A 115,343-nucleotide genomic window follows, 5' to 3' on the forward strand; every position below is an offset into this window, starting at 1 on the left:
ACACCGATCCGCCAGGCGCGCACACAGAACGGCGCGGCGCCGAGAGCTCGTCCCCCACGTCGACGACGAGCGCGGTGGTACGGGGCGCGGGCGCATGCACCCGCCCCCGCCACTCCCGGGCCAGCCGGGCCACGGCCTCCCCCTCCGGCTTCACCCGCCCCGAGCTGGTCAACAGCCCAAGGCTGTACTCCAGTTCGGGAAAGTCGGCCAGCGACCGGTCCACGTCGTGGGAGCACCACCACGTGACCCCCCACAGATCCGCGCAGTCCAGCGCGTTCACCACCGTCGCCTCGGTGAACGCGGCCGCGTGCCCGGCCGGGATCAGCGGGGCGGGCGCGCCCACCTCCTGGAGCCACACCGGCCGCCGCGGATCGTCCGCCCAGGCCTTCGACAGCTCGACGAGGTACGCGGCGTGGTTCTCGGTCGCGACACCGCCGCGCCCGTGCGCCTGGGCCGTACCGTTGAACACCCAGGAGTGCACGGTGGTCATGGCGCCGAGCCGCGCGGCGTGCGCGGGGGTGAACGGCTGGTCGTCCTGGTACCAGGCGGCGTCGTACTCGGCGTGCACATGGGGCCTGTCCGGCGCGCCCTCCTCGCACGCGGCGAGCATCCGCTCCAGCCACTCCCCGGCCTGCGCGGGCGTGATGCGGTCGGGGTCGGGGTGCGGCCCGGCCGCGAACTGGTTGATCTCGTTGCCGAGCGTCATCCCGATGAAGTTGGGCCGGTCCGCGAGCGCCCCCGCGAGGGTGCGCAGCAGCGCCGCCTGCCCGTCGAGCACCTCGGGGTCGGTGAAGAGGCTGCGCCGGTGCCAGGTCTGCGTCCAGGCGGGCAGGAAGTCGAAGCTCGACAGATGGCCCTGGAGCCCGTCGACGTTGACATCGAGGCCGCGTTCGCCCGCCGCGTCGGCGAGCTGGACCAGCTGCTCGACCGCGCGCGGCCGGATCAGGGTGCGGTTGGGCTGGAAGTACGGCCACACCGGGAAGACCCGGATGTGGTCGAGGCCGAGCGCCGCGATCGCGTCGAGGTCGGCGCGTACGGCGTCGAGGTCGAAGTCGAGCCAGTGGTGGAACCACCCCTGGCCAGGCGTGTAGTTGGCGCCGAAGCGCACGGCGGCAGGCATGCGGGCCTGTTGTGAAGGCATGCGGGTCCGTTCTGTGGGCGTACCGCGGGGCGAAGGAGGAGGCGAGCGGGGACGAAGGGCCACGGGGCTCAGCCCTTGACCGCTCCCTCGCCGACGCCGCGGAAGAAGTAACGCTGCAGGCAGGCGAAGAGCACGATGAGCGGGGCGACGGCGATGACCGTGCCCGCCGCGACGAGCCGTTCGTCGTTGGCGAAGGTGCCGTGCAGATAGTTCAGGCCGATGGTGAGGGTGAAGCGGTCCGGGTCGCTGAGGACGATCAGTGGCCACAGGAAGTCGTCCCAGGCGCCCATGAAGGCGAAGATGGCGACCACGGCGAGGGTGCCCTTCACGGCGGGCAGGGCGATGCGCAGATAGCGCTGCCAGGCGTTGGCGCCGTCGACGTACGCCGCCTCCTCCACCTCGTACGGGAGGTTGAGGAAGGCGTTGCGCATCAGCAGGACGTTCATCGCGCCGATGGAGCCGGGCAGCAGGACGGCGATCAGGGTGTTGTTGAGGCCGAGGTCCCGCATGGTGGTGAACTGGGCGATGATGATGCCCTCGACGGGGACCAGCATGGCGAGGATGAACGCGAGGGTGGCCGCCCGGCGGCCACGGAAGCGCATCCGGGCCAGGGCGTATCCGGCGAGGGACGCGCCCACGCAGTTGGTGACGACGTTGGCGGCGGCGACCTTCAGCGAGTTCAGGGCGTAGTCCCAGACGGGGATGGTGTCGGCCACGCGCGCGTAGTTGTCGAGGGTGGGCTGCCCGGGCAGGAACTTCGGCGGGGAGCTGAAGATGTCCTCGTGCGGCCCCTTCAGCGAGGTGGAGAGCTGCCAGAGGAACGGCCCCACGGTGAGGGCCAGGACCACCAGGAGCAGCACGTACCGCAGCACGAGCTGCCAGAGGGGAACGCGTCGCCCTTCCTTGTCGGTGACGCCCCTCCCGCGGCGGCGCACGGCGGTCGCCGGGCCCGTACGAGTCGCGGTACCCGTGTCGGTGTCGATGCTCACGCGTCCTCCCTCCGGTCCGCCCGCAGCACGAGCAGCATCAGCGCGACGGTGACGGCGAAGACGACCACGGAGATGGCCGAGGCGTAGCCGACCCGGCCGGTCAGACCGGTGCCGACGCGCTGGACGAGCATCACCAAGGTGGTGTCCTCGCCCGCCGGGCCGCCGCTGGGGCCCGCCATCAGATAGACCTCGGAGAAGACCTTGAAGGCCGAGACCGAGGAGAGCGCGGCGACCAGGACCATGGTGGAGCGCAGCGCGGGCACGGTGACGGTGAAGAAGCGACGGATCGCCCCGGCCCCGTCGACCGCGGCCGCCTCGTGCAGCTCACGCGGTACGTTGGCCAGGGCCGCCAAGTAAATGATCATGTAGTAGCCGAGGCCCTTCCAGACCGTGACCGCCATCGCGCTGCACAGCAGCAGCCACTGGTCGCTGAGGAAGCCGACCTTGCCGACGCCCACCGCCTCCAGGACCGAGTTGATCAGCCCCCGGTCGTCGAGCATCCACACCCAGATGAGGCCGACCACGACGATGGAGGCCACGACCGGGGTGTAGAACGCCGCCCGGAAGAAGGCGATGCCGGGGATGTGCCGCTGGACGAGCATCGCGAGCAGCAGCGGCAGGACGACGAGGGCCGGGACGACGCCGAGGACGTACAGCGTGCTGTTGCGCAGCCCGGTCCAGAACATGTCGTCGTGCCACAGCTCGCGGAAGTTGGCGAGGCCCACGTAGTGGCCGGGCACCAGGGTGCGGCGGTCGGTGAAGGAGTTCACCACGGTGCTGACGAACGGGTACAGGCTGAACACGCCGACGACGAGCAGTCCGGGCGCCGCGAACAGCCAGGGGCTGGTGGGCAGTTGGCGCCGGATGCGACGGCCGGCCCGGTGCGGCCCGGAGCGGGGGCTCCGGGCCGCCGGGGCGGCGGCGAGGGGGCCGGACGGGTCCGCCTGGGCGGCGGTGGGGCTGTTCACGGACGGCTCAGCTCTGCTTCAGCAGCTGGTCACAGGCCTTGACAGCGTTGTCAAGCGCTTCCTTGGGGCTCTGCTTGCCCTGGAGCGCCTTGGCCACCTCGTTGCGCAGCGCGGTCTTCATCTGCTCGCTGAACAGCACCGGCGTGTAGTTGACCGCCGTCTTCAGGGACTTGGCGGCGGCGATCCGCACCCGGGTCTCGTCGGTGCCGTCCTCCTTGGTGAAGTACGGGTCGTCGAGCGAACCCGCGGTGCTCGGGAAGATGGCGACCTTCTTGGCGAACTCCATCTGGTGTGCCGCGTCGGTCACGAAGTGCGCGAAGGCGACGGCGGCGGGCTTCCGCTTGCTCTTGGAGTTCACCATGACGCCCATGACGTACATGTTGGCCTTGCCGGTGCTGGTGATCTGGTCGGTGATCCCGATGTTCTTGTAGAGCGTCGGGGCCTGCTTCTTGAAGTTGGCGAGGTCGAGTGCGCTGCCGGGGTTCATGGACACCGACTCGGTGAGGAACTTGTGCCCGGCCGACTCGGGGGTGGCGGTCAGCGCCTGCGGGTCGAGCGCCTTGGCGTCGTACAACTCCTTGTACTTGGTGAGGAGTTCGACCCCCTTGGCATCGTTGAACGCGAAGCCGTCGCCGCTCTTGTTCATCAGCTCGACGCCGTAGCGCCCGAAGTCCTCGATCGTGGGCACGTTGGCGAAGGTCGCGATCTTCCCGTTGCTCTTGCGGGCCATCGCCAGCCCGTCGGCGAAGACCTCGTCGTACGTCTTCGGCGGTTTGGCCGCGTCCAGCCCGGCGTCGCTGAACAGCCGCTTGTTGTAGAACAGCGGGCCGGTGTTGAGGTACCAGGGGAAGGCGTACGTGCCCGGCGTGCCCGGTATCCGGTGACTCTGCCAGGCGCCCGGCAGATACTCCTTGCGGTAGTCGGCGGCCGCCTTGTCCAGGTCGAGCGCGAGACCGGCCTTCGCGAGCGGGGCCACCAGGTCCGGCGAGACGTTGACGACGTCGGGCAGGGTGCCGCCCGCGGCGTCGGCGCTGATCTTGTCGGCGTAACCCTCGGCGGGCCGGTCCACCCACTTCACCTCGGTGCCGGGGTACTTCTTCTGGAAGTCCGCGATCACGCCGTTGAAGTAGTCCTTGAAGTTCGCCTGGAGGTTCCAGGTCTGGAAGGTGATCTTCCCTTCGACCTTGCCGGACGCGTCGGACGAACCGGAGTCGGAGTCGCCGGAGCAGGCGCTCAGCGGCAGGACGGTGGCGAGGACGGCGGCAGCGGCGAGTGCCCTGCGGGAGATGCGCACGGTGTACGGCTCCTTTGCTCGGACCAGACGTGCGGACGGCGGCGGTCGGCCTCGCCGGGGGCCGGGGGGTGTCCCCCGGAAAGGCGCGGTACCGGACGCTCACATCGGCAGACTTTGCGGTGCGAATCTTCAAAAAGTCAATAGGCGGCCCTAGTTGGATGATGTATGCGCAGGTCACCGCCGCGAATCGGGGTAGTTGCAGCGATCTACTAATGCGCTTTAGAGTCATGGTGCTCAAGCGCATTAGTACGCTGGGGCATTCACCGGCCACGGACCGGTCGGATCCAGCGGGAAAGGGGCACGGGTGACGGACAGCCCGCCGTCCGGCAAGGACACGCAGGCGGCCCGGCGCACGGTGGCGCGCCGCCCGACGATGAAGGACATCGCCCAGCGGGCCGGGGTGTCGGAGAGCGCGGTGTCATTCGCGCTCAACGACCGCCCCGGCGTCTCCGAGGTCACCCGGGACCGGGTCCGCCGGGTCGCCGAGCAACTGGGCTGGCGGCCGAGCACGGCGGCCCGGGCGCTCTCCGGCGAGGGCGCGGCCACGGTCGGCCTGGTGGTGGCGCGCCCGGCCGCGACCCTCGGGGTCGACTCGTTCTTCCTCCAGCTGATCTCCGGCATCCAGGAGGTCCTGGCGGAGCGTCAACTCGGCCTGCTCTTCCAGGTGGTGGAGGACGTACGGGCCGAGTGCGCGGTGTACCGGCGGTGGTGGGCCGAGCACCGGGTGGACGGCGTCCTGGTGGTGGACCCGCGCACCGACGACCCGCGCCCGGAGCTGCTCGACGAGCTCGGGCTGCCGGGGGTCGTCATCGGCGGGCTGCCGGACACGCACCCGAACCTGTCGCAGGTGCGCGCCGACGACACCGGGGCGATGGCGGCGGTCGTCGGCAGGCTGTACGAGCTGGGGCACCGCAGGGTCGTGCACATCGCGGGCCTCGACTCGCTGGCGCACACCGACCGCCGCATCCGCTCCCTGCGCGCCGAGGCCGACCGGCGCGGACTGACCGGGGTGCGCTCGGTGACCACGGACTACTCGGACACCGAGGGCGCGGCGGTGACCCGCAGGGTGCTGGGCGGGGAAACGGCGCCGACCGCGCTGGTCTACGACAACGACGTGATGGCGGCGGCCGGAGCCGCCGTGGTGGCGGGGCTCGGGCTCTCGGTGCCGGGCGACGTCTCGATCGTGTCGTGGGAGGACTCGGTGCTGTGCCGGATGGTCCACCCCTGGCTCACCGCGCTGTCCCGGGACACCATCGCGTTCGGGCGGCTGGCCGCGCGGGAGCTGACCGCGCTGCTCGACGGCGGCGCCGCCCGGTCGGTCCCGATGCCGCTGCCCCGGCTGATCGAACGCGAGAGCACCGCCCCGCCGCCGCTCACTCGGGTCTGAGCAGCAGCAGCGCCACGTCGTCGCTGCGCCCCTGGGTCTCCTGGACATGGCGTACGAGGCTGTCGGCGACCTCCTCCAGCGGGCGCCCGCCCTCGGCGGCGAGCCGGTCGGCGACGGCGGCCACCGACTCGTCGAGGTCGACGCCCGCGATCTCGATGAGGCCGTCGGTGTACAGCGCGAGGACCGAGCCGGGCGGCAGCGGCACCTCCGTGGTCGGGTAGACGGCGTCCGCGTCGATGCCGAGCAGCGGGCCGCCGGCCAGATCCAGCGTGCGCACTCGGCCGTCCGGGTCCCTGAGCAGCGGCTGCGGATGTCCGGCGCGGGCCAGCAGGGCGCGTCCGCGCGCGGTGTCCAGGTGCAGATAGATGCAGCTGGCGAAGCGCTCGGTGGCGAGGTCGACGAGCAGCCGGTTGGTGGACTCCATGACCCGGCCGGGGGTCTGGCCGACGGCGGTGTAGGCGCGGACGGCGGTACGGACCTGGCCCATCAGGCCCGCCGCGGTGACGTTGTGGCCCTGGACGTCCCCGATCACGGCGGCGGCCGCGGTGCCGACGGGCAGCAGGTCGTAGAAGTCGCCGCCGATGTCCATGCCCTGGGTGCCCGGCAGATAGCGCGCGGCCACTTCGAGCCCGGGCAGGTCCGGCAGGGTGTCCGGCAGCAGGGCCTCCTGGAGGCCGTGGGCGAGCCGGTGCTTGGCGTCGTACAGCCGCGCCCGTTCCAGGGCCTGCGCGATGAGTCCGCCCACGCTGGTCAGCACCGCGCGCTCCTCGGCCGTGAAGGTGCGCTCCTCGGCGTAGCCCAGCACACAGGTGCCCACGGCGCGGCCGGAGGCGATCAGCGGCAGATAGGCCCAGGCAGCCATGCCGTCGGGGGTGGCGTACCGGATCGGGTAGAGGCGCTCCAGCTGCCCGCGCGACTCGTAGAACCCCGGCACGCCGGTGAGCAGGGCGCGCACGCCGGGCGTCTGGGCGGTCAGCGGCATCCCGTCGAACCGGTCCACCACCGAGGGGTCCTCGTAGCCGCGCTGCCCCAGGACGTGCAGGCGCCCGCTGGAGGAGCCGAGCATGACCAGGGTCCGGCTGCCCACGGCCGGCATGATCTCGTCGGCGACCAGGTCGATCACATCCCGTACGCCCACGGCCTCGGTCAGGGCGCTGGCCAGGCTCAGCACGTGCGAGATGGTCACCAGGCGCCCGGGCCCCTCCCCCGCGTCGCGCGGCGGACGGCCTCCCCGGGGCGTGGCGCGGGCCCGGGTGATGCGCACGCTGAGGCCGGTGGTGCTGGGGTAGAGCCGGAAGGAGAGCCAGTCGCCGGGCGGGCGCAGCGCCACGAACGAGGTGATCCGCTGGCTGAGCAGCGCCGCCCGGTAGCGGTCCTCGTACATCGGGTCGTTCAGCCACGGCAGGGTCACCCACGGCGGGGTGCCGAGCAGCCGCTCGACCGGGACGCCGAGCAGGTCGGCCGAGGCCTGGTTGGCGTACTCGACCCGGCCGTCGAGGTCGAGCGCGCACAGTCCGTACGGCAGGCGCGCGGCCATCCGGGCGGCCTCGGCGGCGCGGACCTCCCCCGGCGGCTCCACCGGGCGCACCCCGGGCTCCGGCAGCACCGGCCGGCCCTGGCCCGCGGCCCACTCCATGTACTCGGCGAGCCGGTCGCAGGCGGCGGTGAGCCGTTCGCGCTCGTGGCGGGAGAGGTCGGCGGGGTGCGAGCCGGGCCAGGTCGCGTAGACGGCCCCGTAGACAGTGTCGGCGGTGGCCACGGGGAGGGCGGCCAGCGCGAAGGGGTAGGGCAGCACGACCGCGATCCGGGGGTAGCGGCCCGCCATCTCCTCCTCGCCGCCGACCCAGACGAGACGCCGCTCGCGGGCCGCGTCGGCGACCGGGATGGGGGCGGCGAGCCCGACCCGCTCCCAAGGCGCGGCGAAGACCCTGGGCAGGCCCGCGATCGCGGTCATGACCAGGACGTTCTCGGCGGGATCGAGCACATAGACGGCACCGGAGTGTGCCTGGACGTCGTCGAGGAGCCCGGTCAGCACCCGGGAGAGCACCGCCTGGTGCGGGGGCGCGCGGTCGGGCGGGGGCCCGGGCGCATCCCGGTCGGGCACGGCGGACCACCTCCTCCACGGCCGCGCGCGGACACCTCTGGAAGATCCAGGCTGCCCGTTCGCGGCCGTCCCCGCACGGCGAGCGGGCCCGGCGGCGGGGCGGCGGGGCGCGGTGGGAGCCGACCGAGGCCGACCGGGGCCGACCGGGGGACAGCGCCGCCGGGGCTACGGCGATTCGCGCGGAAGATCCGTCCGCCTCCGTTATAAATCGGACGAAATAACTGACGGATCATCTGATCGGAAGGAGGAGTTCCGAATGTGGCAAATGCCCCGGTGGGGGGCACAGCAGCCCTTATGTGAAAGGCAGTTGGACTTCGGCCGGGCCAACTACTTCTGGCCTGCTGCCTCGTTCACTCATCAGTGAGAGTCACTTCACGTGGGCAGCGTGTGACGTATCAGCGCAAGTCATGTCCACACCATCTAATTTTCGACGCACCTTCCCACCCATGAAGGAAGCCTCATGCGCCGAACCACCCTCGCCGCCGCGCTGTCAGCCGCCGTCGCCCTGACCGCCGCGGTCGCCATGCCGACTGCCGAGGCCGCCCCCCACGGCGCCCTCCGCCCCGCCCTCGACGCCAAGCCGTTCCAGTCTCCCCTGACGTCCACCGCGCCCCCGGTGACCCGGACCCTGAGCCCCGGCGTCACCCTCACCACGTACACCTTCGGCAAGAAGAACGCGGACGACTTCTGGACCGTGCACGTGTACCTGCCCGCGCAGTCCGGCGGTCCGGTCAGCAAGGCCACGACCGAGCTGGGCCCCAAGGACACGGCGGACCGGGTCGCCCAGGCCCTGCGCGAGAAGGGCTTCGAGCCGCGGGTCGAAGAGGTCCGCTCGCCCGCGTACGCCGACCTGGAGGCGGGCACGCTGGGCTGGACGGTCCGGCTCGGCGGCTTCGCCCAGCGGCCCGACGCGACCGCGGAGCTGGCCAAGGTGAAGGCCGCCGGGTTCACCGGCGACACGCGCTACACCGCGCAGGACGGCACCGACTTCCGCGCCCCGGAGAAGGTCAACGTCATAAGAGTCGACTTCCGGCAGTTCCAGGGCAAGGTGGACACCGAGTTCGGGCCCACCCTGCACGGCACCGAGCCGGCGACCGACCTCATCGCCCGCGCGGGCGCGATCGCCGGCATCAACGGCCAGTGGTTCTACAACGACGCCCCCGGCGGGTTCTACGTCAAGGACGGCAAGGTGCTCGCCTCGGCGACCCAGGGCCGGGGCGCGGTCATCATCACCAACGGCGGGCGGCACGTCCGCGTCGACGCCCTCAAGGCACACATCTCGCTGCAGACGCCGGGCGGCGCCATCGAGGAGATCGACGGCGTCAACCGCTTCCCCGGTGACGTCTGGAACTGCGGCGGAGTCGGCGGCGACACCCCGACCGAGAAGCCGCAGCACGACTTCGAGTGCACCGACCCCAGCGAGCTGGTGCGCTTCACCCCCGAGTGGGGCACCCCGCCCAAGGGCGCGGGCGCCGAGGCCGTCCTCGACGCCCACGACCAGGTGGTCGCGGTGAACTCCTCGCGCGGGGCGGCCGTCCCGGCCGGCGGCTCCACCATCCAGGCCATCGGGGAGAGCGCCGAGTGGCTGCTCGGCCATGTGCACGCGGGCGACCCCCTCACCATCCGCACCCGCGTCAGCGACAGCTACGGCCTCCCGGTGCCGCTCACCCGGGACACCACGATCATGCAGGTCGGCCCGACGCTGGTGCGCCGGGGCAAGGTGTCGGTGAACGCGATGGCGGACGGGATCATCCGGTTCGGCGCCGACCAGTCGTTCACGTACGACTGGACCAACCGGGCCAATCCGCGCTCGATGATGGGCGTGGACAAGCAGGGCCGGCTGATGCTGGCCGTCGTCGACGGCCGGCAGGCGGGCTACAGCGAGGGGCTGAGCATCGCCTGGACCGCGGTGCTGATGAAGCAGCTCGGCGCCCAGGAGGCGCTCAACCTCGACGGCGGCGGCTCCAGCGTGATGGCCACGGCGGCCGACGGCGTCATCAACCGCCCGTCGGACTCCTCCGGCGAGCGCTCGCTGGGCGACGCCTGGGTCATCAAGCCCTGAGAGCCTGTCCTTGAACCCGTACGTCACGTACACGAGGGACTGGCCGGTCCGCGGGCCGGTCAGTCCTCCGGGGGTTCCTCCGGCGGCACCACCAGCCGCTCGGCCGACAGGTCCGCCTCCGTGCCGTCCGGCACGAACTCGCACCACACCGCCTTGCCGTCGCCCCTGGGCTCGACGCCCCAGCGGGCCGACACCGCCTCGATGAGCATCAGCCCGCGCCCGGAGGTGGCCGCCTCGCCGGGGGTGCGGCGGCGCGGACGGACGCTGGAGCGGTCCTTGACCCACAGCCGTACGCGGCGCACCGGCTCGGGCAGCACCTCCAGGGTGAGGACGGCGCCGCCCTCGGTGTGCAGCAGCACATTGCCCAGGAGCTCGCCCGCGGCCAGCTCCACGTCGTCGACGAGCTCCGCGAAGCCCCAGTCCTCCAGGGCCCGGCGCAGGGCCACCCGGGACTCCGCCAGGCCCTCGGGGTCGGCCTGGTGGATGTACTGGTGGATGCGGGGGGCCTGCGGGGTGCCCGGGTCGGGGGCGCGGCGCAGCACCAGCAGGGCGACGTCGTCGCCGGTGCCCCAGCGCTCCCAGAGGGTGGCGGAGAGGTGGTCCGCGAGCGCGTCGGCGTCCTCGGGGCCGGTCCGCACGGCCCCCTCCAGGGCGTCCATCCCGGCCGAGATGTCCAGTCCCGGCTCCTCCACGAGCCCGTCGGTGCACATCACCATCGTCTCGCCGGGCACCAGGTCGAGCCGGGTCTCGGGGAACTCCTCGTCGTCGAACTCGGTGGCGAGCCCGAGCGGGAGTCCGCCGCGCAGGTTGGGGCGGCCCACCCGGCCGTCGGTGTGCCGGATGAACGGCCCCAGGTGGCCCGCGCGGACGGCCCGTACCCCTCCTGAGGAGAGGTCCACCTGGGCGTACGTGCAGGTCGCGAAGCGCTCGGTGTCGAGCTCGGCCAGGAAGCGGGAGGCGCGGGCGAGGACGGTCGCGGGCGGGTGCCCCTCGCCCGCGTAGGCGCGGATCGCGATCCTCAGCTGGCCCATGATCGCGGCGGCGTGGGTGTCGTGGCCCTGGACGTCGCCGACCACCACCCCGACCCGTCCCCGGGGCAGCGCGATCACGTCGTACCAGTCGCCGCCGACCTCCCGGCCGCCCCAGGCCGCGTGGTAGCGCACCGCGATCTCGGCGCCGGTGAACTCGGGCACGTGCCGCGGCAGCATCGACGCCTGGAGGCCGGTGGCGAACTCGCGCTCCTGGTCGAAGAGGATGGCCCGCTGGAGCGACTGGGCGACGATGCCCGCGAGGCCCAGGCAGAGGTTGCGGTCCTCGGCCGAGAAGTCGCTGCGCCCCCGGAAGAAGAGCGCAAGACCGCCGACCGGGCGGGCCTGGGCGATCAGCGGCAGGAAGGCCGCCGCGTCCACTTCGAGGCGCTGGATGTACGGGGCGAGCCGGGGGAAGGTGTGGCCGAGCTCGCCGAGCGAGGTGACGAACCGGGGCTGGCCGGTCAGCACGGCCTCGGCGAGCGGCAGCGAGTCGTCCAGGCGGTGCAGCTTCAGCTCGTCGAGCGCGTCCATCGAGTCGCCGGCCAGCGCGATGACCTTGAGCGCGCCGCCCTCGACCAGGCCGAGGACGAGTCCGTCGGCGCCGAACCTTTCCCTCCCGTCGCTGCCGGTGAGGACCGCGGCGACGTCGTCGACGGTCACCGCCTTGGAGAGGGCCGCCGTGGTGCCCTGGACGATGCTGGTGATGCGCCGTCGGCCCGCCTCCATGGGGCTGATCGAGGTGAACTCGGTGAGCTCGGTGGTGGCGTTGCGGACGATCCCGAGGACGCGGTACGCGCTGCCGCGGTCGTCCCGCAGGATCCGCCCGCGCACATGGGTCCACTGGCGGTGTCCGTTGCGCCGCCGCAGCTGGAAGTAGGCGCCGTAGGAGGAGCGGCCGGTCTGCATGGCCTCGTCGACCACGGCGTTGACCCGTACGCCCTCCTCGGGGGGCACCCGGGACACCAGCGAGTCGGGGTTCCCGTCGTACTCGTCGGGCCTCAGGTCGAAGACGGCGAGACCTGCGTCATCGAACGCAAGGGTGTTGTTGTCCAGGTCCCAGTCGAAGCTGCCCATGCGGTTGAGGGCCAGCCTCTCGCCCGGCCCGATCGCCCGTCGGTCGCGTCCAGCCACTGCGCCAGCTTAACTTCGGGGGTTTTTCCTCCGCATCACGGAGTCGCGCCCGAGGGGCCCGTCGTGGTGCGGTCGGCCCACAGTCACCCGTTCGGCCGCGCGCCGAAGGCGGCGGGGGCCGGATTGTGCCTCAGCACCGCGTCGATCAGCCCCGAGGTCGCGTCGGGGAAGTCCATGGGCACGATGCCGAGTCCGGTCCGGCCCGGCAGCGCCGAACTGTTGAGGAAGTCGCGCACCCGCGGGTTGAGCCGGGCCGCGTTCCACTCGGGCGGCAGCGCGGCCGCCGTGCTCACATAGTTGACGTAGAGCTTGCCGGGCTGGTCGGCGGCCTTGCGGAACTGGGCCTCGATCTTGGGGTACTTGCCGAACGGCTCGGCGTTGTAGTCGTCCTGGATGTCGAAGAGCGCCGGGTCGCCGTAGCGCACGCCCGGCAGACCGCCGTTGTCGGCGAGCAGCACCACCTTGCCCCGGGCCTCCCCCAGCGTGGGCAGCGCGGCGTCGAGGCGGAACAGCGGCCGCCAGCCCTTCTGGTCGAGGTAGAGGTCGAAGATCCGGCGGAACTCGGCGTCGCTCACCGTCGAGTACTCCTGCTTGACGCGCATCAGCACGGTCTCGCCCGGGTGGGCGGCGAGGAAGTCCCGGCAGGCGATCAGCACATCGCCGAACATCAGGTTCTGGTAGAAGGCGGCGTGGTGGATGGCGAAGGCGTCGCCGGTGGCCCGGCAGCGTACGTCCAGGAAACGGATGCCGGCGTTCAGCTGGGCGGCGACGACCGCGTTCTGGCACTTCACCCACAGACCGCCGAAGCGGGCGCCGGTGTCGTGCGTACCGGGAATCGTCAGCTGCCGCAGCGGGGTCGAGCCGCCGAGGCCCGCCATCCAGTCGCCGGTGCCCAGGGTGCGGGCCCGGGCGGGCGCGGTGCCCGTGTACGCGAGCAGTCCCGCGGCCGGAAGCACGGCCGCCCCTCGCAGAAAGCCCCGCCGGTCCATTCCCATCCCACGCTCCCCCTGACCCTCAACGGCCCCCGGTCTTCGCTGTGGCATGGAAGCACAGCGGGCCGCAGGAGAACAGGCGTCGCACCACACCGATGGCCGCCGAGCCGGTGGCCTTGGGTGTCACCGGTAGTCGTGGAGGTCCGCGTCCAGCCCCCGTTCGCGGTCCGCCATGAAGCGCCAGATGTCGGGGCGGGAGCCGTCGAGGTCGGTGAAGCCGTAGACGCGGGCGAGTTCGCCGGAGCTGACCGACTTCTGGTTCCAGCGGGCCCGGTCGCCGTCCGCCGCCAGGGCGGCGACCGCGCGCCCCACGAACCGCGGCGACTCCGAGAGCGCGAAGTCCGGCGGGGCCGCCGCCTCGCGCCAGTTCTCCTCGGTGACGCCGAACGCGTCGAGCATCATCTCCGAGCGCAGCCAGCCGGGCGTGAGCGAGACGGCGGTGCCTGCGTACGGCCCGAGCTCGTGGCCCTGCGAGAACGCCAGCCGGTTCACGGCGACCTTGGCCAGGTCGTAGAAGACGGAGATCCGGTAGTGCGCCGCGTTGTAGGCGCTCGTGCCGTCGGTCACCTCGACCAGCAGAGAGCCGGGCCGGGCGACGAGGAGCGGCAGCAGATGGTGGGAGGTGATCAGATGGGTGTCGACGGCGAGCCGCAGGATGCGCAGTCCGTCGTCGAGGTCGTGCTCCCAGACCGGCGTGTTCCAGTCGGCGGGGCCGCCCTTGAGGAGCTCGGCGCCCCAGATGTCGTTGACCAGGACGTCGACGGCGCCGTACGCGTCGGCGAGCCGCTCGGCCAGCGCCTTCACCTGCGCGGGGTCCAGGTGGTCGACGACGGCCGGGACGCCGGTGCCGCCGAGCCGGGTGACCAGCTCGGCGGTCTCCTCGACGGTCTCGCGGCGGTCGTAGTCGGACGGAAGCGGATGCGTACGGCTGCTGCGGCCGGTGCACACCACGGTCGCGCCCGCCTCGCCCAGGGCGGCGGCGATGCCGCGGCCGGCGCCCCGGGTGGCCCCGGCCACCACGGCCACACGCCCGTGCAGCGCCCGCCCGGCCGGTTGGCTCTGCGGTGCGTCCACGGTCCGAGTCTGCCCGGGCCGAAGCCGCGGATTACCCCTTCGGCCCCGTATTCGACAGGATGGGCGCATGACCGAGATCCACACCCCCCGCCTGCTCCTGCGCCGCTGGGACGAGGACGACCTGCCCGCCCTGGCCGACATCAACGCGGACCCGGACGTCATGCGCTGGACCGGGGACGGCTCGGTCCTCGATCTGGAGCAGACGGCCGACGAGATCGAGCGCTGGGAGGAGGAGTGGGACGAGGAGGGCTTCGGGCTCTTCGCCGTCGAGCTCCTCGGCTCGGGCGAGCTGGCCGGGTTCACCGGGCTGTACGTGCCCGAGGACCTGCCCGAGCTGCTGCCCGCCGTGGCGATCGGCTGGCGCCTGGGGCGGCAGTTCTGGGGGCAGGGGTACGCCTCGGAGGCCGCGCACGCCTCGCTGGAGTTCGCCCTCCAGGACCGCGGCCTCGACCGGGTCCTGGCCATCGCGCGGGTCGGCGACGAAGCGTCCGGGAACGTGATCCGCAAGCTGGGCATGGTCCCGGAGAAGGTCACCACGGACCCGCGGTACGGACACCAGCTGGCGGTGCACTCCATCGACCTCACCGAGTACGCGGGATAGGGCCGGTACGGCCCGGCGCCGAGTGGACGCCGGGCTGGTACTTGGGCAGCCGGACCGTGATCTTCATTCCGGCGCCCACGGCCGTCTCGATGACCAGGCCGTGGCCGTCCCCGTACACCTGGCGCAGCCGGTCGTCGACGTTGGACAGACCGATGCCGGCGGACGGTCCCGCCTCGCCCGCGAGGATGCGGCGCAGCCGGTCCGGCTCCATGCCGACGCCGTTGTCCTCGATGACGACCAGCGCCTCGGACCCGGCGTCCTGTGCGGTGATGCTGATGTGGCTCTTGTCGGTCTTGCCCTCCAGGCCGTGTTTGACGGCGTTCTCGACGAGCGGCTGGAGGCAGAGGAAGGGCAGGGCCACCGGCAGCACCTCGGGCGCTATCTGGAGGGTCACCGAGAGCCGCTCCCCGAAGCGGGCGCGGACCAGCGCCAGGTACTGGTCGATGGCGTGCAGTTCGTCGGCCAGGGTGGTGAAGTCGCCGTGGCTGCGGAACGAGTAGCGGGTGAAGTCCGCGAACTCCAGGAGCAGTTCACGGGCCCGGTCCGGGTCGGTCCGGACGAACGAGGCGATCACGGCGAGCGAGTTGAAGACGAAGTGCGGGGAGATCTGCGCCCGCAGCGCCTTGATCTCGGCCTCGATCAGCCGGGTGCGGGACCGGTCGAGGTCGGCGAGCTCCAGCTGGACCGAGACCCAGCGGGCCACCTCGCCCGCCGCCCTCGCGAGAACCGCCGACTCGCGCGGCGCGCAGGCGACCAGGGCGCCGTGCACCCGGTCGTCGACGGTGAGCGGGGCGACCACCGCCCAGTGCAGGGCGCAGCCGTCGTCGTCGCAGCGGATGCGGAACGCCTCGCCGCGGCCGGTCTCGCGGATCCGGCCGAGCCGCTGGAGGATCTCCGCGCTGTGGTGCTCCCCCGCCCCGTCCCAGGTCAGCACCGAGGACCCGTCGGTCAGGCAGAGCGCGTCGGTGCCGAGCAGGGTGCGCAGCCCGCGGACGGCGCGGCGCGCGGTGTCGGGGGTGAGCCCGGCCCGCAGCGGGGGCGCGGCCAGGGACGCGGTGTGCAGGGTCTGGAAGGTGGCGTGCTCGACGGGCGTGCCCAGGTCGCCGAGCCCCTGGGGACGCGCGGTGCGCCGCCCGGCCCAGAACCCGGCCGCGACCAGGGGCAGGGCCGCCGCGAACATCCCGGCCAGGAACCCGTTCACGGCTGGGCCTCACGGGGTGCGGGGGCGCGCTGCCCGGCGTACAGCGCTTCCGGCAGGTGGAAGCGGGCCAGTATCGCGGCGGTGCCCGCCGGGATCCGGGCCGCCGTCGCCAGGGACACCAGGATCATCGTCAGGAACCCGAGCGGCACCGACCACAGGGCGGGCCAGGCGAGCAGCGCGTGCAGCGGTCCGCCGCCGGGCAGGCCCGCCATGGTGGCGGTGACCGCGAGCAGCGCCGAGCCGCCGCCCGCCACCATCCCGGCGACCGCGCCCGGCGGGGTGAGCCCGCGCCACCAGATGCCGAGCACCAGGAGCGGGCAGAACGACGACGCGGATACCGCGAACGCCAGGCCCACCGCGTCGGCCACCGGAAGCCCGCCCACCAGGGCGCTGGCCACCAGCGGCACCGCGACCGCGAGCAGGGTGGCGAGGCGGAAGTGCCGCACCCCACGGGTCGGCAGCACGTCCTGGGTGAGGACGCCCGCGACCGCCAGGGTCAGCCCGGACGCGGTGGACAGGAACGCCGCGAAGGCGCCGCCCGCGAGGAGCGCGCCGAGCAGGTTGCCGCCGACCCCGCCGATCACCAGGTGCGGCAGGACGAGCACGGCCGCGTCGGCCTGGCCGGTGAGGGCGAGTTCGGGCGCGTACAGCCTGCCCAGGGCGCCGTAGACGGGCGGCAGCAGATAGAAGGCGCCGATCAGGCCGAGGACGACGACCGTGGTGCGGCGGGCGGCGACGCCGTGCGGGCTGGTGTAGAAGCGGACGACCACGTGCGGCAGGCCCATGGTGCCGAGGAAGGTGGCGACGATCAGGCCGTACGTGGCGTACAGCGGGCGTTCCTGGCGGGCGTGGGCGAGGGGCGTGGACATGCCCGAGCCGCCCGCGTCGGTGCCGGGGACCGGGTCGCCGGGGGCGAAGACGAGCCGGGTGCCGCGCTCGACGCGGTGGGTCCCGGTGGGCAGCAGGAGGCGTGCGTCCTGGTGGCGGGTGCCGTCGACGGTGCCGGTGGCGGTGACGGTGAGCGGGGCGGCGAGCTTGATGTCGAGGGTGTCGTCGACGCGTACGGCCCGCTGTTCGCGGAAGGCGGCGGGCTCGTCGAAGGCGACGCGCGGGGTGCCGTCGCCGTGCCAGGCCAGCAGCAGGAAGAGCGCGGGCACCAGGAGGGCGGTGAGTTTGAGCCAGTACTGGAAGGCCTGGACGAAGGTGATGCTGCGCATGCCGCCCGCGGCGACGGTGGCGACGACGACCACCGCGACCAGGACGCCGCCGAACCAGCGGGGCGCCCCGGTGAGCACATGGAGGGTGAGGCCCGCGCCCTGGAGCTGCGGCAGCAGATAGAGCCAGCCCACCCCGACGACCAGGGCGGCCGCGAGCCGTCGTACCGGGCGGGATTCGAGGCGGGCCTCGGCGAAGTCGGGCAGGGTGTACGCGCCGGAGCGGCGCAGCGGGGCCGCCACGAACACCAGCAGGACGAGATAGCCCGCGGTGTAGCCCACCGGGTACCAGAGCATGTCCGGGCCCTGGACGAGGACGAGTCCGGCGATGCCGAGGAAGGAGGCGGCGGAGAGGTACTCGCCGCTGATCGCGGCCGCGTTGAGCCGTGGGCCGACCGTGCGCGAGGCCACGTAGAAGTCGGAGGTGGTCCGGGATATGCGCAGGCCGAGCGCGCCGACGAGGACCGTGGCGAGGACCACGAGGGCCACGGCCGGTACGGCGTAGTTCTGGTTCACGGTGTCACGTTCCTCGGCGGCGCCGGGCGGGCGGTCAGCGGTCCTCGACGAGGCGGGCGAAGTCCTGTTCGTTGCGCTCGGCCCGTTTCACGTACCACCGGGCGAGCAGCACGAGCGGCGGGTAGACGCCGAAGCCGAGCACGCCCCAGACGAGTCCGGGGTTCTGCGGCCGCACCGCGAACACCAGCGGCAGCGGGCCGACCAGCAGCACGAGGACGGCGAACACGGTGAGCCCGGCGAGCAGTTGGCTGCGCATCAGGGAGCGCACATAGGTGTGGCCGAGGGTGGTCTGCTCGTCGATCTCGGTCCGGGGCCGGTGGCCGCCGAGCCCGCGGGTGCGCCGGGGCACCCCGGTGACGACGACACGGCGTTCCGTCGGATCCTGCGGCACGGCTGCCTCCCCCAGAGACTCTGTGTCGCCAGAGACTAGTCGCGATGGCGCGGCGGGAGCACGGCCGCGATTTCGATGGCGCCCGCACACTTGCCTATGTACCCTAGGTTTGAACCTAGGAGCCCTAGGAACGGTGACGACGGAGGTACGGGGCAGATGGCGCGTGCGGGACTCACGGCCGAGCGGATCACGGTGGCGGCCGCCGAGCTGGCGGACGAGATCGGGTTCGACAACGTCACCCTGTCGGCCCTGGCACGGCACTTCGGCGTGAAGGACGCGAGCCTGTACTCGCACGTCAAGAACGTGCGGGACCTGCGGACCCGGGTGGCGCTGCTGGCCGGTGGCGAGCTCATCGACCGGATCGCCGTCGCGGTGGCGGGCCGCTCGGGGCGGGACGCCCTGACGGGCTTCGCCGACGCGTACCGGGCGTACGCGCTGGCCCACCCCGGGCGTTACGCGGCGACCCAGATCCGGGTCGACCCGGCGGCAGTCGCCGACGCGCCCGCGATGCGGCGGACCGTGGAGATCACCTACGGGATGCTGCGCGGCTACGGGCTCGCCGAGCCGGATCTGACCGACGCGGTACGGCTGCTGCGCAGCACCTTCCACGGCTACCTCAGCATCGAGGCCCAGGGCGGCTTCCACCACGTACGGGATGTGGAGGCCTCGTGGCGGCGGGCCGTCGAGGCCCTGCACGTGCTCCTCGAACACTGGCCCGCCGCATCCACGGAGGAAGAGAACCATGCCTGAACTGCGCGTACCCGGCGCGACCCTGTACTACGAGCGGCGCGGCAGCGGCCCGGTGCTGCTGATGATCCCGGGCGGGGGCGGGGACGCCGCCTCCTTCGACCTGGTGGGGGCGGACCTGGCCGACCGGTTCACCGTCGTCGCCGTCGACCCGCGCGGCAAGTCCCGCAGCGCCGCCGGTGAGCGGGGGCGGGACCAGCGGGTGGAGGTGCACAGCGACGACATGCGCCGGCTGCTCGCCGAGGTCTCGCCGACCGAGCCCGCCTTCGTCTTCGGCAGCAGCTCGGGCGCAGTCATCGCACTCGACCTGCTGGCCCGGCACCCGGAGCGGCTGCGGCTCGTCGTGGCCCACGAGCCGCCGGTGCTGGGGCTGCTGCCGGACGCCGACCGGTGGCGGGCGGCCTTCGCGGGCGTCGTCGAGGCGTTCGGCCGCGACGGCCTGGAGGCGGCAATGGCCGCGCTCGGCGCGGCGGCGGGCCAGGAGGGCACCGACGAGCCGGACGACGAGCGGGACGGGGCGGCCACTTCAGCGAGTAACACCGACAGGTTCCGGCGTATGCGGGAGAACATGCCGCAGTTCCTGGAGCGCGAACTGCGCCAGTTCAGCGGCCATATGCCGGACGTGGACGCGCTGGCCGCGCACTCCGGGCGGCTGGTCCCGGCGTGCGGGCGCGCCTCCCGGGGGCTGCTGCTCGCCCGCCCGGCGGCGGTGCTGGCCGGGCGGTTCGGCATCCCGCTGGTCGAATTCCCGGGCGGCCACGTGGGCCTGAGCACGCATCCGGTCCGGTTCGCCGAGGTGCTGCGGCGGACGCTGGCGGGGGCCATGGCGGAGGACGCCGCGCAGCCACGGTGACGGGACCGCGAAAAAGGTCTGGACCAGACGGTTGACCGTCTGGTCCAGACCTTCTACGTTGCGCAGCGATCCGCCCTGTCCCATCCCCCACGGCACCGCAGGGAGGAACCATGTCCTCGCCCTCGTCCTTACGGGGCTCCTCGCCCCACCGAAGACTCCTCGCACTGCTCGGCGCGCTGCTGCTCCCCGTCGCCCTGCTCACCGGCCTCGCCGCCACCCCCGCCCACGCGGCGAGCGGTCTCACCGCCTCCTTCAGCAGCCAGGACAACGGCTCCTGGTGGAAGGGGACGTATGTCATCCGCAACACCACCTCCTCCCCCGTCACCGGCTGGACCCTGGAGTTCGACCTCCCGGCCGGTGTCTCCATCAGCGGCCACTACCACGGCGACGCCACTGTCAGCGGCCGTCATGTGACAGTGAAGAACGCCTACTACAACGCGACCGTCGCGGCCAACTCGACGACCGAGCCGTACAGTTACTGGTTCGTGGCGAGCGGTCCGATCGGCGCGCCCGGCGCCTGCACGGTCAACGGCGACAAGTGCGACGGCACCCCGGACGTGCCGCCGTCCGCGCCCGGCGCCCCCAAGGTCACCTCGGTCACCGCGCACAGCGTGTCGCTCTCCTGGGCCCCGGCGACGGGCGGCGACCACCCCGTGGCCTCGTACGACGTGCTGAGCGGCGCCACCGTCGTGGCCACCGCGACCACCCCATCGGCCACGGTCACCGGCCTCACCCCGGCCACCTCCTACGGCTTCGCGGTACGGGCCAGGGACAGCCGCGGCAACACCGGTCCGCAGAGCGCGGTGGTCACCGCGACGACCACCGACCCGGCCTCCGACCCGACCCCGCCCACCGCGCCCGGCGCTCTGCGCTCCACCGGCCGGACGTCGACGAGCGTGGACCTGGTCTGGAACGCGTCGAGCGACAACGTCGGCGTGGCCGCGTACGACGTGTACCGCGACGGAGTGCTCTCCCAGACGCTCCCCGCCACCACTCCGACCGCGACCGTCGCCGGGCTGACCCCGGCCACCAGGTACACGTTCACCGTGAAGGCGCGGGACGCGGCCGACAACTCCTCGCCCGCCTCCGACGCCCTGGAGGTCACCACCGACGACCAGGCGGGCACCGGCAAGTACCTGAAGGTCGGCTACTTCGCCCAGTGGGGCATCTACGGCCGCCAGTACTTCGTCAAGAACCTCGACACCTCGGGCTCGGCCGCCAAGCTCGACGTCGTCAACTACGCCTTCGAGAACATCGACCCGGTCAACCTGACCTGTCTGGCCGGGGTGACCAAGGGCGTCGGCGCCAACCCGCAGGACCCCGACCAGGGCACCGGCGGGGGCGACGCGGACGCCGACTACGCCCGGCCGTTCAGCGCCGCCCAGTCCGTCGACGGCGTCGCCGACGACGGCTATGCGAAACTGCGGGGCAACTTCAACCAGATCAAGAAGCTCAAGGCCAAGTACCCCCACCTCAAGGCCGTCGTCTCGCTCGGCGGCTGGACGTACTCGAAGTTCTTCACGGACGCCGCCGCCACCGACGCCTCCCGCAAGAAGTTCGTCTCGTCCTGCGTCGACGTGTGGATCAAGGGCAATCTCCCCGCCTACAACGGCGCGGGCGGCCCGGGCACCGGCGCCGGGGTCTTCGACGGCATCGACCTGGACTGGGAGTGGCCCGGCTCGCCCGACGGCCACGCGGGCAACCACTACTCCACGGCCGACAAGGCGAATCTGGCCCTGCTGCTCGCCGAGTTCCGCAAGCAGTTCGACGCGCTCGGCGGCCCGCACCGGCTGCTGACCGCGTTCACCCCCGCCGACCCGGCGAAGATCCAGCAGGGCTGGGACCTCACCAGGATCTTCTCGTCCCTGGACTTCGCCAATGTGCAGGGGTACGACTTCCACGGCGCCGGCAGCGACAACTCCTGGGAGCCGAACCGCTCCGGCCACCAGGCCAACCTCTACACCGACGCGCAGGACCCGTACGCCACCCACTTCAGTGTCGACGGGGCCGTGCGGACGTATCTGGACGCCGGGGTCAACCCGCGCAAGCTCACCGTCGGCTTCCCGTTCTACGGGCGGGGCTGGCAGAGCGTCGCAGACGGCGGGGCGCACGGCGAGTGGCAGTCGGCCAAGGGGGCCGCGCCCGGCCAGTTCCCGGAGGAGGCGGGGGTGCGCGGCTACAGCAACATGCTCGGCGGCGTGCCCGGACTGACCGTGTACCACGACGAGCAGTCCGTCTCCACGTACGGCTACACCGGGGCCGACGGGCAGTGGTGGTCCTTCGACGACACCTGGTCGATCGGCAGGAAGACGGCCTACCTCAAGGCGAAGGGGCTGCTCGGCGCCATGGTGTGGGAGATGTCCGGCGACACGCCCCAGGGCACGCTGATGAGCGCGCTGGCAGGGGGGCTCGGCTGAGGACTCCCCCGCCCGGGGCGGTTCGCTAGCCGATGCTGCGGAAGGCCAGCACCGCGTTGTGGCCGCCGAAGCCGAACGAGTCGCTGAGCGCGATGTCGCCGTCCAGCGGCAGTGAGCGCGGGCTGTGGCGCACGACGTCGAGGGCGATCCCGTCCTCGACGTCGTCGCACCCGGCCGTCGGCGGGATCAGCCCGTCCCGCAGCGCCAGGACGGTGGCGATGGCCTCCACGCCGCCCGCGCCGCCCTGGAGGTGGCCGAGCGCGCCCTTGTTGGCGGTGACCGGGACGTCCGGGGTGTGGGCGCCCAGGACCCGGCCCAGCGCCCGCGCCTCGGCCCGGTCGCCCTCGACCGTGGCGGTGGCGTGGGCGTTGACGTGGACCACGTCCGCCGCCGTGGCGTCCGCGTCCGCGAGGGCCGCCCGCAGCGCCGCCTCGATGCCGCGGCCGCCCGGTTCGGGGGCCGCCATGTGGAAGGCGTCGGCCGACAGGCCCCATCCGGCGGCCTCGCAGTAGATGCGCGCGCCCCGGGCCCTGGCGTGCTCCTCGGCTTCCAGGACCAGCACGCCCGCGCCCTCGCCGAGGACGAATCCGTCCCTGTTCTTGTCGAAGGGGCGGGACGCGGACGCCGGTTCGTCGTTGCGGGTGGAAACGGCTCTCATCGCAGCGAAGGCGGCCAGGATCACCGGGGTGATCACGGCTTCGGTGCCGCCCGCCACCACCAGGTCGAGGTGCCCGTCACGGACGCGGTCCACGGCGCGCCCGATGGCCTCGGTGCCGGAGGCGCAGGCCGACACCAAGGTGCCGGCCTCGCCCAGGAGGCCGAGGTCGATGGAGATCTGCGCGGCGGCCGAGGACGGCACCAGCATCGGCGCGGTATGCGGCGACACCGCGCGCGGGCCCCGCCGCTCGAGCCGGTGCTGGGCCTCGACGAGCACCGGCGCGCCGCCGATGATCGACCCCAGCGACACCCCGGCCCGGGCGGGCAGCAACCCGCTCTCGCGGGCGCCCTCAAGGTCCAGGCCCGCGTCCCGCCAGGCCTCGCGTGCGGCGAGCACGGCCAGCTGCGCGGACCGGTTCATCCGCCGCGCCACCGGCCTGGGCAGCAGGTCCGCCGGGTCCACCGCGGCCCGCGCGGCGAGCCGAACCGGCAGCCCGTCGAACTCCTCGCCCTCCAGTACCCCGACCGCCGAGCGCCCCGACAGCAGCCCCTGCCAGAGCCCGGCGACGTCGGGGCCGAGCGGGGTGAGCGCGCCGATGCCGGTCACCACGACCCGCCGTCTGCCGCTGCCGGGCCCCTCGGGCTGGGTCACGTCGGCGGGGTCGACCCGGCCCACCCGCACCACTTGGCGCTCGCGCCGGTCGAGCAGACGCTCCTGGTCCGAGCCGCCGCCGACCGGGCGCAGGACGAGCCGGGTGCGGGACTCGCTGGCGGGCGCGGTGCGCACCACGACGTGCCAGCGGTCCACGCCGGTCGCGACGACGTCGCCCGGTACGAGCTCTCCGGTGGTGAGGAGCCAGCACTCCCCGCCCATGACCGACTCTTCACTCATCACGGCATCCCGGTTCGCACATGTGAACGACTCCGGGGCGTCACACCAGCCTCATGAAGTCGATAAAGCGATCTGGGAACATCTTGCCCGGTCGGCCCCGGGCCGGCACCTCGGCGGACCGGGCCCGCCACTCAGGGGCGGCCCGCCTCCGGCACCGCCTCGCCGCGCCGCACCGGCTCCGGCGGGGTGCCGTCCCCGAACGGGCGGCCGCCCAGCTGCTCGCGGTGGTGGGGGGTGAGCCAGCCGGACAGATCGGGGCCGACGGGCACGATCCCGGTCGGGTTGATGCCGGACTGCACGAGGTAGTAGTGCCGCTTGATGTGGTCGAAGTCGACGGTGTCGCCGAAGCCCGGGGTCTGGAAGAGGTCCCGGGCGTAGGCCCACAGCACCGGGTCCTCGCTCAGTTTGTTCCGGTTGCACTTGAAGTGCCCGTGGTAGACGGCGTCGAAGCGCACCAGCGTGGTGAACAGCCGGATGTCCGCCTCGGTGATGGTGTCCCCGACCAGATAGCGGCGGTCCGCGAGGCGCCCGGAGAGCAGGTCGAGCCGGCGGAACACATCGCGGTGGGCGTCCTCGTACTCCCGCTGCCCGGTGGCGAAACCGGCCCGGTACACCCCGTTGTTGAGGTCGCGGTAGACGGCGTCCATGACCTCGTCGATCTCGTCGCGCAGCTCCTCGGGGTAGAGGTCGGGCGCGCCCGCGCGGTGCAGCTCGCGCCACTCGGTGGCCAGGTCCAGGGTGATCCGCTGGAAGTCGTTGGTGACCAGCTCGCCGCTGGGCACGTCCACGATCGCGGGGACGCTGACGCCACCCGAGTAGCCGGGCTCGCGCGCCTCGTACGCCTCGGCGAGGTAGCGGATGCCGAGCACCGGGTCCCGGCCGTCCGGGTGGAGGGTGAAGCGCCAGCTGCGGTCGTCCTGGATGGGGTCGGCGACCGCAAGCGAGAGGGCGTCGTCCAGGCCGAGGAGCCGCCGGGAGATCAGGGCGCGGCTCGCCCAGGGGCAGGCGCGGCTGACGACCAGCCGGTAGCGGCCGTACTCGACGGGCCAGCCGTCGCGCCCGTCCCGGGTGATGCGGTCGACGAAGTGGCTGCGTGAGCGCTTGAACGGCCGGCGCCCGTATCCCGCGTTGCCGCCGCTGCCCTCCGGGCCCGCCGTGTCGCTGTCGTCGGGGCGGCTCATCCCCGTCTCCTTCCCGCTGGACTCGCGTGCTTGGTGCGATCCTTCCCCCGAAGCGGGAGATCTCCCGCCGGATGAGCCGCCCGGTCGAGCGCGTGTCCCCCGTCGGGGGTCGGCGCGCGGCTAGCTGAACGGGTCGAGCGTGAGGTAGGCCTGCCTCGGATCCCCGTCGTTGACCAGCGACTCGTGGTTGCCGACGTCGTCGAAGGCGAAGGCGTACGCCTTGCCGTCGGCCATCCGGGCGTGGATCTCGCGGGCGTACTGGTTGGTCACCGCGTCCTGGTAGAAGGCGCCGGACCCGGTGTCCGGCTGGTTGGGGTTGACCAGCAGCGTGGAGCGGTTGTAGCCCGCGCAGAGGGTGCGCGAGATCGGGCCGCGTACCAGGTCGTTCGGGGCGTCGAGCAGCTTGTAGCAGCCGAGGACGCTGTCGGAGTCGGGCTTGAGGAAGCTGGTGACGACCGCGCCCGCGCTGTTGGTGAAGTTCATCGTGGAGCCGGAGACCCGGCCGAAGTACCTGGTGTCCGGCCGGTCGGCGAAGGGCGTGACGGTCAGCGTCGAGGTGCTGTACTTCTGCCAGACCCGGTTGATGTAGTCGTCGAGGACGGTCCTCGCCAGGGCGCCCGACTCGATGCCGTGGCCGGGGGCGAGCGCGCGCAGCACCGTTCCGTCGGGCCGGGTCTGGATCAGGTTCGCCCAGCCGCCCGGCTTGCCCCTGAGCGCGGTGAAGATGCCGTTGTAGCCGCCGGGCTTGAGGTGGCCGGTCGACTTGGTGGTGCCGCTCGCGGTCTTGACGCCCACCGCGTACGGGGCGGAGACCATGTCGACCTGGGTGCTGTTGATCCACAGCCCGGCGTCGTTGAGCGTGTACTCGGACCAGTTGAAGAGGATGTTCCGGTTCGGGTCGCTCGGGTTCTGCACCGCCGGCTGCACCAGACCGCCCGTGGTGAGCTTGAAGACGAGCTTCTGACCGTACGAGAAGTAGACGCGGCCGGAGAACTTGGGTATCCGGATGGTCGTCGACTGCCCGCTCGCCGGTCCCGCGATCGAGGCGTCGGGCGCCGGGGTGGGCGGGTTGCCCCCGGCCGGCCAGGGGTGGAAGGTGCCGTTGGCGTCGGCCCAGCCCTGCTGGCCGGTCGAGAGCAGTGTTCCGAGGTTGTAGAGGTAGACCGGTTCGCCGCGCCCGGAGTTGTTGGTCACGGTGAGCGGGATGGTCGAGGGCACGGCGGCCGTGGCGGGACCGGCCGCGCCGGTGGCCGTGAACCCCGCTGCGACGAGCAACGCGGCCACCAGGGGTGCCAGGGGTTTTCCTAGGACGGACACGCTCCAACTCCTCATCGGTCCGGCGGATCACGTGGGGGGCGCCGCGAGGAGGAATGGGTTCTTCCACCTCGTGAGAGCGCTCTCAGAATCGTCCCGGGAGGAAGGCGTGTCAATGCGCGTGCGTCAACTTCCTTGAGGAAGCAGGGGTGTTGGCGGGGTCCCACCGTTCACTTGGTGTCGTGTCCCCGCCCTGGTCGCCGTACGGCTAGGACCTCGGTGCCACCGAGACCACCCGGCCCCGGTCCACCCAGCCGCCGTGGCCGTCGCCGCCCGCCCAGGTGTGCACGGAGGCCGCCGTGGCCGAGGGGCCCGCCAGGATGTAGTCGGCGTTGCCGTCCCCGCTGAAGTCCGCCAGCGACACCCGGGCGGTGTCGGTGGTGAAGCCGGTGGTGGTGTTGCCGAGGTCGACCCAGCTGCCCCGGCCGTCGCCGCCCCGGTTGAGGAAGCTGCGGACCGCGCCGTTCGATGCCACCACGCTGTAGTCGGGGCGGCCGTCGTCGTCGAGGTCGGCGAACCGCACCCGGCTCGCGTCGGCCGTCACCCCGGTGGCGACCCGGCCCCAGTCCGTCCAGCCGCCGCGTCCGTCGCCGCCCCTGTTGAGCAGGACCCGCACCTCGCCGGTGGCGCCGAGGGTGACGTAGTCGGTCCGGCCGTCGCCGTCGAAGTCCGCGAACACCACCTGCCGCGCGTCCTCCGTGGTGCCCTCGGTGACCTGCCCCAGCGCCTGCCAGCCGCCGTGCGGGTCGCCGCCCCGGTTGAGGAAGACGCGTACGGCGCCGTTCGCGTCCAGGGCGACGCAATCGGCGCGGCCGTCGCCGTCGAAGTCCGCGAACCGCACCCGGACCGGGGCGGCGGGCAGGCCCCGGACGACCCGGCCGAGCGGCTTCCAGCCGCCGCGCCCGTTGCCGCCCCGGTTGAGGCGTACGGACGCGCCGCCGTGGCCGTCCAGCGTGAACTGGTCCATGCGGCGGTCGCCGTCGAAGTCCGCCCAGCGTACGGAGTTCGCCCCGCCCGCCTCGGTGCCGGCGCCGAGCGCGGGGCCGCCGGACTCCCAGCCCCGGCGCCACACCGCGTCCAGCGGCTTGAAGAAGGACCAGGCCATCCGCCGGAACCCGGCGTCGTTGGGGTGGAGCTGGTCGACGAACTCGGCCTGGGTGAGCGCGGGCGGCTCCACATAGCGGAACTTCCGCCCCGCCCGGCTCTCGGTCTCCTCCAGCGCCTTGGCCCGTACGTTGAACGCCTTGGCGGGCGCCTCCAGGCCGCTCGTGGTGGGGATGAGGCCCATCACCAGGACGGTGACGCCCGGCTTGTCCGCGTAGATCCGGTCGACCAGGGCCGCGAGCCGGTCGGGGGCGTGCGGCAGGTCGATGTCCCGGGCGATGTCGTTGATACCGATGTGGAGGAGCACCACGTCGGGCCGGGCGCCGGCCATCCAGCCGTCGATGCCGTCGCGCAGCTGGTCGATGACGTAGCCGCTGTGGCCCTCGTTGGAGAAGTCGGCGAAGCTGCCGGAGGCCTTGGAGCCCACGAACCGTACGGTGTAGCGCCTTTCGAGCCGCATGATCTGCCACAGCGGGCGCCGGTAGGAGGAGAGGGTGGGGCTGCCGCCGCCCCAGGTGATCGAGTCGCCCAGCGGCATCACCCGCAGCACCGGGGTGCCCTTGTGGACGGCGGCCGAGGGGCTCGCGGGCAGCGTCGCCAGGGAGAGGGCCCCCGCGAGGGCGAGGAGGGAGCGGGTCAACCGGATTCGTCTCATGATCTTCCTCCAGCCGGAAAGGCGCCGGTGACGCCTTGTCTTGACGGGGCATCAGTTGCCACGGCAGTCATGGGATCACTCCTGACCACCGTCTCGCGCGTTCTTGTACAGCAGGAGAACCCGGCCGGAGCAGCGAACGGCGCCCGTGTTGACGCCCGCTGGACAAGGAACGGGGTACGGACGCCCTCTTGCCCGCATGACGAGCCGCGCGCACGGTACTCGCAGGACGACGACGCGCGGATCCCCCGCGCCGGCCCCGACCCCCAGGAGGTGGCTTCGGATGACGGAGCCGATCAGCCCGGCCGTTGAGAAACCCGACACCGACGAATACCGCACCGGTACTTCGGGCACCACCCTGCAGACCGCGCGGAGCGGTGCGGGTCAGCCACCCGCGACCCGGGGCCGGACGACGATCGCCGGGGGCGTGGTGGAGAAGATCGCCGGGCTCGCGGCGCGCGAGGTGCCGGGCATCCACGCGCTGGGCGGCGGATTCGCCCGGACCATAGGCGCGATGCGCGACCGGGTGCCGAGGGCGCGCGGCGCGGCCGTCAGCCGGGGCGTGAAGGTGGAGGTCGGCGAGCGGCAGACGGCCATCGACCTGGATGTGGTGGTGGAGTACGGCGTGAGCATCACGGCGGTCGCGGCGGAGGTGCGCGAGAACGTGATCGCGGCCGTGGAGCGGATGACCGGTCTGGAGGTCGTGGAGGTCAACATCTCGGTCGACGACGTCCACCTGCCCGACGACGGCTCCTCGGAGGGCTCCGAGGCCCGCGTGCAGTAGCGGGACGGGCCGTCGGCGCCCGGCTCATTCGTTCGGGGCCGCCGAGGTGGCCCGGCGGCCCCGGACCCGGGAGGCTGGGGAGGACTCCCACCGCCCCGAGGAGACCCGATGGCCCCGACGCCGTACCGCTACGACGACCTGCGCGCCCTCTACGTCAACTGCACGCTCAAGCGCTCTCCCGAGGTCAGCAACACCGAGGGCCTGATCGACCGGAGCCGCGCGGTGCTGGAGGGCAACGGCGTCACCACGGAGGTGATCCGCGCCGTCGACCACGACATCGCGACCGGTGTCTGGCCCGATATGACGGCGCACGGCTGGGCGAGCGACGACTGGCCCGCGCTGTACGAGAAGGTGATGGCGGCCGACATCCTGGTGCTCTGCGGGCCCATCTGGCTGGGCGACAACAGCTCGGTCGCCAAACGGGTGGTGGAGCGGCTCTACGCCTGCTCCAGCCTGCTGAACGAGCAGGGGCAGTACGCCTATTACGGCCGGGTCGGCGGCTGTCTGATCACCGGCAACGAGGACGGCGTCAAGCACTGCGCCATGAACCTCCTCTACAGCCTCCAGCACCTCGGCTACACCATCGCGCCGCAGGCCGACGCGGGGTGGATCGGCGAGGCGGGGCCCGGCCCGTCGTATCTGGACCCGGGCTCGGGCGGCCCCGAGAACGACTTCACCAACCGCAACACGTCCTTCATGAGCTGGAACCTGATGCACCTGGCGGCGCTGCTCAAGCGCGCGGGCGGCATCCCCGCGCACGGCAACCAGCGCTCGGCCTGGGACGCGGGCTGCCGGGAGGACTTCGCCAACCCCGAGCACCGGTGAGAGCCGGTCTTTGAACCCCCCGTCGTCCGCCCGGCCGCCTAGCCGATGACCGTCGGCGAGCCCGGGCGTTTGACCGCCTGGCCGACGACGACCGTCTCCACCCGGCTGACGCCGAGGCCGCTCAGATCGTCCGAAATGAAGCGGTAGAGCGCCGCCAGATCCGGCACCCAGACGGCCGCGTGCAGAGTGAACGGCCCGGTGGTGGCGAACGCCCCGTGCACGGCGGGGTGCGCGGCGAGCGCCCGGCCCGCCGCGTCCAGCCGGTCCGGCGGCACCTCCAGCATGACGTTGGCGTCGATGGCGAGCCCCAACCGGCGTACGTCCACGGCGACTTGGGTCAGCAGGCGCCCCTCGGCGGCGAGCCGGGCGATACGGCGCCGGACCGTGGACTCCGGGTGCCCGACGCGGGCGGCCACGGTCGCGGCGGTCGCGCGGGCGTCGGCGGTGAGCTCCGCGAGGACGGCCCGGTCGAGTGCGTCGTACGCCTTGTGCGGGGCGCCGGCGGCGGGCGGCGGGGTGAGCGCGGCCCGTTCGGCGGCGGTCAGCACGTCGTGGCGCCACTCGAAGGCGTAGCGGAAGGCGTGCACGACGGTGGCGGCCGTGACCGAGGTGACGGCCCCGGTGGACGGAAGGTGCCGGAACAGGAGCGGGTCGCGCGAGCCCGGCGCGGTCCTGGCCACCGCCGTGATCTCGTCCCCGGACGCCGAGACGTCGACGAAGGGCACGTCCTCGCGGGCCGCGAGCGCGGCGGTGATCGTGTCGAGCCTGCCCCGCAGCACCTTGATCCGCAGCAGGAGCACCCCGAGGGTGTCCGGCACGGCGGGCAGCGCGAGGACCCGCACGACGCCGTCCGCCATGAGCGCGCGCCAGCGGCGCTGCACGGTGCGGGCGCCGATCCCCAGCACCTCCCCGGCCCGCTCGGCGCCGAGCCGCCCGTCGCACTGGAGCGCCGCGATCAGCCGCTGGTCTTGCTCATCGAGTACCCCAACCGCCGAATTCGCCGCCATGGCATACATCTTCGCTCACTTCGGAGGGCTGGGGACGGCTGCCCCACCGCTCCTCCCCGCAGGATGGAGACATCCCCCGCAACCGACCCGAAGCGGAGCCCCCATGTCGTACGAAACGTCCTGCGCGGAACTCCTCGCGCCGATGGCCGACGCGGCCGTCGAAGTAGGCGAACTGCTCCTCAAGGCACCCCGGCCGGCGCCCGTCGCCACCTTCGAGGCGTTCAGGTCCCTCTTCCTGGAGCTGGAGGCCCCGCTGATCGCGGCGCTGCGGCCGCGCCTCGACGCGGTACGGCCCGGGGTGGCGTGGGCCGACGAGATGGACGCCGTACTGCCCGAGCGCGGTGAGGTGTGGGTGGTCGACGCCATCGACGAGGCGGTGCAGTTCATGCGGGACATGCCGCAGTACTGCGTGAGCGTCACGCTGGTACGCGACCGGGAGCCGGTGGCCGCCGTGCTGCACTGCCCGCCGCTCGGCGAGACCTACCGGGCCGCCGCCGGGCACGGGGCCACCCGGAACGGGGTGCCGATCGGCCCGTCGGGCGAGCGGGAGTTGGCGGCGGCGGTCGTGGGCAGCAGCCATCCGCCGTTCGTCGGGGAGCAGCCGGGCGCCGCCGAGGCGTGGGGGCGCTCGCTGGCGGCGGTGGCGCCCGCCGTGGCGGCCGTGCGCAACCTCGGCCCGACGTCCTGGCAGATCGCGGACGCGGCGGCCGGACGGCTCGACGCCTTCTGGCAGTTCGGCCGGGACGACGGCAATCTGCTGCCGGGCGCGCTGCTGGCCCGGGAGGCGGGCGCCCTGGTCACCGACGCCGAGGGGCGGCCGTGGCGGGCGGGGGCCGCCGCGTTCCTCGCGGCGCCCCCCGCACTGCACGCGCGGCTGCTGCCGCTGCTGGCTCAGCCGAGCCGGACCGGGATCTCCTGGTAGCCGAAGGCGATGAACGACGGCACCTGGCTCAACTCGTCCGCCTCGGTGGCCAGTCGCAGGCCCGGGAAGCGCTCGAACAGGGCGGGCAGCGCCGTCAGCGCCTCCATCCGGGCCAGCGGCGCGCCGATGCAGCGGTGCACGCCTATCCCGAAGGCCAGGTGGTCGTCGGCGGCGCGGGTGGCGTCGAAGGCACCGGCGTTCTCGCCGTAGTGGGCCGGGTCGTGACCGGCCGCCGCGTAGGTGGTGACGATGGCGTCGCCCGCCGGGATGGTGACCCCGTCGACCTCGATGTCGGTGACGGCGAACCGCAGCGGCAGGGTGGCGATGGACGGGTGGACCCGCAGGACCTCGTCGATCACGTTGTCCCAGCTGATCCCGCCGGAGCGGACGGCGGCGAGCTGGTCGGGGTGGTGGAGCAGGTCGACGACGGCGTTGCCGATGAGGTTGACCGTCGTCTCGAAGCCGGCGCCGATGACGAGCAGCAGCGTGTAGACGAGCTCGTCGTTGCTGAGCCGGTCACCGTCCTCGTCCCGGACCTTGATCAGCTCGGTGGTCATGTCGTCGCCGGGCACCTCGCTCTTGAACGCGATGAGCGAGGGCAGCACATAGGCGATCTGCTTCTGCACGAAGTCGGCGTGCTCGGGGCTCGGGTCCGAGGTGTCCATGATGGCCGCGATCAGCCCGGCCATGTCCTTGACCAGATAGCCCGGAACGCCGAAGAGTTCGCAGATCAGCCGCATCGGCAGCGGGTGCGCGTAGGCCGCCTTCAGATCGACCGGCTCACCGGAGGCCGCCTCCTCGGCCAGAGAGTCGAGCAGCTCGGCGGTGATCGCCTCCACCCGGGCGCGCATCGCCTCGGTGCGCCGGGCGGTGAAGCTGGGGGCGACGAGCTTGCGCAGCCGGGTGTGGTCGGCCCCGTACGTGGAGAGCATGTTGATCACGCCGACCCAGCCCAGGATCCAGCCCCAGTCGGGGTGCTCGCCGAGCTCGGACCACAGCCGCCAGTGCTGACGGGGGTCCTTGCTGACCCGGGGGTCGAGGATCAGGGACTTGAGGGTGTCGTAACCGGTGGGCGCCCAGGCGGGGATGCCTCCTGGCAGCTCGACGGGAACCACCGTGCCGAGCGCGCGCAGCCGGGCGCTCTCGGCGGGGATGTCGGCGCCGAACGGGTCGAGGGGCACTCGCGTGGACGGGGTCATGCTCGTTCTCCTGGCTGGTCGGGGGTGCGCGGGGTGAAGCGGACGGGCAGCGACGTGAGCGATCGGTGGAACGGGCCGGGGCGCCAGGTCAGGCGCCCGCGCTCGGTGGTGGGATCGAGGTCGGGCAGCCACTGGGTGAGCCGCTCGATGGCCTCGGTGGCGATCAGCAGGGTGTGCTGTTTGACCGGGCAGCCGTGGTTGCCCGCGGACCAGGACAGGTGCGAGGCGTCGTGCGGGTGGTGCCGCCCGGCGAACTGGTGCTCCGCGAAGTGGCCGATGGCGCCATAGGAGACCACCACCGGCACGGCGGCCTGGATCCACACCCCGTGGAAGCTCAGCGACTCGCGGGCGAAGTGGATGCCGTAGTTGGAGAGCGGCGTCTCGTACCGCAGCACCTCGGCGACGGCGTCCGCGACCGGGCGCGAGCCGCTGGTCAGGGTCGAGTAGTAGGCGGGGTTGCCCAGGATGCGGGAGAGCGCGTTGGAGACGAGGTTGGCGGTGGGCTCGTGGCCCGCGCCGAGGGTGAGGAACACCTGCCAGGTGACCTCCTCGGGGGTGAGCCCCGCCGGGTGGTCCAGGAGGCGGCTGGTGAGGTCGTCGCCGCGCTGGGCGCTCTTGGCGGCGACGAGTTCCAGGACATAGCGGCCGTACTCGGCCTCGCCCTGCACCGCCTGCTCGCCGCCCTCCATCATCTGGCCCAGCGAGTCGTTGAGGCGGCCGCTCTCGCTGTCGGGCAGGCCGAACAGGTTGTTGAAGACCAGCGCCATCAGGGGCCGGGCGAACTCCGTCACGAGGTCGGCCCGCCCGGCCGGCCCGAACCGGCCCACCAGGATGTCCACCGCCCGGTGCACCCGCTCGCGCAGGTCGTGCGGCTCGACCAGGTCGAAGGCGTCGAGCAGGGTGCGCCGGTAGCGGATATGGGCGTCGCCGTCCGCGAAGAGCGCGTTGGGCCGCCAGCGCATCATGCCGAGGACCGGCGAGTCGGCCGCGACCGTGGCCTCCCAGGGCCTCGGGTCGTGCGACCAGGTGTCGGAGTCGTGCAGCAGGTCGAGCGCGGCCCGCCGGTCGGTGACGACGTACGCGGGGACGCCCGGGGCGAGTTCGGCCCAGCCGACCGGGCCCTGGGCGCGCAGCGCCGCGTAGTAGGCGTGCGGGTCGGCGGCGAAGCCGTCCTCCCACAGCCGCACCGGCGCGGAGAGCGAGAAGGCGGCTGCGGGGGCGGGGTAGGCGGGGTGCGGGTTCACCGGGTCTCCGGGCGGTTGCGGGCGATCAGGTGCTGGACGAGCGCGAGCAGCGCGTCGATGGAGGAGTTGGTGTCGCGGGCGTCGCACGTCACCATCGGGGTGCCGGCCTCCAGGTCGAGCGAGCGGCGCAGCTGTTCCTCGGTGTACGGGCGGGAGTCGGGGAAGGTGTTGAGCGCGACCGCGTACGGCAGTCCGGTCTCCTCCACCAGGCCGAGCACGTCGAAGGAGTCGTCGATGCGCCGGGTGTCCACCAGGACGAGCGCGCCGAGCGCCCCGTAGGCGATGTCCGCCCACAGCGAGCGGAAACGTTCCTGTCCGGGGGTGCCGAAGAGGTAGAGCACCACTCCCCCGCCCAGACTGATCCGCCCGAAGTCGATGGCGACCGTGGTGGTGGTCTTGTCCCGGACACCGGCCAGGTCGTCCACCCGGGCCGAGGCCTCGCTCAGGTGCTCCTCGGTGTGCAGCGGGCGGATCTCGGAGACCGAGTCGATCAGGGTGGTCTTGCCCACCCCGAACGGACCCGCGACCAGGATCTTCACCAACTCGCGTGCGGTGTCGGGCAGATGGATCCCACGGGCCCCGGCGGCGCCGGTGGAGCCGGGGCTACTGCTTGAGGGCGCGGAGGCCATCGGCCACTCTCTTCAACAGATCGGGGGCGGGCAGTGCGGCGACGGGAATGGGCGGGCGGGCGCTCACCAGGCCCTCGTCGATCAGCTCGGCGGCGAGCACCCGGACGGCGGAGACCGGCAGTTCCAGGAGCGCCGCCGTCTCGACGACGGTGAGCGAGCCGCCGTCCAGCACGTCCAGCAGGGCGTGCTGGGCGGCGGGCAGTCCGGCGGGCTCCGGCCCGCCCGCGCCGGTCAGCACGGACAGCCGCTCCAGGCTGTTGCGGCTGGGCCGCGCGACTCCGCCGGTGGAGAGATAGGCGGGAACCAGCGGGCGGCCGCCGCGGCGGCCCGTCATACGTGGGTGGCGCCGTCGGCTCCGCGCGGCGCGGCCGCCATGGTCTTCTCACCGAGCCGGGCCACCTGGGAGTGGACGCGGTGGGCGAGCAGGTCGAGCCGGACGTCCGGGTCGCCGTAGGCCGCCACACAGGTGCCGTGGGCGGTCGGCGCGACCAGGATGTAGCCGTGGTCGGACTCGATGACGACCTGGCGGATACGGGCGTCCTCCTGGTCCGCGAAGGCGGCCGCGGCGGTGCGGCAGGCGCCCTGCACGGTGCTCATGATGGCGGCGGTGCGCTCGGCGGACGCCTGTGACAGCGCCTGGGTGTAGCCGGAGACGAGGCCGTCGCGGGTGAGCAGGACGGCGGCCCGGACGTGCGGGATCTCCAGGATCGCGTCGAGCACCCACGAGTTCTCGCCGGTAGTGCCGCTGGTCATCGCGGTTCGTTCCCTTCGGTGGGGGCGGCGGAGCGGGCCGCGGCGGTGCCGGACTGCAGTGCGCCGAGCGCGGCGGCCGACTCCTCGGGGGTACGGGCGGGCGCCGCGGTCGTCTCGGCGGGCAGCGCGGCCCGGGCGCGGCGGCGCCGCTGGGGCAGCGCGTCGCCGTCGGGCGCGGGCTCATGGGTGATCGCGCCGGTGTCGTACGCGGCGACGGGCTCGGGTGCGAACGGCTCGGCGGCCTGCGGGGCGGGCGGCTCGGCGGCCGTGCGCGTGGAGCGCGGCGCGGCCGCGGCCGGCGGCCGCCGGGCCGGGTCGATCCGGCTCAGCAGGTGGTTCTTGACCAGGAGCACCGCGCGGACGCCGCCGTACGGCGAGGGCGAGGACAGGTCGACCGAGAGGTCGAACTGCCGGGTCAGCTGGCCGATCGCGGCCAGGCCCATCCGGGGCGGGTCGCCGAGCTCGGAGAGCAGGATCGGCTCGGTCCCGGCCACCATCCGCTGGGCGTAGGCGCGTTCGTCGGGGCTCATGCCGACCCCGGCGTCGTCGATGGTGACCGAGACGCCGTGGTGGGCGCGTTCGAGGTTCACCACGACCTCGGTGTCCGGGGCGGAGTGGCGCAGCGCGTTGTCGAGCAGCTCGGCCACGATGATCGCGACGGGCTCGACGGCGTGCGAGACGAGCGCGGTGCCGGTCTCCAGATGGTTGTGGACCCGGACGCGGTGGTAGCCGACGAGCCGGGACTGACCGCCTGTCACCGCGTCCACCAGGTGCGACTCCTCGCGGGCAAGGCCGACCCAGGCGCCGCAGACCACGGCGGTGACCTGGGCGCGCCGCAGCGACTGCTCGTTCTCGTGGTCGAGGGCGAAGAGCGTCTGGGCCAGCTCGGGGTCGTCGTAGCGCTGCTGGAGGCCGCGCAGCTGGTCCTGGAGGCGGTAGAGGCCGGCCTGGATCTCCCGGGTGGCGCCGCGCATCCCCGCGCGGGCGGCGGCGTCCACACGCTTGCGCTCCTGCGCCACGGCGGCCGCGACCCCGTCCAGGACGCCGTCGAGGCCCGCGCCGAGCTCGGTGCCCGCGAGGTCCGGGTGGAGGGGGCCGGGCACCTGCACGTGCGGATGCGCGGCCCGGGTCGCCTCGGCCGGGACGCGGCGCTGGGCGAGATGGGAAACCTCGGCGGCGTACGCCCGGGAGAGGCCGCCGGTTTCGGCGCGGGCGGCGTCCACCTGGGAGCGCAGCCCGGCGATCTCCTCCTGCTGCCGGGCTCCCCGGCGCCGGGAGCTCAGCAGCCCGCCCGCCAGCACGAACGCGGACAGGGTCCCGGCCGCCAGGCCTCCGGCGGCCAGGTCCGGTATCTCAATCATCTGATGGACCTTCAGGGGAGATCGGGAGAAGGGCATGTGGACGGCCGCCCCGGAAGGCGAACGTGGCCAGTACACACTGTCATTGACCGGTCCCGCACTGTTTTACACGAAGATCCTTTCGAACCTGAACGCGGGAGTCCGATTCTTTACGAAACGTCAGCGTGTCGGCAGGTGCGCGCCCCTACTGTTGGTTGAAGAAGTTGCGGACCCAGTACCGGCGCCGCCGCGCCTCGCCGCCGTACTCCTCGTCGTCGTTGTCGTCCGGGTGGTGCAGCACCGTCCAGCTCACGGCCGAGACGGCCGGTTCCAACGACAGCCTGCTCACCGCCTCTTCCAGAAGGCTGTCGTCGCGGCGCTCGGTGGTGAGTTCGGCGGCCACCGTCACCTTGCCCGGGGCGTCGGCGTCCTGGCTGTGCACCGAGCGCAGCCGGAACCCCGGCCGGGTCAGGGCCTGGACCGAAAGGATGCGGACGTGCGCCTCCTCGGGCTCGGTGCACTCCACCTCGAAGAGGTAGTCGGTGCCGACCTCGACCCCGCCGTGCGGCTCGCGGTCCATACGCCGCCCCAGCGGGCGCAGCAGCAGGTTCGCGCCGACCACCCCGACCGTGCCGAGGGCCGCCACACCGTAGAGCCCGGCCCCGGAGAGCGCGCCGACCGCCGCCGAACACCACAGGGTGGCGGCGGTGTTGAGGCCGCGCACACTCAGCCCGTCGCGCATGATGACACCGGCGCCGAGGAAGCCGATGCCGGAGACGATCTGCGCGGCCACCCGGGAGCCGTCGTAGCCACTGGTGCTGGTGGCGTCGACGAACCCGTACGTGGAGAGCAGGACGAAGAGCGCGGAGCCGGCGGCCACCAGCGCGTTGGTCCGCAGCCCGGCCATCCGGGCCCGCCACTGGCGCTCCAGGCCGATGATCCCGCCATAGCCCAGGCCCGCCCCGATGTTGGCGGCCGTGTGCCACTCGTTGAGCATGTTCCGTACTCCTCGCCGTCTGTGCGTCCCTCTCCTATCGGCCGCTCGCGCCCCGGTGTTGAACGGGATCGGCGGGCGGGCCACGACAGGCCCTAGGCTGGACGGACGGCACCGCACCCCACGGAGGAGTCTTGGAGATCCGGACCGCACAGCGGCAGGCCTGGGAGAACAAGATCGAGAAGGGGTTCAACGTCACCGACGTGCCGCTGGAGTTCGGGCTGCTCACGGCCGAGGTGGGCGAGGCGTTCACGGCGTGGCGCAAACGGCTCCCGGACTTCGGCGAGGAACTGGCCGATGTCTTCCTCTATCTGGCCGCGCTGGCCGAGATGAACGGGATCGACCTGGACGACGAGGTCGCCTGCAAGCTGGAGAAGAACCGCCGCCGCGCGTATGTGCGCGACGAGCGCGGTGTCCTGATCCGGGTCAGGGAGGGCTGAGGCCTTACGTGTGGGCCGCCGCCCAGGCAGTGAGTTCGGCGCGGGCGGCGCTCAGCAGTTCGCCGGACGGATCGGCGGCGCCGTCGGTGACCAGCGCGAAGTGGACGGCGCCCGGCTCGGCTGCGGTGAGCAGCAGCCGTCGGCTCCCGGTGCCGCCGGGCTCGGGCGCGACGGCGATCGGAGTGTGCGCCGCGTAGCCGGGCGGGCGCGAGACGGCGCCGAGGTCGGAGACGACGGTGGTGGTGGCGAACGACCCCGGCAGATGGAGTTCGGTGGGCGCGGCCACCCCGTTCGCGCGCCAGAGCAGCAGGCCGTAGCGGCCGGTGCCGACCAGCCGCGCCACATGCGGGAGCGCGGCCGGAACGGGGTTCCAGGCCAGCGTGGTGGAGCCGTCGCGGGAGCGGTCCTCGTAGGTGAAGGCGAGGACGCGGCCCGCCGTGGCACCGGGGTAGAGGCGGTCGAGCAGCCGGGCGTCCTGACGCAGAGCCGGTGCGCCCGAGGCGTCCAGGCGCACGGCCGAGAGGTCCTCGTCGTTCCAGGCGTCGCCGGCGGTCAGGACCTTGCCGGGGTTGCCGTTCATGAGCTCGTGGTGGCGGCCGCTGTACAGGTCCCACTGCCACTGCGTGCCCGACAGGACCGGCCCGGAGGCCAGCGGGTCCGACCACCAGGCGGCCCCGGGAAGGCGGGAGTCCAGGCCCTGGTACATCGCCTTGAGGACGCTCGGCGCCTTGTCGGAGACGGTTCCGGAGAGCGGATGGCCGAACTCGCTGACCACGGAGGCCGTGCTCGCGGATGCGGCCCGGTCGCGCACGGAGCCGAGGTCGCGCGCGTACTGCCCGTCGCCCGCCTTGCCCCACATGAAGACGCCCGAGATCGCCTTCTGGTCGTAGAAGTGGGTGTTGAGCACATAGCGCGGTCCGAGGGCGCCCGCGTCGAGGAGCCCGCCCTCCTGCCGCTGGAAGTCGAGGTTGGCGTTCCAGAAGAGGTTGGGCTCGACATAGGCGGGCTTGGCCTGCCAGCCCGCCGCGTCCATCCGGGCCCGGAAGCGCTGGTAGAACGGCCAGAGCAGGTCCCGCTCCCAGGTGCGGCTGGTCTGCCCGGTGTCGTAACCGCCCGCGTACGGCTCGTTGTACGGGTCGAATCCGGCGACCGCCGCGAACTCCTCGGCGGTGAGGTGCCCGGCGAGGTGGGCCAGGGTGGTCCCGGCGGTGGCGAGGAAGGCGTCCTGGATGCCGCGCGTGTTGTGCCAGAAGTCGTGGGAGGCGCGCTTGACGGCCTCGTTCTGGGTGATGTTCTGACCCCAGAACAGGCAGATCCCGCAGGACTCGCGCGGATAGCCGCCGGCCGCCACAACCCAGGCGGGGGCGCCGTCGCCGGTGTACCAACTGCCGCTGTTGAAGAGGTACCGCGAGAAGAGATCCTGGTGGAAGTCGGGCAGCACCCGGATCCCGGCGTCCAGGAAGGCCCGCATCTGCTCGGTGACGGCATCGAGATAGCCGGTGTCCACCTGGCCGCGTACGGGCTCGGCGGCCGCCCAGGAGAGCAGGAACCGTACGGTGTTGGCGCCGCCGAGGGCGCGCACGGCGGTCGCTGAGGCGCGGGCGTCGGCGACCGAGGCGAACGGCAGTCCGCCGTGCTCGGCGAGTTTGGTCTCGCCGGAGACGTTGTACCCGCGCAGCACCACCTCGCGGCCGAGCCCGTCGACGAGGCGCCCGTCCTCGACGGTGAGCGCGGACGCGGCGGCGCCGTCGAACCACTGGGCGCCGGGGAGCCCCTCGGCGGCCGAGGGCGGGGTGCCGCCCGCCGCGAGGAGCGCGGCGAGAAGAACGAGGACCCCGTAGGCACGCGCCCACGACTTTGGCATGCCCATTACCATCGCGGCGGGCCGGAGCGCAGTCAACACTCCGGCCCGCCGCCGCCCGCTAGCGGCCGGTGAACACGGCGACCGTCCGCCCCGGGACGGTGAACGTGCCCGAACCCACCTCGTACGAGGCCGACTTCACCGTGGCATCACCGCCCGCCGCCTGGACCGGATGCAGGGCGTACCCGTGGCCCGCCAGGTCGGCGACCCGCTGGGTCTGCCGGTCCGGGGTCGCGTTGAAGACGACGACCAGACCACCGAGCCGCATCGTGATCACCCCCGGCGTCTCGTCCTTGCCGGAGAGCGGGAAGGAGAGCGCGGACTGCACTTCGGCCGACGTGGCCAGCCGGAACGCCGGATCGCTCGTACGGATCTTCAGCAGGTCCCGGTAGGCGGCCGACGCGGCCGTGATCTCCGGGCACCCGACCCTGAGCGCGGGCGCGGTCAACAGCGGTTTCGCATAGGCCCACTTGGACTGGTTGTCCGCCGCCGGAGGCAAGCCGCGCCCGAACCCGTTGCCGTCCCCGCAGTCCCAGTGGATCGCGTTGAACCAGTCCCCGCTGTCGAACGAGTTGCGGTCCAGCGACTTGGAGCGCAGCAGATCCGTACCGGCCTGGGACAGCGCGGGCCCCTGCGACAGCGTGGCCGTGGCCAGCGCGAGCACCTGCATCCTGGCCCGGTCGGCCGCCGGCGTGGAGCGCGGCAGCTTGAACGCGAGCGCGTCGAACAGCGACTCGTTGTCGTGGGCGTCGGTGTACGCGAGCGCGTCGCCCGGGGACTCGGCGTACCCGGCCGGGGCGCCGTTGTAGTCGACGTCCGCGCCCTTGACCGTACGGCCCGAGGTGTCGGTGAAGGTGTACCCGGCCAGGTTGCCGGAGAGACCGACCTTGATCAGGTCCTGGTAGTGCAGCAGCCGGGCCCGCTGCTCGGCCGGAGTGCCGTTGGCGGCCGAGGAGTTGGGGTCGGTGTACAGACCGGAGGCGAAGCCCTGGACGCCGGGGTCCTCGTCGAAGGGGCCGCCGCCGCGCACCGCGTCGCGCGCCCGGTCCGAGAAGGTGGCGATACCGGTGCCCGCCATGTTCTTCTGGGTCGCCTGGACGAACCGGGCGTCGTCGGCGACCTCGCCGAAGTTCCAGCCCTCCCCGTACAGGACGATCTTCTTCCCGTCGACGCCGTCCTTCTGGGGCGTCAGCGCGTCGAGCGCCTTGCGGACCGCGAGGATGTTCGCCTTGGGGTGGTGGCCCATCAGGTCGAAGCGGAAGCCGTCGACCTTGTACTGCCTGGCCCAGGTGACCACCGAGTCCACGACGAGCTTGCCCATCATGGCGTTCTCCGGCGCGGTGTTGGCGCAGCAGGTGGAGGTGGCCACCGTGCCGTCGGCGAGGAGCCGCTGGTAGTAGCCGGGCACGATCTTGTCGAGGACCGACTTGTCGGCTTGGCCGCTCGCCACGGTGTGGTTGTAGACGACGTCCATCACCGTGCGCAGCCCGGCGCCGTTGAGGCCCTGGACCATCTGCCGGAACTCGACGGTCCGCCGGGTCCCCTCGGGGTCACTGGCGTAGGACCCCTCGGGCACGGTGTAGTGCAGCGGGTCGTACCCCCAGTTGTAGGCGTCCTTGGCGGCGGTCTTCGCCACGCACGCCTGCTGCTCGGGCGAGTCCGGCGCGTACACCTTGAGGTCGCAGCCGGGGACGGCCTGGTCGGACTTCTTCTCCGGGATGGTGCCGATGTCGAACGCCGGGAGGAGGTGGACGTACGAAGTCCCGGAGGCGGCCAGCTCCTTGAGGTGCTTCATGCCCTGGGAGCCGGTGTCCGTGAAGGCCAGGTACTGGCCGGGGTGGCGGGAGGTGCGGTCCGCGATCGAGAAGTCGCGGATGTGCAGCTCCTGGATCTGCGCGGCGCGCAGCGGCACAGCCGCGGGCTTGCGCAGGGCCGCCCAGCCCTTGGGCGCGAGCTTCGGATCGGCGAGGTCGACGACGAGGCTGCGGGCCGAGTCGGTGGTCAGGGCGGTGGAGTACGGGTCGGTGACCAGGTTGGTGACGACCTTCTGGACGCTGGGCGCCCACACCGTCACGGCGTACCGGTACGGCTTGCCCGACCAGCTCCTCGGACCCGTCACCGACCAGACGCCGGTCGCGTCGTCGCGGTGCATCGCGACCGTACGGCCGTCGAGTTCGAGGGCGACGCGCCGGGCGGTCGGCGCCCAGAGCGAGAGCGTCGGGCGCCCGCCGCCGAAGACGGGGCCGAGCGCGGCCTCGGCGGCCCGGGCGCTGTACAGGTCGTCGAGGACGCCCTGGGTCTGGACGCCGGTGGCGGCCAGCAGGGCGCCGTTGGCGAGGCGCTGGGTGGCGACGATCTGGCCGGTGAGGGCCTGTCCGACGCGGGCGCGGTCGCGCGGGTCGACGGTGAACGCCGCGTACTTCTTGAGGTGCGGGAACCGGGCCTTCTGCGCGTCCGTGAGGCCGCCGGGCACGGGCGAGAGCCGCAGCCAGTGGCCCTGGCCGGTCAGGGCGCCCTCCTTGACGGCGAGGCCGCCGTCCGGCGCGTACACCAGCTGGTGGCTCGCGGCGGCGGTGCCCGTGTCCCAGGCGACGGTGTCGCGGTCGATCCACTGCGCCCGCGACTTCGACAGATCGAGGTCGGCGGCGGAGCCGGACGTCATGGGCAGAAGGTACTTCTCGACGCCGCCGAGCAGCCAGACCTCGTGCGAGTACGTCGAGAACTCCAGGGAGCGGTCGGAGCCGAACTCCTTGGTGTCGCCCTTGTGGAGGATGTAACTCAGGCTCGACGCGCCCTCCTTGAGGGGCACCTCGAAGACCGCGCCGAATGCGTCGGTGCGCACCGGCAGCAGCGGGCTCGACCAGTCGGTGGGCGTCGCGGCCCCCGTCCAGGTGTGGATGCCCCAGCCGCTGTAGTCGCCGTCGGCGCGCTGGTAGTGGATGACGGCCTTGGTGGTGTCCTGCGGCGGGTAGCTGCCCACGGGCGGCGCGGTCAGGACCGCGTCCTTGCCCTGCTCGACCCAGATCTCGCCGGTCCCGCCGACGTCGATGGTGCGGTCGGCGGTGACGTCCTTGGTGCCGTCCTTGTCGATGACGAGGAACCCGACGCTGGAAGCACCCGGCTTGAGCTTGACGTACGCGAAGGCGCCGTAGGCGTCGCGGCCGGTGAAGGCGTGGCCCGCGGGCCAGGTGGTGGACTCGCCGTCGGCGAGGTCGCCCCAGGCGTAGAGCCGCCAGTCGGTGTAGTCGCCCGCCGGGCGCTTGTAGTGGACCACGGCGTAGTCGCGCCGGGTCGCGGTGGGCACCGGGTCGGCGGCGGGCGCGCCGCTGGTGGTCGCGGCGGTCGCGCTCGCGGTGCGACCGGCCGAGTCGACGACGACGGCCTTGTAGCGCAGGGGGGTTCCGGCCGCGAGGGTCGCGGGCAGGTGCTGGACGACCTTGTACGGGGCGTGGTCGGCGGAGCCGAGGACCTGCCACTCGCCGGTGCCGGTCTGGGCGGCGAACACCACCCGGTTCAGCCGGCCGCCATCGGTGTCGGCCGCGATCTCGACGTCACCGGTGGCGCCGGCCGCCGGTGCCTTGAGGGTGAGCGAGGGCCGCGCGGCGGGGGCGCCCAGGGGCTTCGCCGCCTTGTAGACGACGGCGGAGAGGGCGGGCACCCGCACCGATACCCGGCGGTCGGGGGAGCTGGTGAGCGTGCCGGACGCGCCGTAGATCCCGGTGAAGGCGGTGTCCGCCGAGCCCGTCGCGAACTCGGCGGTCTTCTCCTCGGTGGCGTTGTTGACGGCGACCACGTACTCGGTCCCGGTCCTCGCGTCGGTGCGGGAGAAGGCGTAGACGCCCTTGCCCGGCGCCGCGTACCGCTCGCTCTGCACCCCGTCGGCGAGCGCCGGGTTCTGCTTGCGGAGCCTGGAGAGAGCGGCGATCGCCTTGTAGAGAGGGTGCTCCGGATCGAAAGCACTGCTCTCGTGCGTACGGGTCGTCCCGATCTGGCGGTCGTCCAGATAGTCGGCGACCTTGGACGGGAACATCGTCTGCCGGGCGTCCTTGTCGCCGCCCGCGCCGGTGAAGCCCTGCTCGTCGCCGTAGTAGACGACCGGGTTGCCCCGGCTGAGGAACATCAGCTCATGGGCCAGCTTGTCGCGCCGCAGCAGTTCGGCGGCGTCGGCCCGGGGGTTGTCCTGGACCAGGAAGCCGCCGATCCGGCCCATGTCGTGGTTGCCGAGGAAGGTCACCTGCTCGTAGGCGTTGGCCTTGTCGGTGGTGTAGCGGTAGTCCTGGCCGAGGGCCCCGGCCAGGTCACCGGCGGAGCCGCCCTGCGAGACATAGCTCCGCATCGCCTGCTGGTAGGGGAAGTCCAGGGTCGCGTCGAGTCTGCCCCGGGTGACGTACGGGGAGGTCACGGACGGGTCCGCGGAGTACACCTCGCCGTAGATGAAGAAGTCCTTGCGCCCGTGCTTCGCCGCGTAGGCGTCCAGGGCGGTCGCCCACTGGGTCCAGAAATCCATGTCGACGTGTTTGACGGTGTCGACGCGGAAGCCGTCCACGTCGAAGTCCTTCACCCACTTCTCGTAGATCTTCTCCATGCCCCGCACGACCTCGGGCCGCTCGGTCCACAGGTCGTCGAGCCCCGAGAAGTCCCCGTACTCCGCACTCTCACCGGCGAAGGTCGAGTCGCCCCTGTTGTGGTAGAGCGCGGGGTCGTTGAGCCATGCCGGGACCTTGGCGTTCTTCTCGGCTGCGGGCACGGCCGGGGTGTAGGGGAAGGAGCCGGGGCCGACGGCCGGGAAGCCCTTGCCGCCGGCCGCGTAGGCGCTGTCGTCGAACGGCACGCCGTCCTTCGTCAGATACGGGAACGCGCCCTTGGAGAGGTACGCGGAGCTCTGCTCCCGGTGGCCGATGACGTCGGCGGTGTGGTTGGTGATGACGTCGAAGAAGACCTTCATGCCCTTGGCATGGGCCTTGTCGATCAGCCGTGCCAGATCCGCGTTGGTGCCGAAGTGCGGGTCGACCTGGGTGAAGTCGGTGATCCAGTAGCCGTGGTACCCGGCGCTCTGGTCGGCGCCGGTGCCCTGGACCGGCTTGTTCTTGAAGATCGGCGCCAGCCAGATCGCGGTGCTGCCGAGCCCCTTGATGTAGTCCAGCTTCTGGGTCAGGCCCTTGAGGTCGCCGCCCTGGTAGAAGCCCTTGTCGGTCGGGTCGTACCCCGTCACCGAGCGGCCGCCGGTCAGACCGCCCCTGTTGTTGGCGCCGTCGCCGTCGGCGAACCGGTCCGGCAGCACGAAGTAGGGCTGCTCCCGGGTGAGTTCGTGCCGGGCGGGCTCGGCGGCGAGCCGGGCGTCGGACGGCGGGGCCGGATGCGCGGCGGGCGCCGGATGCGCCGCGGGCGCGGCCGACGCCAGCAGCGCGAGGGCCACGGCGGCGGTGACGGCGGTTCGGCGCGGAGAGCCGATCACGGGACGTACTCCTTCTCCAGGGTGACTACGGGGTACGGACGCGGGGCACGGGGGGATCGTCGGGCCGGCCGGTCAGTCGCGCCAGGGGGCGTTCACGTCACGTGCCGCCGCACGTCCTGGCGTCGATGTGCAGGGCGAGCGCGGTGTCCGGGGCGAGGGTCGCGGTGAACCGCCCGCCGCTGTCGACGGTGACGCTTTTGCCGCTCTGCACGTCGCAGTAGCCGCCGGCGGGCAGCGACGTCTGGAAGGTGCGGGTGAGCGGGGAGCCCTCGTGGTTGAGGGCGACGTAGGCCTTGGCACCCCGGCCGAAGGCGATGGCGTTGCCGCCGTTGTCCCACCAGTCGGTGACCGCCGCGGTGCCCGCCGTGTTGCGGAACCTGACCATCGAGCGGACCTCGGGCCAGGCGTGCTGGCACTTCCAGCCGTCGCTGTAACAGGCGTTCACCTGGCCGTTGTTGGGCGGCCCCGCGTCCTTGTCGCTGAACACATAGCCGGAGTGGACGTCCGGGGAGCCGTAGGGCCAGGCCAGCATGAAGACATGGGCCAGGGTGTACCGGGCGCCGTCGTTGTAGGTGAGCGTCTGGCCGCCGCGCTCGGTGTCGTGGTTGTCGACGAAGACGGAGGCCTTGCCGGCGGTCATATAGCCCCAGCCCTCGCCGAAGTTCTTCAGGTACGCGAGCTTCTCGTTGCTGAACACCCGCTTGAGGTCCCAGGAGTAGCGGAACTCCTGGGCGTCGCCGGTGTTGAGGTACTCGGTGGGCTGGACGGCCTCGCCCGCGCCGTAGATCGTCTCCTGCTTCCAGTAGACGCCCGGGTTGCTCAGGCGGGACTTGATGGCGGCGAGGTCGTCCTCGGGTATGTGCTTGGCCGCGTCGACGCGGAAGCCGTCGACGCCCAGCGAGAGCAGGTCGTTGAGGTATCCGGCGATGGTGTTGCGGACGTGCTCCTCGCCGGTGTCGAGGTCGGCCAGGCCCACCAGCTCGCAGTGCTGGACGTGCCAGCGGTCCTGGTAGTTGGTGATCTCGGCCTTGCAGTCGTCGAGGTCGGCCGAGGAGTACGTACCGGGGTAGTCGTACTTGGTGTACGCGGACCCGGCGGTGCCGGTGCCGGAGCCGCTCGCCATGTGGTTGATCACCGAGTCGGCGACGACCTTGACGCCCGCCGCGTGACAGGTGTCCACCATGGAGCGGAAGGCGGCGCGGTCGCCGAGCCGGTTGCCGAGCTTGTAGCTGACGGGCTGGTAGCCGGTCCACCAGGCGGCGCCCTGTATACGTTCCTGGGGCGGCGAGACCTGGACGTATCCATATCCGTCGGGGCCGAGTTCGTCGGTGCATGCCTTGGCGACCGAGGCGAAGTTCCACTCGAACAGGACGGCGGTCACGTCCTTGGGCCCGGGCGCGGCGGCCTGGACCTGCGGCGCGCCGAGAACCACACTGCCCGCGGCCCCGGCGACGAGCGCGACGGCGGCGGCCAGTGGTCTGCGCGTACGGCGGCGGTGGGGGGTGCTGGCGGTACGACCGTCCATGGGGGGACCTCCGTGCGGGGATGCGGGGGGACGGAGCCGGCTCCGGGGCGGCGCGGCCCGCCCGCCCCGGAGATATGTCTGAATGTTCTTGCTGAAAAGATCGGAAAGTTGTTGCGGTCGAGACCGTAGGCGGCCCGGACGGCCTGGTCAACCCTTTGGACACACCGCCGCCATGCCACGGAAATCTCACCGATTCCTCCCCGCGAAGCCTTTCGCAAGAGATTGCAACGGTGTTACGTTCAACGACACCTCGGGCCCGGACGTGCCCCGCTCGGGCCCCGAACGGCAGGAGCCGCCGCACCGAACGGTGCGGCGGCTCCTGGAAATCGGACGGACGGGGTCTCAGAAGCCGATCGCCTCGCGGACGAGCACGACGGTGCTGCGCTGCGGAACGACCTCGCGGTTGTTGATCAGGATCTTGGCGACGACACTGCGCTTGCCGTACGCGTGCTGGGCGCGGACGTCCTCCTTGGGCAGCGTGTACGTCTCGATGCGGCGCAGCGCGGTGTCCAGGTCGGCGACGACCTTCTGGGCGCCGACCACCCAGACCGTCCGGCTCGCGCCGAACGCGTATGAGGCGAGCTGGCTCCCACTGGCGGAGGCGGTGACGAGGCGGCCGTCCTCGGTCACGGCGTGCACGCTGCCGACGACGACATCGGGTGCGGAGCGCGTGACGCGCATGTCGTCGCCGCGGGCGCGCGGGTCCCAGTCGGCCTGCTCGGCGCGGATGCTCTTGAACCGGCCCGAGGCGTCGATGTCCTCCTGGATCCCGGAGAGGCGCAGGGTCTCGCTGGTCGAGGCGAGGATCGCCTTGTCGGTCGGCAGGGCCTCGACGACGAGTGCGCGGGCGTCGGCGGCGGTGTCCACTATGTGCACGGCAAAGCCGTTGCCGCGCAGGGCCTCGGCGGCCCGTTCGACGCTCTCGGCGCTCGCGGCCACCGCGAAGGTCTCGTCGGCGGGCAGTGTGATGATGGTCTTCTCGCTCATGATCGGAAAACCTAGCGCCGGGACACGCTTCTTGTTCGAGCGTCGCTGGATTCGGCCAACTGCGGCGTCCGGGCGATCGCATAGGCTCGGCCACGACATGAAGAGCAACCTCCCCCCGCTGGCACCCAAGGCCGACCAGGACACCGTGCGGCGGCACAACCTCAGCCTGGTGCTCCGGGCCGTCCAGGACGAGGGCGAGACGACCCGGGCGGGCGTCGCGGCGCGCGTCGGGCTGACCCGGGCGGCCGTGTCCTCCCTGGTGGAGCAGCTCATGGCGGGCGGCTTCCTGACGGAGTCGGGCAAGACGTCCAGCGGGCAGGCGGGACGGCCCGGCACCGTCCTCAAGCCCGCCAGGACCGGCGCCGCCGGGGTCGGCGTCGAGATCAACGTCGACTACGTGACCGTGTGCGTGGTGGATCTGGCCGGAACTGATCGGGTGCGGCTCACCGAGCACCTCGACAACCGCGGCGCGGAACCCGCCGAGGTGCTGGCCCGCGCGGCCCGGATCGCCTCGCACGCGCTGGACTCCGCCCGGCAGCAGGAGCTGCGGGCGACCGGGGTGACGCTCGCCCTGCCGGGCCTGGTCGCGGGCGGCACGGTCCGCCAGGCACCGAACCTGGGCTGGAACGGCGTCCCGGCCGACGCCCTGTTCGCGCGGGCGCTCGCGGAGTTCCCCGACACCCCTGTCCTGCCGGTCGGTTCGGAGAACGAGGCCAACCTCGCGGCGCTCGCCGAGCTCTGGTTCGGCGACCCGGGCGAGGCCCGTACGTTCCTCTACCTCTCCGGCGAGATCGGCGTGGGCGGCGCCCTGGTCCTGGACGGCGAACTCCTGCGCGGCGCGCACGGCTTCGCCGGGGAGATCGGCCATGTCCCGGTGGACCCGGCCGGGCCCGCCTGCCGGTGCGGGGCGCGGGGCTGCCTGGAGCAGTACGCGGGCCAGTCGGCGCTGCTGCGCGGCGCGGGCATCGACGAGGACGCCGGCGCGGCGGGCGTGGCCGAGCTGGAGCGCCGGGCGCGGGCGGGCGAGGAGCGCGCGCTGGAGGCGCTCGGCACGGCCGGGCTGATGCTGGGCCGGGTGCTGGCGGGCGCGGTCAACCTGGTCGACCCGGGGTCCGTGGTCCTGGGCGGTGTCTACCGCGCGCTGGCGCCGTGGCTCCTGCCCCCGGCCGAGGCCGAGCTCGCCGCCCGGGTGGTGTCGGGCCTGTGGTCCCCCGACAGCGGCCGCCTGCGCGCCTCGTCCCTGGCGGGGGACGCGGCCCGGGGCGCGGCGGCCCTGGTGGTGGAGGCGGTGCTGGACGACCCGGCGGGGTGGGCGGAGGGCTGAGAACCTGTTGGCGAACCCCCGTCTGCGCAGCGACGGGGATTCGAAAGCAGGCCGCCCAACCCCCGGGCAGGGAGGCGACCGCACGATCCGGCGGTACACCTCCCCGCACGCCCCCCGCCGCACCCCTCAGCGCACCCCCATCAAGTGCTCCATGGCCAGCTGGTCGAGCTGCTCGAACGCCATGCCGCGCGCTCCCGCCGCCTCCGCGTCGAAGTCCTCGAAGGCCGAGCGGTCCCCGAGCAGCCCGGTCAGGCCGTCCGCCGCCGTCGGGCGGGCGAGGTCGTCGAGGCGGGAGGCCCGCAGCGCCTCCCGTACCGCCGGGTCGGCGCGGAACGCCGCCGAACGCTCCCGCAGGATCAGGTAGTTGCGCATGTTCCCGGCGGCCGAGGCCCACACCCCGTCGGCGTCCTCCGTGCGCGGCGGCTTGAAGTCGAAGTGGCGCGGGCCCTCGTACCCCGCCGACTCCAGGAGGTCGACCAGCCAGAAGGCGTCGCGCAGGTTCCCCGCGCCGAACCGCAGGTCCTGGTCGTACTTGATGCCGGACTGGCCGTTGAGGTCGATGTGGAAGAGCTTTCCGGCCCACAGCGCCTGGGCGATGCCGTGGGTGAAGTTGAGCCCGGCCATCTGCTCGTGCCCGGTCTCCGGGTTGACCCCGACCAGCTCCGGGCGCTCAAGGCGCTCGATGAAGGCGAGGGCGTGCCCGACCGTGGGCAGCAGGATGTCCCCGCGCGGCTCATTCGGCTTGGGCTCGACCGCGAACCGCAGGTCGTAGCCCTGGCTGACCACGTACTCGCCCAGCAGGTCGAAGGCCTCCTTCATCCGGTCGAGGGCCACCCGTACGTCCTTCGCGGCCCCCGACTCCGCGCCCTCCCGCCCGCCCCACGCCACGTACACCCGGGCGCCGAGCTCCACGGCCAGATCGATGTTGCGGATCGTCTTGCGCAGCGCGTACCGGCGTACGTCACGGTCGTTGGCGGTGAAGGCGCCGTCCTTGAAGACGGGGTGGGTGAAGAGGTTGGTGGTGGCCATCGGCACCGCGAGGCCGGTGGCGTCGAGGGCCGCACGGAAGCGCTTGACGTGGGCGTCGCGGTCGGCGCCGGACGCGCCGAACGGGATCAGGTCGTCGTCGTGGAAGGTCACCCCGTACGCCCCGAGCTCGGCGAGCCGGTGGACGGTGGCGACCGGGTCGAGGGCGGGGCGGGTCGCGTCGCCGAACGGGTCGCGCCCCTGCCAGCCCACGGTCCACAGACCGAAGGTGAACTTGTCCTCGGGGGTGGGAGTGAAGCGTTCCGTCATCGTGGTTTCCACCTCGGTGCAGGGCGCCCGACGGGCCCCACGGCTATTTGTTCACTGACCTGACGAATATGACACGATCACTGCGACTTCCGTAACCCCGACCGTTCACCTAATTTGTTTCGCGAACGCTCAAATTCCCGATCACAGGAGAAGGGGTGCCCTCGTGCCACAGGCCCCGGTCGTCATCGGCGTGGACAGCTCCACCCAGTCCACCAAGGCGCTGCTCGCCGACGCGGAGACCGGGCGGGCGCTCGCCGTCGGTCGCGCCCCGCACCGGGTCGACGGCTTTGCCGGGGCCCGCGAGAGCGACCCCGAGCTGTGGTGGCGGGCGCTCGGCGAGGCGGTCGCGGCCGGGCTGAAGGAGGCGGGGGTGGCCGCGTCCGCCGTCACCGGCATCGCGGTCGCCGGACAGCAGCACGGCCTGGTCGTCCTGGACCGCGCCGGGCGCCCGCTGCGCCCGGCGCTGCTCTGGAACGACACCCGCTCGGCCCCGCAGGCCGCCGCCCTCACCGAGGAGCTCGGCGGCCCGGCCGCGTGGACCGCGCACACCGGCTCGGTGCCCGTCGCCGCCGTGACCGCGACCAAGTGGCGCTGGCTGTACGAGAACGAGCCCGCGTGCGCGTCGGCCGCCGCCGGGGTGCGCCTGCCCCACGACTTCCTCACCGAGCGCCTCGCCGGAACCGCCGCGACCGACCCCGGGGACGCCTCGGGCACCGGCTGGTACGCGACGGCGACCGGCTCCTACGACCCCGCGCTGCTCGAACTCATCGGCCTGGACGCCCGGTTGCTGCCCGAGGTCGCCGCCACCGGGGCCACCCGGGTGGGGTCCCTGACGGTCTCGGCCGCCGAGGCGCTCGGGCTGCCCGCGGGGATCGCGGTCGCCGCCGGGACGGGCGACAACATGGCCGCCGCCGTGGGGCTCGGGCTCGGCGGCGCGGGCCTGCTCGACCATCCCGTCCTCAGCCTCGGCACCTCCGGCACGGTCTTCGCCGCCACCCGCACCCGGCCCGCCTCACCCGCGCTCTCGGGGTTCGCCGCCACCGACGGCACCTTCCTGCCGCTCGCCTGCACCCTCAACTGCACGCTCGCCGTGGACCGGGTGGCGGCCCTGCTGGGGCTCGGCCGCGACGACGCCGAACCCGGCGGCGAGGCGGTGCTCCTGCCGTACCTCGACGGCGAGCGCACCCCCGACCTGCCGACCGCCGCCGGACTGCTCACCGGCCTGCGCCACACCACCACCGGGCCCCAACTCCTGGGCGCGGCCTACGAAGGCGCGGTCTTCACCGCCCTGCGCGCCCTGGACGACCTGCTGCGCGTCTGCGGGCTCGACGCCGCCGGGGCCGCGGCCCGTCCGCTGCGGCTGATCGGCGGCGGCGCCCGGGGCCGTACCTGGGTCGAGACCGTACGACGGCTCTCCGGCCGGCCGCTCATCGTGCCCCGGGCCACGGAGCTGGTCGCGCTCGGCGCCGCCGCACTCGCCGCGGCGGCCGTCAGCGGCGCGGACCCGGTGGCGACGGCCGCTGCATGGGGCACGGGCGAGGGCGCCGCGCTCGACCCGGTCGCCCGCGACACCGCGGCCTGGGAGCGCATCGCCTCCGTACTCGACCGGGCGGCACCGGTCCTGAGTTGACGCGTTCCGACGATTGACCCACCGCCAACACCTTTCTACTTTGGAGGCGTTGACCGTCGTACGTCATATACGAGACGCGATATGCGAGAGGCGGGCCCGCCATGGCCTTCACCCCGGCGCCGATCCCCTCCCGCACCGAGTACGTGCTCGACGCGATCAAGCAGGCCATCCTCGCGGGCAGGCTCTCCCCGGGGCAGGCGCTCGTCGAGACCGAGCTGGCCGCGCAGTTCGGCGTGTCCAAGACCCCGGTGCGGGAAGCGCTCAAGACGCTGGCCGGGACCGGTCTTGTGGTACTGAACCAGTACAAGGGCGTCGCCGTGCGCGCCGTCGACGCGGACATGGCCCGCCAGGTCTACGACGTGCGCCTGCTGCTCGAACCCGAGGCGCTGCGCCGCACCGTGCTGCGCCTGGCGCCGCTGGACGCCGCCGAAGCCGCCCTCGACCGGGCCGACCGCGCGTCCGACCATGCCGAACGGGCCCTGGCCAACCGGCAGTTCCACCGCGCCCTGTATCTGCCCTGCGGCAACCCCCTGCTCACCCGGACGCTGGACGACATCCGCGACCAGGCCGCGCTGGTGGCGACGGCCGTCTGGGCCAGCGAGCCGTCCTGGGAGCGGGAGGCCCGCGAGCACCGCGCGATCCTGCGGCTGGCGCAGGCGGGGGAGGCGCGGACCGCGTCCGAGGCCCTGCGCGAGCACATCGAGTCCTTCGTCCGCCGCGCGTTCCCCGAAGGAGACAACGGCGTATGGCCGCACGCGAGTTCCCGGACCGCACCGCCGCTCGGAGCGCACTCGCCGATGTCGTGGCGATCCCCGTCACCCCGTTCACCGCTGACGGCGCCCTCGACACGGCCGCCCACCGCACCCTGATCCACCGGCTCCTCGACGCCGGGGTGCGCACCCTCACCCCCAACGGGAACACCGGCGAGTTCTACGCCCTCTCCCCCGACGAGCGCCGCGCCGTGACGGAGCTGACCGTCGAGGCGGCGAGGGGCCGGGCCTCGGTCCTGGCCGGGGTGGGTCTGGACGTCCCCACCGCCGTGGCCTCGGCCCGGCACGCCCGGGAGGCGGGCGCCCGGCTCGTCATGGTGCACCAGCCGGTCCACCCGTACGTCTCGCCCGGCGGCTGGCTCGACTACCACCGGGCGATCGCGGAGGCGGTGCCGGAGCTGGGGGTCGTACCGTACGTCCGCGACCCCCTCCTGGAGGGTGAACTCCTCGCGGAGCTCGGCGAGTTGTGCCCCAATGTGGTGGGGGTGAAGTACGCGGTGCCGGACGCGGCCCGGTTCGCCGCGGTCGCGCGGGACGCGGGCCTGGACCGCTTCGTGTGGGTGGCGGGGCTCGCCGAGCTGTACGCGCCCTCGTACTTCGCCATGGGCGCGACCGGCTTCACCTCCGGCCTGGTGAACGTGGCTCCTCGGATGTCGCTGGGGATGCTCGACGCCCTGCGCGCCGGGGATTTCCCCGCCGCCATGAAGACGTGGGACCGGATCCGCGGGTTCGAGGAGCTGCGCGCGGCCACCCGCTCCGCCGACAACGTCTCGGTCGTGAAGGAGGCGCTCGCCCGGCTCGGACTGTGCCGCCGTGATGTCCGCCCGCCGAGCCGGGCCCTGCCGCGGGAGCTGCGCGCCCAGGTGGCCGCCCTGGTGGCCGGGTGGGAGCGGTGACGTTCGACCCGGAGCGGCTGCGCAGCCACCAGTGGTACGGCACCGCCGGACTGCGCTCCTTCAGCCACCGCTCCCGCACCCGCCAGCTCGGCTATCTGCCCGAGGAGCACCTGGGCAAGCCGGTGATCGCGATCCTCAACACCTGGTCGGACATCAACCCCTGCCACGTCCATCTGCGCGACCGCGCCCAGGCCGTCAAGCGCGGGGTGTGGCAGGCGGGCGGCTTCCCGCTGGAGTTCCCGGTGGCCACCCTCTCGGAGACCTTCCAGAAGCCGACGCCGATGCTCTACCGCAACCTCCTCGCCATGGAGACGGAGGAGCTGCTGCGCTCGTATCCGGTGGACGGCGCCGTACTGATGGGCGGCTGCGACAAGTCGACGCCCGCGCTGCTGATGGGCGCGGCCAGCGCCGACCTGCCGGCCGTGTTCGTACCGGCGGGGCCGATGCTGCCGGGCCACTGGCGCGACCAGGTCCTGGGCTCCGGCACGGACCTGTGGAAGTACTGGGACGACAAGCGCGCCGGGCTGCTCGGCGACTGCGAACTGGCCGAGCTGGAGAGCGGTCTGGCCCGCTCCCCCGGCCACTGCATGACCATGGGCACGGCCTCCACGCTGACGGCGGCGGCCGAGGCGCTGGGCGTCACCGTCCCGGGCGCCTCCTCGATCCCGGCGGTCGACTCCGGGCACGACCGGATGGCCGCCGCCTCGGGGCTGCGGATCGTCGAACTCGTCCGCCGGGACCTCAAGCTGTCGGCGATCCTGACCCGCGAGGCGTACGAGGACGCCGTCACCACGGTCCTGGCGCTCGGCGGCTCCACCAACGCCGTGATCCACCTCATCGCCATGGCCGGGCGCTCCGGGGTGCGGCTCACCCTCGACGACTTCGACCGGATCGCGCGCACGGTCCCGGTGCTGGCGGACGTACGGCCCGGCGGGCGCCACCTCATGGAGGACTTCCACTTCGCGGGCGGCCTGCCGGGACTGCTCTCCCGCCTCACCGGCCTGCTCCACCTCGACCGCCCCACGATCGGCCACACCACTCTGCGCGAGCAGTTGGCCGGGGCCCGGGTGCACGACGACGACGTGATCCGGCCGCGCGAGAAGGCCCTGGCGGCCGAGGGCGGTCTGGCGGTGCTGCGCGGGAACCTGTGCCCGGACGGCGCGGTGATCAAGCACATCGCGGCCGAGCCCCGGCTGCTGCGGCACACCGGCCCGGCCGTGGTCTTCGACGACTACCGCACGATGCAGCGCACCATCGACGACCCGGCGCTCGCGCTCACCCCCGACCATGTGCTGGTGCTGCGCGGCTCGGGCCCAGTCGGCGGCCCCGGTATGCCGGAGTACGGGATGCTGCCGATCCCGGACTATCTGCTGCGCCGGGGCGTGCGCGACATGCTGCGGATCTCCGACGCCCGGATGAGCGGGACGAGTTACGGGGCGTGCGTGCTGCACATCGCCCCCGAGTCATATGTGGGCGGGCCGCTCGCGCTGGTGCGCACGGGCGATCCCATCACCCTCGACGTGGCGGCGCGCAGCCTCCGCCTGGAGGTGCCCGAGGAGGAGCTGGCCGGGCGCCGCGCCGCCTGGACGCCGCCCCCGCCCCGCTACGAGCGGGGGTACGGCGCCCTCTACAGCGAGCAGATCACTCAGGCCGACACCGGCTGTGACTTCGCCTTCCTGGCCGCGCCGGGGCGGGTGCCGGACCCGTACGCGGGCTGACGGGCCGGGTGCTCACCGGCTCTCCCGCAGCAGCTCGGCCAGAGCGCTGTCCATGTCGAGGTCCTGGTTCTCGACCTCGGCGGAGACGGCCGCGTAGGTGAGGAAGAGGAAGCGGCGCAGGGCCGCCGTGCCGAATTCGAGGAGCGCCACGCCGTCCGGGGAGCGCAGCTCCACCATGGTCTGGGCCCGCCCGAGCGGCCATACGTGCACATCGCCGGTGCCGGCCGGGGCGCGCAGTCCCCGGTCGATGAGGTTGCGGGCGAAGACCCAGGTCACGCCCCCGTCGTGGAGGGAGACCTCGGGCGGGAAGATCATGCGGACGGCCAGCGGGTCGGATCCGTCATAGCTGAGCGTGACGGGGACGGGGACGCCGTGGGGTGCGTCGGTGACGAGGCGGGCCAGGACGGATTGTTCGACGGTGGTGGACATCGACTCGCTCCTTGCTGCCACTCCCGATCTGTGACCCGCATCACATCATCTCAATAGTCGCATATTCAACACCTTGCTTGGGATTTCGTGCGAAAACCCCGAATGGGCCCGCCGGAGAAGGGCCGGGCCCGGAAAGAAAAGGGGGCCTGGCACCACCCCGGCCCGGGGCCCAGGCCTCCTGACCGGGCCCCCTGCCCGGGCGGACGATCGTCGGCGACAGGTCGTACGAACGTGGAAGCAGGGGGCTCGGACATGAACGATCACACTCGGCGGAACGTGCTGCGCGGCGCGGCGGGCGCGGCCGCGGGCGGTTTTCTCGCCACGCGCGGCGGAGCGGTCGCGGCGGCCGCCGGACGCGGCACACCGCCCGCGCCGAAGCCGCCCACACCGACCCCGTCCGCCGGCAGCCGGCCGTTCCTGCACGGGGCCTTCGCCCCCGTCACCGAAGAGCTGACCGCCTTCGACCTCCCCGTCACCGGCCGCATCCCGCGCTCGCTCAACGGGCGCTATCTGCGCACCGGCCCCAACGTCCTCGGCCTGGAGGACCCCCGGGCACACCACTGGATGCTCGGGGACGGCATGGTCCACGGGGTGCGGCTGAGGAACGGGCGGGCCGAGTGGTACCGCAACCGGTGGGTGCGCTCGGCCGCCGTCAGCGGCAAGCTCGGCGAGCCGCACCCCGGTCCCGTCCCCGAGAACGACTTCGCCTGCAACACCCACGTCATCCCGTACAAGGGCCGTGTCCTGGCCCTCCAGGAGGGCGGACCGCTGCCGTACGAGCTGGACGGTGAGCTCAACACCCTGCGCCCGTACGACTTCCGCTCCACGCTGAGCGGCGCGTTCACCGCGCACACCAAGTACGACGCCCGCGCCGACGAGCTGCACGCCGTCGCCTACTACCCGACCTGGGACCACGTCCGCCACCTGGTGGTCGACCGGACCGGGCGGGTCGCGCGCAGCACGCGGATCCCCGTCGCCGACAGCCCGATGATGCACGACTTCGCGCTCACCGAGCGGCACGTGGTCCTCTTCGACCTCCCCGTCACCTTCGACGCGGCGGCGGCCGAGGCGGGCGCGCTCGTACCGTATGTGTGGAACGATCGGCATCCGGCGCGGGTGGGTGTGCTGCCGCGCGCGGGCGGGAGCGTGCGGTGGTTCGAGGTGGACCCGGTCTTCTACTCGCACACCCTGAACGCCTACGACGACGGGGACTCGGTGGTCGTCGACGTCACCACGTTCCCGGCGCCGTTCCTCGTCGCGGGCCAGGGCTCCGACGGGCCCACCGCGCTCGGCACCGCCTCACTGGACCGCTGGACCGTCGACCTGGCGCACGGCAGGGTCCGCACCCGCCGCCTCGACGACCGGCCGCAGGAGTTCCCGCGCGTCAACGAGGCGCTGGTGTCCCGGCGCCACCGGTACGGGTACACGGCGGCCGCCGCCGAGATGTCCACCGCGTATCTGACGGCCGACGGCGTGCCGCCGGACCGCTCCTTCGGCAACGCCCTGATCAAGCACGACTTCCTGCGCGGCACCTCGCAGCTGCACCGCCTCCCGCGCGGCGCCGCCGTCGGCGAGGCGGTGTTCGTACCCGCGCACGGGCCGGACCCGGCCCCGGGGGCGGCGGAGGACGACGGTTACACCCTGGCGTACGTCCACGACCCGGAGCGGGGCGCCGCCGATCTGCTGATCCTGGCTGCGCAGGACTTCACCGGCCGTCCGGTGGCCCGGATCCATCTGCCGGGCCGGGTTCCGCTCGGCTTCCACGGCAGTTGGGTGGCGGACGCGTGAGCTCAGCCGAGCTGGCTGAGCATGCCCATCACCGAGTTGACCGCGCTGTGCAGGGAGGGGGCGGCGGCCGTGTCGGCGAAGTAGAAGCCGAAGGCCGCGCAGATCACGGCGTGCGAGATCTTGGTGCCGCCCTTGCGGCAGAGGAAGAACGCGCCCACGGCGAGCGCGAGCATCAGAGGAAAGTGCACGGAGGGCACGGTGTCTCACCTCGTGAACCCCGAGTCTGTCGAGCACCGGCCCGCCGCGGTCAACGGCGGTGGGCCGGTGGAAAGCACCTCCGTCACGCTACGACCGTTGCTCACCCGTCGCCATACGGCCGGTCACCGGCCGTCATCGCCGCAGCTCGGGCGGGCCGGGGTCACTCGGCGGTGGCGACGACCAGGCGGCAGCGGGGGCTGCCGTCGGGGCGCCGGCCGAGCTCGTCCAGCGCGTACAGGTCGACCCGGAACCCGGCGTCGGCGAGCTCCCGCGTCACGTCCGCGAGCCGGAAGTCCCGGTAGTACATGACGAATCGGGGCCGCCACAGCGCGTTGCGCACCCGCATCGCGGTGTCGAAGCCGAGCAGCGTCCAGTAGCCGAGGGAGCCGGGGCGGGCGGGCGCCGCGACCGGGAACGCGAAGCGGCCGCCGGGCGCGAGCACCGAGCGGACCCGCGAGAACAGACCGGGCCGTTCGCCGGGCAGGAAGTGGCCGAACGCGCCGAAGCTCACGACGAGGTCGAACGCGGCCGGTGCGAACGGCAGGGCGCGGACGTCGGCCCGGATCCAGTCGACGGCCCCGTGCGTACGGGCGCGCCCGACCGCCAGCATCCCCGCGCTGAAGTCGACCCCGGTGACCCGCTCGCGGCACACCGCGCGCAGCACCGGGATGCCCGCGCCGGTGCCGCAGCACAGGTCGAGCCCGCGCCCGAAGGGGCCGAGTTCGCGGAGGGTACGTGTGACGGCGTCGAGGACCGGCTGGGGCGTGCGGTACGGAGTGTGGTCGAACTTGGGCGCCAGCAGGTCGTAGCCGTGCTCGACCGACGACAGCGCCTGGACGGCGAGTTCACGCAGCGTAGGGCCCTGGGAAGCGGACATCGACCTCAGCCTATAGCCTCGGGAAAAGGTACCAATCGGGCGGATGGGGAGCCGCCGAGACGGGAGAAAGCCATCGTGTATTCCACTCTGACACGCCGCTGTGCCCGGATGGCCGCGGCGGGTGCCCTGTCCGTAGCCCTGCTCGCCGGATCCGCCGCGGCCGCCGCGGCAGCGAGCCCGACCCCCAAACCGTCGCCGAGCGGCAGCAAGTACGCCTCGGCGGCGCCGGGTTCGCTGACCATCAAGGCGAGCGCCACCGAGGCGAAGGTGGGTGACAAGGTCACCTTCACCGGCCGGTCCAAAGGGCTGGCCATCGGCAGCAAGGTCGTGCTCCAGCACAAGAAGGGGAGCAAGTGGACGACCCTGCACGCCGACACCACCATCAAGCAGGGCAGCAGCTACTCCCTGGACTACAAGGTGAACACCAAGGGCAAGGAGCAGCTGCGGGTGATGGACGGCGCGACCGTCTCCCCGACGGTGACCGTCACCGTGAAGTGACGCTTCACGAAGGGCTAGTCGATCTTCAGCTCGCCCATCGCGCTCCACCCCGTCGCACCCTCGATCGTCGTGCTCACGATGTCGGGGGTGCGGCGCAGCAGCGGGCGCATCGTCTCCATGGCGGCCCGGAAGTGGTCGGAGTTCACGTGCGCCTCGCCCGCGCCGTCCTGGAAGGCCTCGACCAGCACATAGGTGTTCGGGTCCTCCAGGCTGCGGGACCACTCGTACCAGAGGTTGCCCGGCTCGGCCCGGGTCGCGTCAGTGAAGTCCGCGACGTGCTGGGGCCACTCCTCGACGTATTCGGGCTTCACGGGGAACTTGACGACGATAAAGATCATTGCGTCATTCTATGCACGGTTTAATCCTTCGGCCGCCTGACCGGGCCGAGGGTAGGGTGGCCGCGCCCACAACGGATCCGGCCATGAAAACCGCAGGTGAGACTCATTACCACCCCTCCCCCCGACTCCGTCGTCGCCCGGCTCCGGGCCGCCGGATGTGTCTTCGCCGAGGACGAGGCCCGGTTGCTGGTCGCCACCGCCCGCACCCCGGCCGAGCTCGACGCCATGGTGGCGCGGCGCGCCGAGGGCCTGCCGCTCGAACACGTCCTGGGATGGGCCGAGTTCGCCGGTGTACGGGTCGCGGTGGACCCGGGCGTCTTCGTGCCCCGGCGCCGTACGGAGTTCCTGGTGGAGCAGGCCGTTCCGCTCGCCTCGGCGGGCGCGGTCGTGGTGGACCTGTGCTGCGGTTCGGGCGCGCTGGGCGCGGCGCTGGTGGCGGGGCTCGGCCGGGCGGAGCTGCACGCGGCCGACATCGACCCGGCCGCCGTGGAGTGCGCCCGGCGCAATGTCGCCGCCGCCGGGGGCCGGGCCCACCAGGGCGATCTGTTCGCCGCGCTGCCCGCCGGGCTGCGGGGCCGGGTGGACGTCCTGCTCGCCAACGTGCCGTACGTACCGAGCGAGGAGATCGCCCTGCTCCCCTCGGAGGCGCGCGTCCACGAGGCGCGGGTGGCGCTCGACGGCGGCTCCGACGGGCTCGACGTGCTGCGCCGGGTGACCGCCGAGGCGGCCCACTGGCTGCGGCCCGGCGGCCATCTGCTCTTCGAGACGAGCGAGCGCCAGGTGCCCCTGGCGCTCGCCGCGGTCACCGGGGGCGGCCTCGTCCCGCGCGTGGCGACCTGCGAGGAGCGGTACGCCACGGTCGTCGTCGCCACCCGGCCCGCCCCGGCCGGCTGAGTCACGCCATCCAGAAGAAGACGGCCGTCATCCGGCTGTCCTCCAGGGTGCTGCCCCAGTAGCCGGTGGCGGTGTGGATCATGTTGGCGTTGTAGAGGAGCAGCCGGTTGTAGCGGTGCGGGACGCGGACGTCCTCGGTGAAGGAGTCCGCCGGCACGAAACGGGTGCCCAGCGCCTCGACCAGGTTGGTGTGCGGGGCCGCGACCAGATTGCCGCCGAGGACGCCGCCGGGCAGGCTCTGCCGGTAGAAGCTGGTGCCGCAGTCCTTGGGCACGCCCGGGTTGAGATAGAGCACGGCCGCGTACCGGCACAGCGCGCGCGAGTCGGTGTGCGGGCGCGGCTCGCTCTCGTCCCGGCCGACGACCTGGACGCAGTTGTGGTTGAGTGTGGCACCGCCGGGCGCCTTCTGCAGCCACAGCTCGCGCGCCCCGGTCGCCTGCTTGACCAGGCGTTCCACCCGGGCGAGTTCGGCGGGCTCCAGGCCGGGCATGGTGCGCAGCCCCGGCCAGGTCTCGGAGGTGCGCGGGTAGCCCTCGACCCAGTCGTCCTTGGCGAGGCAGCGCGCGCGGACCTCGTCGACGTTGGGCAGGACGTCGTCGAGGACCCAGTAGTCCCGGCCGCGGGTGGGTTTGCGGTACGGGAGGACCGGGAGCGGGGAGGGGGTGGGGGCCATGCGGCCGAACTTACGTCCGTAACCCTGTGTCGCCGTCCGTGAGTTGGTCAACTTTGTTTCAAGGTGCGGTGAAGTCGCACTCCGTGACTAAGGGCGCATTGCGGGGACATCCCGGCGGGAGGTCCCCGCAATGGCAAAGGCGGGCCCATTTTCGTCCCAGGAGAGGGCTGCCGCGCAGGTCAGCCCTTGCGGCCGACGCCGCCGAACATGGCCACCTCGGCCGGCTCGCCGTCCGTCGCGTCCTCGGGCCGCCAGCGCGAGCACGACACCACGCCGGGCTCCAGGACCTCCAGTCCGTCGAAGAAGCGGGCGGTCTGCTCGGGGGTGCGCTGGGTGAGCTTGGGGGTGCCGTGCTCGTTCCAGAACGCCACCGCCTGGTCGACGTCCGGCATCTCGGGGTGGGTCACCGTGTGCGACAGGACCAGGTAGCTGCCGGGGGCCAGCTTCTCCATCAGCTTGCGCACCAGGCCGTACGCCTGGTCGTCGTCCTCGATGAAGATGACCACGCCGAGCAGCATCAGCGCGACCGGCTGGCTCAAGTCCAGTGTCTTCGAGGCGTGTTCCAGGATGCTGTCCACATCGCGCAGGTCCGCGTCGAGGTAGTCGGTCCGCCCCTCGGGCGTGCTGGTCAACAGCGCGCGGGCGTGGGCGAGCACCAGCGGGTCGTTGTCGACGTAGACGATCCGGGACTCGGGCGCGATGCGCTGCGCCACCTCGTGGGTGTTGTCGGCGGTGGGCAGGCCGGTGCCGATGTCGAGGAACTGCCGGATGCCCCGGTCGGCCACCAGGTGGCGCACCGCGCGGCCGAGGAAGAGCCGGTCCGCGCGCGCGTAGTCGCCGATACCGGGGTGGAGCTGGCGGATCTGGTCGCCGACCGCGCGGTCGACCTCGTAGTTGTCCTTGCCGCCGAGCCAGTAGTTCCAGATCCGGGCCGTGTGCGGCTGGGAGGTGTTGATTCTGCTCCGAACGTGCTCGGGAGCGTCGAGGTGGGCCGGGTTCTCGGTCACGGGCTTCGTCTCCTGGGGCCTGGTGGAACTGTCAATGATCAGCCTAGATGGCCAAGTTGACCCGCGTCCCGGAACCCCGTCGGCCGGTGCCCCGGGCGGGCGGGTGTCCGGATGACGTCATCGGCGCGCCTGACGCGTTCAGGGGCGAAGTCACCCCCAGTCTCATACGATCATGGCTGAACGGTTCCGCTCCTCAGCCACCCCCGTATCCATGGAGGTCAACCGTGACCAGGACGGCTCACCGTATCCGCAATCTCACCACCGCCGCAGCCGCTACGGCAGGGCTGCTGCTCGTCGCCTCCGGCTGCTCGTCGGGCGGGGACGGCGCCGGGGAGGCCGCCGGCGGGGTGCCGGTGGTCAAGAAGGGCAAGCTGACCACCTGCACCCACCTGCCGTATCCGCCGTTCCAGTCGGAGCAGAACGGCAAGGTCGTGGGCTTCGACGTGTCCCTGATCGACCTCGTCGCCAAGAACCTCAAGGTCGAACAGAAGATCCTCGACACTCCGTTCGAGAACTTCAAGACCGGCGCCTTCCTCAACTCCGGCGAGTGCGACCTCGCCGCCGCCGGCATGACCATCACCGACGAGCGCAAGAAGAACGTCGACTTCTCGGTCCCCTACTTCGACGCCACCCAGGCGCTCCTCGCCACCAAGACGAGCGGGGTCACCTCGCTGGCCGACCTCAAGGCCAAGGGCAAGAAGCTCGGCGCCCAGGCCGAGACCACCGGCGAGAGCTACGCCACCGGCAAGGGCTTCAACCCGGTCGCCTTCGAGAGCTCGGACGCGGTGATCAACGGTCTGCGCACCGGCCAGGTGGACGCCGTGGTGATCGACTACCCGGTGGTCCAGGGCTGGCTCAAGGACAAGGCCAACGCCGACCGGTTCGCGCTGGTGGAGAACATCTCGACCGGCGAGCAGTACGGCTTCTCGGTCAAGAAGGGCAACACCAAGCTGCTCGCCGCCATCGACAAGGCCATCACCGACGCCAAGGCGGACGGCACGTACAAGAAGCTCTACGAACAGTGGATCGGACCGCTGCCCAAGGCACAGCCGTGACCTCGCGCCTGACGAGGCGTCAACGAAGGCGCGTCTCGCAGGGCATCCAGTACGCGGTCTTCGTCGGGGTGCTCATCACCATCGGGGTCCTCGCCGACTGGGACCGGCTGCAGAACCAGTTCGCGCAGACCGACCTGATCGGCAAGCTCTTCCCGGACATCATCACCATCGCCCTGCGCAACACCGTGGTGTACACGCTCTCCGGCTTCGCCTTCGGCCTGGTGCTCGGTCTGGTGGTCGCGCTGATGCGGCTCTCGTCCGTGGCGCCCTACCGCTGGGTGGCGGGCATCTACATCGAGCTGTTCCGGGGGCTGCCCGCCCTGCTGATCTTCATCTTCGTGGGCGTGGCGGTGCCGCTGGCCTTCCCCGGCACGGAGATCCCCGGCGGAACGTACGGAAAGGTCGCGCTCGGGCTCGGTCTGGTCGCCGCGGCCTATATGGCCGAGACGATCAGGGCGGGCATCCAGGCCGTGCCCAAGGGCCAGATGGAGGCGGCCCGCTCGCTGGGGTTCTCGCACGCCCGGGCCATGGTGTCGGTGATCATCCCGCAGGCGTTCCGGATCGTCATCCCGCCGCTGACCAACGAACTGGTGCTGCTCTTCAAGGACTCCTCGCTCGTGCTGTTCCTCGGGGTCACCCTGGAGGAGCGGGAGCTGACCAAGTACGGCAGGGACCTGGCAAGCCAGAGCGCCAACTCCACCCCGATCCTGGTCGCCGGGCTCTGCTATCTGATGGTGACCGTGCCCCTGAGCTTCGTGGTGCGCCGCCTCGAAGCCCGCGCCGACCGGGCGAGGTGAACAAGCGATGCCACAGAACGAGATCGAGATCCGCGGGCTGCGCAAGTCCTTCGGGGACAACGAGGTGCTGCGCGGCATCGACCTGGAGGTCGCCCGGGGCGAAGTGGTGTGCGTCATCGGCCCCTCGGGGTCGGGCAAGTCGACGCTGCTGCGCTGTGTGAACCTGCTGGAGGAGCCGAGCGCGGGCCAGGTGTTCGTCGGCGGCACCGAGGTCACCGACCTGGACGTCGACATCGACGCGGTGCGCCGCCGCATCGGCATGGTCTTCCAGCAGTTCAACCTCTTCCCGCACATCACGGTCACCGAGAACCTGGTCCTGCCGCAGCGTCGGGTGCTGCGCCGGGGCAAGGCGAAAGCGGCGGCCGTGGCCCGGGAGAACCTGGACCGGGTCGGCCTCGCCGAGAAGGCCGACGCCTATCCGGCACAGCTCTCCGGCGGGCAGCAGCAGCGCGTCGCCATCGCCCGGGCGCTCGCGATGGGCCCCGAGGTGATGCTCTTCGACGAGCCGACCTCGGCGCTCGACCCCGAACTCGTCGGGGACGTCCTCGCGGTGATGCGGATGCTCGCGGGCGAGGGCATGACGATGATGGTGGTCACCCACGAGATGAGCTTCGCCCGGGAGGTCGCGGACCGGGTGGTGTTCATGGACGACGGCGTCATCGTCGAGCAGGGCCCGGCGGCGCAGGTCGTGGGCGCCCCGCGGGAGGAGCGGACCAGGAACTTCCTCAACCGCATCCTGGACCCGGCGGCGGAGGCCCGCCCGACCTCGCATCTGCCGCCGGAGGAGGACGGCTGACGCATGGACACGGGGCAGGGCCCGCTCCCGGTGACACCGGGAGCGGGCCCTGCCCTGTCGGGCATCGGGGCACGGGCGGGGGTTCAAAGCCAGGCTCTCAGGACCCCGAGGCCTTCATCTTGTGCGTGAACACCCAGGTGGCGATGGAGTCGCCGAGCGTGTATCCGTCGCTCGCGTCCCACGGGTAGTGCACACCGAGCCAGATCCTGCTGTCCGCGTCCTCGTGCGCGGCCTGGCTGAAGCTGGTGAACGAGCGGGTCCTGACCGGCGAGTGCGGGTCGTCGGTGGACGCCGTGAAGCTCACGTTGTCGCTCTTGAAGTACTGCCGCATGATCCCCGCCCATGCGGCGGCGAACGCGGAGTGGCCCGAGGCCCAGGCGGGGAAGCAGGGCGTGGTGCCCGACAGCGGCTTCCACGCGGGGTCGAGACCGCCTTCGCGGATCGCCGACACCGGACGCCAGAGGTCGATGGGCGTGCGGTACTTGACGTCCCACTCCCCGATGGCCGCGTCCGCCATCGCGACGGAGACGAGCGCGAACAGCCGGGCGTTCTGATACGGCGTCAGCCCCCGGTCCTTCGCCACCCGCGCGGTGATGTCGAGCAGTTGCCCCGGCGGCTTGTAGGTGCCGTTGGCGTCATTGGCCCAGAACCAGGCGGCCGCGGTCTGGTCCGTCGTCCGCGTGGTGGAGCCCGCGGCGCCCAGCGAGCGCACCTGGGCCACCTGGTCGGCGTAGGCCGGGCTGGCGAGCAGGTTCTCGTACGACGCGTAGACGCCGGGGGTCGACGGCCGGAACTGGGAGCCGGAGTCCAGCGCCCACGGCTTCACCAGGCCCCAGTTGGGGGTGGCCGCCTGACTGCCCTGCGAACAGGCCGGGTCCGGCAGGTCGGGGTAGCTGGTCGGCAGCCAGGCGCCGGGCTTGGTGTCGGGGGTGTAGACGGCCCTGTCGTCGGACCCGTCGGCGGTCCGGTTGTCCTGGGCGTTCTTGACGATGGTGCCGACCACCGTGAAGTCGAGCAGGTCGAAGCCGGTGGGGTCGGTGCCGAACCGCTCCTTGAACTTGTTGTCCAGGTACGTCGTCTGGTCGGGGAACAGCTTGAGCAGGATGTTGTAGGCGGTCCGCCCGATCACCCGCTCCTCCTCGCCCGGCCCCTCGATCCCCCAGCCCGCCGAGTAGTTGATCGCCGTGAGGTACGGGTCGGAGGTCATGGTGTGCCAGCGGAGCTGGTAGGAGCTCTCGGCGTCGTAGATCGCCGTGTTCATCATGGCGGCCGCCCGGGACAGCGGGCCCGGGGCCCCGCCGGCCGTGCGGATCGCGCCGTTCAGCACGTTGTTCCAGTACTGCACGGGATCGCCGCTGTAGTTGGGCGCGGCGGCGGCCGGCTGCGGGGCCAGGGTGAGCGCGCCGAGGGCGGTGGCGGCCACGGCGGCCAGCGAGACCGCCCGGGCGCGCAGGTTCGCCGCGCGTCTTCTCCTCGTACGGATCCACAACATCGGGCACGGGTCCTCTCCGTCGGTGGTGCGGTGTGCGGGATGTGCCGGTGGCGCTCTGCTTCCGCCTCGCAACCTAGGTCCGCGCGCTCGCGCGCACATCCAGCCGGTGGCGGAGAGCGCCGTCATCCCGGCGCCGCAGTTCCGGTAGGGGGGTAAACCCTGGCGGTACCTGGTCGACGATGTGCACAAAAAGGCGCGATCAGGTGCCGATCGGTAGAATTCACCCCATGGGAGAGCGGTCTGCCGCACCGACAGCGCCCGAGCTCGTCCTGGAGACCGACACCGGCTCCACGGTGATGAGTCCGAGCCGGGACTACCACGTAGGACGCGACCCCCTCAGCGAGATCGTCATCGACGACGCCCGCGTCTCCTGGCACCACGCGGTGCTGCGCGTGGCGGGCGGCCACTGGATGGTCGAGGACGAGGGCAGCACCAACGGCACCTACGCCGACGGCCGCCGCGTCCACGAGTGGGGCGTGGGCCCCGGCAGCGTCATCCGGTTCGGCAGCCCCGCCGACGGCCCCCGCGCCGTCCTGGTGGACCGCGCCCCGCCGCCGGTCCGCGCCCCGGAGCGGCTGTCCGCCGTGTCGATGCCGTCCGCGACCGGCGCCTTCCGGCAGCCCACCTCGGTGCGGCCGCTGCCCGCCCGTACCGTACGGATCGGCCGCGCCGCCGACAACGACCTGGTCGTCGACGATCTGGTCGTCTCGCGCCGGCACGCCGAACTGCGCGCCCTGCCCGACGGCGGCCACGAGATCGTCGACCTCGGCAGCCACAACGGCACCTTCCTCAACGGCCAGCCCGTCGCCCGCGCCCGGGTCTCCTCCGGCGACATCGTCGGCGTCGGCCACTCGGCGTTCTGCCTGGTCGGGGACGAGCTCCAGGAGTACGTCGACACCGGCGAGGTCTCGCTCGACGTCCAGGACCTCACGGTCGCCGTCGACCGGGGCCGCAAGACCCTCCTCCACCAGGTGTCGTTCCCGGTCGGCGAGAAGTGCCTGCTCGCCGTGGTCGGCCCGAGCGGCGCCGGGAAGTCCACCCTGCTCAACGCCCTGACCGGGCTGCGCCCCGCCGACCGGGGCACGGTCCTGTACGACGGCCGCGACCTCTACCGGGACTACGCGGAGCTGCGCCAGCGCATCGGCCTCGTCCCGCAGGACGACATCCTGCACGCCCAGCTCACCGTGCGCCGGGCGCTCGGCTACGCCGCCGAACTGCGCTTCCCGCAGGACACCGCCAAGTCCGAGCGCCGCGCCCGGGTCGACGAGGTGATCGGCGAGCTCGGGCTCGAACAGCGCGCGGGCCAGCCCATCCACAGCCTCTCCGGCGGCCAGCGCAAGCGCGTGAGCGTCGCCCTGGAGCTGCTGACCAAGCCGTCGCTGCTCTTCCTCGACGAGCCGACCTCCGGGCTCGACCCGGGCATGGACCGCTCGGTGATGCACATGCTGCGCGGCCTCGCGGACGACGGCCGCACCGTCATCGTGGTCACCCACAGCGTCCTCAGCCTCGACGTCTGCGACCGGATCCTCGTCCTGGCCCCGGGCGGGCACATCGCGTACTACGGACCGCCCCGCGACACCCTGGGCTTCTTCGGCTTCGGGGAGTGGCCGGAGGCGTTCGAGGCCTTCGAGCGGGACCGCGAGCGGGACTGGGCGGGCGAGTACGCCCGCTCGTCCTTCCACCAGCGGTACGTGGTCGGCTCCAGCGCCCAGCCGCACCTGAACCAGGGCGCCGCCGCCCGGGTGGTGGGCCGGCCGGCCAAGGCACAGAGCTGGGGCGCCCAGCTGGGCACCCTGGTGCGCAGATACGCGGCCGCGCTCGGCGCCGACCGGACCTTCCTCGCCATCATGATCGCGCTGCCCTTCGTGATGGGCGCCATGGCGCGGGCGCTGGCGGGCAGCAGGCTGACCCAGGAGACGGCGATGAACGCGCTGCTCATCCTGTGCGTCGGCGGTGTGCTCACGGGCGCGGCCAACGCCGTACGGGAACTGGTCAAGGAACGGGTGATCTACCAGCGGGAACGGGCCGTCGGCCTGTCCAGATCGGCGTATCTGATGTCCAAGGTGGTGGTCCTGGGCACGATCACCGTGCTCCAGGCCGTCGTCCTGACGCTGGTCGCGCTGCTCGGCGTGAACCTGGGCGCCCCGGGCGGCAAGGGCGTGGTCATGCCGCCGCTGGTGGAGATCACGGTGGCGGTGGCGCTGCTCGCGTTCACGGCGATGATGCTCGGCCTGCTCGTCTCGGCGCTGGTGCGCAAGGAGGAGGTGACGATGCCGCTGCTCGTGCTGCTCGCCATCGTCCAAGTGGTCTTCTGCGGAGCGCTGTTGAAGCTGCACGGCGTCCCGGGGATCGAGCAGCTGGCCTGGCTGGTCCCGTCCCGGTGGGCGCTCGGCGGGATGGCGGGCACGATCGGGCTCTCCAGGATCGTGCCGGGCGAGCTGACGGGCGACCCGCTGTTCAAGCACGAGACGGGCGTGTGGCTGCTGAACATGGGCATGCTGGTGGTCCTGTCGGTGCTCTTCGGTTATCTGGTGGCCCGGCTGCTGCGGCGGCACGAACCCGCCGTGATGCGGAAGTAGGCCGCCGTGATGAGCGCTCCCGTGGACTTCCGTCCCACCCATGTCGTCCCTCCCGGCGGACTGGCCGCCTGGGAGAGCCCGGACCCCGGGCGCCCCACGGTGCCGCTGGACGCGCTGCTGCCGGTGCAGCTGATCGACCGGCGCGGCGACTGGGCCCGGATCCTGTGCGCCAACTCCTGGTCGGCGTGGGTCGACGGCCGCCTCCTGGTCACCGTTCCGCAGGGGCCGCCGGTGCCGGGCGCGCCGCTGGCCCGTACGGCCGACCCGCGCCCGCTCCTCGCCCGGGTCCAGGACATGCTGAGCCGCTACCGCAGCGCCGCGGAGGACCTGGCCGCGGGCCGCCTCGACGGGGAGACGTTCCGGCAGCGCACCCAGGGGCTGCGGGCCGGAATGGTCGTCGATGGCGAGGCGGTGTGGCTGTACGACGCGGAGCACGAGCGGTGGGTGTACTGCGACGGGACGCGGCTGAGCACGTTCGCCGCGTCCGGGCCGCCGTCCGTTGCGCGGGCGAGCGCGGTGCCCTCCGGCGCGACCCCGTCCGACGAGACGCGGGTGGTCGGCCCGGACGGCGACCGGCCCGGTGACGGCTGATGGCACCCGAGAGCGATCTGTACACCGGCCGCCCCTCCGACCTGGTCGGACGGCGGATCGCCGGGTACCGGATCGAGAGCGAGATCGGGCGCGGTGGGATGGCGGTGGTGTACCGGGCCCGCGACCTGCGCCTGGAACGGACGGTCGCGCTGAAGCTGCTCGCCCCCGAACTCGCCCGCAACGACACGTTCCGCCAGCGCTTCACGCACGAGTCGCGGGTGGCCGCCGCGATCGACCACCCGCACATCGTGCCGGTCTTCGAGGCCGGGGAGACCGACGGCGTCCTGTACATCGCCATGCGGTACGTCGCCGGGCGCGATCTGCGCGCGCTGCTCGACCAGGAGGGCCCGCTGCCGGTCGCCACGGCGGCCAGGATCGCGGCCCAGGTGGCGTCCGCGCTGGACGCCGCCCATGAGCACGACCTCGTCCACCGGGACGTGAAGCCCGGCAACATCCTGGTGGCCCAGGGCACCGACAGCGACCATCCCGAGCACGTCTACCTCACCGACTTCGGGCTGACGAAGAAGTCGCTGTCGCTGACCGGGTTCACCACGGTCGGCCAGTTCGTCGGCACGCTCGACTACGTGGCACCGGAACAGATCTCCGGCCGCCCGGTGGACGGCCGCTGCGACGTCTACAGCCTCGCGTGCGTGGTCTACGAGACGATGGCGGGCGCCCCGCCGTTCCAGCGCGACGACGACATGGCGCTGCTGTGGGCCCACCAGTACGACCAGCCGCCGGTGCTGACGGAGAAGCGCCCCGACATCGCCGCCGGAGTCGACGGCGTGATGGCGAAGGCGCTGGCCAAGCTCCCGGACGACCGGTACGACTCGTGCCTGGCGTTCGTGGCCGCACTGCGCCAGGCGGCGAAGGGCGTGGGGCCCGGAGGGCATCCGCCGACGCGGGTGGACCTGCGGGTGGCGGGCACCCCGGAACCACCCGCACCACCGCCCGAGCCACCGGAGTGGGCGCGGCCGGTGTTTCCGGTGAGGGGGTCGGGGCTGCGGTGAGGGGGTCCGAGGTGTGGTGAGGGGTTTCCCGGGCTGTGCGGGCTTCCGGGTTGCGGTGAGAGGAGGTGGGGCGGCGGTCAGCCGGACGCGCTGTCGCCCTCCGGCGCCACCTCCCCGCGCCGCCGCACGCGCCGGGCGAGCAGGCTGCCGAGGAAGCCCGCGACCAGCCCCCAAAGGACGGCGAAGCCCAGTCCCGTCCACAGGCGCGGCTTGAGCGACACCTGGCCGGAGAGGCCGCCGCCGAGGTCTCCGATGCCGAGCAGCGACAGCCCGTAGTGCGCGGAGATCCGGGCCAGCAGCGAGACGGCCAGCACGGTGAGGGCGAGCGCGAGGGCCAGGTGCAGGGCGTGCTGCCACGCCCGCACCCGGGCGGGCGACCGGACCGCCATCAGGAACGCGGCGCCCAGGACCAGCACCGCGGCCACCACGAGCAGCCACCACACCCGCCCGTCGTAGTCCGCGAGGGTGCTCAGATTGAGCGTGGAGAGGTCGGGCGTACGCAGCACCTGGTCCAGTACGTGCGGCATGGGCAGCCCGAACGGACCGTCGACCCGGCCTTCCCAGGAGGCGCCGAGCCCGAGCGTGAAGGCCAGCCAGACGAGGTTCGGCAGGCCCAGCAGGATCACCGCGAAGGTCTCGGCCGTGTGGCCCTTGACCACCGCGACCACCAGTCCCACCACGATGCCCAGGGCCACGTACGCCAGCAGCAGCACGACCATCGCGAAGGCGGCCGGGCGTACCGACTCCTGGAAGCGCAGCAACCGGGCGGGCAGCGGGGCCCTGCGGGAGACCACCAGGGCGAGGAAGAGCAGCCCCGCGAGCCAGAGCAGCCCGAAGAGCAGGGTGAGCGGCACATCGGTCTCGAACCCGACCTCGGGCGAGGCGCCCAGCAGATCCCCGATGTCGCCGATGGCCCCGTTCCCGAGTCCGACGGTGAAACGTTTGCGGGCGAGGAACGAGAGGCCGAGGAGCGCCAGCAGCCACAGCACGGCCACCCGGGCGGCCCAGGCCGCCAGTTCACGGGCGCTCGCCACGGCCCGGTGCCGCAGCGGCCGCAGGAATCCGGCGGCGACGAGCAGGGCGCCGACGAGCGTGACGGAGAGCGGGAGCACCGTCAGATCGGCATTGGTGTCGCCGATGAAACCGGCGTCGCCCTTGATGTCGACGGAGCCGCCGACCGCCATGACGACGACGGCCGCGACGACCTGCGGGAAGGCGTTGTCGGGCAGGTCCGCCGCACCGGCCGCGAGCAGCCCGAGCGCGGCGACGACAGCCATGGCGATCAGCCCCGTCAGCACCGCCACGAGGGCCTCGACCCAGCCGTGGCGCGCGCGTCGCGGCCCCGTGGACTCGTCGGGCGTCTGGTCCGGACTCACGTCGCTCACGCTGTCACGCTAAGCAGCACCGGGGCGGTCCGCCCGTCATGGGGGGCCGACCGCGTCAGCTTGCGGGGCCGCCGGGACCCGGGCACACAATGGGCAGGTCGAGGACGCACCGGACTCGTCGCGTACGCAGCACGGAGCACGGAGCTCGTCGCGTACGAAGCGGCAAGGACGAGCCGGACCGCCTGCCCGCGCACCGCCGCTGCCGCCTCCCGGCCGCGGTGGGCCCACGGTCGCGCGGGTCCTCGCCCGAGTGCCCCGCACCCCCGCGGGACCCCAACGCCGGGAAGAAGAGCTCGTGAGCGTCGAACCTCCCCCGTCCGGCGGCCGCCCCACCGGCCCCCCGTCCGGCCCCCTCTCGGGCCCCTCGCAGCCCGGCCCGCCGACGGGCCCGCCCAGCGACGGCGGCCGGGGCGGTACGGGCCGGGGCGACGGAAGCGAGGGCGGCGGCCGCGGCGGGGGCGGCGGGGGCGGCCACGACGAGACGATCGCGGTCGGTACGGGTGGGGGTGGGGGCGGGGCGTCTGGCCCCGGGGGTACGGGCGGAGGCGGCTCAGGCGGCGGACCCTCCGGATCCGGCGGCGGCCGGGGCCCCGGCGAGGGCCCGGGCGACGGCGGCACCCCCGGCACGGACGACGGCCCCCGCCGCCCCTGGTGGCGCTCGGCCCCCCGTATCGCGCTCACCACCGGCGCGATCGTCGCCGCCGTGGCCCTGATCATCGTCTTCACCCGCCCCGACGGCTCGTCCGGCGAGAAGGGCGCGGGCAGCGAGGTCTTCCTCCAGGCGGCGGGCAAGGACGGCCCGGAGCCCTTCACCCCGTCGACCGCGCGCTACAGCTCGCCGCCCCCGTCCCCGCCGTCCCTGCCCAACGCGTCGGCCCAGGCCTCGGCCAATGTGACGCGCGGCGTGGACGGTGCGGCCCCCGGCCTCTACGGCGGTACGCGCAACAAGGCGAGCTGCGACGTGGAGAAGCAGATCGACGCGCTGACGGCGGCCCCGGCCAAGAACAAGGCGTTCGCCTCCGTCGAGGGCGTCGCCCCCGACTCCGTGCCCACGTATCTGCGCTCCCTCACCCCCGTGCAGCTGCGCATCGACACCAGGGTCACCAACCACGGCTACCGAAACGGTTCCGCGGCCCCCTACCAGGCCGTTCTGCAGGCCGGTACGGCCGTGCTCGTGGACGACCGGGGCGTGCCGAGGGTGCGCTGCGCCTGCGGGAACCCGCTGCTGCCCGCGGTCGCGCAGCAGGGCACGCCCAAGCCGACCGGCGACGCCTGGCCCGCGTACCGGCCGTCGAACGTGGCCGTCGTCGCCCCCGCCGCCCGCGCGGTCGACAAGTTCGTCGTCTTCGACCCGGACCACGACGAGTGGTTCTCGCGCCCCAAGGGCGACACGGGCGCGGGCGACAAGAAGACCACGCCGCCGGGGACTTCGACGCCGTACAGCTCGTCGCCCACGACCGGCGAGACCACGCGGTCCGAGTCTCCGTCCCCGCAGCCCCCGACGACATCGGCGCCGCAGCCGCAGACGTCGACCCCGTACGCGCCGGTGACGAGTACCGCGCCGTCGGCGCCGGGTGGTTACTGACGCGTACTCGTCCACTCCCGAGTGATTCGACCTACGGATCACGGCCGCCCGATCAAGCCGCCATAACGTTTCACCTCGACCCACCTCGACAATCGAACTTTTTCTCGACGGCTAGGCCGTGACGTCGCGCTGATCAGCAGCGTTGTACCTACGTCAGGTCCCGCAACCGCCGCCCGAGGAGTCGCCATGGATGCCTGCGCTCATGCCTCAGACGTTCATCTGGGCGGCTGCCGTCCGTGCTGGGGCAGACCTGCCGGACGGCGTGGCGGATCGACCGGGGCTCGGTCCTCCTGCTGCTGGTCTGCCAGCTCGTGATCGGGCTCGCGGCGGCGGTGCTGTGCGCGACGCCCAGCAGTTCATGACGGCGGTGATCCGTATGGCCGCCGCCGCGGGCGTGCTCACGGTGCTGCATCCCTTGATGCTCGCCCTGCTCGTGCTCGCCGTGCTGCCCGCGGGCGCGGGCGCGGTGATGGCGGCGCGGGTCGACTACGAGACGCACTGCGCCAATGTGGGCGACCGCAATGTGCGCGGGATGATGCGCTGGTGGGCGACGACGCCCAAGCTCGCGGACGAGGTGGCCGCCGAGCGCCGAGGTGGTCAGGGCGATCCGCAGCAGCCGGGGGCCTGGCTGGCCGTCACCGGCCGGGTGGAGCTCGGCGTGGCGGCCTCGGCGGTGGTGGCCGTACAGAGTTCGCTGAGCGCCCTGTCGCAGGTCGTGGTCTACGGGGCGGCGATGTTCCACACCAGCCTGTACCTGGCGGACATGCGCACGTCCCTCGACTTCGCCGCCGAACGCGCGCCGAAGAGGGGCCGGTTGACCGCCCAGTGTGGCGGGGCCGCTGCCGGGGCGTGACATGCTCATCGTATGACGGACCGTGAGGAGCCGGTGGTGGCAGCGACCAGGGGCGGGTGCGGCGCGAGGGGCAGGACCCCCGTCGTCGCCGCGGGCCGCCCCGCGATGTCCCGCCCGGCCGCAACCGGAGGCGACCAGCAGCTCGCCGCACGGATCTCCACCGTGCAGGAGGTGCTCGACGGCCTGCCCGGCTCGGCGATCTTCTTGATGCCGGAGTTCGGGGACGACGGAAAGGTGGCGGACTTCCGGATCATGGCGGCCGCGCCCGACGCGGTCGACATCGGGGCCCGCCGGGGCAAGGAGCTGGTCGGGCTCAGCGTCCTGGACACCTATCCGAAGGTGGCCGGCACCGAGCTGTGGTGGCGGGGATATCTGGGGACCCTGGAAACCGGTGTCCGGTACGAGGGTGAGCCGTTCGAGTACGAGGAGGTCCTGGCCGGGATACCGCGCCTGTCCCGCTTCTCCGTCCGCGTGGCGCGCTGCCAGGACGGGCTGATCGTCTCCTGGGTCCGGCTGGACACCGGGGAGCGGGAGCAGCGCAGGCTGACGGTGACGCAGCGGCTGGGACGGCTGGGCTGGGTCGACTGGGACCTGGTACAGGACGTGATCACCTGGTCGGACGAGGTCCGTGCCGTCTTCGGCAGGGGCCCGGCCGCGGAGCCGTTGACGCTGCGGGAGCTGCGCGCCCAGGTCCTGGCCGAGGACGTCCCGGCCCTGAGCGGGGCGGTGCGGCGGCTGCTGGGCGAGGGCCGACCGGTCGACCACACCTTCCGGATCACCACCCCCGACGGGGAGGTCCGGCATGTGCGGATCGTCGCCGAGGCCGAGCTGGACGTGGCGGGGGCCCCGGTGGAGGCGCACGGGTTCTTCCAGGACCTCACCCCCGCCAAACGGGTCGAGCAGCAGCTGCATGAGCACCAGCAGGCAGCCCTGGCCCAGCAGAGCCTCCTGGCCGCGGAACGCGACCTGGCCGGTCGCCTCCAGCACGCGCTGCTGCCGCTGCCCCAGCAGTCCCTGCGTCTGGCCGGACTCACGGTGGACGTGGCGTACCAGCCCCTCCAGGAGGGGCTCAACGTGGGCGGCGACTGGTACAGCGCCATCGAACTGCCCGACGGCAGCGCGCTGCTGGTCATCGGGGACGTCGCCGGCCACGGCCTGGACGCGGTGGCCACCATGGCCCAGCTGCGCTTCACCGCCAAGGGCATGGCCATCACCGGCACGCCGCTCGCGGCGATCCTCACCCGGCTCAACACCCTGCTCCTGCACACCTCGGAGCGGAACATCGGCACGGCCACCATGATCATGGCGCACTACGACCCGGCCACCGCACGGCTGACCTGGGTGCAGGCAGGACATCTGCCCATCCTGCTGATGCGCGCGGGCCGGCCCCGCTATCTCCCCGCTCCCCGGGGCATCCTTCTGGGCGCGACGGCCACCCCCCGATACGAGGCGTCCACCCTCGGCCTTCTCCCCGGTGACCATCTGCTGCTGTACACCGACGGCTTGGTCGAGAAGCCGGGCGAGGACGTCGACGAAGGCCTGGCCCGTCTGATGGAGGCCGCCGCCGCGTGCACCGGCGGCCCGCGCCTCCTCGACGGCGTCCTGGACGCCCTCGTCAGACCGGACGCCCGCCGCGACGACATCTGCGCCCTGCACATCAGCGTGTGAGGGCGGTGCGCGGCGGCACCGGGTTCACGCTTTCGGTGCCTTCTGAGGGACGCACCGGATCCCGTCGTCCGCCGGCCGTCCCGTACGCACGGCTCGGACCCCGCCCGAGACAGGGGCGGGGTCCGAGCCGTGCGGCGTTGCGGAGGTGCTGTCAGTTCCCGGCGGTCGACGGGGTCCGGTAAAGCGCGCGCATCTCCGCTTCCAGCACCTTGACCTCGTCCGGGCGCGGCCGGCTCTTCGGGTTGAAGAGGCCGTCCTCCTCCCAGCGTTCCGGGTTCAGGCTCAGCGCCGTGACGTTCAGCCAGCCCCGGGCCCGTACGGCCTCAAGGTGCTCCGGAAGCGCGTCTTCCAGCGCCAGGTAGAAGATGACGTGGGCCAGTTCCTCGATACGGTCGAGTCCGTCACGGATGCTGGTGAGCACCGAGGCGAAATCGGGTGCCTCGTCACTGGGGAGGTTCTGGACGAACAGACGGGCGAGCGTCGGCAGGTCGTCGTAGTAGTCGATGTAGTCGAACTCGAACGCCCCCCGGTAGGAGCGCGCCCACTCCTTGAAGAGGTTCATGATGGTGCCCTGGGTGGCCACCGCATGGGCCCCCAGCGCGCTGAGCGTGGTGCTGGTGGGCTCGTCCAGATAGGTGTTGTTGTAGAACTGCGGGTCGGAGAACGACCAGCCCACGTAGTAGTCCCAGACGGTCTTCAACGACATGATGACCGCGTTGTCATGGAACGCGTAGGACCCCTGGATGTTCTGGGTCAGGCCCTCGGCCAGCGAGAGGAACCAGCGGTTGGCGTACCGCACGAACGGCTCGTCGAAGGAGCCCTGCTTGTCGCGGCCGATCATCTCGGTCACGAATCCGTTGGCATAGCCGATCAGGTTGGAACCGACCGAGTAATAGGGGTCGGCGAACACCGCGGCATCGCCGACGCACGCCCAGCGGTCCTGCGAGAACACCTGGTGCGAGGAATGGCTGTAGTTCTTCAGGACACGGAAGTCCAGGACCGGGAGTTCACGGATGGCGGGGGCGAAGCCGGGGACGCGGTCGACCACGAAGTCGATGGCCTTCTCCAGCCGGTTGAACTTCGTCACGGGGTGCAGGTCGTCGGAGACCACGATGCCCACGCTGGTGTGGTCGGGCGCCAGCGGTATCGCCCAGACCCAACCACCCTCGAACATGAAGTGGTTGGTCGAGTTCCAGCGGGGCTCCTGTGCCCGGTCGTGCCAGGCGGTCTGCCCGGCGTCCACCGCGCTGTCGGTGTCGAGGACCCCCTCCAGGCGGAACCAGACCGAGTTGTGCGGCTTGGGGTAGCGCTTGGTCAGGTCGAGCTTGCGCTGGAGCAGCCGGTGGCGACCGGTCGCGTCGACCACCCAGCGACACGTGACGGTGACGGGCTCCTGCTCGCCCTCGTCGTCGAGCTGGTAGGTCACCCGGTGCGGCGCCTCCTGCTCGCCGATCTCGATGTCCAGCACCCGGACGCCTTGTTCCAGACGGGCACCCGCCTCGATCGCGACCACGCGCAGATGCTCCTCGAAGGAGCCGCGGTTGAGCTGGTAGGACTTCGCCGGGAGGAACCTGTTGACCCCGAACTCGGACTCCTGGTGCAGCCCTTCGCCGTTTCCGTAGAAGTAACGGAGCCCGAGCTTTTCGAGCTGGTGCTCCTCCAGGTAGTCCCGCACCCCGACCACCGAGGCGAAGTAGTGGGCGCCCACCTCGACCGACGACTCGCCGACCTTGAAGGCGGACAGCGGGATCGGTGAACGCTCGCGTTCGGCGACAAGCACGCTGAGTTCGGGGTGCGCGTCCCTCAACTGCTTGGCGAGACAGAGACCGGCCAGTCCCCCGCCCGCGATGACCACGTCGTAGTCGACATCCGTGAACATGGATTGAGTACCGCCTTGCCTGTTCAAGATATTTCCGTCTCGGTGTTCTGAAGGTTCTCGATGATGCGGGCCAGGCTCTGGATGGTCCTGCCCAGGTAGGGGTCGGAGTTGTCCAGTTGGACCCCCATCCGCTTCTCCACCTCGGCCACGAGGTCCATCACGCTGAGTGAATCGCCCCCGAGGTCGAAGAAGTCCTCGTCCAGCCCCACGGCCAGCGGGGCGAAGATCTCCTGCCAGATGCCGAGCAGTACGGCTTCGGCGGGAGTGGCCGGCTCGGGCACGGCGCCGGACATCCCGAGGGACTCCTCGTAGCGCGCGGCCAGGGCCGCCGCGTCGACCTTGCCGTGCCGGGTGAGCGGCACGGCGTCCAGAGGAATGACCGCCGAAGGCACCATGTACTCCGGCAGGTCGGCCCTCGTCGCGGCGGTCAGCCGCTCGATGTCCCGCGCCGTGGGGCCCACGACGAAGGCCACCAGGCGTGGCGTCGGGGTATCGGCGCCATGCCAGTGCAGAGCGACGTGTTCCACGGTGTGGTCCCGCGCCAGGACCTCGGCCACGCTGCCCAGTTCGACCCGCCGACCGCGGACCTTGACCTGCGTGTCCCGGCGTTCCACGAACTCCAGGACACCGTCCTCGTGCACCCGGACGATGTCCCCCGACCGGTAGGTGCGCCGTCCGGCGAACGGGCCCGACGACGGGGTGACGAAGCGCTCCGCGGTCAGTGCGGCATCTCCCACATAACCACGGGCCAGTCCCGCACCGGCCAGGTGGAGTTCGCCGCAACCACCTGGCCGCACCACGTCCCCGGACTCGTCGAGGACATACGCGTCGGTATGGTCGATCGGTTTGCCGATCAGCACCGCGGAGTCCGTCGGCGTCAGCCGGTGCACAGTGGAGCAGACAGAATTCTCCGAAGGCCCGTATTCATTCAGGAGAGCGACGTCGGGCAGACGCGCGTAGTGCTCTCTGACCAGATCGGCCGTGAACCACTCCCCCGCGACGGTGACGCTGCGCAGTGCCTTTACCGAAGTGGCGTCCATACCGACGAGGAGGCGCCGGTAGAGTCCGGGCGTGATCAGGAAATGGGATACGTCCCGACGCGCCATCAAATCGACCAGGTACGGCCGGTCGGTAATGCGGTCGGGCCGCGGCAGGAGCAGTTTCGCCCCGGATGTGAGGGCGCAGAAGATGTCTTCGACGGAACTGTCGAAAGAGGGACGCGGTATCGCCAGCGTCACGTCGTCCGCAGTGAATCCGTAATAGGAATTCCGCCAGGTGATCGTATTCACGATGGAGCGGTGCTCGACGGCGATGCCCTTGGGCGTCCCGGTCGTCCCCGAGGTGTAGATCACGTACGCCAGGTCCGCGGGGCCCGAGATCGGCTCGGGATCCGAGTCCGGGGTGCCGAGGAGTCTGCTCATGACGTCGATGATGAACAGTTCACCGCTGAAGAACGCCGCGCCGACGGCGGTCGAGGACTCGACCACCATCGCGCGGGGCCCGACATGCTCCACGATCCGGTGGGTCACCGCCGGCGGATTGTCCGGATCGAGCGGCACATAGGCGCCGCCCGCCTTCAGCGTCGCGAGAACAGCGACGATCACACTCGGGGGATGGCGCATCAAAATCGCCACCGTGTCATCGGGGCGGACGCCGCATACATTGCGCAGATGGTGGGCGAGCTTATTGGCCCTGCGGTTCAGCTCAGCATAACTGAGGGAGTCGCCCTCATATTCGAGGGCAATATCGTCGGGGGCATTCCGGACACTCTCTTCGAAAAATTGCTGTACAGTCCACGAGTTGCCCGTGTCGGCCACCTGAAAATCCCCCTGCAGCATACCTTTAGCGTTCTTTCTGCCGTACCGTATCCTCTTCTGATCGAGTGATCAAGAGGAATCTTCCACACCCTCGGGAGAGTGCGTGGGGAATCCGGATCGCCTCACATCACCGCGATACCGAGGTGGCGGACGAGCGCATCGACGGTGTCCGCGACGCGGGTCTGCGGAAAGAAATGCCCCCCTGCTATCTCCACCGACCGGAAAGGCCCGGAGCACAGGTGCCGCCAGGTCGACACGGACTGCGCCGTGGCGACCGGATCCTCGTTCCCGTAGACCGCGGTGACCGGAACGCTCAGCGCCGGCCTGCCGGGCGGCGGCAGGAAGGCGGCGTGCGCCCTGAGGTCCGCCCGCAGAGCGGGGAAGAAGCCCGCGCGGAACTCAGGGCGGTCGAGCCCGGCGGGGTTCGCGCCGAGGAGACGCCACAACCGCTCGATCTCCTCGTCGTTCCCGACGGGCAGCAGCGGTGTCAGGCCGGGGGCCCCGGCCCCCAGCACGAAGAGATGCTCCGGCGGCCGGCCCGCCTGTACGAGCCGGTGGGCCGTCTCATGGGCCAGAAACGCACCGAAACTGTGCCCGACGAGGACCAGGGGCCCGGGCACCGCCAGAACGTCCGGCAGTACGTCGTCGACCAGCTCGTCCACCGAACCCAGTGAAGGTTCCCTGCCCCGCTCCTGCCGCCCGGGCGGAACATGGGCGTGCAGCGTCAGCGCCTTCGGCAGTCGGCGGGACCACGCGGTGTACGCCGTGGAACCACCTCCCGCGTAGGTGAAGCAGACGAGCGAGACACGGCCTTCGTCAGGGGAGGAAGCGGCCGGGGGCCCGAGACGTCGAAGGGCTCCGGTCCCATGAGGCCGTGCGCCCGGCGCGACCGCGGGTGCCCCGGCAGAGCCGTCTCGCGCGGCATCGCGCGTACCGGACGTGGTCATCCCTCTCCCTCGTTGGTGTTCCTGAGCCCCGTCAACGCGCGTCCGCGGTCTCCCGCAGACCCGCCGAGTCGGTTCCACCGGCGCCCTGTGCCTTGTAGCGGCGTGTGAGGACCAGCAGCGGCTGGGTGAGCAGCGTGGTGATGATCGCCATCAGCACGAGGACGGTGTACAGGGATTCGCTCAGCAGTCCCGCCTGGTATCCCGCGTTGAGCGCGATCAACTCGGTGAGCCCGCGCGTGCTCAGCAACACCCCGATCGTCACCGACGTCCGTCCGTCGAGCCCACTGACCCGGGCCGCCAGTGCGCCGGAGCCCACCTTGACCACGACCGCCAGCACGGTGACACCGATCAGGACGGCGATCGCGGTTCCGCCCATCGAGCTGATGGAGACGCTGCGGCCCGATACCACGAAGAAGAACGGCAGGAACAGGGAGCCGATCGCGTCCAGGCTGCGGACGAGATCCGGGTCGAGCGTGCCGTCCGGTTCCCTCGGGGTGACCACTCCGGCCAGGAGCGCACCGAAGATGACGTGCAGGCCGAGAGCGCTGGTCACCCAGGCGGCGGCGAAGGCGAACCCGATGAGCACCGCGAGACGTGCCTGCGTGGACACGGCGGGACGCCGCATCACCCGGCGCAGCAGCAGCCGCACCGGCCAGGCCATCACGGCCACCGCGAGGAGGAGCAGCACGATCCGCACCGGGACGGACAGTCCGGACGCGCCGCCGGAGCCCATCAGGGTGGCGACCAGGACCATCCAGCCCGCGACGTCGATCAGCCCGGCCGCCGAGACGGCCACCACTCCGGGCACCGTGCCGGCGAGTCCGCTCTCCCGGACCACCACGATCAGCACCGGGACCGCCGTGATCGACAGCGCCACGGCCAGGAAGAGGACCGATCTGAACGACATCTCGTGCGGCAGGCCCAGCTTCTCCAGCGTTCCGTGGAAGAGCACCGCGGCACCCGCGCCCACCATCATGGGGACCACGAGCGCGGCGACGGCGACGGACAACGTGACCCGTGACCGCCCGCGCAGCACCTTCAGATCCAGCTCATAGCCGATGAAGTAGAGGAACAGCACCAGGGAGACCTGGCTCAGCCCGGTCATCATCGGGGTGATCTCCGCGGGGAAGAGCGTTTTGCCCACCGAGGAGGGAAGCTGACCGAGCAGGCTCGGACCGAGGGCGATTCCCGCGATCAACTGACCGACGATGGACGGCTGTCCGAGCTTGCGCGCCAGAACGCCCGCCCCGTTGGCGATCAGCAGGATGACCGCCGTCGCACCTATGAGATGGGTGATGGCCAGATCCGTGCTCATCGTTCTCCTTCCGTGGCTGCTGCCGCACTCGCGCAGGAGTGTGGAGCAGCGGCCTTGTGCAGCAGTTCCCGCAGAGCCGATCCGGCGTCGGGGCGTTCGAACAGATAGAAGTGACCGCCGGGGAACCCCCGCACGACGACCGGGTCCGGGCCGCAGTCCGCCCAGTCACTGAGGCCGTCCGGCGCCGTCGTCTCGTCCTCCGTGCCGTACCAGACCTCGTAGGGAACGCCCCGGTGGTCACCCCCGCCCGGCGTGTAGGTGTCCGCGAGGTGGAGGTCGTGGCCGAGTACGTCGACGAAGTGCTCGACCAGCTCGGGATCCTCGAACAGTTCGGGCGGACAGCCGCCGAAACGGCGCAGGTCGTCGAGGACCGACGCACGGGTGCGGCTGACGAAAGGCGCTGCGGGCGTGGTGGCGGCGTCCGCGGCGCGGCGCGGTGACGCGGAGGCCGACACCACGACGGTACGGACCAGTGCTCGCCGGTCCTCGGGAAGTGTGCCGACCAGCCGGTGCGCGAGAAGGCCGCCCAGGCTGTGGCCGAAGACCACGCACGGCCGGTCCACCGCGGCATGGAAATCCCGGGCGAGACGCTCCACCGCGTCCTCGAAGTCCGCGGGCCTGAGGTCCTCCTCGCCCTCGTCGCGGCCGGGGAGTTGGAAGAGCAGCGACTCGGTCTCGTCGCTCAGGCCCCGGACGAACGGCAGATAGGCGGTTGCCGAGCCGCCGGCGTGGTGGAAGGCGAGCAGTCGGGTGGAGGCGTCCGACGGCCCGACGCGCAGGAACGCGGCGGTCATCGCGATCGGCCCCCCGTCCCGCCGAGGCCGTGGAAGGTGACCGGCAGGCTGACGGTCCCGTTGATGAAGTTCGACCGGAGCCGTTGAACGGGCCCGGACAGGGCGGCCGTCACCGGCAGGTCGGCGAGCGCGCGGAAGAGCACCGAGAGTTCGGTCTGGGCGAGCATCGCCCCGATGCACCGGTGCAGGCCCGCGCCGTAGGAGAGGTGACGGTTGGGGGTACGGGCGAGATCGAAGGTCTCGGGGTCGGTGAACTGTTTGGCGTCACGGTTCGCCGACGCGTTCCACAGGGTGACGACATCGCCGCTGCGGATCATGCGCCCGCCGATCTCCACGTCCCGCAGCGCACCGCGGCGCACATACAGATTGGTGGAGCTCCAGCGCAGTATCTCGTTGACGGCGCTGTCCAGCAGGCGGGGCTCCTGCCGCAGTTCCGCGTACTGTCCCGGATGGCCGATCAGCGCCTCAAGGCCGGAGCACGCCGTGTACGACGAGGTCTCGTTGCCGCCGACGGCGATGTTCATGCAGTTGTAGAGGATCTCGTCCTCGGTCCAGGCGCGGCCGTTCATCTCCGCCTTGAGCAGTCGGCTGACCAGGTCCGGGCCGGGGTTCTTGCGGCGTGCGCGCAGGACCTCCGCGAAGAACTCGAAGATATCGGCCTGCGTCATGGCGAGGACCAGGCGCTCGTCCTCCGCCGGGTCCCCGAAGTGGGGGTCCCGGAAGCCGATCATGCGGCGCGTCATGCCGATCAGCTCGTGGGCGTCCTGGTACGACACCCCGGTGATGGCCATCACCGCGCCCGCGGGGAGTTCGGTCGCCACATCCGTGGAGAAGTCACAGCCGCCGTCGGCCAGCGCTCGCTCCAGGGCCGCCGTGACCAGCCGGGTGACCTGCTCCGCGACTTTGCGCAGCATGTCCTGGCTGAACGCCCAGTGCAGTTGCTGGCGGATCATCCGGTGCCGGGGCAGATCCGTGGCGACCATCATCAGCCCGGCCGAGGGGTCCTTCTCGCTGCGGAACGAACCGCCGAGCATGGGCCCGCTCTCGGAGCTGAAGCCGGTGTGGTCGAGATACACCTGGGAGATGTCCTCGTACCCGGTCAGCGCCCAGAAGCCGGCGCCGTCCTGACCGGTCTCATGCCAGTGGACCGGGTCGTTCTCACGTAGCCACGCCAGCATCGCGTGGTGTTCCTGGCGGACGAACCGATCGGGGTCGGTCAGGTCCACGATGGGCCGGGTCACGGGCGCACCGCCTCCTTGCGGTCACGTATGAGAGCGGCGAGGGTCTCCAGCCGGCTGGTGGTCAGTACCTCCCGGGAGCTGAGTGTGACCCCCAGCTCCTTGGAGACCCGCCGCAGCAGCCTGAAGGACAGCAGGGAGTTGCCGCCCAGCTCGAAGAAGTCGTCGGTGGCACCGGCCCGTTCGACCGCCAGGAGCTCCTGCCAGATACCCGCCAGATAGCGCTCCTCCTCATCACGCGGGGCGATGTACGCGGCGTCGCGCCTCTGATGCTCCGCGACGACGTGCCGCAGCTGGTCCAGATCACGCTTGCCGTGGGCCGTGGCGGGGATCTCGGGGACCCTGATCAGCGCGCTGGGAACCATGAAATCGGGCAGTGCCGCCTCGGCGTGCTCGCGCAGTGCGCTCAGCGAGACAGGGCCGTCGGCGACGACCAGTCCCACCAGGTGGCGGTCCTCCCCCTCTCCCACGGGAAGCACGGCCACCTCGCGTACATCGCCGTGCCGTGCCAGCGTCCGCTCGACCTCACGGGGCTCGACCCGGTATCCGCGGATCTTGACCTGGTCGTCGGTGCGCCCCAGGTAGTGCAGCCGGCCTTCCGCGTCGAGGCGGACGAGATCACCGGTCGCGTACATCCGGCTGCCGTCAGCGGCGAACGGGTCGTACGGGAACCGCTCGTCGGTGAGCTCGGGCTGGTCGAGATAGCCGAGCGCGACCCCGGAACCGGCCACGTACAGTTCGCCGGGTTCACCCGGCTCCACCTCGGCACGGGAGGAGACGTCGAGCACCCGCAGGGTGGCCCCGCGCAGTGGCCGGCCGATCGGGACGGAACCCGCGTCCGGCGCCAGCTCCCGTACCTCGTACGCCGCGCATGCCGTGGTCGCCTCGGTGGGGCCGTACAGGTTGAACAGGCGTCCGGAGAACGAGCCGGCCAGCAGATCACGGCAGGCCTGCGGGAGGATGACGTCCCCGCCCGTGCACAGGATGCGCAGGGGTGAGAACGCGTCCCGGTCCTCGCGTACCACATGGTTGAAGGCCATGGTGGGCACCAGCATGGCGCTGATCCGGTGGCGCCGGAGTTCGCGCTGGATGTCGCGGCCCACCAGGTCGGGCATGGTCGGCAGGACCACGATCTCGGCCCCGCCCGCGAAAGCGCACCAGGTCTCGTAGTGGAAGGCGTCGAAGGAAAGGCTCGACACATGGCCCACCCGGTCCTCGGGGCCGAGCCGGGGCAAGGTGTCGTCGCAGGCGAACTGGTGCAGGTTCCCGTGGGTCAGGACCACGGCCTTGGGGGTGCCGGACGAGCCGGATGTGAAGAGCAGGGCGGCCGGGTCACTCGCGCCGACGGGCTCCTGCGGACCCGACGGCGGGTCCGTTTCCGCCGCGGCGTCCGGAAGGTCCGCGAGGTGGATCGACTTGACGCCGAGTCCGGCCAGGTGTCCGCTGTCGGGCGAGTCGGTCACCACCAGCGCCGGCTTGCTCCGGGTGATCATCAAGTCGCGGCGGGCATCGGGGTACCGGGTGTCGACGGGCACGTAGGCCGCGCCGGTCTTGAGGACCGCGAGCAGGGTGACGAACACCTGGACTCCGCGCTCAAGGTGGTAGGCGACGCGATCGCCGCGCCGCACACCGGCACCGCGCAGCCGCGCGGCGAGTGCGTCGGAGGCCCGGTCGAGCTCCCGGTAGCTCAGGTTCGTCCGGTCGTCCCGGACAGCGGGCCGGTCGCCGTGCCGCAGAACGGTTTCCCGGAACAGTTCGTTCAAGGTCGCCCCGCACACCGGCTGGTCAGGGAGGGAAGTGTTCAGTTCCACTGCTTCAGAGTTTCTGGCTCGGGGGCACCGAGGTGACGGTGCGACATGGTGGGCGGAGGATTCAGAAGTCGTAGTGCGTCGCACCCAGGCCCACTTCCTCACTGGCTCGTTCGCGGGAGACGGGAGTCGCGGGGCTCGTGCTCACCTCGCGCAGCAGCTGGACCAGCTGGTCGGCGAATTCCTCCGCCTCTTCAGCCGTCACCAGACAGTCGTCGTAGGTGAGATCCAGTCGCAGCAGGTCGCCGCGGCGGCTCGCGTACAGCCACAGGTCGCTGTTGGCGGGCAACCGGTCGGGCAGTACGTCCTCGACCACATAGGTCTCGGCGCGCATGCTCGCGTTCTCCCAGCTGACACCCAGGTCGAGCAGCAGGCTGCGGCCCGGGCCGCCGGGCAGCGCCATGCGCTCGGCGAGGACGTCGAACGGCAGCCGCGACTGCTCGTACGCCTCGAAGACACGGTCCTGGACGTGCTCCAGCAGTCCGCCCAGATCGGTCTGCGGCTCGAACTCCAGGCGCAGCGGGACGGCGTTGGCCAGATAGCCGATCAGTGGATCGGCGTCCGCGTGCCGACGCAGGCTGGCCGGGAATCCGACGACCAGGTCGCGGCTTCCGGTGGCCCGGTGGACGAGCGCCGTGAACGCGGTGACGGCCACGGCGAACGCGGTACCCATGGCCCCGTCCAGGACGGCGGCGGGCACTGTGCGCCGGGCCACACCGGCCTGTCCGCGCCGGGTGCCGCGCCGGGCGCCGTCCACCAGGTCGCCGTACTGCTCCACACCGGCCAGTCGCTCGCGCCAGAATTCCTCCTGCTCGCGGGCCTCTTCGCTGTCGAGCCAGGCGTGCTCCTCCGCGATCCAGTCCCGGTAGTCGTAACTCAGCGGCGGAAGTTCCGCCGGCTCCCCCGCGACCACCTGGTCGTAGGCGGTGAACAGGTCGGTGAGCAGCACCTCGACACTGGCACCGTCGTACACCAGGTGGTGTGCCGTGACGGTCAGCAGGTCGCCGCCACGCGTGCCCTGGAACAGCCGGATCTCCAGCAGAGCGGGCCGGCCCAGATCGAAGGAGACCTGCCGGGCCTCGCGCAGCGCGTCCATCACCTCGGGCCCCGCGGGTCCGCGTCGGGCAGGGCGACGACCGACAGCGGCGGGCCGTCGGGGAGGTGGTCCAGCACGACCAGCTCGGCCGACGCCCCTTGGGAGCGCACACAGGCACGCAGCATCGACTGCCGGGCCACGACGGCGTCCAGGGCCGTGCGCAGGGCGTCCGCGTCGATGCTGCGGCCGGTGTGGACCAGGTCGGAGATGATGAACGCGCCCGGCGTCTGCCGGCGCGAGGTCAGCCAGACCCGGCGCTGCGCACGCGACAGCGGGCCCGCCGCCCCGGCTCCGGGGCCGGCGCCCTGCCCCACCTCGACCACAGGAACGGCCGGCTCGGACGGCCGCCGCGGGGTGCGGACCGCGTCGTCCGCGACTGCCCGGGCCACTGCCCGGACGGTCGGCCGGGCGAAGACCGTCTTCACGGCCACCCCGAGTTCCTGGGCGATCCGGGCGGCGACCAGGCTGTGGCCCCCCAAGGAGAAGAGGTCGGCGTCGAGTTCGGTGACCGGCTTCCCCAGCAGCTCGGACCAGAGCCGCGCGACACGCTGTTCGGTCTCGGTCCAGGTCGCGTCCACGGCCGGGGCATCGGACGCCGGGGCGTCGAAGACCGGGGCGTCGGGCAGGGCCCGCCGGTCCAGCTTGCCGCTCGGCGAGAGCGGCAGCGCGTCCACCGTGACGAAGGCCTCGGGCACCATGAACGCGGGCAGCCGCTCGGCCGCGAACGCGCGCAGATCGGAGTGCGCCGCGCCGCCCACCACGTAGGCCACCAACCGCGGTTCGCCCGAAGCGCCGGGAGCGGCGACGACGGCGCAGGCACGGACCTCGGGGGCGAGTTCCAGGACGGCGGCGGTCTCGCCCGGCTCGACCCGGTTGCCGCGGATCTTGACCTGGTCGTCGATCCGGCCCAGGTAGCAGAGCGTGCCGTCGGGCAGCCACCGTGCGAGGTCCCCCGTGCGGTACATACGTGCGCCGTCCCGTTCGGGGTGCGCGACGAACCGCCGGGCGGTCAGCTCCGGGGATCCGAGGTAGCCGCGTGCCAGGCCCACACCGCCGACGCACAGTTCGCCGGGCGCGCCGAGGGGAACGAGACGGCCGTCCTCGTCGAGCACGTCGGCCCACCGGTCCGGCAGGGGCCGTCCGATGGGGACCGTCTCCTCGCCCGGGACGAGACGGTGCAGGGTCGAAAGGACGCTGTCCTCGCTGGGGCCGTACTCGTTGAAGAGATCGGAACCGGGCAGCAGCCGGGCGTGCCGGGCGGCCAGCGCCTCGGTGATCCGTTCCCCGCCCAGCACGACCTGCCGTACGGAACGCAGAGCGGGCCCCGCGTAGTCGAGCAGGAGCTGATAGAGGCTCGGCACCATCTGCGCGTGGGTGATCCCCTCCCGCTGGATGACCGCCGCGACCTCATCGGGGTCGAGCAGCTGGTCGCGGGTGATGACGACGAGCGGGGCCCCGGCCGCCAGAGCGGTGAAGACGTCGGAGATACCGGCATCGGCGTGCAGGGGATCGACCTGGAGTACGCGGGAGTCGGGCCCCAGACCGTAGTAGCCGATCCTGAAGAGCACGGTGTTGACGATCCCCCGATGCTCCACCATGACGCCCTTGGGGGTGCCGGTGGAGCCCGAGGTGTAGACCACGTAGGCGAGGTCGCGCGGGCCGGCGGCGGGGAAGGCGGGCGCGTCGCCCTGGGCGGTGGAGGAGGTCCGGGCCGCGACCACGGGTACGCCGGTCTCGGCCAGCGCGTTGCCCGGTATGCCGTCCGTCACCACGACGACGGCACCGCTGTCCCGGATCAGACCGGCCAGCCGGTGGTCGGGCTGCTCGGGGTCCAGGGGCAGGAAGGCGGACCCGGTCTTCAGGATGGCGAGGAGGGTCACCACCATCATCTCGGAGCGGACGCACGCGAAGGCCACCACGCGGTCCGGGCCGAGGGGACCGGCCGCCGCGATGCGGCGGGCCAACGCCTCGGCCGCGGCGTCGAGTTCGGCGTAGGTCAGGGTCTGTTCGCCGCAGCGCACCGCGGGCGCCTGTGGATGCCGGGCGGCCTGGGCTTCGACCAGGGCGAGCAGATTCCCGTCGGCGGCGAAGCCGCTGTCCCCGCCGGAGCCGAGGGCGAGCAGTTCCGCGTGCTGTTCCGGCGGGAGGGACCGGTACGCCCGCACCGGCTGGTCCGGGTCCGCCGCCAGACTCGCGAGCAGCAGGCCGAGGTGGTCGAGTACGCGACGGACGGCCCGCTCCTGGAGCACATCGGTACGGTAGGAGGCCGAGATCTCCAGGGTCCCGTCGGGCCGGGGCCGCCCCACGGCGATGGCCAGGTCCCCCGGGGCGCCGTGGGCGCCGGAGGGATCCTGGCGCACCGCGACGTCCAGGACGAGGTGGTGCTCGGCGCCCTGGTCCGCGGCCGGGCCGTCGGTGGACGCGAGGGCGGACACCTCGGCGTGCACCAGTTCGCGCAGGGTCCGGTCGCCGTCGACCGTACGGCGCACCACCTGGCGGGACGTCGGTCCCCCGGCCATCACGCCGAGCGCCACGTCCGCCTGTCCGCTCAGCCGTGCGAGCAGGACACGCACGACAGCGGCCGTCACCGCCAGCGGTGAGCCGCCGCACTCCGCGGCGAGCGCGGTGAGCCGCTCGGCGGCCGCCCGCTCCACGGTGACCCGCAGTTCCGCGCGGGCGTCGCCACCATCGGGACCGGGACGGCGGTCGAGCGGCGATTCCGCCGCGGGGCCCGCCGAAACCTGCTGCTCTTGGCCGACTTGTCGCACGTCGGCGCCGGTCAGCTGCTCCTCGTCCACAACAGGGCCTTTCACAGTCGGAGATCGGACAGTTGCTCGGCCAGGTCGCCGAGGAGGGCAGGGAGTCCGTCGATCAGATAGAAGTGACCGCCGGGGTATCGGCGGGCGCTGAAGCCGGCGGTGGTCTCCTTGGACCACCCGGTGAGCACGTCACCCGGAACCCGCTGATCCGTCTCACCGGCGAACGCCGAGATGGGACAGCCGAGCGCCCCTCGCGCGGCGGGGCGGTACGCCTCCAGCCAGGAGAGATCGCACCGCACCGCGGGGATCACCAGCTCCAGCAGGTCCGGCATGGCCAGCAACTGCTCCGATACGCCGCCCTGTTCGACCATCCAGTCCACCAGGCCGGCGTCGTCGAACCGTGACACCGCCGCCCTCGGGGCGGCGAGCGCGGGCGGCGGCGAGCCCGAGACCGAGAGGTGGACCGGTCCCGCTCCGGTGGCACCGAGCCGGTGCGCCAGTTCGAAGGCGAGCAGCGCGCCGTTGCTGTGCCCGAACAGGGCGTACGGCAGGCCCTGGTGGTCGGCCTCGACAGCCTTCGCCATCGCGTCGAGGTCGATCCCCAGAGGCTCCCGGATACGGTTCTCGCGACCCGGCAGCTGGACGGCGATCACGTCGATCCAGGCGGGCAGATTGCGCGCCCAGTCCCGGTAGGCCGAGGCGCCGCCGCCCGCGTGGGGCAGACAGTAGAGGGCGAGGCGGGCGTCCGGGCGCTGCCCGCCTCGCATCAGCCAGGGGCTTCCCGGCCTCGCGGATTCCTGCATGGTCATGGTGTCAGCCGCTTCATCGGTGTGGTTGCCGGGCCAAGGGACTGGTGAGTGCCGAGCCCCGGGGTCCGGTACCGGAGGTCCTCCGGGTTACGGTCCGCGCGGGGTACGACGATCTGAGGCGTCAGGCCGCGGGCCAGACGCGCTCCGCCTGGCGGTACAGGAGCTCGGCGGTCACCCCGCGCCGGGCCGCCAGTTCGGCGAGCAACGCCGCCTGCTGCACGGGTTCGGCGTCTGCCTCGTACTCGGATCCGGTGAGGTGCTTGAGCCAGGGCTCGAGACCCATCGCGTAGGCGTACACGTGCTCGGCACCGAGTTGCCCGGCCAGCCGGTCGGCCATCGCGGCATCGCTGCCCTTGAGACGGCGCTCCGCGTTGTGCTGGCGTGACAGCGGCTCGTCGAGCAGCGGCCCGTACAGCCACTTGAGCGGGGCGCCGACGCACTCAAGTCCGATGAAGAGCGCGTCGAGCCGGCCGACGACGTCCGAGATGTTGTCGTACAGCGCCGGCTCCACCGGGGTGATGTCGGTGGCGAACATGAAGGAGCGGCCGAGCGCCCGGACCAACGGCACGACCTTGGTGCGGATGTCCAGGTCGGCGTGTTCCCCGATGAAGGGCAGCGCCGTCACCTCGACGCGCTCCGCGACGCGGTGGCTCTCCAGCTCGCCCAGTTCCTGCACCCGCTCGAATCCGAGCGCCTGGAGCATCGTCTTCAGGCTCGGGTCGGGCAGCGAACCGCCGGACGCCCGCGGCACGAGGATGACGCCTACCCGCGACCGCAGTTGGAGCAGGGTCTCCAGGGAGAAGTGGTCGGAGTGGAAGTGGCTGATGACCACCGCGTCGATGAAGGGGGGCAGATCGGCGATGGTGAAGTGCTCGTGGCCGTCACCCTCGTAGCCGATCAGCGGATCCAGCAGCACCGCCGTGTCCTCGGTCTCGATGAGCACGGTGGCGTGATTGAAGTAGCGGACGCGGACCGTGTCGGGTGCGGTCCTCGCGTACGGCCGCGGCGCGTCCGCTGCGAAGAGCGCGGTGAACGCCTCCAGGTCGCTGACGCCGAGGCGCTCGGCGAGCGCGTCGACGTCCACCGGGGTGAGCCGGGCCGCGAAGAACTCGTCCCAATGGGGGGAGTCGAAGGGCACCGGCACGTCGAGGCGGTGCGGGCTGGGAAGGACCGGGCTCCCGTAGACGAAGGGCTGAGCGGTGGGCGCCGCGCTCAGCGACACGGTCTGGGCTTCGCGCTCGAAGGCCGGCGAGCGGTACATCAGCGATTCGAAGAAGCGGAAGGAGGGGCGGTGCGCGGTGTCGTACACCAGCTCCACCCGGCCGCGGAGCGACTCGGGTACCTGGGCGTACAGCGGCTCCATCGAACCGCCGACCGCCTTCTCCTTGAGAAGTGCCCGCAGTTCGTCGATGTCCTGCGCCAGCTGGAGCTTGGCGCTGCCTCCGGCGAGCATGGCGTCGAGGAGCTCCTTGACCTGCTCGACACCGGCGCCTTCCGGATTCAGGAAGGGGCCCCCGTACCGCGCGGGGTCGGACAGGACGGACTCATGCATATGAGGTGCCATCAGATATGCCTGGACGATCGGCAGAAGACGGTCCCTCAGGTTCAGTGCGCCTGTGTGCGGCGCCAGCAGATACGGCCAGGCGTACCAGCGGTGAAGGAGCGGCTGAGCCACCACAGACGGGCGGAGATACATTCCCCGGTTGGCCGACACGGTTCCCCCATGAAGTCTAAATCGATGCGGCACGCCAGTTCGCGGCATTGCGCACGCTCAACATGAAATCGGACAGACAGCAAGAAAGTGGGGCCACGATTGTGTATCGACGGCCCGGGAGAGGCGTAACTCGACCTCTCCGGCTGCAAGAAAGGCATTTCTACCACATGGTGAGTCCGCTGGTCTCGACGAATTTCCGCACGCGCCGCGGTCGACCCACCGATATGAAGCACTTCCATCTCCCCCTTACGTCAAGGGAGTTGGGTTGCGACGTGAATCACACCACAATGCGACCCGCGGCGGAATCCCGCGCATCCCGCGACTTTCGGAGATCACGGGTGATCACCGTTTTCTGCAGCCAGCGGTCGGTACCGTCGTAGCGGGCTGTGAAGGCGCGACGCCCATGGGCCGCGAGGTAGTTGTCGACGACCAGCAGCGTGCCCGCGTCGACCACCACGTCCTGCTGCACCCGCTCCAGCTCCGTCACCAGTTCCTTGAGCGCCAGTTCCGCCTCGGCATCATCCTCGACGCAGCGCATGAAGAACGGATCGATGCGCAGATACGGCGAGTCCGCGGCGCCGAAGAGCACGGCGACCGGTTCGGGGTCCTCCCGCATCGCGCGCATCCGCAGCAGCCCGGGGTCATCGGGCCGCTCGACGGCGAGCTGACGCAGATGCTCGTCGTCGGGAAGGATGTAGAAGCGCCGCTCGGACAGCACCCGGCGGGTGGGTTCCGACAGGTGCACGTCCCGAACGGATGCCAGGGTCGTCGGCACCCGGTCGTGATTACGTATGCCGAAAAGGGCAAGGTAGTCGCAGCGATAGGGATGGAAAGCGTCCTCGGTGTGCCATTCCAGCAGCACTTCACTGCCGTGGCCGCTTTGCTGTCCCTCTTCGCCGGCGATGGGCAGCACATTCTGAATCATGCGGCCGGACTGCAGTGTCGGCCAGCTGAAGACTTCGCCGAGGCACCTGCTGATCAGCGAGAGGAACCGCTCTTCGCGGCGGGTACGGCCGGCGGCCGCGGCCGCGGCCCAGTCGCGGGGCGTCGGGCCGACAGCGCTGTCGTCGACGCCGAACCCGTGCAGGAGGAAGGCGGCCGCCGAGTCATTGCGCCGAAAGTCCTCCAGGAATCTACGCAATCCGATCGGCACGCGTGCCACCAGCTCCCAGGCGTTGTCATGGAACACCTGATCCCCAGGATCGCTGTACTCGATATCAGGATCGGCCAACAGCTGCTCCAAGGAGCGTACCTCTTCGGCCGAGAGCTCGTAGTTCAGGATTCCGTGGTACTGACTCACTGGTATCTCCATTTCTCGTTCAGGGGCAGCAGCAGGAGCAAGAACGGAAGGCGGAGATCGGTCCGGTCCCTGCTTGCGCCTCTCAAGGCAGGTGCAATCACCGGCTATCGGGAACCGAGGTTCAGATCGAGCGTCATACAGCGGATACCGCCGCCCGCCTTCAGGAACTCGCCGATCAAACTGATCACCACCGTGTATCCACGGTCCTTCAGTTCAGCGGCCAGGGCGTCGGAGCAGGCGGACATCACGATGTTCTTCCCGATGACGACGGAGTTGGCGCTGAAGTCCATGGCCTCCTCCTCGCTCACGACCAGAGGATCCGGGACCAGGTCGAGCACCCTCTTCCTGCTCTCTTCGTCCCAGGCCGAAGGCGCCATGATCGCGGTGCGCGAGTCGAGGGGGCAGAACGACATGTCCAGGTGGTACAGGCGCGGGTCGCACAGCTTGATGCTCACGACCTCGCTCTCGAAGACCTCGGCCATGTGCGCGTGAGCGGAGCGCGTGGTCCGGAAGCCATGGCCCGCCACCAGTGCGTCGGCGAAGGCGAGCACATCGCCGCCCTCGAGGAACGTCTCGGCGTCCGCCAGCGGTTCGAGCTCGGTGAATCCGTTCGCGGTCAGCCAGGCGGCCCCGTATGCCGCCTCGGCGCGCCGTTCCTCATGGCGGAACTTCGCCCGCAGAAACCGGCCGCCGCGCACCACGGCGATGTCCGCCGGGAAGACCATGTCACTCAAGCCCTCGACGGAATCCTGGGCGAACGTCTGGGCGCCACAGCGTTCCATGGCTTCGCGAAGGCCGTCCCACTCCGAAAAACTGCGCTCGCGGTCGGGCCGGTTCTCCCGGTTCATCCACGGGTTGATTTCGAAGGTCACGTCGAAGTGCGAGGGCCGGCTGAGCAAGAACCTTCGCCCGGACCCGACCCGCGCCGACCCGGAGTCCGCTGCGACGAAGGTGCTTTTCTCGGCATTCTGCATCAGGACTGAGCTGCTTTCTCTCGATGAGTGTGCGTCGTGGTCGTGGTCGTGGTCGTGGCGTGCCGCCGCCTTGCCGCGCCATCGGCCCGGCCGACGATCAGGACGCGGCGGTCAGGGGCGCGGCGGTCGTCAAGGGGCGGCGGTCAACGGGGCGTCCGGGGCAGCCAAGAGCTCGGTGAGCAGCTCCCGCAGCCGCTCGCCCAGCTGCGTGGCGCGTTCGCGGGTGAACAGGTCGCGGCGGTGGCCGACCCACACCTCGGCACGCTCGGGCGAACCCGGCGGCGGGATCAGGAAACCGAACGACAGGTCGAAGTCCGAGACCTGGTCGTCCGCCGGCAGATGGCGCACGTCCTCTCCGCCGTCGGTAGGGGCCATCCCGGCATCGCCCGCGACAACGGTTTCCACCAGGACGTCGAAGAGCGGGTTGCGGCCCTGGTCCCGCGGCAGGCCGAGGTCCCGGACCAGTTGGTCGAAGGGGTACTCCTCGTGCTCCTGGGCGTCCAGTGAGGTGCGCACACACTCCTCGACGAGCCGGCCGAAGCCCGCAGACGGGTCGAGCACGGTGCGCAGCACCACGGTGTTGACGAACAGGCCCGCCTCGTGGGCGAGATCGGGCGTCGGGCGGCCGGCGGAGACGGTACCCAGTGGCATGTCGACGGCGCCGGTGAGCCGGTGCAGCAGAGCCCTGACGGCGGCCGTGTACACCATGAACGGCGTGGCGCCGGTGCGAACCGCCAAGGCTCGGACGCCCTCGGTCGCCCGCTCGTCCAGGGCCACCCGGGCGAAGCCGCCCGCGTTGGTGCGGCGCGGGCCGGGGACCAGGTCGCCGGGGAGCGCCGGAGCCGGCGGCAGGTCGGCCAGCGCCGCACGCCAGTACCTGGCGTGCTCCTCGCCCCGGCTGCCCGAGAGCCGGGTGTCCAGCGCTGCGGCATGGGCCACGTAACCGCTCACCTCCGGCAGCCGCGGCTGCTCGCCGCGCTCGAAGGACCGGGCCGCGACCAGCAGGTCATGCATCAGGACGCTGTACGACCAGGCGTCGTTGACCGCGTGGTGGACGTTGAGGAGCAGCACCGGCGGCCGGCCGGAGGTGGTGAGGCAGCGCAGCCGGAACAGCGGGCCCGCGGCCAGGTCGAAGCGCCACCGTGCCTCCTCCGCCCTGGCGTTGGCGAGGGCCTCGTCGAAGGCGTCCGGTGAGACACGCTGGAGGCGTGGCCTCACTCGCAGCCGGCCCGCGGGTCGGACCACCTGCCAGAGCCGGCTGGACCCCTGCTCGGCGGACATCTCGAACACGGTGCGCAGCGCCTCGTGCCGGTCCGTCAGGTATCCGACCGCCGCCTCCAGCGCGGCCGGATCCAGTGCCCGGCTCAGCTGGTAGGCCTCGACCATGTTGTAGGTGCGGACCTCCTCGTCGTCGAGGGACTCCAGCAGCCAGAGGCGGGCCTGGGCGTTGGTCGCGGGCCAGCGGGACGCGGTGCCGGCGGCCGGGACCGGTGCGGCGGTGGCGTCCGGCCCGGGGCGGTGGGCGGGCATCGCGCGCAGCGCCTCGGCGAGGGCGCGGGGAGAACGGGCGGTGAACACCTGGCGGATCGAGAGGCCTTGGGCCGCCTGGTCGGTACAGAGCGCGCCGACCAGCTGGGCAGCGGTGAGGCTGTGTCCGCCGGCCTCGAAGAAGTCCTCGTCCGCCGACTGCGGCGGGTGGCCGAACACCCTCTCCCAGGCGGCGGCCACCGCGTGGTCGGCATCGTCCACGGCCCTCCAGGTGCCGGTCGCCTCGGGCGCGGGCTCGGCAGCCAGCGCGCGCCGGTCGACCTTGCCGAGCGCGGTCCTCGGCAGCTCGTCCACCTGCCGCAGCACCCTGGGCACCATGTGCGCCGGAAGCAGCTCGGCCAGCGCGGCGCGGACGGCCTCGGGCTCGATGTCGCCGTCGGCCGTGTACCAGGCGCCCAGGACCTTGCCGTTGACCCCGACCGTCCGGGCCACGACGACCGCCTCGCGGATGCCGTCGAGTCCGACCAGGGTCTGTTCGACCTCGCCGGGCTCGACCCGGTTGCCGTGCAGCTTGACCTGGTCGTCGTTGCGACCCAGGAAGTCCAGCGTCCCATCCGCGTTCCAGCGTGCCAGGTCACCGGTGCGGAAGGCCCGGCCGGCCCCCGGCAGCGGGCAGTCGACGAAGCGCGTGGCGGTGGCCTCCGGCGCGCCGAGGTAGCCCCCGGCCGCGACCGCGGGGCCCACTACGTATACCTCGCCCGGCACACCCACCGGCGCGAGGTCGCCGCCCGGTGTCAGCACCAGTACCCCGAAGCCGGGGTTCGGACGGCCGATGGGGACCGCCGACAGGGAGACCGCGTCCTCACCCGAGCAGTGGAAGGTCGTGCAGGACATGGTGGTCTCGGTCGGCCCGTAGACGTTGACGAAGGTGCCGATCCTCAGCCGGCCCCGGGTCCGGGCGAGCAGACCGCGCGGGATCGTGTCGCTGCCCGTGACCACGTAGGGCAGTTCGAGCCCGGCGTCCGGCGGGAGCACCTCCAGCATGGTGGAGAGCAGGCTGGGCACGCAGTTCACCATCGTGACCCCGTACTCGCGTATCCGGTCCCAGAAGGTGACCGGATCCAGCTCGTCCGGCGCGCCGACGGCGACCAGGGCGCCGCCCACGGCGATGGTGAGGAAGACCTGGAAGGCGGTGGGGTCGGCGGAGATCGCGGACAGCAGCGCACAGCGCAGGCTCTCGTCGACGCCGAGCAGGTCGGCTGACATGACCACGTGGTGGGCGATCTGGTCATGCCTCAGCACGACGGCCTTGGGCAGGCCGGTCGAGCCCGAGGTGAAGAAGACCACCGCGTCGTCCTGCGGCCGGGGCTCGGGCAGGGGCGGCGCGGCGACCCCGTCGGACTCGGAAGCGGCGCGCAGGTCGAGGGCCGACAGAACCGGCAGCCGGCTGTCCCCCGTGGTGACGTCGCCGATGACCAGGCATGCGGCGCTGCCGTCGATGAGGTGCTGGACACGCGCGGCCGGGTGCCGCGGATCGATCGGGACGTACACGGCGCCGGCCCGGAGTACGGCAAGGGTGGCCAGGACGAGATCGCCACCGCGTGGCACGGCGATCCCGACCCGGTCACCGGGCCGGATGCCGAACTTCTCGATCAGATGCCTGGCCACGCGGTGGGAGCGGGCGGCGAGTTCGCCGTGCGTCCAGGAGAGGCCGGACTCGACGACCGCCACCCGGTCGGGCCAGCGGCCGGCCGAGGCGTCGGCGAGTTCCGTCAGAGTCCGGGGCGGGAAGGCCGCGAGCAGCGGCAGACCGCTCCACGCCTCCAGTTCGGTACGGTGCCCGGGGCTCAGCGGGTCGATCTCGGCGGCCGTCCGGTACGGACCGGCGGCGATGGCGTCGAGGGTGGCGGCCAGGCAACGGGGCAGGTCCGCTCCGACGGCGGGTACCTTGCCGTCGGATCCGACCACCTCCAGCCGGATACCGCCGTCGGCCGCCAGTCGGCCGTGCACGAGCAACTCGGCGGGGGCGGTGAGCTGTGCCTCGCCCCAGGCGACGGCGAGTTGGGCGACGGCGGAGCCGTCTGCCTCACCGACCGCGTCGAGCCGCGCGACCAGCGCGGCCCGGTCCTGCCACGGCAGCGCGGACGCCTCGGCCAGATCCCGGTGCAGCTCCTGGAGGAAGTCGCTCACCTTGGTGTCCGGGCCGAGCACTGTGCGCAGCAGCAGCTCGCCGCCGCCCATGCCGGGTGCCGGGCAGAGGACCGCGAGGTCCTCGGCGGCCCCGAACCGAGCCATGGCGAGGCGGGTGGCGGCGATGAGCAGCAGATGGAGACCGGTTGGATCGTCACCGGCGAGGTGGCGCAGCACAGCCGCCCGCTCCGGGGGAACCAGCGCAGCGCCGGGGGCGGTGACGGTGGCGCCGCCCGCCGGAAGGAGGTCTTCCCGGCTCATGCCCCGAAGTGCGGCAGCCCAGTGCGCTCGGACAGCGGCGGGTTCCAACAACGATTTCTCCCTGGAAGAGCTCTGGGTGGCGGGAGATCAGTTGTATACGAGTTATTCGTTTCCAGCCACATAAATTCTTGCAGGGCGCTTTTCCGCTCACATTGAACAGTTGAAAAGTGATCCAATCATGATGATCACGGGCCCATCAATGTGATTGACATCACAGCGTCAATCGAGAGTCGACACCACTGGCCACCAGCATGCGATCGCCACTCTTTGCCCGATTCCACCTTATAAGTCTCCGGTCGAAAGCGTTGCTTTGGGCGGAATGGACGCATCACGAGCCCGCGGTATTGGTCATTCCGTTTATGTACTCCCGTGGCCGGTCACCGAGATTTCAAGAGGAATCGGACACTGCGTCAAAATAGGTCCGTTTACGGCGAGTTATCTGCACATGGGGCTCGCCGTCGGAGCGAGCAGGCCGACGGAGCCTCCCTGGCGCGATCCGAACGGGGTTCGACGTGGCAATCCACAGCGGCGACCCGACGTCAAGGTGATCCGCATCACAAAGAATTCGATTGAGCCGCAAGATCGTGAGCAGCTACGTTGTGGTCGTTTCTTGCGACCGGCTTACGGTCGGGGCTCCTGCCAAAGAACTTCGGGGGATCAACAATCAGCGCCGGCCGGCGGAATAGGCCGCGCCTTGCTGCACTCCTCCCTGAATAAAGGAACCGTGTGAGTTCATTCCACATCTTCCGTGCGAATCCGGCATTCAGGCGGTACTGGTCCGCCAGATCGGTTTCCTTGGTGGGAGACGGCATCGCCACCGTCGCACTGCTGCTTCTGATAACCGGCAGCGGAGCGAGCCCCACCGGAGTGGCGGCGCTGTTGCTGGCTCAGGCGGTACCGCGCTTCTTCGGACCCATTGCGGGCGCGCTCCCCGACCGTTTCGAAGTCAGGCGCCTGCTTCTTCTGGCAGAAATCGGGCAGGGCGTGGTCTTCATCGCCATCGCCCTGGTGCCGTCGCACACGATTGTCCTGGTACCCCTCGTCGCACTCGCGTCGTCACTGGCCACGGTCTTCAATGCCGCCGGCCGTACGGTGATGCCCCGGGTGGTCGACACCGACCAACTGATGCCCGCCAACGCCTGGATGGGCACCGCGTTCAATCTCCAGGCGGCGCTCGGCCCGGTCCTGGGCGGCACGGCCGCCGCGCTGATCGAGCCCAGCGGCGCACTGCTGGTCAACGCGGTCAGCTTCTTCATCGGTGCCGCTCTGCTGCTCGGCCTGCCCCGAATGGAGCCCGTGGGCTCTTCGGACACCAATACGCCCGGCACCAAGGCGCCCGGATTCCTCGCGGGGGTCGGCGCGGGTATCGCCTTCACCTGGCGGCACCGGACGGCTCGGGCCATTTTCCTCCTGCTGCTCTTCGGCATCATGTTCGCCTCGCTGGACAATGTCGTCCTGGTCTTCCTCGCCCGTGACGTCCTCGACTCCGGTTCGTTCGGCTTCGGTCTGCTCGGCACCGGTTCAGGCGCGGCGATGGTCCTCGCGTCCCTCTGGCTGACCCGGTCCACCTCCAAGCTCTCGGCCGTGACCCTCCTGGCCGGCGGATGGATCGTCGCCGGTCTGGGTATCGCGCTCACCGGCGTGGCCCCGGTCCTTGCGGTGGCCGTGGCGACCCAGGCCCTGATGGGTGTGGGCAACAGCGTCGCGATGATCGGCGAAGAGACCCTGCTGCAGAAGGGCGTACCGGCCGAGATGCTGGGACGCGTGGGCGGCGCGCTCTCCTCCGCCGCCTTCGCGGGCAGCGCTCTCGCGTACGCCGTCGGCGGATTCGTCGCCAGCGCGCTGGCGCCCCGGACCTCGCTCACCATCGCCGGTGTCGGTCTGATGGCGGTGACGGTGCTCTGTCTGCCCGGTCTGCGCCACCGCGACGCCGTCCAGGGCGAAGAACCGGCCGAGGGCGACGACCTGGAGCGCGACGCGGCTCCTTCGTCCCCCGTATGACGGCCCCCCTGGGCCCGGCCGGCCCGTCCGCTGGGAAGTGCTTCCGTTGACCGGTGACACCGGCGGGCTGATCAGCTGGGACCCGCCCCGGACCGCACGCGTCCACCTCGTGTGTGTGCCGCATGCGGGCTCCGGGGCCTACCAGTTCCGTTCCTGGCAGCCGTTGCTCGGCCCTGAGGTCTCCCTGCTCGCCGTACAGCTGCCGGGGCGGGAGAACAGGTGGCGCGAGGCGCCGGCCACCCACATGGCAGAAGTACTGGACGCGCTGGTACCGGAGTTGCTCAGCCGCCTCGAACTGCCCTACGTCGTCGTCGGACACAGCATGGGTGCGCTCCTGGGCCATCAGTTGGCCCAGGCCCTCGGCACCCGGCACGGCCGTTGGCCCGAGCACTTCATAGCCTCGGCCGCCCTGCCGCCCGACGAACCGTTCCCGCCCAGCGGCGTCAGCGGTCTTGACGACGCGGAGCTGGTCGCCGAACTGGTCGAACAGGGCGCGATACCGGCCGACGTCGCCCGCAACGACCGTCTGGTCCGGCTCGTGACCCGACCGCTGCGCGGCGACCTCGCCATGTGCGACTCCTACCTCCCCACCGCCGGGACTCCCCTTCCCTGCCCGCTGGACGTCTGGCGCGGGGCGGACGACCTCGGGGTGTCCCACGACGGCGTCCAGGGATGGAGCCGCCATTGCGCCGCGGCCACGACGTTCCGCACGTTCCCCGGCGGCCACCTCTACCACCTGACCGATCCGCGTTCCGTCGTCGGCGAACTCCGCCGCATCGTCACCGGGACACGGCCACGAGGCGGACCGCCCGACGTCTGATCGGCTGAGGCCCGCACGCGGCGGGTCCCGCGGCAGCCACCGGTTCCGGCAGCCCATCGCACCACCAGCACACCGAAAGGACCCCGTCATGACGTCTGCCGAGCCGACGACACACGCTCCAACACCCCGCCCCGCTCCGGGGCCCGACGTCCTGCTCGCCGCGACCGTTGCCGTGTTGGGCCACTTCGACGGCGACGCGGACCAGACGCTGACGGTGTGGCAGGACGGCTCCGCCCGTACGGTCCGTGTGTCCACCGACGCCACCGCCGTGTCCGCCACTCTCGTCGAGGCCACGAGGGCGGGTCTGCTGGCCGCCGAGCCGGCACCGTCTCCCGACGCCGGACGGCTCGTCGACCTCACCGGGGACTGTCCCGCGCCGGCCGACCTCGACCTGCTCGTCCGCCTCGACGACGCCCGGCGGACCGTGCACGTCGCCACCGGTCCGGCCTGGGCACGCACCGCGACCGCCGAGCGGCTCAGCGGCCTCATCCAGCGCGTCGCCGGCCATCTCGCCGACCCGGCCACCGCCGACGCCCCGTTGTCCCGGCTGCCGTTCCTCACCGCCGACGAGCGCACCCGCCTGGTGGTCGAACTCAACGACACCACCGCCGAGGTCCCGCCTCGTACGGTCGCCCAGGCCATCGCCGATCTCGCCGCAGAGGACCCGGACGCCCCCGCGGTCATCACCCGTGAGCGCGTCCTGAGCCGCCGGGAACTACAGGATCTGGCGCGTACGGTGGCGGGGCAGCTGGCGCGGGCCGGGGTCCGGGAGGGCGACTCGGTCTACGTCTGCCTCCCCCGCTCCGCCGAACTCGTGGTCGCCTGGACGGCCGCCCTGGGCGCCGGCATCGTCTGCGTACCGGTCGACCCCGCCTACCCGCAGGCCCGGATCCAGCAGATCGTCCAGGGCGAGTCCCCGACGGTGCTGACCGTGCCCTCGACCCACGACCTCATCCCCCACGCACGGCGCATCCCCGTGGTGCTGGACCCGCCGGCCGGCTCTCCCGCCCCGGACGGCGCCTGGCCGGTGGCGGCCGCGCCGGAGTCGGTGGTCTACGTCATGCACACCTCTGGTTCGACCGGCGTCCCGAAGGGCGTCGCGATCCGTGAGATCGGTCTGCGCAACCTCATGCACGTCTCCGCCAGACAGTTCGGCCTCGGCCCGGGACGGCGCTCGTTGAGCCTGGCGAGCCCCGGCTTCGACGCCAACGTGTGGGAACTGCTGGCCCCGCTGTACGCCGGTGCCGCGGTGGTGCCCTTCGACGACGAGCTGATCTCGGCGAAGGGGCTGGCCGAGTGTGTCCGGGCTACCGAAGCCGACGCGTTCTTCCCGTTCTCACCGCTGCTCATCAGGCTCGACCCCGCCGACTTCCCCGGCATCCGGACGGTCATCACCGCGGGCGAGCTGTTCAGCCAGGAGCTCGTCGACCGCTGGCAGCCGGGCCGCGAGATGATCTACGCCTTCGGTCCCACCGAGGCCACCGCCCTGCAGTCCTGGCACTACTGCCACGCGGGTTCCCCCGAGCCGGCCCCCTCCATCGGACGGCCGATGACCAACCTGCGCATGTGGCTGGTGGATCCCTGGGGCGGCCTCGCCGCGCCCGGCGCCGTGGGAGAGCTGTACATCGGCGGCCTGGGAGTCGGGGCGGGCTACGTGGGGCTGCCGGAGGCCACGGCGGCCAAGTTCGTCGTACGGCCCGAACTCGACGGCGACAGCACGCTGTACCGCACCGGCGACCTCGCGAGTTTCCGCCCCGACGGGGCCATCGACTTCCGTGGCCGCAAGGACAACCAGGTCAAGCTCCGCGGTTTCCGGGTCGAACTCGGCGAGGTGGAGACGGTTCTCGCCGCCCTGCCGGGCATCGACACCGCGATCTCGGTGGTCCATGAGACCGATGCGGAGCGGCTCCTGGTCGCCCATCTGATCCCGGTCCCGGGCACCGAGCTGCCGTCCCCCGCACACCTGCGGGAGCAACTGGCCGACCTGCTGCCGTACTACATGATTCCCAGCGCCTTCGTGGCGCTCACCGATATCCCGTACACCCCCAACGGCAAGATCGACCGTACGGTATTGGCCCGCAGGCCGCTCCCGGCGCCCTCCGAGCCCGCGACCGGCTCCGGCGACATGGCGGACCGCGAGATCCTCGCCGAGGTCAGCGCCGCCTTCGCCGTCGTTCTCGGCGTCCCCGACATCGCTCCGGACCAGGACTTCTTCGCCGCCGGAGGCCACAGCCTCGGCGTCGCCGAGATCGCCGGACGCCTCAACGACCACTACCGTACGGACATCCGCGCCCGCGACCTCTTCGAGCACCCCACCCCCGCGGACCTCACCCGCCGCATCGCCCAACTCCTCGCCACCACCGAGGGAGCGGCCGCGGACGCGGAGCCGGACTCCGACGAGGGCGGACCCGGCCTGCTGCCGGTGCAGTCCTGGCAGTGGCTGCTGCGGCAGGCGCGTCCGGAGGACGACGCCGCCTACAACGTGCCGACGCTCTTCACCTGCGGCGGCGCGGTCGACCCCGAACGTCTGCGTGTGGCGCTGAAGGCCCTCCGTCTGCGGCATCCGATGCTGCAGGCGACCGTGCGCGAGGTCAACGGTGCTCCTCAGGTCTCGCTGGACGGCCCGGAGCCGGCGCTTGAGGTGGTCGACCTGAGCGAGGCGGCCGACCCGGAGGCGGACTGCGCCGAGGCCGTCCGCCGGCGCGCCAACCTGCCCATCGACCTGGCCGCCGGTCCCGCTCTGCGCGCCACTCTGCTCCGTCTGCCCGGCGGCCACCACCGCCTGCTGACGGTCTGCCACCACATCGTCAGCGACGGCCCGGGCATCGATATCCTCGCCCGCGACCTGGTGGCCGCCTACGAGGGCACGGCGGACGCCCTGCCGCCCCTGACGCGTGATCCGCTGGCGGTCGGCCGGACCGAGTCCCAGCTGCTGGCGCAGGGGGCCTTCGACGGGCAGCTCGACCACTGGCGTGAGGTGCTCACACCCCCGCCGGCCGCGCTCCCGCTGCCCGTGGACAACCCCCGCGTCCGCCCCGCCGGCGCGCGGACCGCAACGGTCGAGGTCGAGCTGGGAGCCCAGCTCACCGGCTCCCTGCGGGAGATCGGCCGACAGGCTCGTACCGGCCTCGCGGCCCCGCTCGCGGCCGCCGTCGCCGTCGCGCTCAGCCACTCCACCGGGCACAAGGACATCTGCCTCGGTACGCCGGTCAATCTGCGCGGTGAACTCGGCCTGACCGAGCACCTCACCAACGGAGCCAACTCCACGGTCCTGCGCCTGCGGATGGGTGCGGGTTCCCTCGCGGAGCTGCTCGCCGACGTCGCGGAGCAGATGCACGCGGCGATCGACTACGCGCGGGTCCCCTTCCCCCATGTGGTGGACCGTCTGGCGATGCCGATCACCCCCTTGCGCAACGCGCTGTTCGACGTCTTCGTGACGTGCTACCGCCGCAGCGAGGCGGGCACAGCCCCGGGGCTCACGCTCTCAGGGCAGGTGGTCCCGTTGGATTCCGGTCTGTGCGACCTGTCGTTCCAGGGCTGCGAGCACCGTGACGGGCTCACCCTGATCCTCCAGTACGACAGTGACCTCTACGACGAGGACACCGCCCTGCTGTTCCTGGACCGGTGGCGGCTCGCCGTCACGGCCCTGGCCACCGAACCCGAGGCGCCGTGGTCGCGCCCGGGCCTCGGTACACCGGCCGCCGCGCAGGCCCCCGCGGTGGCGGGCTTCGGCGGCTTCCGGTTCGACACCGCGACCGGAGAGGGCGGCGAGGGATGAGCGCCCCGCACGCCGCCGTACAGCCGCGTCCCCAGCCGGCCGAGTGGACGGACGTGAATCTGGCCGACCCCTCGGTGCACGCGGAATTCGACCTCACCCAGTGGTGGCGCCGCAGGCGCGAGGAGAACCCCGTCGCCCGGCACGACCACATTCCGGGCCAGGACGGGTTCTGGGTGGTCTCCCGGCACGCCGACGTGATGGACGCCTACCGGCGGCCCCAGGACTTCGGATCGGCGGCGGGGAATGTCATGGACACCCTGCTGCACGGTGGAGACTCGTCGTCCGGGCGGATGCTCGCGGTGTCGGACGGCGAGCAGCACCGCGGAGTGCGCCGGCTGGTGCAGCGCGGGTTCTCCCCCGCACTCCTGGACCGGCTCGGGGCCTCGACCCGTGCGGCGACGCGCAAGCTCGTGGCCCGGGCGGTGGAGCGCGGCCGCTGCGACTTCATGAAGGACGTGGCGGCCCACATCCCGATCGCCGCGATCTGCGAGCTGCTGGGCGTGCCCGACTCCGACAGCCGGTACATCATGGAGCTCGCCAACTCGGCCCTGGGATCGGACGTCCCCGGGCAGACCGCGCGGGAAGCGCAGCTGGCCCAGAGCGAGATCCTCGTGTACTTCTCGCAGCACGTCCGCAGACTGCGGGCCGATCCCCGCGACGACCTGCTGAGCATGCTGACGACCAGTGAACTGGACGGCAGCCCGCTGCGCGACGACGTGATCGTCTTCAACTGCTACAGCCTGGTCCTCGGCGGCGATGAGACCACCCGGCTGGGCATGGTCGGCGGGCTGCTGGCCCTGATGGAACACCCGGAGCAGTGGGCGCGGTTCAAGAGCGGTGAGACCTCGGTCGAGTCGCTGGTGGAGGAGGTCATGCGGTGGACCACCCCGGCGATCCACGTGGGCCGGACGGCACTGCGCGACACCGAGCTGGGCGGGCAGCGGATCGCCAAGGGTGACGTGGTCACCCTGTGGAACACCTCTGCCAACTGGGACGAGCGCGTCTTCACCGACCCGGAGGCCTTCGACGGCGGCCGCCGGCCGAACCGCCATGTCAGCTTCGGTTTCGGCCCCCACTTCTGCGTGGGCGCCCAGCTGGGGCGGATCGAACTGAGTGCCTTGTTCGAGGCGCTGCGGGCCTCGGTCGCGGAGGCGGAGCTGACCGGCCCGGTGGGGCGCTTCTACTCCAACTTCCTCAGCGGGGTCAGCAGCCTCCCGGTGGAGCTGCGCCGCTGACCCGGGGACGGGACGCACGCCGAAGGGGCCGACGGGATCTCTCCCGTCGGCCCCTTTCACGCGGGCTCCCTTTCGTACCGTGCCCCTAGGCGACGCTGCCCATGGCCCGGCACACACCGGCCACCGTGGGCTCGGCGAAGAAGGCGTCCAGGTCCGCCGGCACCCCTGTCCGGCTCTCCAGCTCCGTCAGGAGCATCACGGCCATCAGGCTGTGACCGCCGAGGTCGAAGAAGTCGTCGTCGGGACCGACCTCCGGGAGCGCGAGGATCTCGGCGAAGACCAGCGACACCGTGTCCCGCAGCCCCTCCGGGGCGGCGCCCCGCGCCTCGCCCGGCTCCCGCACCGCGGCCGGTTCCTGCGCGGCCGGAGCGGGCTGCCGACGGGCCGGCGCGGACAGTTCCTCCGCTGCCCGGTCCGCGAGCGCGGCCCGGTCCACCTTTCCGTTACGCGTGAGCGGCAGGCTGTCGAGGACCTCCACACGCCCCGGGACCATGGAGCTCGGCAGCACGGACCGCGCGGCCGCGCGCGCCGCCGCCGCGTCCACGGAGCCGGTGAGGAACGCGACCAGGGTGAGCGCGCCGTCGGGCCTGGTGACGGGCAGAACGACGGCGCTGTGCACACCGGGCAGGGCGCAGAGCCCTGCCTCGACATCACCGATCTCCACGCGATTGCCGTGGATCTTGACCTGGGAGTCGCCGCGGCCGAGGAACTCCAGACCGTTCGGCGTCCACCATCCGCGGTCGCCGGTCCGGTACCTGCGTCCGCCGGGCTCCTGAGCCGCCGTGACGAAGACCTCGGCGGTCAGCTCCGGCCGGTTGAGGTAACCGGCGGCCAGGCCGGGTCCCGCCAGCTGGATCTCGCCCGGGAAACCGGGCGGCAGCATGCGCCCCTTCTCGTCCAGCACGTACACCGCGGTGTTGTCGATCGGCCGGCCGATGGGGAACCCGTGCTGCGGACGGTGGTCGTAGTCGAAGGCGGTGGCCCCGACCGAGTTCTCGGTCGGCCCGTACTCGTTGACCAGCCGGGTACCGGGCAGCAGCCGGTGGTGCCGCTCGACGAGTTCGGCCGGAGTGGCCTCGCCGGCCACCGTGACCAGCCGCAGGCACCCGGGCGCGGCCAGCGCGTCGATCAGCACCGCGTAGAGGGACGGGACCAGGGTGATGTGCGTCGCCCCAGTCCGCTCCACCAGCGCACGCACCCGCTGCGTCTGGAGCCGGTCCGCTTCGCTCAGCAGGATCAGCCGTCCGCCGCTTCCCAGGACCGAGAACAGATCGGAGACGGAGCTGTCGAAGGCGAACGACGGGACCTGAAGGAGCCGAGTGCCGGGACCCAGGTCGTGATAGCGCCGCTTCCAGGCCAGATAGCTGCCGATCGCCGCGTGCCTGATCAGCACGCCCTTGGGCCGGCCGGTCGATCCGGAGGTGTAGATGACGTACGCGAGGTCGTCGGCGGCGGGCTCGTCCACGGGTGCCGGCACCGTTCCCGGGGCCGTGAGTTCGGCGGGCGGCACGGCCGGGACACCCGTGCCGGCCAGGGCGTCGGGGCTTTCGGCCACCGCAAGGACGCACTCCGCGTCGGCCAGGATGAAGGCGATCCGGTCCTTCGGGAGATCCGCGGGCAACGGAACGTACGCCGCTCCCGCCCGCAGGATGCCGAGGATCACCGCCACCGCGTCCGCGCTCTTGCCCAGCACGGTGGCGACCCGGTCGCCGCGGGCCACGCCCCGCTCGCGCAGCCGTCCCGCGACGAGGTCCATCCGCCGCGCCAGCACGCCGTAGCTGACCTCGTGGTCACCGTCGACCACAGCGACGGCGTCGGGGTTCTCGGCCGCCTGTCGCAGGAAGGGGCTCAGCAGGGTCTCTGCCTCGCGCGAGTCCTGGAAGTGGCCGCGGCCCTGGTCGAGGACGGCCGCCCGGTCCTGAGGGGCCATCAGTTCGACGTCCGTCAGGCTCCGGCCGGGCTCGTTGAAGCCCTCAAGGACGGTGACCACAGAGCGCAGCACGACCTCGGCCCACCATTGCTCCAGCAACGAGGTGGAGAATCCCGCGACCAGCGCGCGCGGCCCGCCCGGAGCGCCGGTCAGGGTCAGCTGGAGCGCGGTGCCCGCGACGTCCTTGGCCGGCCGCCGTTCCGTACCGACGGACACGGCGAAGGCGGCTTCGGCCGGTGCCGGATCCGCGGGACGCGCCGCCCGCAGCTCCTTGTCGATGGCCAGCACGAGATCGCGCGGGGACCGCGCGACCGCGGTGTCCACGGTGCAGGCGAACGGCCCCTGCGGATCGAGCACGTTGACGCTCACCTGCTCCTGCGCCTCCGCCGCGGCCAGGACGACCGCGGTCGCGGCCACCACGACCACCAGCTCCTCCACGGCCCGGCCGCCCGCGATCCGGTCGAGCGCGCGGCACGCGGCATCGGTCAGCGGCAGGGACTCCTTCGCCCACCCGGTGATTCCGGGCCCGGTCAGGCGAGCCCGGAGCGGAGTCAGCTCCCGCGCCGCCCCGGCGTCCGCGGGGAGTACGTTTTCGCGAATCATGTGATGCTCCTCCAGAGCTGGCAATGCGTCAAAGCGGCAGCACCGCCCGCTTCAGCTCAATGGAGGCGTACGGCCGAGGACCGGTCGGCGGCCGATTTTGACGCCAAAATTCCCTATCGCACCGCAGAAAAAGCATGGGCAATAGAAGGGTCACAGTGGGCAGAGCCATCTGGCACTCGCCATTCGCACGATAGCTCAAAGATGATCACGCATGTCAAGGGCTTATCAGGGACCGCACTCAACCTTTCCCCTTGTTTCCGAATTGCCCAATTTCTCTTCTCAACTACCTTGCTGATCAATCGCCACTCTGGCATTGTCTATCGACAGCTGGGCCGACGAGCGGGGTGAGGGAAGCAATATTCGTCGACATGCCCACACGGGGGCTTGCGGTATGGGGTCCGAAACATCGCGCGCCGCGCGGAACCCCCTCCGAATACTCGCCAGCCGGCAGGCCGCGTTCGCAGTATCCATTTTTGTCCGCTCCATCCGATTCCGGCTGGGCGCACCCTCGAAGGGCAGGTCGCATCACTGTGCTCCCCCAGAGTGTCCGTGCGCTCCCCGGCAGATACGTGATCACGCTCCGCCCGGCGGACGAACAGCCCACCGGAGAATGGCTCTTCGCGGTTCACAGCCCCGAGGGCCTCACCGTGGTCCATCCGGCCGACCCCCACCGAGCCGCCGATACGACGGAGGCCGCCCAGGAGACATGGGCGCCTCTCTACAGCGGTGACACCGCGCACGGTCAGGACGTGCCGGGAATGCTCGCCGCTCTCCTCACTCCGCTGGCGACAGGCGGCGTACCCGTCTTCGTCGCCTCCACCCACGACGCCGACCTGATTCTGGTCCCGGAGAGCCAACTGGACCTGGCCGCCCGGCTGCTACGCGCCGCCGGACACCGGGTGGCCGAGGCGGAGGCGCAGCATCGATCACCCACCCGAAGCAACTAGGAGAGCACTTCGATGGACCTCTCGACCCCCCGAGTCGCCGGCGAGCTTCCGCTGCGCCCGCTGGACGGCGCGCCGTGTCTGGAGCTGACCGCCGAGGAGCACTCAGCGATCAAGGAGCTCGCGGACAGCCTGCTCGATCACCCCGGGGACGTTCCGCTCGAGCACAGGCTCGACCAGATAGCACTCGCCGCTCATGACGTACCGGTGGGGATCCGGGCCCAGTTGATCGACTTCCGGCTGACCGGTCGGCCCTACGGCGGGCTGGTGCTGTCCAATCTGCCGATCGACGAGTCCCTCGCCGGCCCCACCCCGACCAGCTACGGCAGCGAGCCGGAGAGCCGGGAGGCGGACCGGGCCACGGCACTGCTGCTGCTGATCGGTTCGCTGCTGGGCGACCCCGTCTCCTACCTCACCCAGCAGCGCGGGCGCATGGCCCTGGACGTCTTTCCGATCAAGGGCCATGAGCACCAGCAGCTCGGCTCCAGCTCCACTGTCGATCTGGAGTGGCACAACGAGGACGCGTTCCACCCGCTGCGCGCCGACTGGATCCTGCTCGCGGGACTGCGCAACCGGGATCAGGTTCCCACGACGTTCGCCCCGCTCCAGGACCTCGAACTCGACGACAGGACCAGGGAGTTGCTGTTCGAGGAGCGCTTCGTCATCCTGCCGGACGAGTCGCACACGGCAGCCTTCAACAGCGACACCACCGGCATGGACGAGGCCAGCTGGGTCGAGGACGCCTTCCAGAAGATCTCCGAGATGAACGAGAGCCCGCGGCGCACGGCGATCCTGTCCGGCGACAAGGACGCCCCGTTCCTCCGGATCGATCCGGCGTTCATGCCCAGGGATCTGGACGACGAGGCGTCGGCGGCGCTCAAGACGGTGATCGCCGCCTTCGACGCCAATCTGCGCAATGTGATCCTCTGTCCCGGGGATCTGCTCATCGTGGACAACATGCGTGCCGTGCACGGCCGTCGGCCCTTCACGCCACGGTACGACGGCACCGACCGCTGGCTGCGGCGGATCAACGTCCTCGCGGACCTGCGCCGGGCAGCGGGCCGTCGGTACACCGCCCACGGTCGCGCCCTGGTGTGACCGCCTGTTCCCTCCCCGGGCGGGTCCCCTCGCGACGGACCCGCCCGAGGAGGCCGCCGACGAAACCCCAACGGGTCCACGAGTCGGCTCACTCCGTCCATGCCGTCTCCCACCCACGCGGGCAGGGAGTCGGTGCGGTCCGTACGAGCGGAGCGCGCACCCGGGTCCGACTCGGGTACGCGCTCCGCTTTCTGCCTCGGGACCGGTCAGCCGCCGCGCTTGGCCATCATGTTGGCCATGCCCTCCTGGCCTTGCGCCTTCAGCTTCTTCACCTGCTCCTGGCGCAGCCTGGCATCACTGCGGGCCGCGATCCACTGGTTCTCGCGGAGCAGCTTGTGGTAGCTGTCCAGGCGCCGTTGCGGCAGCACACCGTCCTCGACGGCCTCCCGCACCGCGCAGCCCGGCTCCGCCTCATGGCCGCAGTCGCGGAAGCGGCAGACCTCGGCCAGCGCCTCGATCTCCGAGAACACCTGCTGCAGACCGTCGGACGCGTCGTACATACCGACACCGCGCAGCCCCGGAGTGTCGATGAGCACTCCTCCGCCGGGCAGTACGAGCAGTTCACGCGTCGTGGTCGTGTGCCGCCCCTTGCCGTCGCCCCTGGTCTGCTGCACTTCCATGACCTGCTGGCCCAACAGGGCGTTCGCCAGGGTGGACTTGCCCGCACCCGACTGGCCGAGCAGCACGGTCGTCCCTGACAGGTAAGAGGTGAGGATGTCCATCCCCTCGCCGGTCACGGAACTGACGACGAGCACGTCGACGCCGGGCGTGACGCTCTCGACGGACAGACGCACCTGGTCCGCGTCCGAAGCCACGTCGCCCTTGGTCAGCACGACGAGTGGCTGTGCGCCGCTCTCCCACGCGAGAGCGAGGAAGCGCTCGATGCGCCCGAAGTCCGGCTCCGTGGTGAGGGACACGGCGATCACGACCGTGTCGACATTCGTCGCGAGCACCTGCCCCTCGGAGCGCTGCGAGGCGCTGGAGCGGACGACCGCCGTGCGGCGCGGCAGCAGGGCCTGGACATACGTACCGGCGGCGCCGCGGGAGATGACGGCCCAGTCCCCGGTGCACGGCAGCTGCGCGGCATCCTCGTCGGCCGACGCACCGAAGTCGGCGTGCACGGTGACGACGGACTCGCCCTCGGCCACCACTACGTCGCAGCGGCCGCGGTCGACGCGGACGACCCGGCCGGGGACGTGCCCCGCACCCGCCAACGCCTCGAAGCTGTCGTGGAGTTCAGAGGACCAGCCATAGGCGTACAGAGGCCGATGAGCATTCGGGTCGATCGGCCGTGACGATGCAGGTGGCAAAGCGATGAGCCCTTCAGAGGTTTCCAGCCGACGCCGTTCCCTCCGCATGTGTCGAGGGAGGCTGACCGCTGGTATGGACAAGGAGAGCTATGCGTCCCTGCCGGGTCGCGGCAGCTGTTCGGACGCGACGAACACAAGGTCACACTCTTGCTACGACACGCTCCACGCGAAGTGACACTATGACTTTCGTTCCTTGATCCGCAACAGGTTTTGCGGGGTCAGATGGGCCGGGGGAATCTCACCCGCTGCCGACGGCCCGGGTGGCGCACGGCGGTGGAGCCCCCACCCAGCCGACCCGACGCCGGGTGGACCGCCCGCCCCGCCCATAGTGGCCGCACGCACCCCCACCCCCAGAACTATGGTGCCCCACCACATACGCCCCTGAACTGCGCATTCCTACGGTATGGCGACACGTATCCGTCCCCGCCGAACCGCCGGAAGTGATGACCATGGCTGCCCCAGCCCCCGCTCCTCCCCGCCCCGCCAGCCTCCCCCGCATCGTCGCCGCCAGTCTCATCGGAACGACCATCGAGTGGTACGACTTCTTCCTCTACGGGTCCGCCGCCGCGCTCGTCTTCAACAAGCTGTTCTTTCCCGGTTCCGACCCGCTCGTCGGCACACTGCTGTCGTTCCTGACGTACGCCGTCGGGTTCGCCGCGCGGCCGCTCGGGGCGCTGGTCTTCGGGCACTTCGGGGACCGGGTCGGGCGCAAGAAGCTGCTCGTGCTGAGTCTGCTCATGATGGGCGGGGCGACCTTCTCGATCGGGCTGCTGCCGACGCACGCCACGGTCGGCTCCGCCGCCCCCGTGCTGCTCACCGCCCTGCGGCTGGTGCAGGGGTTCGCGCTCGGCGGGGAGTGGGGCGGGGCCGTCCTGCTGGTGTCGGAGCACGGGGACGCGCGGCGGCGCGGGTTCTGGGCGTCGTGGCCGCAGACCGGGGCGCCCGCCGGACAGTTGCTCGCCACCGGTGTGCTCTCGGCGCTCACCGCGCTGCTCTCCGACGACGCCTTCCTCTCCTGGGGCTGGCGCGTGCCGTTCCTGCTGTCCGGGGTGCTGGTGCTCGTCGGGCTGTGGATACGCCTCTCGGTCGATGAATCCCCCCTGTTCAAGGCCGCGTTGGAGCGCGCCGAGGCGCGTCGGGCCGCCGAGCCCGACCGGGTGGCGGAGAAGCTGCCGCTCGTCGCCGTCCTGCGCGACCACTGGCGCGACGTGCTGGTCGCGATGGGCGCCCGTATGGCGGAGAACATCAGCTACTACGTGATCACCGCGTTCATCCTCGTGTACGCGACGACCTCCGCCGGGATGGCCAAGCAGACCGCGCTCAACGCCGTACTGATCGCCTCCGCCGTGCACTTCGCGGTGATCCCCGCCTGGGGCGCGCTCTCCGACCGGGTCGGGCGGCGGCCCGTCTATCTGATCGGCGCGGTGGGTGTCGGCGCCTGGATGTTCCCCTTCTTCTCGCTGATCGACACGGCCGACTTCGGGAACCTCGTCCTCGCCGTCACCGTCGGGCTGGTCTTCCACGGGGCGATGTACGCACCCCAGGCCGCCTTCTTCACGGAGATGTTCGCGACCCGGATGCGCTACTCGGGAGCCTCGATCGGCGCCCAGTTCGCCTCCGTCGCCGCCGGCGCGCCCGCCCCGCTCATCGCCACCGCCCTCCTGAAGGACTACGACAGCTCCACCCCCATCGCCCTCTATGTGATCGCGGCCGCGCTCCTCACGGTGATCGCGCTGATCTGCGCCCAGGAGACCCGCCACCGCGACCTGGCGGAGGTCGACACCGACAGCCGCTCCCCGGACTCCGTCAGCGTCTGACCGCCGCCGACATCAGATGGAGCCGCAGCGCCAGCTGGATCTCCAGCGCTCGGGCCGGGCACTGCCAGTCCGGCCCGAGCAGCCTGCCTATCCGCTCCAGCCGCTGGGCCACCGTGTTCACATGGACGTGCAGGTCGTCCTTGGTGCGCGCCGGGCTCATCCCGCTCGCGAAGTACGCGTCGAGAGTGCGCACCAGATCGGTGCCGCGCCGTTCGTCGTAGGCCACGACCGCGCCGAGCGTCCGGTCGACGAAGCCCTCGATGTCCCGGGTGTCGGCGAGGAGCAGCCCGAGGAAGCCGAGGTCCTGGGCGGCCGCGCCCTCGCCGGGGCGGCCGAGCAGCCGCAGCGCCTCCAGGCAGCGACGCGCCTCCGCGTACGCCTCGGCTATCCGGCCGGGCCGGGCCGCCGGGGCTTCGACGGGGGCCGACGCGCCCACCGTGACCCGCTCGTGCAGGGCGCCGCCGAGCTGCTTGGCCAGCTGCCGGGCGACCTCGGCCGGGGTGTCGGCCGGGCCGAGCGGCAGCAGCAGCACGGTCCCGCCGTCGCGGGTCGCGGCCAGGCCGTGCCGGGTCGCCGCCAGATGCGCGGCGGCCGAGCCCATCCGCTGCCGGTCGGCGGTCTGCCGCTCCGCCGTGCCGTCCTCGGGGCTCTCGACGCGGGCGGCGAGGACCACATGCGGCGCGTCCAGGTCGGCGCGCAGCCGGGCGGCCCGGTCGCGCAGCAGCCGGGGGTCGCGGCCCGGCGCATCCAGCAGGTCGTCCAGGAGCTCGCCGCGCACCCGCTGTTCGGCCTCGCCCGCCGAGCGCCGGGCGAGCAGCAGCAGCGAGGTGACCATCGCGGCCCGCTCCAGGGTGCGGCGGTCCACCGGGTCGAGCGCCGGGTGGCCGCGCAGCACCAGCGCGCCCAGCACCTCGTCGCCCGCCGCGACCGTGGCCACCCAGTCCTGGCCGTCGCGGACCGCGTGGCCGTCCGTGCCGGTCAGCTCCAGGGCGGCGAAGGCCGCCGAGTCGGCGTCGGCGAACTCGACCGTGCCGTCCAGGACTTCGGAGACCGCGCTCGCCACGTCGTGCACCCCGCCGCCGCGCAGCACCAGTTCGCTGAGCCGGTCGTGGACCTCGGAGGCGCGCTCCAGGACCGCGCTGTGGTCCCGGATGATCTCGTTGGCTCGCTCCAGCTCGGCCAGTGCCGACCTGGTCTCGGCGAGCAGGTTGGCGGTGTCGATGGCGACGGCGGCGTGCGCGGCGAAGGAGCCGAGCAGGGCGATCTCCTCGCGTGCGAAGACCCTGCTGTGCCGGTCGGCGGCGAACAGCACGCCGATCACACTGCTGCCGAGCATCAGCGGTACGCCGAGGATCGCGACCAGGCCCTCGTCGCGCACTCCGGTGTCGATGGCGCG

Annotated in this window: 86 protein-coding genes and 2 pseudogenes (2 of these 88 cut by a window edge); 35 read left to right on the top strand and 53 right to left on the bottom strand. The window is 71.9% G+C overall.

The features are described from left to right. From BX283_RS07565 to BX283_RS07580, 4 genes are all read right to left on the bottom strand, one after another. On the bottom strand, positions 1-1,120 hold the 5' portion of the coding sequence (locus BX283_RS07565) for a glycosyl hydrolase (RefSeq protein WP_101386875.1). It extends 131 nt beyond the left edge of the window; the window shows 1,120 of its 1,251 coding nt (coding positions 1-1,120); it begins with the start codon at positions 1,118-1,120; its stop codon lies beyond the left edge, outside the window. 89 nt (positions 1,121-1,209) lie between these two features. Beyond that, positions 1,210-2,076 (bottom strand): carbohydrate ABC transporter permease, encoded by an 867-nt coding sequence (locus tag BX283_RS07570; RefSeq protein ID WP_101392206.1) that lies wholly within the window; start codon positions 2,074-2,076, stop codon positions 1,210-1,212. 50 nt (positions 2,077-2,126) lie between these two features. After that, on the bottom strand, positions 2,127-3,098 hold the full coding sequence (locus BX283_RS07575; RefSeq protein WP_373979149.1) for a carbohydrate ABC transporter permease: 972 nt from the start codon (positions 3,096-3,098) through the stop codon (positions 2,127-2,129). A gap of 7 nt (positions 3,099-3,105) precedes the next feature. Beyond that, on the bottom strand, positions 3,106-4,392 hold the full coding sequence (locus tag BX283_RS07580) for a sugar ABC transporter substrate-binding protein (protein ID WP_101386876.1): 1,287 nt from the start codon (positions 4,390-4,392) through the stop codon (positions 3,106-3,108). A gap of 373 nt (positions 4,393-4,765) precedes the next feature. Here BX283_RS07580 and BX283_RS07585 point away from each other — a divergent pair, with 373 nt between their 5' ends. Beyond that, entirely contained in the window at positions 4,766-5,779 is a 1,014-nt protein-coding gene (locus BX283_RS07585) for a LacI family DNA-binding transcriptional regulator (protein ID WP_101392208.1), read from the top strand. Here BX283_RS07585 and BX283_RS07590 read toward each other — a convergent pair. Next, positions 5,766-7,883, bottom strand: a complete 2,118-nt coding sequence (locus BX283_RS07590; RefSeq protein ID WP_101386877.1) for a SpoIIE family protein phosphatase — start codon at positions 7,881-7,883, stop codon at positions 5,766-5,768. The two genes, BX283_RS07585 and BX283_RS07590, sit on opposite strands and share 14 nt — an antisense overlap. A gap of 460 nt (positions 7,884-8,343) precedes the next feature. On the opposite strand from BX283_RS07590, the gene BX283_RS07595 reads away from it, so the two are divergent. Then, positions 8,344-9,945 (top strand): phosphodiester glycosidase family protein, encoded by a 1,602-nt coding sequence (locus BX283_RS07595; RefSeq protein WP_101386878.1) that lies wholly within the window; start codon positions 8,344-8,346, stop codon positions 9,943-9,945. A gap of 59 nt (positions 9,946-10,004) precedes the next feature. Here the strand turns inward: BX283_RS07595 and BX283_RS07600 are convergent, their stop codons facing one another. The 3 genes from BX283_RS07600 to BX283_RS07610 all read right to left on the bottom strand — a co-directional run bounded on the left by BX283_RS07600 (position 10,005) and on the right by BX283_RS07610 (position 14,173). Next, positions 10,005-12,050, bottom strand: coding sequence for a SpoIIE family protein phosphatase (locus BX283_RS07600; protein WP_101392209.1), 2,046 nt, complete (start codon positions 12,048-12,050; stop codon positions 10,005-10,007). 140 nt (positions 12,051-12,190) lie between these two features. Next, entirely contained in the window at positions 12,191-13,096 is a 906-nt protein-coding gene (locus BX283_RS07605) for a phosphatidylinositol-specific phospholipase C (protein WP_101386879.1), read from the bottom strand. A gap of 126 nt (positions 13,097-13,222) precedes the next feature. Then, positions 13,223-14,173, bottom strand: a complete 951-nt coding sequence (locus BX283_RS07610; RefSeq protein ID WP_257582179.1) for an SDR family oxidoreductase — start codon at positions 14,171-14,173, stop codon at positions 13,223-13,225. Between the two features lie 67 nt (positions 14,174-14,240). Between BX283_RS07610 and BX283_RS07615 the strand changes: the two genes are divergently transcribed. Continuing rightward, on the top strand, positions 14,241-14,774 hold the full coding sequence (locus tag BX283_RS07615) for a GNAT family N-acetyltransferase (RefSeq protein WP_101386880.1): 534 nt from the start codon (positions 14,241-14,243) through the stop codon (positions 14,772-14,774). Here BX283_RS07615 and BX283_RS07620 read toward each other — a convergent pair. Genes BX283_RS07620 through BX283_RS07630 form a run of 3 tightly spaced genes read right to left on the bottom strand, consistent with a single transcriptional unit; the run spans position 14,755 to position 18,096 of the window. Further along, positions 14,755-15,975: a sensor histidine kinase gene (locus tag BX283_RS07620; protein ID WP_180357094.1), complete on the bottom strand. Its 1,221-nt coding sequence runs from the start codon at positions 15,973-15,975 to the stop codon at positions 14,755-14,757. The genes BX283_RS07615 and BX283_RS07620 overlap by 20 nt on opposite strands. Continuing rightward, positions 15,972-17,705 carry a cation acetate symporter gene (locus BX283_RS07625; RefSeq protein ID WP_101386881.1) on the bottom strand — a complete coding sequence of 578 codons (1,734 nt, stop codon included), beginning with the start codon at positions 17,703-17,705 and terminating at the stop codon, positions 15,972-15,974. The genes BX283_RS07620 and BX283_RS07625 overlap by 4 nt, the downstream gene beginning before the upstream one ends. A 34-nt stretch (positions 17,706-17,739) precedes the next feature. Then, a complete protein-coding gene (locus tag BX283_RS07630) occupies positions 17,740-18,096 on the bottom strand; it encodes a hypothetical protein (RefSeq protein WP_101386882.1) in 357 nt (118 codons plus the stop codon). 156 nt (positions 18,097-18,252) lie between these two features. On the opposite strand from BX283_RS07630, the gene BX283_RS07635 reads away from it, so the two are divergent. From BX283_RS07635 to BX283_RS07645, 3 genes are all read left to right on the top strand, one after another. Continuing rightward, positions 18,253-18,846 (top strand): TetR/AcrR family transcriptional regulator, encoded by a 594-nt coding sequence (locus BX283_RS07635; RefSeq protein WP_101386883.1) that lies wholly within the window; start codon positions 18,253-18,255, stop codon positions 18,844-18,846. Further along, positions 18,839-19,696: an alpha/beta fold hydrolase gene (locus BX283_RS07640; RefSeq protein ID WP_101386884.1), complete on the top strand. Its 858-nt coding sequence runs from the start codon at positions 18,839-18,841 to the stop codon at positions 19,694-19,696. Before BX283_RS07635 ends, BX283_RS07640 begins: the two co-directional genes overlap by 8 nt. Before the next feature lie 110 nt (positions 19,697-19,806). Then, positions 19,807-22,113: a glycosyl hydrolase family 18 protein gene (locus tag BX283_RS07645; RefSeq protein WP_101386885.1), complete on the top strand. Its 2,307-nt coding sequence runs from the start codon at positions 19,807-19,809 to the stop codon at positions 22,111-22,113. A gap of 25 nt (positions 22,114-22,138) precedes the next feature. Here BX283_RS07645 and BX283_RS07650 read toward each other — a convergent pair whose 3' ends face one another. The 4 genes from BX283_RS07650 to BX283_RS07665 form a co-directional block, all read right to left on the bottom strand. Then, on the bottom strand, positions 22,139-23,662 hold the full coding sequence (locus BX283_RS07650; protein ID WP_257582185.1) for a beta-ketoacyl synthase: 1,524 nt from the start codon (positions 23,660-23,662) through the stop codon (positions 22,139-22,141). 131 nt (positions 23,663-23,793) lie between these two features. After that, a complete protein-coding gene (locus BX283_RS07655) occupies positions 23,794-24,843 on the bottom strand; it encodes a glutathione S-transferase family protein (RefSeq protein WP_101386887.1) in 1,050 nt (349 codons plus the stop codon). 120 nt (positions 24,844-24,963) lie between these two features. Then, positions 24,964-26,160: a glycoside hydrolase family 64 protein gene (locus BX283_RS07660; protein ID WP_101386888.1), complete on the bottom strand. Its 1,197-nt coding sequence runs from the start codon at positions 26,158-26,160 to the stop codon at positions 24,964-24,966. Between the two features lie 205 nt (positions 26,161-26,365). Next, positions 26,366-27,916, bottom strand: coding sequence for an FG-GAP-like repeat-containing protein (locus BX283_RS07665; protein WP_101386889.1), 1,551 nt, complete (start codon positions 27,914-27,916; stop codon positions 26,366-26,368). A gap of 280 nt (positions 27,917-28,196) precedes the next feature. On the opposite strand from BX283_RS07665, the gene BX283_RS07670 reads away from it, so the two are divergent. Together BX283_RS07670 and BX283_RS07675 are read left to right on the top strand one after the other, a co-directional pair. Beyond that, the gene (locus BX283_RS07670; protein ID WP_101386890.1) at positions 28,197-28,697 is read left to right on the top strand and encodes an Asp23/Gls24 family envelope stress response protein; all 501 of its coding nucleotides are present in this window, start codon (positions 28,197-28,199) and stop codon (positions 28,695-28,697) included. A 108-nt stretch (positions 28,698-28,805) separates the two neighbouring features. After that, positions 28,806-29,522 (top strand): flavodoxin family protein, encoded by a 717-nt coding sequence (locus tag BX283_RS07675; protein ID WP_101386891.1) that lies wholly within the window; start codon positions 28,806-28,808, stop codon positions 29,520-29,522. A gap of 38 nt (positions 29,523-29,560) precedes the next feature. Here the strand turns inward: BX283_RS07675 and BX283_RS07680 are convergent, their stop codons facing one another. Further along, entirely contained in the window at positions 29,561-30,529 is a 969-nt protein-coding gene (locus tag BX283_RS07680) for an Lrp/AsnC family transcriptional regulator (RefSeq protein WP_101392212.1), read from the bottom strand. Positions 30,530-30,632: 103 nt separating this feature from the next. On the opposite strand from BX283_RS07680, the gene BX283_RS07685 reads away from it, so the two are divergent. Next, positions 30,633-31,451, top strand: a complete 819-nt coding sequence (locus tag BX283_RS07685) for an inositol monophosphatase family protein (RefSeq protein ID WP_101386892.1) — start codon at positions 30,633-30,635, stop codon at positions 31,449-31,451. On the opposite strand, the gene BX283_RS07690 is transcribed toward BX283_RS07685, so the two are convergent. From BX283_RS07690 to BX283_RS07720, 7 genes are all read right to left on the bottom strand, one after another. After that, entirely contained in the window at positions 31,421-32,650 is a 1,230-nt protein-coding gene (locus BX283_RS07690) for a cytochrome P450 (protein ID WP_101386893.1), read from the bottom strand. The genes BX283_RS07685 and BX283_RS07690 overlap by 31 nt on opposite strands. Next, positions 32,647-33,894 (bottom strand): cytochrome P450, encoded by a 1,248-nt coding sequence (locus tag BX283_RS07695; RefSeq protein WP_101386894.1) that lies wholly within the window; start codon positions 33,892-33,894, stop codon positions 32,647-32,649. The genes BX283_RS07690 and BX283_RS07695 overlap by 4 nt, the downstream gene beginning before the upstream one ends. Then, a complete protein-coding gene (locus tag BX283_RS07700) occupies positions 33,891-34,523 on the bottom strand; it encodes an ATP/GTP-binding protein (RefSeq protein WP_101386895.1) in 633 nt (210 codons plus the stop codon). Before BX283_RS07700 ends, BX283_RS07695 begins: the two co-directional genes overlap by 4 nt. Beyond that, positions 34,498-34,857 carry a DUF742 domain-containing protein gene (locus tag BX283_RS07705; RefSeq protein ID WP_101386896.1) on the bottom strand — a complete coding sequence of 120 codons (360 nt, stop codon included), beginning with the start codon at positions 34,855-34,857 and terminating at the stop codon, positions 34,498-34,500. Before BX283_RS07705 ends, BX283_RS07700 begins: the two co-directional genes overlap by 26 nt. After that, positions 34,854-35,276 carry a roadblock/LC7 domain-containing protein gene (locus tag BX283_RS07710; RefSeq protein WP_101386897.1) on the bottom strand — a complete coding sequence of 141 codons (423 nt, stop codon included), beginning with the start codon at positions 35,274-35,276 and terminating at the stop codon, positions 34,854-34,856. Before BX283_RS07710 ends, BX283_RS07705 begins: the two co-directional genes overlap by 4 nt. Continuing rightward, on the bottom strand, positions 35,273-36,637 hold the full coding sequence (locus BX283_RS07715; RefSeq protein ID WP_101386898.1) for an ATP-binding protein: 1,365 nt from the start codon (positions 36,635-36,637) through the stop codon (positions 35,273-35,275). The genes BX283_RS07710 and BX283_RS07715 overlap by 4 nt, the downstream gene beginning before the upstream one ends. A 181-nt stretch (positions 36,638-36,818) precedes the next feature. Next, positions 36,819-37,610, bottom strand: coding sequence for an MgtC/SapB family protein (locus tag BX283_RS07720; RefSeq protein ID WP_101386899.1), 792 nt, complete (start codon positions 37,608-37,610; stop codon positions 36,819-36,821). 131 nt (positions 37,611-37,741) lie between these two features. Between BX283_RS07720 and BX283_RS07725 the strand changes: the two genes are divergently transcribed. Further along, on the top strand, positions 37,742-38,047 hold the full coding sequence (locus BX283_RS07725) for a MazG nucleotide pyrophosphohydrolase domain-containing protein (protein ID WP_101386900.1): 306 nt from the start codon (positions 37,742-37,744) through the stop codon (positions 38,045-38,047). Between the two features lie 4 nt (positions 38,048-38,051). On the opposite strand, the gene BX283_RS07730 is transcribed toward BX283_RS07725, so the two are convergent. From BX283_RS07730 to BX283_RS07745, 4 genes and pseudogenes are all read right to left on the bottom strand, one after another. Further along, a complete protein-coding gene (locus BX283_RS07730) occupies positions 38,052-39,911 on the bottom strand; it encodes a cellulase family glycosylhydrolase (protein ID WP_101392213.1) in 1,860 nt (619 codons plus the stop codon). A gap of 58 nt (positions 39,912-39,969) precedes the next feature. Then, positions 39,970-45,360, bottom strand: coding sequence for a pullulanase-type alpha-1,6-glucosidase (gene pulA / locus BX283_RS07735; RefSeq protein ID WP_373979547.1), 5,391 nt, complete (start codon positions 45,358-45,360; stop codon positions 39,970-39,972). A gap of 106 nt (positions 45,361-45,466) precedes the next feature. Beyond that, positions 45,467-46,888, bottom strand: a pseudogene (locus BX283_RS07740) (alpha-amylase family protein); the annotation flags it as partial. A 342-nt stretch (positions 46,889-47,230) separates the two neighbouring features. After that, on the bottom strand, positions 47,231-47,875 hold the full coding sequence (locus tag BX283_RS07745) for an LUD domain-containing protein (protein WP_101386903.1): 645 nt from the start codon (positions 47,873-47,875) through the stop codon (positions 47,231-47,233). Positions 47,876-47,972: 97 nt separating this feature from the next. Here BX283_RS07745 and BX283_RS07750 point away from each other — a divergent pair, with 97 nt between their 5' ends. Then, on the top strand, positions 47,973-49,199 hold the full coding sequence (locus BX283_RS07750; RefSeq protein ID WP_101386904.1) for an ROK family transcriptional regulator: 1,227 nt from the start codon (positions 47,973-47,975) through the stop codon (positions 49,197-49,199). 126 nt (positions 49,200-49,325) lie between these two features. Here the strand turns inward: BX283_RS07750 and xylA are convergent, their stop codons facing one another. Then, the gene (gene xylA / locus BX283_RS07755; RefSeq protein ID WP_101386905.1) at positions 49,326-50,495 is read right to left on the bottom strand and encodes a xylose isomerase; all 1,170 of its coding nucleotides are present in this window, start codon (positions 50,493-50,495) and stop codon (positions 49,326-49,328) included. 163 nt (positions 50,496-50,658) lie between these two features. Between xylA and xylB the strand changes: the two genes are divergently transcribed. The 4 genes from xylB to araD all read left to right on the top strand — a co-directional run bounded on the left by xylB (position 50,659) and on the right by araD (position 55,509). Beyond that, positions 50,659-52,125, top strand: coding sequence for a xylulokinase (xylB, locus tag BX283_RS07760; protein WP_101386906.1), 1,467 nt, complete (start codon positions 50,659-50,661; stop codon positions 52,123-52,125). Positions 52,126-52,226: 101 nt separating this feature from the next. Then, positions 52,227-52,994, top strand: coding sequence for a GntR family transcriptional regulator (locus tag BX283_RS07765; protein WP_101392214.1), 768 nt, complete (start codon positions 52,227-52,229; stop codon positions 52,992-52,994). Further along, positions 52,928-53,791: a dihydrodipicolinate synthase family protein gene (locus BX283_RS07770; RefSeq protein ID WP_101392215.1), complete on the top strand. Its 864-nt coding sequence runs from the start codon at positions 52,928-52,930 to the stop codon at positions 53,789-53,791. The genes BX283_RS07765 and BX283_RS07770 overlap by 67 nt, the downstream gene beginning before the upstream one ends. Further along, complete coding sequence (gene araD, locus BX283_RS07775; RefSeq protein WP_257582191.1) at positions 53,788-55,509, top strand: L-arabinonate dehydratase; 1,722 nt, start codon at positions 53,788-53,790, stop codon at positions 55,507-55,509. The genes BX283_RS07770 and araD overlap by 4 nt, the downstream gene beginning before the upstream one ends. Positions 55,510-55,521: 12 nt before the next feature. Here the strand turns inward: araD and BX283_RS07780 are convergent, their stop codons facing one another. After that, entirely contained in the window at positions 55,522-55,938 is a 417-nt protein-coding gene (locus BX283_RS07780; RefSeq protein ID WP_101386908.1) for an SsgA family sporulation/cell division regulator, read from the bottom strand. A 252-nt stretch (positions 55,939-56,190) separates the two neighbouring features. Here BX283_RS07780 and BX283_RS07785 point away from each other — a divergent pair, with 252 nt between their 5' ends. Then, complete coding sequence (locus tag BX283_RS07785) at positions 56,191-57,726, top strand: carotenoid oxygenase family protein (RefSeq protein ID WP_101386909.1); 1,536 nt, start codon at positions 56,191-56,193, stop codon at positions 57,724-57,726. Between the two features lie 2 nt (positions 57,727-57,728). Here the strand turns inward: BX283_RS07785 and BX283_RS07790 are convergent, their stop codons facing one another. Both BX283_RS07790 and BX283_RS07795 read right to left on the bottom strand, forming a co-directional pair. Further along, on the bottom strand, positions 57,729-57,914 hold the full coding sequence (locus tag BX283_RS07790; protein WP_229848718.1) for a DUF2304 domain-containing protein: 186 nt from the start codon (positions 57,912-57,914) through the stop codon (positions 57,729-57,731). A 170-nt stretch (positions 57,915-58,084) separates the two neighbouring features. Continuing rightward, a complete protein-coding gene (locus BX283_RS07795; RefSeq protein ID WP_101386911.1) occupies positions 58,085-58,801 on the bottom strand; it encodes a class I SAM-dependent methyltransferase in 717 nt (238 codons plus the stop codon). A gap of 75 nt (positions 58,802-58,876) precedes the next feature. Here BX283_RS07795 and BX283_RS07800 point away from each other — a divergent pair, with 75 nt between their 5' ends. Next, positions 58,877-59,299 (top strand): hypothetical protein, encoded by a 423-nt coding sequence (locus tag BX283_RS07800; protein WP_257582199.1) that lies wholly within the window; start codon positions 58,877-58,879, stop codon positions 59,297-59,299. A 14-nt stretch (positions 59,300-59,313) separates the two neighbouring features. On the opposite strand, the gene BX283_RS07805 is transcribed toward BX283_RS07800, so the two are convergent. After that, entirely contained in the window at positions 59,314-59,637 is a 324-nt protein-coding gene (locus tag BX283_RS07805; protein ID WP_101386913.1) for a putative quinol monooxygenase, read from the bottom strand. A gap of 96 nt (positions 59,638-59,733) precedes the next feature. On the opposite strand from BX283_RS07805, the gene BX283_RS07810 reads away from it, so the two are divergent. Beyond that, positions 59,734-60,531, top strand: coding sequence for a putative protein N(5)-glutamine methyltransferase (locus tag BX283_RS07810; protein WP_101386914.1), 798 nt, complete (start codon positions 59,734-59,736; stop codon positions 60,529-60,531). A gap of 1 nt (position 60,532) precedes the next feature. On the opposite strand, the gene BX283_RS07815 is transcribed toward BX283_RS07810, so the two are convergent. Both BX283_RS07815 and BX283_RS07820 read right to left on the bottom strand, forming a co-directional pair. After that, complete coding sequence (locus BX283_RS07815; RefSeq protein WP_101386915.1) at positions 60,533-61,204, bottom strand: DUF6445 family protein; 672 nt, start codon at positions 61,202-61,204, stop codon at positions 60,533-60,535. A 179-nt stretch (positions 61,205-61,383) separates the two neighbouring features. Beyond that, positions 61,384-62,211, bottom strand: coding sequence for an SAM-dependent methyltransferase (locus BX283_RS07820; protein WP_101386916.1), 828 nt, complete (start codon positions 62,209-62,211; stop codon positions 61,384-61,386). Positions 62,212-62,435: 224 nt separating this feature from the next. Between BX283_RS07820 and BX283_RS07825 the strand changes: the two genes are divergently transcribed. The 3 genes from BX283_RS07825 to BX283_RS07835 are packed head-to-tail and all read left to right on the top strand — an operon-like array spanning position 62,436 to position 64,859. Then, complete coding sequence (locus tag BX283_RS07825) at positions 62,436-63,266, top strand: transporter substrate-binding domain-containing protein (protein WP_101386917.1); 831 nt, start codon at positions 62,436-62,438, stop codon at positions 63,264-63,266. Beyond that, positions 63,263-64,063 (top strand): amino acid ABC transporter permease, encoded by an 801-nt coding sequence (locus BX283_RS07830; protein ID WP_101386918.1) that lies wholly within the window; start codon positions 63,263-63,265, stop codon positions 64,061-64,063. The genes BX283_RS07825 and BX283_RS07830 overlap by 4 nt, the downstream gene beginning before the upstream one ends. 7 nt (positions 64,064-64,070) lie before the next feature. Next, positions 64,071-64,859: an amino acid ABC transporter ATP-binding protein gene (locus BX283_RS07835; protein WP_101386919.1), complete on the top strand. Its 789-nt coding sequence runs from the start codon at positions 64,071-64,073 to the stop codon at positions 64,857-64,859. Between the two features lie 97 nt (positions 64,860-64,956). On the opposite strand, the gene BX283_RS07840 is transcribed toward BX283_RS07835, so the two are convergent. Then, entirely contained in the window at positions 64,957-66,351 is a 1,395-nt protein-coding gene (locus tag BX283_RS07840; protein ID WP_180357097.1) for a vanadium-dependent haloperoxidase, read from the bottom strand. Positions 66,352-66,578: 227 nt separating this feature from the next. On the opposite strand from BX283_RS07840, the gene BX283_RS07845 reads away from it, so the two are divergent. Genes BX283_RS07845 through BX283_RS07855 form a run of 3 tightly spaced genes read left to right on the top strand, consistent with a single transcriptional unit; the run spans position 66,579 to position 70,531 of the window. Beyond that, entirely contained in the window at positions 66,579-68,930 is a 2,352-nt protein-coding gene (locus tag BX283_RS07845) for an FHA domain-containing protein (protein WP_101386920.1), read from the top strand. Positions 68,931-68,939: 9 nt separating this feature from the next. Continuing rightward, entirely contained in the window at positions 68,940-69,521 is a 582-nt protein-coding gene (locus BX283_RS07850) for a hypothetical protein (RefSeq protein WP_257582205.1), read from the top strand. Beyond that, positions 69,521-70,531: a serine/threonine-protein kinase gene (locus BX283_RS07855; protein ID WP_101386921.1), complete on the top strand. Its 1,011-nt coding sequence runs from the start codon at positions 69,521-69,523 to the stop codon at positions 70,529-70,531. The genes BX283_RS07850 and BX283_RS07855 overlap by 1 nt, the downstream gene beginning before the upstream one ends. Before the next feature lie 77 nt (positions 70,532-70,608). On the opposite strand, the gene BX283_RS07860 is transcribed toward BX283_RS07855, so the two are convergent. Beyond that, complete coding sequence (locus BX283_RS07860; RefSeq protein WP_373979150.1) at positions 70,609-71,916, bottom strand: streptophobe family protein; 1,308 nt, start codon at positions 71,914-71,916, stop codon at positions 70,609-70,611. A gap of 295 nt (positions 71,917-72,211) precedes the next feature. Here BX283_RS07860 and BX283_RS07865 point away from each other — a divergent pair, with 295 nt between their 5' ends. The 4 genes and pseudogenes from BX283_RS07865 (at position 72,212) to BX283_RS42125 (ending at position 76,022) form a co-directional block, all read left to right on the top strand. Next, positions 72,212-73,501 (top strand): DUF6777 domain-containing protein, encoded by a 1,290-nt coding sequence (locus BX283_RS07865; protein WP_101386923.1) that lies wholly within the window; start codon positions 72,212-72,214, stop codon positions 73,499-73,501. 236 nt (positions 73,502-73,737) lie between these two features. Continuing rightward, positions 73,738-73,863, top strand: coding sequence for a hypothetical protein (locus BX283_RS41445; protein ID WP_257582208.1), 126 nt, complete (start codon positions 73,738-73,740; stop codon positions 73,861-73,863). Continuing rightward, positions 73,839-74,318, top strand: a pseudogene (locus BX283_RS07875) (ABC transporter ATP-binding protein); the annotation flags it as partial. The gene BX283_RS41445 and the pseudogene BX283_RS07875, both read left to right, overlap by 25 nt. Positions 74,319-74,366: 48 nt before the next feature. Then, positions 74,367-76,022, top strand: a complete 1,656-nt coding sequence (locus BX283_RS42125) for a PP2C family protein-serine/threonine phosphatase (protein ID WP_306822792.1) — start codon at positions 74,367-74,369, stop codon at positions 76,020-76,022. Between the two features lie 151 nt (positions 76,023-76,173). Here BX283_RS42125 and BX283_RS07885 read toward each other — a convergent pair whose 3' ends face one another. The 14 genes from BX283_RS07885 to BX283_RS07950 form a co-directional block, all read right to left on the bottom strand. Then, on the bottom strand, positions 76,174-77,901 hold the full coding sequence (locus tag BX283_RS07885) for an NAD(P)/FAD-dependent oxidoreductase (protein ID WP_101386927.1): 1,728 nt from the start codon (positions 77,899-77,901) through the stop codon (positions 76,174-76,176). Positions 77,902-77,924: 23 nt separating this feature from the next. Further along, positions 77,925-79,739 (bottom strand): non-ribosomal peptide synthetase, encoded by a 1,815-nt coding sequence (locus BX283_RS07890; RefSeq protein ID WP_101386928.1) that lies wholly within the window; start codon positions 79,737-79,739, stop codon positions 77,925-77,927. A 101-nt stretch (positions 79,740-79,840) separates the two neighbouring features. Next, positions 79,841-80,665, bottom strand: coding sequence for a thioesterase II family protein (locus BX283_RS07895; protein WP_101386929.1), 825 nt, complete (start codon positions 80,663-80,665; stop codon positions 79,841-79,843). Positions 80,666-80,696: 31 nt separating this feature from the next. Then, positions 80,697-81,980: a cation:proton antiporter gene (locus BX283_RS07900; protein ID WP_101386930.1), complete on the bottom strand. Its 1,284-nt coding sequence runs from the start codon at positions 81,978-81,980 to the stop codon at positions 80,697-80,699. After that, positions 81,977-82,774 (bottom strand): thioesterase II family protein, encoded by a 798-nt coding sequence (locus tag BX283_RS07905; RefSeq protein WP_101386931.1) that lies wholly within the window; start codon positions 82,772-82,774, stop codon positions 81,977-81,979. Before BX283_RS07905 ends, BX283_RS07900 begins: the two co-directional genes overlap by 4 nt. Continuing rightward, positions 82,771-84,015, bottom strand: a complete 1,245-nt coding sequence (locus BX283_RS07910; RefSeq protein ID WP_218976515.1) for a cytochrome P450 — start codon at positions 84,013-84,015, stop codon at positions 82,771-82,773. Before BX283_RS07910 ends, BX283_RS07905 begins: the two co-directional genes overlap by 4 nt. Beyond that, complete coding sequence (locus BX283_RS07915; RefSeq protein ID WP_257582213.1) at positions 84,012-85,775, bottom strand: non-ribosomal peptide synthetase; 1,764 nt, start codon at positions 85,773-85,775, stop codon at positions 84,012-84,014. The genes BX283_RS07910 and BX283_RS07915 overlap by 4 nt, the downstream gene beginning before the upstream one ends. Before the next feature lie 109 nt (positions 85,776-85,884). After that, positions 85,885-86,916 (bottom strand): condensation domain-containing protein, encoded by a 1,032-nt coding sequence (locus BX283_RS07920; protein WP_101386933.1) that lies wholly within the window; start codon positions 86,914-86,916, stop codon positions 85,885-85,887. Then, positions 86,916-89,729: an amino acid adenylation domain-containing protein gene (locus BX283_RS07925; protein WP_143676402.1), complete on the bottom strand. Its 2,814-nt coding sequence runs from the start codon at positions 89,727-89,729 to the stop codon at positions 86,916-86,918. Before BX283_RS07925 ends, BX283_RS07920 begins: the two co-directional genes overlap by 1 nt. Then, the gene (locus BX283_RS07930; protein WP_101386935.1) at positions 89,726-90,484 is read right to left on the bottom strand and encodes a thioesterase II family protein; all 759 of its coding nucleotides are present in this window, start codon (positions 90,482-90,484) and stop codon (positions 89,726-89,728) included. The genes BX283_RS07925 and BX283_RS07930 overlap by 4 nt, the downstream gene beginning before the upstream one ends. 121 nt (positions 90,485-90,605) lie before the next feature. Then, positions 90,606-92,246 (bottom strand): MBL fold metallo-hydrolase, encoded by a 1,641-nt coding sequence (locus BX283_RS07935; protein WP_180357099.1) that lies wholly within the window; start codon positions 92,244-92,246, stop codon positions 90,606-90,608. Between the two features lie 229 nt (positions 92,247-92,475). After that, complete coding sequence (gntD, locus tag BX283_RS07940; protein ID WP_257582219.1) at positions 92,476-93,498, bottom strand: guanitoxin biosynthesis L-enduracididine beta-hydroxylase GntD; 1,023 nt, start codon at positions 93,496-93,498, stop codon at positions 92,476-92,478. 104 nt (positions 93,499-93,602) lie between these two features. Further along, a complete protein-coding gene (locus BX283_RS07945) occupies positions 93,603-94,370 on the bottom strand; it encodes a dimethylarginine dimethylaminohydrolase family protein (RefSeq protein ID WP_180357100.1) in 768 nt (255 codons plus the stop codon). Positions 94,371-94,601: 231 nt separating this feature from the next. Continuing rightward, on the bottom strand, positions 94,602-98,411 hold the full coding sequence (locus BX283_RS07950; protein WP_101386937.1) for a non-ribosomal peptide synthetase: 3,810 nt from the start codon (positions 98,409-98,411) through the stop codon (positions 94,602-94,604). Positions 98,412-99,137: 726 nt separating this feature from the next. Between BX283_RS07950 and BX283_RS07955 the strand changes: the two genes are divergently transcribed. The 4 genes from BX283_RS07955 to BX283_RS07970 all read left to right on the top strand — a co-directional run bounded on the left by BX283_RS07955 (position 99,138) and on the right by BX283_RS07970 (position 106,245). Next, positions 99,138-100,412, top strand: coding sequence for an MFS transporter (locus tag BX283_RS07955; RefSeq protein ID WP_101386938.1), 1,275 nt, complete (start codon positions 99,138-99,140; stop codon positions 100,410-100,412). 46 nt (positions 100,413-100,458) lie between these two features. Further along, positions 100,459-101,232 (top strand): thioesterase II family protein, encoded by a 774-nt coding sequence (locus BX283_RS07960; RefSeq protein ID WP_180357101.1) that lies wholly within the window; start codon positions 100,459-100,461, stop codon positions 101,230-101,232. 88 nt (positions 101,233-101,320) lie between these two features. Continuing rightward, entirely contained in the window at positions 101,321-105,010 is a 3,690-nt protein-coding gene (locus BX283_RS07965; protein WP_143676403.1) for a non-ribosomal peptide synthetase, read from the top strand. Continuing rightward, on the top strand, positions 105,007-106,245 hold the full coding sequence (locus tag BX283_RS07970) for a cytochrome P450 (protein ID WP_101386941.1): 1,239 nt from the start codon (positions 105,007-105,009) through the stop codon (positions 106,243-106,245). The genes BX283_RS07965 and BX283_RS07970 overlap by 4 nt, the downstream gene beginning before the upstream one ends. Positions 106,246-106,330: 85 nt before the next feature. Here the strand turns inward: BX283_RS07970 and BX283_RS07975 are convergent, their stop codons facing one another. Further along, on the bottom strand, positions 106,331-108,778 hold the full coding sequence (locus tag BX283_RS07975; protein ID WP_101386942.1) for a non-ribosomal peptide synthetase: 2,448 nt from the start codon (positions 108,776-108,778) through the stop codon (positions 106,331-106,333). Between the two features lie 569 nt (positions 108,779-109,347). On the opposite strand from BX283_RS07975, the gene BX283_RS07980 reads away from it, so the two are divergent. Continuing rightward, positions 109,348-109,725, top strand: a complete 378-nt coding sequence (locus BX283_RS07980; RefSeq protein ID WP_257582220.1) for an ACT domain-containing protein — start codon at positions 109,348-109,350, stop codon at positions 109,723-109,725. Between the two features lie 12 nt (positions 109,726-109,737). After that, entirely contained in the window at positions 109,738-110,820 is a 1,083-nt protein-coding gene (gene gntD, locus BX283_RS07985) for a guanitoxin biosynthesis L-enduracididine beta-hydroxylase GntD (RefSeq protein WP_101386944.1), read from the top strand. A 206-nt stretch (positions 110,821-111,026) separates the two neighbouring features. Here gntD (BX283_RS07985) and rsgA read toward each other — a convergent pair whose 3' ends face one another. Then, positions 111,027-112,034: a ribosome small subunit-dependent GTPase A gene (rsgA, locus tag BX283_RS07990; protein ID WP_257582221.1), complete on the bottom strand. Its 1,008-nt coding sequence runs from the start codon at positions 112,032-112,034 to the stop codon at positions 111,027-111,029. A gap of 545 nt (positions 112,035-112,579) precedes the next feature. Here rsgA and BX283_RS07995 point away from each other — a divergent pair. Further along, complete coding sequence (locus BX283_RS07995; RefSeq protein WP_180357102.1) at positions 112,580-113,947, top strand: MFS transporter; 1,368 nt, start codon at positions 112,580-112,582, stop codon at positions 113,945-113,947. Here BX283_RS07995 and BX283_RS08000 read toward each other — a convergent pair. Then, positions 113,937-115,343, bottom strand: partial view of a GAF domain-containing protein gene (locus BX283_RS08000; RefSeq protein ID WP_101386947.1) — the 3' portion only. Its footprint extends 510 nt past the window's final position; only the last 1,407 of its 1,917 coding nucleotides appear in the window; its start codon lies off the right edge, out of view; it ends in the stop codon at positions 113,937-113,939. The genes BX283_RS07995 and BX283_RS08000 overlap by 11 nt on opposite strands.

Origin of the sequence: Streptomyces sp. TLI_146, from assembly GCF_002846415.1 — a bacterium.
Taxonomy (GTDB): domain Bacteria; phylum Actinomycetota; class Actinomycetes; order Streptomycetales; family Streptomycetaceae; genus Streptomyces.

Excerpts from the sequence above, each read along its gene's own strand:
- BX283_RS07585 (WP_101392208.1), top strand. The coding sequence starts at position 4,766 with ATGAAGGACATCGCCCAGCGGGCCGGGGTGTCGGAGAGCGCGGTGTCA.
- BX283_RS07595 (WP_101386878.1), top strand. The coding sequence starts at position 8,344 with ATGCGCCGAACCACCCTCGCCGCCGCGCTGTCAGCCGCCGTCGCCCTG.
- BX283_RS07600 (WP_101392209.1), bottom strand. The coding sequence starts at position 12,050 with ATGGGCAGCTTCGACTGGGACCTGGACAACAACACCCTTGCGTTCGAT.
- BX283_RS07605 (WP_101386879.1), bottom strand. The coding sequence starts at position 13,096 with ATGGACCGGCGGGGCTTTCTGCGAGGGGCGGCCGTGCTTCCGGCCGCG.
- BX283_RS07615 (WP_101386880.1), top strand. The coding sequence starts at position 14,241 with ATGACCGAGATCCACACCCCCCGCCTGCTCCTGCGCCGCTGGGACGAG.
- BX283_RS07635 (WP_101386883.1), top strand. The coding sequence starts at position 18,253 with ATGGCGCGTGCGGGACTCACGGCCGAGCGGATCACGGTGGCGGCCGCC.
- BX283_RS07640 (WP_101386884.1), top strand. The coding sequence starts at position 18,839 with ATGCCTGAACTGCGCGTACCCGGCGCGACCCTGTACTACGAGCGGCGC.
- BX283_RS07645 (WP_101386885.1), top strand. The coding sequence starts at position 19,807 with ATGTCCTCGCCCTCGTCCTTACGGGGCTCCTCGCCCCACCGAAGACTC.
- BX283_RS07650 (WP_257582185.1), bottom strand. The coding sequence starts at position 23,662 with ATGAGTGAAGAGTCGGTCATGGGCGGGGAGTGCTGGCTCCTCACCACC.
- BX283_RS07655 (WP_101386887.1), bottom strand. The coding sequence starts at position 24,843 with ATGAGCCGCCCCGACGACAGCGACACGGCGGGCCCGGAGGGCAGCGGC.
- BX283_RS07665 (WP_101386889.1), bottom strand. The coding sequence starts at position 27,916 with ATGAGACGAATCCGGTTGACCCGCTCCCTCCTCGCCCTCGCGGGGGCC.
- BX283_RS07670 (WP_101386890.1), top strand. The coding sequence starts at position 28,197 with ATGACGGAGCCGATCAGCCCGGCCGTTGAGAAACCCGACACCGACGAA.
- BX283_RS07675 (WP_101386891.1), top strand. The coding sequence starts at position 28,806 with ATGGCCCCGACGCCGTACCGCTACGACGACCTGCGCGCCCTCTACGTC.
- BX283_RS07680 (WP_101392212.1), bottom strand. The coding sequence starts at position 30,529 with ATGGCGGCGAATTCGGCGGTTGGGGTACTCGATGAGCAAGACCAGCGG.
- BX283_RS07685 (WP_101386892.1), top strand. The coding sequence starts at position 30,633 with ATGTCGTACGAAACGTCCTGCGCGGAACTCCTCGCGCCGATGGCCGAC.
- BX283_RS07690 (WP_101386893.1), bottom strand. The coding sequence starts at position 32,650 with ATGACCCCGTCCACGCGAGTGCCCCTCGACCCGTTCGGCGCCGACATC.
- BX283_RS07700 (WP_101386895.1), bottom strand. The coding sequence starts at position 34,523 with ATGGCCTCCGCGCCCTCAAGCAGTAGCCCCGGCTCCACCGGCGCCGCC.
- BX283_RS07705 (WP_101386896.1), bottom strand. The coding sequence starts at position 34,857 with ATGACGGGCCGCCGCGGCGGCCGCCCGCTGGTTCCCGCCTATCTCTCC.
- BX283_RS07710 (WP_101386897.1), bottom strand. The coding sequence starts at position 35,276 with ATGACCAGCGGCACTACCGGCGAGAACTCGTGGGTGCTCGACGCGATC.
- BX283_RS07715 (WP_101386898.1), bottom strand. The coding sequence starts at position 36,637 with ATGATTGAGATACCGGACCTGGCCGCCGGAGGCCTGGCGGCCGGGACC.
- BX283_RS07720 (WP_101386899.1), bottom strand. The coding sequence starts at position 37,610 with ATGCTCAACGAGTGGCACACGGCCGCCAACATCGGGGCGGGCCTGGGC.
- BX283_RS07730 (WP_101392213.1), bottom strand. The coding sequence starts at position 39,911 with ATGCCAAAGTCGTGGGCGCGTGCCTACGGGGTCCTCGTTCTTCTCGCC.
- BX283_RS07745 (WP_101386903.1), bottom strand. The coding sequence starts at position 47,875 with ATGAGCGAGAAGACCATCATCACACTGCCCGCCGACGAGACCTTCGCG.
- BX283_RS07750 (WP_101386904.1), top strand. The coding sequence starts at position 47,973 with ATGAAGAGCAACCTCCCCCCGCTGGCACCCAAGGCCGACCAGGACACC.
- xylA (WP_101386905.1), bottom strand. The coding sequence starts at position 50,495 with ATGACGGAACGCTTCACTCCCACCCCCGAGGACAAGTTCACCTTCGGT.
- BX283_RS07765 (WP_101392214.1), top strand. The coding sequence starts at position 52,227 with ATGGCCTTCACCCCGGCGCCGATCCCCTCCCGCACCGAGTACGTGCTC.
- BX283_RS07780 (WP_101386908.1), bottom strand. The coding sequence starts at position 55,938 with ATGTCCACCACCGTCGAACAATCCGTCCTGGCCCGCCTCGTCACCGAC.
- BX283_RS07785 (WP_101386909.1), top strand. The coding sequence starts at position 56,191 with ATGAACGATCACACTCGGCGGAACGTGCTGCGCGGCGCGGCGGGCGCG.
- BX283_RS07795 (WP_101386911.1), bottom strand. The coding sequence starts at position 58,801 with ATGTCCGCTTCCCAGGGCCCTACGCTGCGTGAACTCGCCGTCCAGGCG.
- BX283_RS07805 (WP_101386913.1), bottom strand. The coding sequence starts at position 59,637 with ATGATCTTTATCGTCGTCAAGTTCCCCGTGAAGCCCGAATACGTCGAG.
- BX283_RS07815 (WP_101386915.1), bottom strand. The coding sequence starts at position 61,204 with ATGGCCCCCACCCCCTCCCCGCTCCCGGTCCTCCCGTACCGCAAACCC.
- BX283_RS07835 (WP_101386919.1), top strand. The coding sequence starts at position 64,071 with ATGCCACAGAACGAGATCGAGATCCGCGGGCTGCGCAAGTCCTTCGGG.
- BX283_RS07840 (WP_180357097.1), bottom strand. The coding sequence starts at position 66,351 with ATGTTGTGGATCCGTACGAGGAGAAGACGCGCGGCGAACCTGCGCGCC.
- BX283_RS07845 (WP_101386920.1), top strand. The coding sequence starts at position 66,579 with ATGGGAGAGCGGTCTGCCGCACCGACAGCGCCCGAGCTCGTCCTGGAG.
- BX283_RS07850 (WP_257582205.1), top strand. The coding sequence starts at position 68,940 with ATGAGCGCTCCCGTGGACTTCCGTCCCACCCATGTCGTCCCTCCCGGC.
- BX283_RS07855 (WP_101386921.1), top strand. The coding sequence starts at position 69,521 with ATGGCACCCGAGAGCGATCTGTACACCGGCCGCCCCTCCGACCTGGTC.
- BX283_RS42125 (WP_306822792.1), top strand. The coding sequence starts at position 74,367 with ATGACGGACCGTGAGGAGCCGGTGGTGGCAGCGACCAGGGGCGGGTGC.
- BX283_RS07885 (WP_101386927.1), bottom strand. The coding sequence starts at position 77,901 with ATGTTCACGGATGTCGACTACGACGTGGTCATCGCGGGCGGGGGACTG.
- BX283_RS07890 (WP_101386928.1), bottom strand. The coding sequence starts at position 79,739 with ATGCTGCAGGGGGATTTTCAGGTGGCCGACACGGGCAACTCGTGGACT.
- BX283_RS07895 (WP_101386929.1), bottom strand. The coding sequence starts at position 80,665 with ATGACCACGTCCGGTACGCGCGATGCCGCGCGAGACGGCTCTGCCGGG.
- BX283_RS07900 (WP_101386930.1), bottom strand. The coding sequence starts at position 81,980 with ATGAGCACGGATCTGGCCATCACCCATCTCATAGGTGCGACGGCGGTC.
- BX283_RS07905 (WP_101386931.1), bottom strand. The coding sequence starts at position 82,774 with ATGACCGCCGCGTTCCTGCGCGTCGGGCCGTCGGACGCCTCCACCCGA.
- BX283_RS07920 (WP_101386933.1), bottom strand. The coding sequence starts at position 86,916 with ATGGACGCGCTGCGCGAGGCCCGGCAGGTCTCCTTCGATCTGGGCCGG.
- BX283_RS07930 (WP_101386935.1), bottom strand. The coding sequence starts at position 90,484 with ATGACCATGCAGGAATCCGCGAGGCCGGGAAGCCCCTGGCTGATGCGA.
- BX283_RS07935 (WP_180357099.1), bottom strand. The coding sequence starts at position 92,246 with ATGCCGCGAACTGGCGTGCCGCATCGATTTAGACTTCATGGGGGAACC.
- BX283_RS07950 (WP_101386937.1), bottom strand. The coding sequence starts at position 98,411 with ATGAGCCGGGAAGACCTCCTTCCGGCGGGCGGCGCCACCGTCACCGCC.
- BX283_RS07965 (WP_143676403.1), top strand. The coding sequence starts at position 101,321 with ATGACGTCTGCCGAGCCGACGACACACGCTCCAACACCCCGCCCCGCT.
- BX283_RS07970 (WP_101386941.1), top strand. The coding sequence starts at position 105,007 with ATGAGCGCCCCGCACGCCGCCGTACAGCCGCGTCCCCAGCCGGCCGAG.
- BX283_RS07975 (WP_101386942.1), bottom strand. The coding sequence starts at position 108,778 with ATGATTCGCGAAAACGTACTCCCCGCGGACGCCGGGGCGGCGCGGGAG.
- gntD (WP_101386944.1), top strand. The coding sequence starts at position 109,738 with ATGGACCTCTCGACCCCCCGAGTCGCCGGCGAGCTTCCGCTGCGCCCG.
- BX283_RS07995 (WP_180357102.1), top strand. The coding sequence starts at position 112,580 with ATGGCTGCCCCAGCCCCCGCTCCTCCCCGCCCCGCCAGCCTCCCCCGC.